We start from the raw sequence: 115,343 nt of genomic DNA on the forward strand, positions 1-115,343 counted from the left end.
TTGTTCGTCTAACTATACTTTAATAAGAACTTGGACTGCAACGGATGCTTGTGGAAATATCGCTACAGATTCGCAAACTATTACTATTCAAGATACTACAGCTCCAACATTGGTTACACCATTGAGTTCAGTTTTAAATGTAATTTGTTCAGATATCCCTATCATTCCACAATTAGAATTTATTGATAATTGTTCTACAACTGTAACTATTAGTTTTGATGAAGAAATTACTACAATTTCTTCTAACGAATATATTATAATTAGAGAATGGTTAGTAAGCGATTTATGTGGAAATAGTGATTTATTTACCCAAACTATAAACGTAACTAATAATCCTATAATTATTAGAATTCCTTTTGATATATGTACTGATGATATAGCTACAGATTTATTTTTATTACTAGATACTACAATTCCTACAAATGGGGAATGGATTGATGTTTCTAATTCTGGTGGATTAAATAATTCTATATTTGATCCAATGAACTTAAGTCTTGGAAATTATATTATTCAATACTTAGTTACTGAGACAAACAGTAATTGCCCTTCAGTTTATGAAATTATAATTAATTTAAATGATGATTGTGTTGTATTACCTGCTTGTGAAATAACCATTTATAATGCTGTCTCTCCAAATAACGATAATTTAAATGATTTCTTTTTTGTTGATGGAATTGAATGTTATACCAATAATTCAATTGAAATTTATAACCGATGGGGAATTTTAGTCTTTGAAACCAATAATTATAACAATGAAAACAATGCTTTTAAAGGCTATTCACATGGAAGAACAACAATAACACAAAATGAAAAGCTACCCAATGGAACTTATTTTTATGTTTTAAAATACATTGATGCTGAAAATAATACGAATGATAAAACAGGTTATTTATATTTGAATCAATAATAATACTATTACTACTAACTCATGAGAAAAAAACTATATATCCTATATTTAACTCTATTTTCTACTTTTTCATATTCACAACAAGATTCTCAATATACACAGTATATGTACAATACTATTAATATTAATCCTGCTTATGCTGGAAGTAGAGATATATTAAGTGCTTTCTTGTTACATAGAAATCAATGGGTAGGTCTTGATGGTGCTCCAGTTACTAATAATTTTTCTATAAATATTCCATTAGGAATAAGTAATTTTGGGCTTGGATTATCGTTTATTAATGATAAAATTGGACCAACTGTAGAAAACTCTATTTCAGCAGATATTTCTTATTTTGTTCCTATTTCAGAAAACTTTAAATTATCTCTTGGAATAAAAGGAACAGCTAATTTATTTAATTTAGATGTTAATAAATTGAATATCTACAATCAAAATGATCCAAAATTTCAAAATATAAATACTGAGTTTTCTCCAAATATGGGTGCTGGTCTTTATCTATTTTCTGATAAAACTTATTTCGGATTATCTATTCCAAATATATTTGAAACAAGTAATTATGATGATAATTTGGTAGCTATTACAAAACAAAAAATGCATTATTATTTTATAGCAGGTCATGTTTTTGATTTTAGTGAAAGTTTAAAATTCAAGCCCGCTTTATTAACCAAAATAGTTGAAGGTGCTCCATTACAAGCTGATATTACTGCTAATTTCTTAATAAATGATAAATTAACATTAGGAGCTGCATATAGATGGAGTGCAGCTATTAGTGGATTAATTGGTTTTCAAATTTCAAGATCATGGTTTATAGGCTATGGTTATGATGCTGAAACTACCCGTTTAAGTAATTATAATTCTGGATCTCATGAACTATTTTTACGATACGAAATAAATACAAGAAACAGAATTACATCTCCAAGATTTTTTTAAAGATTAAACATATGAAAAAAACATTTACCCTCCTATGCATTATTTTTTACCTGCTTGGAAATGCACAAAGTTTAAAACTAGCTATAGCGGATAAAAAATATGAGAAATACTCCTATATAGACGCCATTAAGATTTATGAAAAAGTCGCAAATAAAGGACATAAATCCGCAGAATTATTCAAAAGGTTAGGTAATTCTTACTATTTTAATAGTGAACTAGAAAAATCTGTGAAATGGTATAAGGAACTATTTGATTTAAATACTGAAGTAGAACCAGAATATTATTATCGTTATTCACAATCTTTAAAATCAATTGAAGAATATGACAAAGCAAATGTTTATTTAGAATTATTTAATCAAAAAACAAATGATTCTAGAGGAAATGAGTTTGAAGAAAACAAAAATTATATCAAAGATTTATCAGAAGATTCTGGAAAGTATTTCGTTAAAAAAACTACTATAAATTCAAAATATTATGATTTTGGTCCTTCTTTTTATGGTGATAAAATTATTTTTACTTCTTCTAGACCTGATAAAGTCTTAGTAAAAAAAGTACATAATTGGACTGATCAAAATTTTACTGACTTATACATTTCCTCTCTAAATGAAGATAATACTCTAACAGAACCAGAAAATTTCTCAACCACTGTTAATTCAAAATTTAATGAATCTTCTGCTATTTTTACAAAAGATGGTAAAGAAATGTATTTTACTAGAAATAATTATTTAGAAGGCAAAAAAGGAAGAGACAAAGGAATGGATAAGGAAAGGACAACACTCATAAAAATTTACAAAGCTAGTTTAGTAGATGGAGAATGGTCTAATTTTAAGGAATTGCCTTTTAATAGTGACTTATACAGTACGGCACATCCATCATTAAGCATAGATGAAAAAACACTTTATTTTTCTTCTGATAGACCAGGTACTTTAGGAGGTGCTGATATTTTTAAAGTTTCAATAGATAGTAATGATAAATATGGAGAGCCTGAAAACTTAGGTTCTATAATTAATACTGAAGGTCGAGAATCATTCCCTTTCATTGGTCCGGATGGAACACTATATTTTGCATCTGATGGCCATTTAGGACTAGGTGGTTTAGATATTTTTGAATCTAAATACAAAGACAATTCGTTTCAAAAGCCAAAAAATATTGGGAAACCTATAAATAGTTCAAAAGATGATTTTGGTTTCATAATCAATACCCAAAAAAATGGCTATTTCACATCTAGTAGAAATGGAGGGCTAGGTTTTGATGATATTTATAAATTTACTATTTGTAGTAATTCATTGATTGGAATAGTAACCGATTTAAAAACAAATGAAATTCTACCAAATTCGACAGTTATTTTATTTGATGAAAATATGAAAGAAATTAGTACCATAAAAACAAATGATAAAGCACAATATTCTTTTGAAATTGATTGTAGTAAAAAATACTTCATTAGAGCTATAAAAGAAGAATACGAAACTGTTGAAAAACCTGTTACATCAAATAATAAAAATGGAAAAATTGAACTAAATATAACGTTAGACAAAAATATAATTCCATTTGAAATAGGAACTGATCTAGCCAAAGTTTTTAATATAAGTCTAATTTATTTTGATTTAGATAAATCTAACATTCGTCCAGATGCAGCAAGAGATATTCAAAAAGTGATTGAAGTGATGAAAGAATATCCGAAAATGCACGTTGACATTCGTTCTCATACCGATAGTAGACAAACACATAAATATAATGAAGGCTTATCAGATCGAAGAGCTAAATCTACTTTAGAATTCATGGTTGCTAATGGAATAGAAAGAGAGAGACTTACTGCAAAAGGCTTTGGAGAAACTGAGTTAATTAATGAATGTTCTGATGGAGTTCCATGTAGCGAAGAAGAACATCAAAAAAATAGAAGAAGTGAATTTATTGTAGCAAAAATAGAATAATATTTATTTCAAAAAAGACATAAAAAAAAGGCATTACGTTGGCGGTAGTAATGCCTTTTTAACAAACAAATAAACAAACATGAAGTTTTCTATTTCTTAATATACATATTTGTATAATATTTTTTATTATTGGAATCCGTTTTTACTGAGATTCCAAAATGTGTATAATCTCCTAAAATTACAGCCTTATGTTCTTGGCTGTTAATCCAAGCATTCATTGCTGCTTGTGTTGTTGCATAACCATAGGCTACATTTTCACCAACTTTAACAGCTCCTAAAACAATCTCAAAATTAGACTTTCTTTGTGAAAATCCATCATGATTTACTTGTTGAGTAGCTATCATGTAATCATTATGCTCACCTCCTTTGAATGAAATGTGCTCTATTATTTCTAAAGCATTTAATCCATTCTCAACTCTATAAGCATTAACCATATCTAATAATTCTAATTCACTTGGTGAATGAGAATAATTTTTAGATGTCTCAATCTCATTAGAATCTAAATTTTCAGTATTTGAAGAACATGCGGTTAATAAAGTAATTGTAAGCAATAGGGCAAAAAGGATTACAATTTTTTTATTCATGAGCCAAAATATTAATTTTTAGTTATCATTCATGAAATATGATTTGGTTCATAAATAATTACATGACAAATGTACAACAAAATCGATTATATGCAAATAAAATCGATGAAATACACTAAAATTTAACATTTAAAAGAATGAAAAGTACTTTTAGTAAGTAAAAAACTATATTTTTCTTACAATTTTTATAAATACATATAAAAACTGTAAGTCAAAAAAAAACATTATTCTGGGAGAATAATGTTTTTTACAAACAAATAAACAAACATGAAAAATTTATATATCTATAAATATTTTTATATAAAATTTATACGATTTAGGGCAAAAAGGTATAAATAAACTTTTGTTATCAAACCTATATGTTATTTAGAAAAATATCATAACATATTCACAGTACAAATATACAACATAATCGATAAAAAACAAATAAAATCGATAAAAAACATTAAATTTTAACATATTTAATCGATTTAACAGTTTACGGGGATAATCTATCAATATTCCAATAGTATTTTTCTGACAATTTGTATCTTATTCTATCATGAAGTCGATTAGGTCTTCCTTGCCAAAACTCAACTTCGATAGGTTTTACTAAAAAACCACCCCAAAAGTCTGGCCTAGGAATCTCTTTTGATTGGTATTCTATTTCTAATTCTTTTAATTCATTTTCTAAATAATCTCTATTAGGAATAATTTCACTTTGATTTGATACTAATGCTCCCAATTGGCTTCCAACAGGTCTTGATGCAAAATAATTATCAGAAATAGCTGTACTTGTTTTCTCTGCAATACCTTTAATAATTACTTGACGTTCCATAGAATGCCAAAAAAAAGACAAACAGATTTTTGGGTTTTCTAAAATAGCTTTCCCTTTTTCCGAATTATAATTGGTAAAAAATATAAAACCTTCTTCATTGAATTTTTTTAAAAGCACTACTCTACTTTTTGGAAAACCATCTAATCCATTTGTAGCTACAGTCATTGCATTTACTTCATCGACTCCTCCAAAATCTTCAACCTCATGAAACCATCTATTAAATAAGTTAATAGGATCTTCTGGAATACTGGATTCTAAAAGTTCACTTTTTTCGTATGATTTTCTATAGTTACTTAAATCTGACATGTTTTCTAGTTATACTACAAAGTTACTAACTTGATTTTAAAATATAATAAACAAATACTAAAATGGTTACAATCTAGCCCTGATAGAAGAGAAAATCCTTTTTTTAAATTTTGAAAACTTAAAAAAAGATTGTAACGAATAGCAGGAAATACCTTTACAAATAAATCCAAAAGTGTAGCTCCTTACAGAAGTTAATGATTTACTTTTTCTTCTTTGTAAAAAAACGAAATAAAAACTTAATGATTTTTACAAAATAAGTTTCAGAGTTTGATTTCTTTTCCATCATCTGCTAATATTATATTATCAAAAATAGTTTGTGCCTCTTCTTTAAACAATTCTATATTGCCATATCGAGTAGAATAATGTCCCATGACTAACGTTTTTGCATTTGCTTTTTTTGCTATGGTTGCAGCTTGTTTGGCTGTTGTGTGCATAGTTTTATCAGCTAAATGCGCTTCTGTTTCTAAAAAAGTAGATTCATGATATAATGTATCTACACCTTCGATTATAGGCAATATTGTTTCGTTGTAAACTGTATCACTACAAAATGCATAACTCCTTTCTGGTTCAGGATTGAAACTTAATAAATTATTTGAAACTAGGGTTCCATCTTCTAAAGTAATATCTCCACCAGATTTTATTTTTTGATAATAACAGGTTTCAATATTATACTTTTCTACAGCTTCTATATTTAATTTTCTTTTACTGTTTTTTTCTTTAAAAAGATACCCATTAGTATAAATTCTATGTTTTAATGGAATCGTTTTTACGATAACTTTTTCATCTTCAAAAACAATTTCACTTTCTGTAGATTCTAATTCGTGAAAGTACAAATTATATCCTGTGTATGACCCAGAAGCTTTTAATTGCATCAAGATGAGTTCTTTAATTCCTTTTGGTCCATAGACATGTAAGTCATTTACTCTATTGAGTAGCATAAAAGTGGAAATAAGACCTACTAAACCGTAAAAATGATCTCCATGGAGATGGGAAATAAAAATATGATTAATTCTAGAAAATTTAATTTTATGCTTTCTTAACTGTACTTGTGTGCCTTCTCCACAATCTATAAGAAACATCTGATTTTTGATTTCTAAAACCTGTGAAGTTGGATTTGTAATTGTTCTAGGTGTAGCTGCATAACAGCCTAATATGGTTAATTTCATTTTTTTCGTGTTCAGTCACAGTATTCAGTTATAATAACTGAAAGAAGTAATCTGTATTAAAATCCTAAGTCGCGTTCAATTTCTTCCATTTCAATAATATCATGAGCTTCTAAAAGGGATGGAACTACTGTTAAATATTCAGGCACTTCATCAAATTCAAGTTCATCCACTACAATTACGAATGACTTTTTTGATTTCGTGTGTTGCTTGGCTAAATTTTTAAAATTTATGACATCCTTTACGGTTACTTTTTTATCGTGTGAGAGATCTAAAATTAAATTTTGATCTTTGTAAGATGCATATTGATTCGAAATATTTTCTATAAAAGCAACTAAATCTCCTTTTGTTTCTTTCAGTACGGTTGTATGTCCTTTTTTGTCTACTTTCATAATAGTATTGTATTTTTAAGAAGCTTATTTAATTTAAAAAGTGTTATTGTTTAATTTTGCTTGCTAATAAATAGATAACTGCCATTCTAACAGCTACTCCATTTTCTACTTGATTTAAAATAACCGATTGTTGAGAATCAGCTACATCTGAAGTTATTTCTACGCCTCTATTAATCGGTCCAGGATGCATGATGACAACTTCTTTATCCAGCGAATTTAATAACTCTTTGGTTACACCATATTGTTGGGCATATTCTCTTGTAGAAGGGAAATAATTCACATCTAAACGTTCATTTTGAACGCGAAGCATATTAGCTACATCTGCCCATTCTAAAGCTGTTCTTAAATTAGGCTCTACTTTTACACCTAAAGATTCTATATATTTAGGAATTAATGTTTTTGGTCCACATACTTTTACTTCTGCTCCTTGCATTTGTAGCGCAAATATATTAGATAAGGCTACTCGAGAATGAAGAATATCTCCTACTATTACAATCTTTTTTCCGGAAACATCTCCTAATTTTTCTCTAATAGTATAACTATCTAATAAGGCTTGTGTTGGATGTTCATGAGCACCGTCACCAGCGTTTACTATACTAGCTTTTACGTTTTGCGAAAGAAAGTGTGCAGCTCCTGGACTACTATGACGCATAACCACCATATCAACTTTCATCGATAAGATATTATTTACCGTATCTATTAATGTTTCTCCTTTTTTAACAGATGATTGAGCCGCTGAAAAACTAATCACATCGGCAGATAATCTTTTTTGTGCCAATTCAAAAGACAATTTTGTACGAGTACTATTTTCAAAGAAAATATTGGCTATTGTAATATCTCTTAAAGAGGGAACTTTTTTAATGGGACGATTAATGACTTCTTTAAAATGATCGGCTGTTTCAAAGATTAAATCAATATCATTTTTATTAATATGTTTTATTCCTATTAAATGATTTACTGATAATTCTTTCATTTATATTGTTGTGTTGTCGTTTGTTGTTATTTTTTTTGTTCTAATAAGACTAAATCTTCACCATCATTTTCTATCCATTTCACCACCACTTTTTCATTATTAATGGCATCAACTTGACGTCCTCTATAATCGGGTTGAATTGGTAAATGACGGCTAAATCTTCGATCTATTAATGTTAGTAATTCTATCTCAGATGGTCTTCCGAAAGACTGAATAGCTGTTAATGCTGCTCTTATACTTCTTCCTGTATATAAAACATCATCTATAAAAACCACTTTCTTATCTTCAACTATAAAATTAATTTCAGTTCTATTTGCTTCTAGAGGTTTTTCTCCTCTTCTAAAATCATCTCTAAAGAAAGTAATATCTAAAAAACCTAGCTGGACGTCTTTTATTTTATAATCTTCTTTTAATATAGCTGCTAAACGTTCTGCAAGATGTTTTCCTCTTGGCTGAATACCAATTAAAATAGTATTTGAGAAATCGAGGTGGTTTTCTATAAGTTGGCAAGCCAAACGATGTAGTATGATATTGACTTCTTTTGCAGTTAGCAATATTTTTTGACTCATTGTTATGTTTTGTTTGGTGTGTAAATTTACAATAAAATTCTCAATTTTAATTTGGTAAAAAAAACTTTTAAAATTGTAAAAAAAATCGTAACTTTAAAAAGCAATGTAACTCAGTATATTATGTATCGAATCATTTATCTCAGTTCTGCTACTACCAAATTTAATAATGACGAAATTATCGCATTACTAAAGACTTCAAGGAGTAATAATGAAACCAACGGAATTACTGGTTTACTTCTTTATTCTGATGGAAATTTTTTACAAATTATAGAAGGCAAAAGAAAACCACTGCAAAAACTTTACGGAAAAATTAGTATGGATTCTAGACATAAGAATATCATTAAAGTATTTGAAGGTAACGTTTCCTCAAGAATTTATTCCAATTGTAAAATGGGTTTTAATAGTATTGATAGAGAATTTCATGAGAAAGGCACAATAAAAAATACCATTTATGAAAATTATAACACAGTTGTAAATAATGAAGATTCAATTGCTTCAATATTTATTGAAACATTTCTCAAATCAAGCAAAGAAAAAATCTTTATAAAATAAAAAATCCCAATTAATTGGGATTTATTTTTATGAATACATAGCTTTACGCTGTTCTTTAATTTTTGGATCTTCTAAATACTCATCAAAGGTCATATATCTATCAATAACTCCTTTTGGAGTAATTTCTAAAACTCTGTTAGCAACTGTTTGTGCAAATTCGTGATCATGAGTTGTAAATAATACAGAACCTTTAAAATTTTTCAATGAATTATTAAAAGCTGTAATCGATTCTAAATCCAAGTGGTTTGTTGGTTCATCTAACATTAATACATTAGCTCTCATCATCATCATTCTAGACAACATACAACGTACTTTTTCTCCTCCTGACAAAACGTTACATTTTTTTAGAGCTTCTTCCCCAGAAAAAATCATTTTACCTAAGAAACCTCTAATATAAACTTCATCTCTTTCTTCTTCCGTTTTAGCATATTGACGTAACCAATCCACTAAGTTTAAGTCTTTACTTTCAAAAAAATCATGATTATCACCTGGTAAATAAGATTGTGTTGTGGTAATTCCCCAATCAAATGTTCCAGAATCAGGGTTTTGATTTCCGTTTAATATTTCGTAAAAAGCAGTAGTTGCTCTAGAATCTTTAGAGAAAACTACAACTTTATCTCCTTTAGCCATGTTTAAATCTACATTACTAAATAATATCTCTCCATCAACTGAAGCACTTAAATTTTGAACATTTAAAATTTGGTCACCTGCTTCTCTTTCTGTGTCAAAAATTATGGCAGGATACCTTCTACTAGAAGGTTTGATTTCATCCAAATTTAGCTTGTCAATCATCTTTTTACGAGAAGTAGCTTGTTTCGATTTTGCTACATTGGCACTAAAACGACGAATGAACTCTTCTAACTCTGCTTTTTTCTCTTCAGCTTTCTTATTTTGTTGTGCTTTTTGTTTAGCCGCTAATTGACTAGACTCATACCAAAAAGTATAATTACCTGAATAATGATTAATTTTTCCAAAGTCAATATCTGATACATGTGTACAAACCGAATCCAAAAAGTGACGGTCATGTGATACAACTAATACTGTATTTTCATAATTAGCCAAGAAATTTTCTAACCAACCGATAGTTTCAAAATCTAAGTCGTTGGTTGGCTCATCCATTATTAGAACATCAGGATTACCAAAAAGAGCTTGTGCTAATAAAACACGTACTTTTAGTTTTCCTTCTAATTCACTCATTAATGTATAATGATAATCTGCAGAAATTCCTAAGTTAGATAACATCGAGCCAGCATCAGAATCAGCATTCCATCCATTCATTTCATCAAATTGCAGTTGCAACTCACCTATTCGATCTGCATTTTCATCCGTGTAATCCAAATACAAAGCATCCATTTCTGATTTAATAGCATGTAATACTTTATTTCCCATCAGTACTGTTTCCAAAACCGTATGTTCATCAAACATATTGTGATTTTGGTTTAAAACCGACATACGTTTTCCTGGTTCAAGTATTACTCTTCCTGATGTAGGATCAACTTCCCCTGATAAAATTTTTAAAAAGGTAGATTTTCCAGCACCGTTAGCACCAATGATTCCGTAGCAATTACCTTGAGTGAAGGTCACATTTACTTCGTCAAATAAAATACGTTTACCAAATTGAACTGATAAATTAGAAACTGTTAACATTATTATTGTTTTTTATAAAATTGTTGCAAAAGTAGAAAAAAATATGCAGTTTTGGTATTCTAATGAATGTATAACTTATATTATGTTTATTTTAACGCATCATTAACAAGACCTTTAACATGGAAAATTTATTTTTGTTCTCTAATAATTAGTAAATTAATAAATGATTCAAAGATATATTAAATACTTTTTACCCTTATCTATCCTTGCTTTAACCACATTAACTTCTTGTAAAAAAGTTTTTCAACCAGATAATTATGTGGCCTATTTTGGAGGAGAAATTATTAATCCACAAGATAATTATGTATTGTTTATGAAGGATGAAACTGTTTTAGACACTATTCGACTAGATAAAAATAATCGTTTTTTACATAAATTTGATTCTCTCGCACCTGGCTTATATACCTTTAAACACACTCCTGAATTTCAGTATGTTTATTTTGATAAGAATGATAGTTTAATGATTCGTTTGAATTCTTTGGACTTTGACAACACCCTATCCTTTTGTGGAAGAGGTGATGAAAAAAATAATTTTCTAATTGATTTATATCTAAAAAATGAAAATGATAGATCAAACTTATATGAAATTTTAGATAAAGATTTAGAAACTTACAATGCATCAATTGATTCTAGTTACGAAAATAGAAAAGCTTATTATTTAAAACGTAAATCTGAAATAAACTGGAACCCTAATTTTGATGCTATTGCGGAAGCAGGTCTAAATTTACATTACTTTTACAAAAAAGAATTATATCCTTATGCTCACGAATACAAAACTGGTGAGAACATTTGTCCAAAATTACCAAAAGATTATTATTCATACAGAAAAACATTAAACTTAAACAACCCTCAATTAGGTAGCTTTTCTCCTTTTATAAAATATGTTTCTGCTTTATTAAATAATGTTACTTATGAAAAAGGGAAATGCAAATTAGAAACAAAATCTCTAGAGAAAAATATTAAGAAATTAAATATTGCTGATACTTTATTAAAAGACAAAAATGTAAAAAACATTGTTTTAAACAATATAGCTTACATGTATCTATTAGAAGATCAGAATATGTATAATAACAAAAAATTTATTGATAGATATATAGAACTATCTTCTGATGAAGAAAAACATAGAGAAGTAACTCAAATCTATAATGCAGTACAAAACTTAAAAGTAGGTAATTTACTTCCTAAAGTTTCTTTAATAGATAAACATTCTAAAACTATTGATTTACAAAATTTTATAAATAATAAAGAAACAGTAATATTCTTTTGGACCACTCATGCAGAATCACATATTAAAACTGTTCATGAAAAAGTATTAGCCTTAAAAAACAAGTATCCAAATATCAATTTTATAGCTATAAATATTAATGATAGTAAGGAAAATTGGCTAGAAACATTCAAAAAATATGATTTTAAGGAAGTTATTGAACTTAAGGCCACTAATTTTGATGAAATTAAAGAAAGTTGGGTAATTACTAAAATTCATAGGACACTAATCCTTAATCCAGATGGAACCATTAAAAATGCTTTTGCTAATTTATTTGATGCCCATTTTGAAAAAGATTTATAATATAAATTAAAACTAAAAAGAGCGATTATCAATGATAATCGCTCTTTTTTTAGCTTATAATATTTTTTACTTATTTCCTTTTTCGAAATCAGCAATAAATTGAGCTAAGCCAATATCTGTTAAAGGATGCTTTAGTAATCCTAAGATTGATGATAAAGGTCCTGTCATAACATCTGCTCCAATTTTTGCACAATTTACCACATGCATTGTATGACGAACTGAGGCAGCTAATATTTGTGTTTCAAAACCATAATTATCATAAATTTGACGAATTTCATCTATCAAATTCAAACCATCTGTAGAAACGTCATCTAATCTTCCTAAAAAAGGAGAACAATAAGTAGCTCCAGCTTTAGCTGCTAACAATGCTTGACCTGCAGAGAATATTAAAGTTACATTAGTTTTTACTCCTTTATCTGAAAAATATTTACAGGCTTTAATTCCTTCTTTAGTCATTGGTAACTTAACGACAATTTGTTCGTGTAAGTCAGCCAATTCTTCACCTTCTTTAATCATTCCGTCATAATCTACCGCATTCACTTCTGCACTTACATCTCCTTCAACAATATTACAAATATCCACATAATGTTTTAAGATATTATTTTTACCCGTAATACCTTCTTTAGCCATTAATGATGGATTTGTAGTAACTCCATCCAAAACACCTAGTGCTTGCGCTTCTTTAATTTGATCTAGATTAGCCGTGTCAATAAAAAATTTCATACGTTTTTGTTTTTATTTTATATGTGTGTTGTTAAAAATGCAAAAATACAATTTATTTTTTCTAAATTATAAAATTATAATCTTATAACTTATAATGGTTCATAAGTAATTTTTCATACCATACATCAGGTAAAATACGTTTCAACACGATAGAAAACTTTTGCATAAAGGCACCAACTTTATAATGAATTTTGTTTTTTTTACTAGTAATAATTTTAAAAATAACTTCAGCCATTTCATTTGGATTACTCCCAGAATCAACATGATTATTCATCATATCCAATGTCATTCCATAGGTTTTCTCATAAGGTGAACCTGAAATAACTGGTGCGTGATATCTACCAGCAGCAATATTAGTAGCAAAATCTCCAGGAGCTACATTTACAATGGAAATACCAAAAGATTTTACTTCCATATTCATCGCTTCGGTAACCAATTCCAAAGCTCCTTTTGAAGCCGAATAAACACCTCTAAAGGGCAATCCCATATATCCTGCTATAGAAGTAATATTAAGAATCAAACCGCTTTTCTGAGAACGCATTTGTGGTAAAACAGCTTTCATTACTTCGATAGGCCCAAATAAATTAGTTTCAAAATTGTTTTTAATCTCTTCTGTTGGAATTTCTTCTAAAGGACCTGTAATTCCTACTCCCGCATTATTAATTACAACATCAACTTTACCTTCTTTATCAATAAGTTGTTGAATTGCATTTTTTATGCTTTCAACATTTCTAACATCAAGTGCTAACAAAGGAATTCTTGAATTTTCAATCTTTTCTGGGTTCCTACTAGTTCCATAAACTATAAAGCCTTTATTCAATAAATATTCTCCAATAGCTTTTCCAATTCCAGACGAAGCTCCTGTAATAAAAACAACTTTATTCATTTTTCTAAATTATATTGCGAAATTAAAACTTTTAGTAAGTAAAATAAAACTATTTTAAAGAAATTCCTAAACCTGGCCGATTAGATAGTTCAATTTTTCCATTTGCAATAGAAGTTCCTATTGCAATATCATTAATTATTAAATTAGCACCATCCAAATCCACAAAATCAACTAAAGGTGCTAAAACTGCTCCCGCAGAAATACCTACAGTGGTTTCGGTCATACATCCTATCATAATTTTAAAATGGTTTTCTTTAGCTTTTTTTATAAATTCTAAAGCGGGTGTCAGACCACCAACTTTTACCAACTTAACATTAAGTACTTTATAATGTGGTTTTAGAGTTTCAATATTTCCAATTCCTTGAGAATCTTCATCTGCCATCCAATTTACCAATTTTGAACTATCTAAGTAAGAGTAATTTTCTTGTCCCACTTTTAAAGGTTGTTCCACATAGCTCAATCTTTCTCCTATAATATGTTCTTCTAAAAACTTACAGTCTTCTACTGAAAAACTTCCATTTGCATCTAAAGCAATCTCTTTTTGGGTACTTAATAATTTTTCAATGGATTTTAAATCAAATCGGTTACATTTTACTTTGAATTTTCTCCAATCTGAGGTATTAATTTTTGTTATTTGATTTTCAGTTGGCGCTATACTAATAGTTAATGAAGAATCATTTAAGTTGAAATAATTAATATTATTTAGTGCTAAAAAACTTTTATTTTCAAGTTTACCAAATAGATCCCAATATGCACAATCTAAAGCAGAAAGTAAAAAAGAGGAAATCTCAAAAGTTTTTAAAAAAGAATAAAACTCAAAAGGATGCTGAATAGCTTCTCTTTCAACATGTATTTTAATTTGATTCAATTTGGCTATAAAATCTTTTAAATCAATATGGTAATAATCAATAGCTGTACATTCTCCAAATCCGATTTTACCATTTTTCGATAATGAAATTATTAAGGCTTCCCTAAAAGCATATTTTCCATAACTTATTGAAAATATTTCTTTTAATTCCAATCGAACAATTTGCCAATTTAATTTCATATTTATAGTATTGGCATAAAAATAAAAAATCTCCATGAAGGAGACTAAAATATTACAAAAAAAGTATTTTAAAAATACTAATATAAAAAAATGGCAAGCGACCTACATCGCACCGCTACAACCGCTTACCCTTGCTGTGTTCCCACCCTGGGGGAGTCTGCAGGAGCTGGTCGTGTAGGACTTGCCAGTGCAAATATACAAACATTTTATATTTTTGCAAGGACAATTGTAACTTTAAAAAAACGTTGTATATTGTACTAATAAAATTTTACTGTGATGATGAATCTTAAGCCTTTCGCTTTCATACTATTAAGCCTTTTTATTAATTCGTGTGGGAACAAAAATAATGATGAAAAAAAAATATTTTCTATAGATACTTCTGCTTTAAAACAGGTTTATCAACTAGATGAGAGTGTAAATTTGATTATCAAAAATGAAGAAAATAAAACTATTGACTCAGTAGTTTATTTAATTAATGATGTAAAAATTGGCTCTGCTAAAAATAATAGTAAATTAAAATTTAACTTATCTAATCAAAAATTAGGTTACCAAAAGATTAATGCCACAATTTTTTCAGATGATACAAATGTAGCCGTAACTGCTAACTTTATGGTTGCTTCTAATGTAAACCCAAAAGCACTGAAATATAAAATTATAAACACCTATCCACATGATATCAAAGCTTACACCCAAGGTTTTGAATTTTATAGAGACACTTTATATGAAGGTACAGGAAATGGAGAAGGAAAAGGAACAGGAAAAAGAGGTATTTCAAGTTTAAGAAAAACAAATTATAAAACAGGTGAAGTTTATAAGACTGTATCTTTATCTGAACAATATTTTGGTGAAGGAATTACTATTTTAAACAACAAAGTATATCAATTGACTTGGTTAAATAATGAAGGTTATGTTTATAATGCAGATACGTTTGAAAAAATTAAAACTTTTAAATATTTCAAAGAAATGCAAGGTTGGGGTTTAACCAATGATGGTAAAAATTTATACATGAGTGAAGGAAGTGAAAAAATTTATATTTTAGACCCTGAAACACTTCAAGAAGTCGATTACATAAATGTGTATACTAAGAAAGCCAAAATTGAAGCGCTCAACGAACTAGAATGGATAGAAGGAAAGATATGGGCTAATGTATATGGTAAAGATGCTTTAGCGGTTATAAACCCAAAAAACGGAGCTGTAGAAGGTATTTTAGATTTAAAAGATTTAAAGACAAAAGTAACACAACATCCAGATGTTGATGTTTTAAATGGTATTGCTTATAATCCTAAAACAAAGACTGTTTTTCTTACGGGTAAAAATTGGGATAAAACATTTGAAATTGTTTTAGAATAATTCTTTGTCAAACAAAGTTAACATATCAATTCCAGCTCCTTGTCATGAAAATTGGCATACAATGACTCTTGTCGAAAAAGGAAAGTTCTGTACTAGTTGTCAGAAAAATATAACTGATTTTACTAAATCATCAGATAGTCAAATTATAGAAGCAATTCATAAAGACACAAATTTATGTGGTCGATTTTTAATTAGTCAACTAGACAGAACTATTGAAAAAACTAGTCTTAAAAGAAAAAACTGGTTAGCCTTGGCTACTTTAACTAGTTTATTAAGTTTTGGAATGCAAGAAATTTTTGCACAAGGAAATCCAATAAAAATAGAGAAAACTGACAAAAAATTTGAATTTGATCAAACCAAAAAAAAATTAAGTCAAGAATCCATAATAACTGGAACAATAAATGATGAATTAGGTCCTTTATCATCCGCTCAAATAAACGTAAAAGGAACAAACAACTATGTGATTTCTGATTTTAATGGTACTTTTTCTATTAAAGCATCTTTAGGAGATATTTTAATTGTTACATACGTAGGATATAAAACTCATGAAGAAATAATTTCAACTAAGAAAGAATATATTATTAATCTAAAATCAGACATAATTACTGAAGATCAAACAATTATAGTAGCTGGTGGTATTTGTATTAGAAGAACTTTCTTTGGTAGAATATTCTATAAAATTGGAAATCTATTTCGATAGGAAAGGAGCAAAAATTACCTCTTTTTAGCTCTTTTCTCTTTATAATATTCTTTAGTACTAATGTAAATTGTTTTATTCAATTCAGTAAAAACAACCTCTTTTCCATTGGTTATTTTTAGATTTTTAACCCAATCCACTTCTTTTTCTTGTTTTACTTTTTCAATAATTTCAGTTATTTCTCCTTTGTTAAATTCGAAAGTTACGTGAGCATTGTTATAAGCTGGTCTTTTAAATCTAATTTTAGTTGATTTATCCCAAACTACATACTCCTTTCCCAAAATCTGCATTAGTTGAATCATGTAAATAGGATCAGTTGCTGAAAACAAACTTCCTCCAAACATAGACCCTACATAATTCTTGTTTCTATAAGATAAAGGAATTTTAACTTTTACCACATGTAAATCATCAGAAACAAAAGTAATTCTTCCACAACTTCTTCTGTACATAGGAGAAATATTAAACATGATTTTAAATAAAGTAGCTTTCTTAAAAAAACGATTTAAGAAAGTAAAAATGGAGTCATACATAGCATTAAACCGTCAAATGAGTCACTATATCCTTTACAGGCTGAATGGATTTTGTATGTTCTATACTTGGTCCTGCAACCCAAACTGTTTTGTATGTTACTTGTTTTGCTGCTTTTTCAGTTGCTTTCATACCAATATAAAAACGAACCATCTTTACCCATTTTTTTAAAGATTTATTTTTATTTAATATACGTTCTAACCAACTTTGTTTTGTTCCTACTTTTTGAACATAAGGTGTATTGATTACAGAACAAGGTGTACCAGAAATACGCTCTGTCATTATGATATCATTTTTACCATAATCAACACACGCTTGTTTATATTCATCAGAAACTCCTGCCTCTATTGATGCTATAAAAGGACTTCCTACAGAGACTCCTATTGCACCATAACCTAGCATTGCATCTAATTCTGCCTTACTTCCTACTCCACCAGCAGAAATAACTGGTAATGAAGTTTTCTCATTTAATTCTTTAATTAACATTTCCGGACTAATATTTCCTCTATGGCCACCAGCTTTATTATTAACTGCAACTAATGCATCTGCTCCTAAGCCTTCCACTTTTTTTGCAAATGATAAATCAGTTACATCACAAAACACTTTTATTCCTACTTTATGAGCTTGTATAATAGTTTCTTCTGGACTACCTAAAGAAGTTAAAATAAAATCAACTCCCTCATCACAAAGCACTCTGAGTTGTTCTTTAAATTTTACATTTGATTTATTAACAATTAAATTATAACCAAAACTTCCTCCTTCAACTTTCGCAGCTTTTAGCTCTTTTATAGAAGCTTTTAGCTCATCTAAAGTTCTGTAATTTAATGCTGGAATACATCCTGCAATTCCACTATTCATAGCTTCAATTACCATTTTGGTATTAGAAACTAAAAACATAGGAGCCATAATTATAGGGTATTTAATTCCAAGTATCGTTTTTAAATTTGGTTTTTCCATTTTAGTCTAATTTTATTCAAATATAGTAAAGTTTTAACAAATAGTATGCATGCATACTATTTGTTTTTTAACATATTATCTCTTTTTATGTGAAGATGTTGGCTTAGAATTACTTCCTTTTTTTATTTCATACTTATCTAATGTAGTATTATAGGAATAAGTATTTTGTTGTGTCTTATTTTTTAAAATAAAATCTCCATTAGGCAATAAATTAAATTCGAAACCTTCTTTTCTGTTTCGTTCTTGAGTTTCAGAAGCTGTTTTATTTTTATCTAAATAAATCGTTTCAACTATATGACTCGATTTTTGTGTATTACCAATAAGTAATTCCTTTTTTTTAATATTCCAAATTTGAGATTCAACTATATCTTGATTTTCATTTTTTAACTTCGTATTTATTTTATTTTTCTCTTCCCAATGAATATGATATAACTTAATTTCATTAACTGTAAATGGTGTAATACTGAAATTGATAGGTTCTAAAAAAGGATGAATGCTATTATTTAACTCTATAACTTCTTGAATTCCTTCATTTAAGACATACAATACTATTTTTTTTTGTTTGTTAACAGTAACTATTTCAGCAGTAAGGTTATCTACTTTAGCTAAAACAGTCTTTGATGTAGATTTTTTACTTGTTGCCTTTTTCTTTTGAGAAAAACCAGAAGTAACCACTATAAGTAGTAAAACCAAAAAAAGTCTTTTCATACTATTATTATTTGAATTTATATCACCAATTAGATTTTTTAATATTAGTGACTAAGGTTTTCCTTTTACGTTTATTAAAAGTTACCAAAGTACAAAAAACATTGGTACAATAGATAAAACACAAAAAACTTCTTTTTTGTACAGAAATTATAATAAATGTTAAAAAAATCTAATAATTTATAGATTAAATAATAATTCTAATTTTTTTAAAATAAATTTGAGGAAAACAAAACCAAAATAACCAATAACCCTATTTATGTTAAAAAAAGTCACATTGCTTACAACCTGTTTTCTATTTTTATTTTCGGTTGGAAGCCACGCTCAGAGAAAAAGCAAAAAAAAGAATTCAAAAGGTACTATTACTGCAACTACTAAAAAGCCCGAAGAAAAAAAAGGTCCTAAACCCTATGATAAAGTAATAGATTCAACTGCTATTACTCAAAAAGGGCTAATTGATGTTCACAAAATGGATAAGAAATTTTTATTTGAAATTTCTGATTCCTTAATTGGTAAAGAAATAATGACTATTACTCGTTACTCAAAAACTCCAGCTGGTGGAGGGATTTTTGGAGGAGAAGAAATTAATAGACAAGTTGTGAAATTTGAAAGAGGATTAAATGATAATATTCTTTTACGCTCTATTACCTATGTAATTATGTCTCCAGATGAGGACAAACCAATTGCAAGAGCTGTTAAAAATTCAAACTCTGATCCAATTATAGGTAACTATGATATATTGGCATACAAAAAAGATGCATCTGGAAAAGAAAATACTGGTTATGTAATAGATATGAATTCAACTTTTGATGCAGATGTTCAAACTTTTTCATTAAGTCCAATTAACAAGCAGCTTTTAAGTATTCAATCTTTTCAAAAAGATAAATCATTCATTCAGGATATTAAAAGTTTTCCAATAAATACAGAAATTAGAAGTGTAAAAACTTTCTCTACAGAACAACCAAGAATATCTAGAACTCCTTCTCCAAAAATAGGAGTAGATTTACCATCAGGATTAGATGCAGGTGTAGTAACATTAGAATTAAATACATCTATGCTCCTTTTACCTGAAAAACCAATGCGAAAAAGACTATTTGACAAGAGAGTTGGATATTTTGCTAATGATTATGATGTCTTCAAAGAGGAATCTTTAAAAGCAGATAGAGAAGTATTTGCAGTAAGATGGAAATTAGAGCCAAAAAATGAAGAGGATGCTCAAAAACAAAAAAATGGAGAATTAATAGAACCTAAAAAACCAATTGTATACTACATTGATCCAGCTACTCCTGACAAATGGAAGCCTTTTATTAAACAAGGAATAGACGACTGGAAAGTCGCTTTTGAGTTCGCAGGATGGAAGAATGCTATTAGAGGTGAATATTGGCCAGAAAATGATCCAACAATGAGCTTAGAAGATGCACGTTTCTCTGTTTTAAGATATTTTGCAGCAGATATTCCTAATGCATATGGACCAAATGTTCATGACCCAAGAACTGGTGAAATTTTAGAAAGTCACATTGGTTGGTATCATAATGTAATGAGCTTATTACGTGATTGGTATTTAGTACAAACAGCTGCAGTTGATCCAAGAGCTAGAAACAAAAAGTTTGATGATAAATTAATGGGGGAATTAATTCGTTTTGTATCTTCTCATGAAGTTGGTCATACATTAGGCTTACGTCACAATATGGGAGCTAGTAACGCGACTCCTGTAGAAATGCTTAGAAACAAAGAGTTTATCGATAAAAACGGACATACTTCTTCAATAATGGATTATGCTAGATTTAATTATGTAGCACAACCAGAAGATAACATTACAGATTTATTCCCAAGAATTGGAGATTATGATAAATGGGCTATAAAATGGGGTTATTCTTACTTTAAAGATGCGAAAAGTGAAGAAGAAGAAAAAGCCTTATTAAACACGATGACCAAAGAAGCTTATAAAAATCGTCGTTTATGGTTTGGTACTGAAACTAGTCCTTATGACCCAAGATATCAAACAGAAGATTTAGGTGATAATGCAATGAAAGCTTCTGAATATGGTATAAAAAATCTTAAACGAATTTTACCAAATTTAATTGATTGGAGTAAAGAAGATGGTGAAGATTATTCTGAATTAGAAGATTTATATGGTTCTTTAATAGGACAATTTAGAAGATATATGGGACATGTTACCAAAAATGTAGGAGGGATTTATGAAACACCTAAAACCTATGATATGGAAGGGGCTCAATATGAAGTAACACCAAGTACTATTCAAAATGATGCTGTTTCTTTCTTAAATACTCAATTATTTAAAACTCCTAAATGGCTTTTAGATGAAAATATTCTATCTAAAATAAATCCTGATAATGGTGTTGAAGCTATTAAAAACCTACAGAACAATACATTATCTAGCTTATTATCTGGTGATCGCTTAATTCGATTAATTGAAACTTCATCAGTAAATAAAGAAAATTATTCTGTAGATAAACTTATGACAGATTTGAAAAAAGGAATTTTTTCTGAATTAAGATCAGGAACTTCAATAGATGTTTACAGAAGAAATTTACAAAAATTATATGTTAATGAACTTATAGATGCACTAGATGTAGATGGAAAACAAACAGCTAGAGGTTTAAACAGAAGATCAGTTAAATACAGTGAGACAGATATTCCTTCAATTGCCAGAGGACAATTATCAGAGTTAAAAAGAGAAATTAAAACCGCATTAACTATTACTAGCGATCGTTTGAGTAAATTTCATTTACAAGATGTATTAGCAAAAATTGACGCTGCGTTAGATCCTAAATAAACTTAAAAAAATCTTTAAAAAAGTCGTTTCGAAGTATTTTGAAACGGCTTTTTTTATAATAGAAGTATATTATCAGGAGCACAAAAATAGTGCTTCGGTTGAAAAAAGGTCCTGCTATCCACTATATCTTTTCTTTTTCACCCAATCTCGTTAATCTCATTAAAATGTATCATAAAAAAAGAAAAGGATGCCGTTCCTATCAGGGCTATAATAGCTGTTTTTAATTTCTAAACAACTCATTAGAAAGTATAGAAATAGTATAAAAAAACCGAGTAATAATAAAATTACTCGGTTCTATTTTAGGTATTAATTTAATACAGATTATTTCACTTCTTCAAAATCTACATCTTGGGTTTGATCTCCTGAATCAGAAGCATCAGCTTGTGGTTGTGCTTCTTGAGCTCCACCTTCAGCTTGTGCTTTGTACATTTCTTCAGATGCATTTTTCCAAGCTTCGTTTATTTTATCTAAAGCTGGAGCAATTGTAGCCACATCTTTAGTTTCATAAGCTGCTTTCAATTCATTTAAAGCTCCTTCAATAGCAGTCTTATTACCTTCTGATAATTTTTCTCCAAATTCAGTTAATTGCTTTTCCGTTTGGAAAATCATAGAATCAGCTTCATTTAATTTATCAGCCATTTCTTTTGCTTTTTTATCTGCTTCAGCATTCATCTCAGCATCTTTTTTCATTTTTTCGATTTCTTCTGGAGTTAAACCTGAAGAAGCCTCAATACGAATATCATGTGATTTACCTGTTCCTTTATCAGTTGCAGAAACTTTAATGATACCATTAGCATCAATATCAAAAGTTACTTCAATTTGAGGAATACCTCTAGCTGCTGGTGGAATACCATCTAAATGGAAACGACCAATTGTTTTGTTATCTTGTGCCATTGGTCTTTCACCTTGTAAAACATGGATTTCTACCGATGGTTGATTATCTGCTGCTGTAGAGAAAACTTGCGATTTCTTAGTCGGAATTGTTGTATTAGATTCAATTAATTTAGTTAAAACACCACCCATAGTTTCAATACCTAAAGATAATGGAGTAACATCTAATAATAATACATCTTTCACATCACCAGATAAAACACCACCTTGAATAGCTGCTCCAATTGCTACTACTTCATCAGGATTTACTCCTTTTGATGGTTTTTTACCGAAGAATTTTTCAACATGTTCTTGAATAACTGGAATACGTGTTGATCCACCAACTAGAATTACTTCATCAATATCAGATGTAGACAAACCAGCATCTTTTAAAGCTTTTGCAACAGGGTCCATTGATCGTTTTACTAAAGTTTCAGCTAATTGCTCAAATTTAGATCTTGTTAATGTTTGTACTAAGTGTTTTGGTCCTGTAGCTGTTGCCGTTACATAAGGTAAGTTAATTTCTGTTTGTGCAGAAGATGATAATTCAATCTTAGCTTTTTCAGCAGCTTCTTTTAAACGTTGTAATGCCATTGGATCTTTACGTAAATCAATACCTTCAGCAGTATTAAATTCGTTAGCCAACCAATCAATAATCACTTGATCAAAATCATCACCACCTAAATGAGTATCCCCATTAGTAGATAATACTTCAAAAACACCATCACCTAATTCTAAGATAGAAATGTCAAATGTACCACCACCTAAATCATAAACAGCAATTTTTTGATCTTTACCTTGTTTATCTAAACCATAAGCTAATGCAGCCGCAGTTGGTTCATTAATAATACGCATTACTTCTAATCCAGCAATCTGACCTGCTTCTTTTGTAGCTTGACGTTGAGCATCATTAAAATAAGCTGGTACAGTAATAACTGCTTGTGTAACAGTTGTTCCTAAATAATCTTCAGCAGTTTTCTTCATTTTTTGAAGTGTCATAGCTGACAACTCTTGTGGTGTATATAATCTACCATCGATATCAACTCTAGGAGTATCATTATCTCCTTTTACTACTTTGTAAGCAACAGTAGAAGCTTCTTTAGCACTTTCAGTATATTTATTACCCATAAAACGCTTAACTGAAGCTATTGTTTTTGTAGGATTTGTTACAGCTTGTCTTTTTGCAGGGTCACCTACTTTAATTTCTCCACCTTCTACAAATGCAATTACTGAAGGGGTTGTTCTTTTACCTTCTGCGTTTGCAATTACTACAGGCTCCCCACCTTCCATAACAGCAACACATGAATTTGTTGTTCCTAAATCAATTCCAATAATTTTACTCATAATTTTAATCTTAATTTATTGTGCGTTTTTATTTCATTTTCAAAACTTGTTATTTATTAGACAATCTTTGTGCCAACACATTTATATTGAATAATTGTCATTCATTTGTCATTTATTAAAAAAAACAATGACATAATGACACAAAAAAAGGTTGCCAGTTGGCAACCCTTTAGAAAATTTAGATTGTTTTGTATTATCTCAAGTTGATATAATCTTCATCAGACATTTCTCCACTTGCAATTTTTCTTAATTCTTCCATATGAGCCATCATAAAAGTATGGAATTCTGGAGCAATACCTTCTGGCTGTGCCATTCTATATGTTCCATTTAAAACACCATTATAATAGTAGAAGAAATAATAATCAAAATTTGAAGCAGATAATTTTGAATTTTGTGGATCTGCAAATAAGAAACCTAAACGTACAGCCGATTTTCTTTGTGGAGGTGTACCATGGTGGCCAGGACTTGAAGTAGAATAGTCTCCAATCGCATAAGCAGCATTATAAGCTGTAGCGATAGATGCGAAAGTAGATTTTCCATATCCTCTTCTTAAATAATAACCAGCAAATCCATCTGCCTCTAATTCAGCAGATCTAGCTGTTGATTCATTTCTTGATGGTAAACCATAAGCATATTGCAATTGGTGACCATATTCATGAGCTAAAATCATTACATTAATTAAATTAGATGAATCTCTGTTGTAAGCCCATTTAAAAATTTCTTCTCCAAAATATATTTTTCCATTACTATAAGAAATAGCATTAAAAGTAGATGTTGGGTTAGATAAATCTCTTACAAAACGAAAAGTTGGAGCAGATCTACCCCAGAAAGAAGCAATTGCACTATTCTGAGAAGTAATTAAGCTTGAGTTTCTAGTGCTACCACTATTAGGTAAACTTGTGTAAAGACTAGCAGTAGAACTCCAGTTTCCATCAACATAACCACAATCTCCTTCTTTTGCGCTAGGTTGTTGATCAATAACTGATAATACTTCATCTTGTGAATCAAGTGTTGACTCTTCATCATTACTACAAGATAGCATTGTTGATAATACTAAAGCACCTAAAAATAATGATGCATTTCTGAAATTTGTTTTCATTATAAAAATAGTTAAGGTTATTAATACAGCAATATTATGTATTTTTTTAGTATTAACATTACATTAAATCTATATTAAAAGTTAATTTATTTGATAAAAAACACTACATCTTAAAAAAAATACATTAATCGATGTTTTTGGCTGAAAAAGTTAAAAAATTAACAAAAATAAATTACGTAAATAAAAATATAACATAAGATGAGTTTACAAATATTATTTTATATTTAAATTTCTAACATATATTTGTATCCTAAATAATAACAAATGGAGTGTATTTCAGTTTTTGATATGTTAAAAATTGGTGTTGGACCTTCCAGTTCTCATACCCTTGGTCCGTGGAGAGCAGCAGAAAGATTCATTAAAGAACTAAAAAATGAAGGTTTAATTGATGCTATAAATAGAATTAAGGTTGATTTATATGGCTCATTATCTTTGACTGGCAAAGGTCATGCAACCGATTTGGCTGTCATGCTAGGTTTAAGTGGAGCAGATCCTGAATATATTCCTGTAGAAAGTATAGATGTTATTATTACTGCAATTAAGAATAAAAAAGAAATTTTTTTAGGAAATGAGATAATTATTCCTTTTGATATTACTACAGATATTGTTTTTAATAGAGAGTTTCTACCGTTTCATGCAAATGGAATCAAATTTACGGCATTTTCAACTGACTCATCATACGGAAATACTTATTATTCTATTGGTGGTGGATTTGTTGTTGTTGAAGAAAGAATCAATTCTGCAATTAATGAAGAAATCAAATGTTCTTTTCCTTTTCCAGTTGATAAAGCGGTTGAGTTATTAGAATATTGCAATTCGCAAAATAAAAAAGTATGGGAAATTGTTTATGAAAATGAAAAATCGATGCGAAGTGAAGAAGAAATTCATCATGAATTAATGCGTATTTGGGATACCATGTTAGAATGTATGTATATTGGTTGTCATTCGGAAGGTATTCTTCCTGGCGGATTAAATGTAAGACGAAGAGCTTATGATATGCATAAAAACTTAATTGGTGTTTTACCTTATGACAATCCTCATTCTTGGATGCAAATTATCAGACAAACTGAAGTAAAGTTTAGACAAATACTAAAATGGGTAAGTTGTTTTGCTTTAGCTGTAAATGAAGTAAATGCATCTTTAGGCAGAGTTGTAACAGCACCAACCAATGGAAGTGCTGGTGTAATTCCTGCCGTTTTAATGTATTATTTAGTAATTGAAAATCATGAAGCTAACGAAGAAGATATCAAACAATTTTTAATGACAGCTGGAGAAATAGGTAGTATTTTTAAAAAAGGAGCCACGATTTCAGCTGCAATGGGTGGCTGTCAAGCAGAAATTGGTGTTTCAAGTGCCATGGCTGCTGCTGCACTTTGTGAAGCAATGGGTGGAACACCAGAACAAGTCATGGTTGCTGCAGAAATTGCAATGGAACATCATTTAGGGCTAACTTGTGATCCTATAGGTGGCTTGGTTCAAGTTCCTTGTATAGAAAGAAATACTATGGGAGCTATTAAAGCGATTAACGCGGCAGAACTAGCTTTAGAAACTGATGCTAAAAATGTAAAAGTTCCTTTAGACAAGGTTGTCAATACTATGTGGGAAACTGCCAAAGACATGAACACCAAATACAAAGAAACCTCAGAAGGTGGCCTAGCAATTGGTGTTAACTTAGCCGATTGTTAAACGACTAAATAGCTAAATCTTCTTCGTTATGTTCTTTTTTCTGTTTTTTTCTAGCTAAAATAGCTAATCCAAAAGTTAATACTCCTAACCTACCTATAAACATTATTACAATAATTACAATTTTACCAAATACTGATAAATCTCCTGTTATACCAGTACTTAAGCCAACCGTACCTATTGCAGATAATGTTTCAAATAGGATGCGTTCAAATGCAAATTTTTCTGAAAATGTAAGCAAAAAAGTACTTAAAAATAAAATTCCAGTATAGAAAATAAAAGTCGAAATAGCTATCTCTAATCTGTCTTTTGGTATAATTCTATTCATAAAAGTCACTTTTTCTTTATTCTGAAGTTTGCTTTTAATAATTGAAACTAAAGCTGTCAAAGTAGTTACTTTCATTCCTCCAGCAGTACTAGAGGGAGAAGCTCCAATGTACATTAAAAAAAATGTTACTAATACAATTGGAAGGGACAAACTTGTGTTTGAAATACTATTAAAACCAACAGTAGTAATAGAAGTCATCGCTTGAAAAAAAGACAATTGAAACTTATCAAAAAAAGGATATTGTTGAATGGACTCTTCCTTAAAAAAGATAATTATAGTTGTATAATCGCGAAAACGAAATTTCCTATAATTTAAAACGAAATTTCCCTTTATTCTACAAATATAACAAAAGCTACTAACTCACATTAGTAGCTTTTTAAATATAGTTTAAATGTTATTTAAACAACCTTATAAATCATTATATCAGTATATCCTGAATTATAAGTAACTGTAGTGTTCATGGTTGAAGTAGTTGAACCATTAAAAGGATTACTCATAGGTGTTTTAGTCTCTATCCACTCACAAAGCTCTATAATCGATGATTTGTTAGATGTAAAGTAAAAATAGTTTGTACCATTTAATACTTCTAAAACATCTAAATAATCCTTAAGCTTCCAATAACCTTTATAAGTACTAGAATCAGTTGATAGATATGGAGGATCAACTAAAAATATAGTATTACTATTGTTTTTAAACTGATCAAACAGTTCTTTATAACAAGAACTAACAACCTCTATGCCTTCCAAATATCCAGAAGCATCATAATTTGATTGTCTAACACAATTGTAAAGTGTCTCTTTTTCTAAAGCTTCAAAACTTAACACATATTTCATTGAAAACAGTATAGAGCTAGAGATAGTAATAAAATCAACATAGCCATTTTCATTATCTGTTTTAATACGATTTAAGACACTATCACGATAAGTGCCTTCTATACGTTTGTTTTTTGGATAATCTTTAAGTATTTCCCTTAAATCTGTTATTAATTGGTTAGTCAAATTAATATTATCTAATCTCTCTCTAAAGTTATCAAAGTCATTGTAAATAACTGTTGCATCTGGATAAATAGACTTTACTGTATGACTTAATAAGCCACTACCTCCAAATAGATCCACATAAGTTGCTGTGGGTGAATAAGCATTTAAGGCTTTCTTAAATTCTTTTAAGAATTTTCTTTTTTGCCCCATAAAAGGCAATGGAGATGAATTGAAATTTTTCTTTTTTTGTTCCATTCGTTTTTTGATTTATGGTTGATTTATGATTAATGATTCTTATATTTGCATTCTCAGGATAATTTATATTAAATAGTAAAAGCCACAGCATAGAAGACTTTGTCCTCCAACGCTGTGGCTTTATGCTATAATTAAATTACCCTGAGAAAGTTTTTAATTTGTTGGAGGACTTTTTTAAAACTTTACCTCCTAGAAGTTATACTATTTCATGTATTGATTTTTTACAATGATTTTTATCTATCGAGTCCAGGATAAAACAAATAAACTTTCCAAACCAGCTTAACGTTTTATCACGTTGATTTTTACCTAAGCAGCTGCTAATAGTTTCATTAACATTGCCAAAGGCATAACCTTTTTCAATCCTCATTGTGACATTTAAAAAAGTTCTGAAATTTCGATTTCCAAACTTATCTAAGTCGATTGCAGTTTCAAGAAAATACTCATTACTTAACCCGTTTTTTATAGTAACAATTACCCAGTTTATTGGAGTGATAATTATCCATAAAATAGTAGCTATGATGTATAAAATTATTCCCATATTAATCTTCGTAATTATTCGTTATATAATTATTTATATAATCCATAGCTAAATTATAGTAAGGCTCAACAAATGGAGGATAAGGACTTACTTGTAACAATTCATATCTAGCCGTTTTCCAGTCTCCATTTTGGGATATTCGATCGTACGCCACTTTTAAATTAGCCTCTATTAGAAATGCTTCTAACTCTGTAATCAAACCATCATAGATGTCAGAAACTACTTTAGCTCTAAATTCTTGATATGCTTTCCATCCGTTCTCTCGATGAAACTCATATTTTAATTTAATTCCATTAATAATTTCTTTCTTACTATTGATTACTAGTTCTTCTTCAGTAATTCCTTCTATTACTACATCATTAACTACAATTGGTTTATGGAGATATGGTTCTGTAATTAATTGTGATAAATTTGGTTTATCATTTTCATTAAAGAACCCTGACTGTGGAATAACATCACCTATTTTCCAGTAATAATATAACTTTTTCATAATGTCTTATAAATTTTCACTGATGCTTTCTGATAAACAGAAATATCAGCTGTATTAGTATTTCTATAGGTAAGAATTAGAAAAGGGTTATCCTTTAATGAAATTGCAAAATTCTGGTTTTGCTGATTATTTAAAACTCCAACTTCTGTTTGTGTTGGTATAGTAGTTGCAGATGTTGATAGAGTAGTTTCATTGAAAACAACTTCTCTTGTGATATATGGATTTTTTTGCAAGGAGGATGTTGACAAAAACCAATACCCAATTAATGTAGCACCAGTTATTGAGTGAGAACTATTAATATATACATTTACTATCGTTTGTGATGAATTGTTTAAATTTCTACGACCACTAAAAACAAAATCTAATATTCCTTTTCCATTAATAAAATAATCAGGCAATAATATAGGATCATTCATAATAGTCTCTAAAGTTGTTCCTGTTAAATTAGTATCTGTAATTTCAGAATAAACATAAATATTTGACCAACTTTTAAAAAGTTCTCTTAACTCAATTCCATCATAGAATATTAATATTTTTTCACCTGAAGGAATAACAAGATTAGAACCAAAATTAAATGGAATTTCAGCTGCAGTTCCATTAAGTAATGTTATAGGATTGGCAGTTTGATTCCAAATAATTAAATTTTTCCCTAAGTATAATCCTGACAATGATTCCGCATCAATTAGTAATGATTTATCAAAACCACTAATTGAAGTTAATAATGAATTCGTAACTGTATAATTGGCAATACCATTTGGTCTTAGTGGTAAAACTTGATTAGATCCAGAATTAGCATAAGCGTAAAAGTTAGACCATTCCTTTTTTACAAAATCAGAACCTATCAAAGCATCAACTGGAGTTACTCCAGAATCATTAACATCGTATGTTTTGAATAATAAACAATTTGGAGGTAAAGTTGGACTTTCAACTATATCACCATCAGTTTCAATGCCTTCAAGTTTTAATATTAGATTATTGGTATCGAAGTAACTAATGTCTTTTCGTTTAAATCCTGCTGTAACTGGATTAATAGTTATTACTATTGAACTATCTAAATTATTATAAAGATTGCCATTTATTCTCCACACATAATTATTATAGGTATAATCATTATCAATTACAGAATCATTGCCAATAGTAACTATTGAATCTTTATTTACTAATAGATCTAATTCTTTTGTCTTATCAACAACAGCATTAAATTCTGGTGCAAAGAGAAAATTCTCTGTAGGCTTTCCAGCTACAGAGGCTAACTTTTCAGCACTATCAACTTTTATTTCAATTTCGTTTATATTCATTATACATCAGGTTGTGAGAGTGTATGTAATGCAGTTTTATAAGCTGTTATAAAGGCTGGAATGTTCGCATTTAGCAATGAGTATAATTCACCAGTAGTAGTCATTGCTTTTTCATTAGATAATGAATTTTCTATTGAAAAATAGAACAATCTTGAGCGTTCATCCATTGGAAACGTTTGACTATCATAAGTAAACGTTCCTGAATTAATATCATTAAGTTTATCAGCTTGTTCATTTAGAAATGTATATAAATTATACTCATCCTCAGCAGTACTCAATTCTAAAGCAGTTCTATCAACAAGTTCTCCTGCTACAATTTTCAAAGGACAAATTCCAAACACATTGACTGGAATTGCAGATTCATCAATTACAATTCCTCCAAGAGCTTCAGTAGTGCTTTGCCAATATATATATGGCTTTCCGATTATTTCAATTGCTTTAAAGTTCATCTTTTATTATTTTAAAATCATCCAGTTAATTCGTAAAAATTGAGTTGAATTACTCGACTCACGTAAATAAATTCTAAAACTATCTTGTAGTTTTCCAAAAACAGTATAAAACATCGTCGTTGTATAATTTGCTTCTGTTGCATTATTAGTAATTGATTCAAATGACACAATCACAGTATAATCATTATCCTCTTGGTGCAAAATAGGCACCTGTATATTTTGCACTGATTCGTTTGTATATACATCTCCTATTATTATAACTCCTTTATCTAATAATAATGGCAAATTGGGTATATTTTTAATATACGCATCAGAATTTGGATTTATCACGTTCCAATCTGCTTGCACATTTACTTCAGCTCCCGTTTCAATGCTGTTTAAATGCGCTAATAATGCATTTGTAAAATTATTATCTGTGTGTACATAATTATTATCCTGAACCACGTTTAAACGAGTAAATGCACTTAATTCAATACCTTCAGTTAATGAAGTAGTTGCACTTGTAGTTCTGAAAACAGGAAGATTTAAACCACTTTTAAATGAGAGTGATTCTACAGATTCAATCTTTTGAATTTTTGTAGTCAGATCTCCTGCAGTTTGTGAAAATGCGCATAAATCACCATCAATGTATAAAATACCATCTGTAATATTAGCTCCAGAAATTTCACATCCTGAAATAATATAACTTCCCGAAGATGGAACTTTTAAATAAGTTATGAATGCATGTAAAAGTTGAAAATAAGCTTCCTGCATTCTTGCAAGAGTATTCTGCTTTAGCCTATAACCTCCTGTTTGTGTAAAATCTATATACTTCATAATGTGTATGTTTGTATTTGGTACTTTTTACCAATGTATCGGTAAATATCAATTAATGCTCTAATCTTTGGTTCTGAAAATATGTAAGTATCAGGTATGAAAATGACATAACTAAAGGCTGTTGTATTCTCACCATCAGCATCTAAAAACAAATCATCTTCACTATCAGGTTCATCTTCAATAAAAGTATCTTCTATTTCTTCATCTTGATAGATATATAGTTTGTCAGGTTCTGCTACATCTTCAATATAAATTGTTTTTGTCATTTCATGATTCTGATGACTATATCCAACAACTTCAAAATGATCATTCAATACTTTTTCAAGATAAATGGTTCGCCCATCATGTTGCATTTGATAAAGTAATTCATCATGAACATTCTGCAATGGTGTCACAAACGAACTCAAAAGTGCTATATGCTTACTCTTACGTAAAAAAGTAGGCATAAGTTGTTTTATCAATTCTATGAAGTTAGTTGTTAACCAAAACATACGGTAAATAGTTAATGTTTAAATCTGTCTCTTCTATTTTGAAATAGCCACTTTCTGGCACTTTAAATTCATTAAATGATATGAATGGAAATGATGCATATTTCCATTGTATTGAATCAATTACTGCTAGATTAATTCCTTCAGCTTCTTTTATTTTACTTCTAAAAAAGTCATTCACAAATGCACCATTAAACTCCAAATTTGATAAATAATCATTAATAGCATCTTGTACAGGATAAACAGTATCTGTTGTATTTAATAATTTACCATCATTCAAATCAATAATTAATGGATCTACATAAACGGTTAGATCAATCTTTAATTTATCGGCTACTTCATTAATTAAACGTATTCTCACTCCTGGTACTTTTATTTGTCTTATGTAGTCTAACAATCTTGTTTTTTGAGGTTCTGTAATAGGTTCTAATACTCCTGCATTATCAGTAGCAACCTTTACCACTAATTCACCATCATTACTTTCTAAAACAGCACAACGGTCAATAATTAATCTTTCTTCAGCATCTACAACTCCTGTTAAGTCATAATTGAAAGCACCATCTTTCCAAACTAAGTTTAAACCATCTCTAAAATTCAAGATTGTTTGCCTGAAATTTGGTAAATTTTGCGGGCGTGAGTTGAGAGCGTTTTTATTTACGATTTGATACATTACCCAAATGGCAAATGAAAATATCCACACCCACAAACGCCAAATTGCTACTTTACTAGTAGAATTTGCAGAATTAACAGTTTGCTCATTGGTCGTTAGAACCTCCAATGCGTTTAACTCTGTAGCCGATGCTTTTGCATTTAAAATGCTTTGTTGTATCTCTGTAAATGTCATATTAAAAACTAATTGGGAAACCTAATGGTAACGAATAATTAACGAGTTCTTGTTTGTCCTTTGTTGCTATTATAATGCTCTTTTCTTTAAAGAAAGAAGCAATATCTTCATCATAGAATTCAGCATTTGTTTTGTTACTAATTAAAGTTTTTGGCTGCACTTCAACATCTAAACTTAACCTATTGTTGTAAGCTACTTCTAACAATGAAAAAATACTTCCAGTTTCTTGAATTGCTATATCGCATAAATTTTGATTTTGTTTTACTGAAACTTTATAATCTTCTGGAATGGCAATCTTATGATTAATAAGAGTTACTTCACTTTCATAATTGAAAACTGGAGCTTCAATCAATTGTTGATTAGGAATTAATACTTCATCAACTGCTATTTTATTTACAAAAGCATAATCAATAACAGCTAGATAGCTATTACTTTGGTAATAAGCAATGTCAAGTAATGTTTGATTATGTTTTACAATTATCATGGATGCTCTTGTTTGTATTTTATATACTCTCTTCTTAAATCATTAAACTTTTTTTTCCATAGATCTCTTTCTTTTTTTAAGAAATCAATTTCCTCTTTTAGAATTCGTTCTTTTTGATCAAATAATTCATTTAAATCATTAAACTTTTTTTCATATCTAGGTGGCAAATCATCTAAGGCATCCTTATACATTTTAACAACATTAGAACCATTTTCTATCTCAGTAGTTGTTACAGTTGCTTTTTCTTTGCGCTTATTAAAAATAAAATTGATTAACCCACCAAGAAATAGAGCAATTGCTTCACCTATATAATCCTTTAAAAATTCTAAAATTGCCATTTAATTACCTTTTAAAAACTGATTAAACCTCGTTTTAACAGCTGTAAATTCAGCTAAATTTATTAATGTAGTTGTAGTACCTGATCCTGATGGTGTCGATACTGCAAAACTCATATTTTGAACCGCTGTTATTAAATCTTCAATCAGCTTTTTTAAGGTCTCATTTTCCTTTTTCAAGAGAAAACCATCTTGATCAACTTTAAATTCAACAGTACTTATTACTAACTCTAAACTTTCAATCTCTGAATACTCTTCAACATAAAGGTTTTTTAGATCTTCATTTATGGGAGAAACTAAAACAGAGCTTCCAACCTTTGGAAAAAGAAAAAACTTTTTATTATTTCTATCAATTACAGATGATAGTCTAACGTTTGTAAATGTTAAATTATCATCTGTGACATTACAAGTGCCTTTTATTTTATCAACTGATACAACATCAGCTGGAAAGGTATCAACATCACGTTTTCCTAAGTTCCTAAATGCATCTTGTAATTCTTTATCGTATTCCATTATAATCTAGCTCCTATTGTTACAGTTCTACGTGCTCCTGAAGTTCCAAAACTTGTAACAACCTTCTTTATAAAATAGTTTCCTTCTCTATTTGGGTGTTCTGAATCAATAAACTTAGCTTTCATTCCTCTAGTTGAATAAGGAATGAGAAAGCTTTTAACATTACCATCAAAACCATCATATTTCAATTTCTCAATTTCAGCTTTTGCCATTTCTTCTAGCTTTTTTTCATCTGAAATGACTGTTGTATGATAAGTTCTTTGCTCACCATCAGCATCACCAACCTCTATGCTTTTGCGTTTGTTAGCTTTATCAATGTAGGTGTACTTAATTTTTATTTTTCGCTCTTCCTTGCTTTTAAATTCAAGGTTGTTTTCAACCAAATTATAATTAAGATCATAAACAACTGGTTGAGCTACATTTGTTAATTGTTGTAATCCACAGTAAAGCTTTCCATCATCATCAATAAAAACGCTCATCAATAAATCTTTTTTAAAACTTTCTAGAACTTGCGCTCCATTCGCATTGTTAATTATCCACTTTTCTAGTTTTACCTCTGGAATATTATCAGCTAATTGTATAGGTGTATCTTTTACAACTTCTTTTAATATTTCCTTCATGGTTGTTTGCTCAAAACTTTTAGTTATATTTTTCCTTCTTAAAAGCCATAAATTATCTTCACAATGTATTTCTATTGGAATTTTAGGACTGATTTTTTTAACAAATCCTGTAAATTCTACACCTGAATATTTATCCTGGTATCCTAAAGTAATTTTAACAGCATCGCCAACTTTAATAGCATCTTCAACAAACAACTTTTGACCATTTTGTTTAACCTTAAAGGCTGTAGGAATTTTAATTACTGCTGTATCTCCAAGCTCTTCTACAGACTTAGTGATTTCAACCTCATTAAGAGCATTGAAAATATAATCTCCTATTTCTGCTTTTCCTTCTAGTATGAACATTATGCTAATAAGTTAATTTTAGTCTGGTCTTTTTCGTTTAAATCTGCAAAGAAATCGGTATCTGATAAAGCTCTAATTGTGTATTTTTGCATTCCACTTTCTCCTATCATTTCATCAAATTGAATATCTTCAATTACTAATCTTCTAATTCCAAACAATTCAAAAAAAGCATTGTCAACAACATCAATGGCATCATTAATTTCTGTAAGATCATTAAGTTCTGCTACCTGATCAGCAGGATATAATCCTATATTAACCAGATCCATACACAAACCTTTAATTGTAATCACATAATCATCAGTATTTATGTACTCCTTAACAGTTCCTTTTTTATTTTTTCCTACTGTAACTGTCTTTACAATAGTTTTTGCTAATCCAATAGAAACAAGTGGCTCATTTGGAAGTGTGAAAACACGACCTCTATAACCTAACTTAACAGTCATGAAATACTTATAACCTAGTAATTGCTTCGAGTTAATCCCTCGCAAATCTGGCAAACCATATTTCTTTTGATTCTTTTTGTACCATTCTGGAAATGCTGGTCCTACATAATCAAGAGCAGCACGAATTAATATTTGTTTGATGTTAAATTCTGCCATTAGTTAGTTTGCATTTGATTAACACTATTAACAGCTCTCAATAATATTTCTTGAATTTTTTCGCCCATTTGTTCTACACCTCTTTCAGTTTTGTCAACATATATTTTTGTATCTTCCTGAAGCTTCTCAATATTAATGGTGATATGAGTAATCTTAGAACCGCCTGAAACAATAGTATCTTTTTTATCCTTTCCTTTTCCAGTTCCATCAGCTCCAGCACCTTTACCATTTTTATTATTGGCTAAATAATCATCATAAGCTGTTGTACTTGTATCTCTTCCAGCTCCAGCACCGTTGAACTTTTCTTTAAGTGCAGCAAAATCCTTTTTAATCCCATCAGTATCAACAGTAATACCTACTTGACTAAATTCTTCTTTTGCCTTATTTGCAGAATCAACCATTTGTTTGTAGCCATCTTGTATTGATTTTTTACGAGCTTCAACATCGGCACTAATTTGGGCTATCATCTTTTGATTTTCAGCACTATCACCCATACCTACAGCTTCTTTGAAGCTATACCAACCAAGTTTTATCTTATCAATTCCAATCATCAAGGTATTTACTAATGTGTTGAAATTTGCTCGTACAAAATCAGTATATGCCTGCCAAAGAAACTTAGCACCATTAACAGTATGTTTCCAACTTTCACCCCAACCAGAGGTATATTTTACAACCATACCAATAACCATTATTACTGCCATAATTGCAAGAACTATCCAGCCTAAAGGTGATAATGCAAAAATTAAATTTAAAGCCGCCCATGCAATTGCTACAACCTTGATTATTTCGTGAAATGGTTCAAGCCATCCAATAACAGTTACAAGTCCAACAGATAACCAATCTAGACCGACTAGAACCCATGTCATTATATCTCCAAAAACTTTTAAGGCATTTGAAGCTGTTGAAAATCCAAATACAACATTAATTAAACTTCTCAAAGCTTCTATTACAGGTGAAATAGTTTCCCACATTATTGTAAAGTATAAGGAGATGACTGGTAAATGTTCAGATAAGAATTGCAATCCCATACTTAAAATAGATATTACACCTGTGAAAATACCTCCAGTTTCACCGCCTACTTGCACAAGAAAACTATTCCAGGCATCACCAAGATTTGAAATTTGACCTCCTAAAGTTTTTGACACTACTTCCATTGAACCTGCTACTCCTGGCAATTGTCCATATTGAAGTAATGCTTCACGAATAGCAGTTTCATTATTCTTAACTTCTTTTGTAACACCTTTAAATGATAGTTTTACCATATCACCAGATTTAGAAGCTTTTATACCAAATTCTTTTAATCGTTCAAACTCACCTGTTTGAGCATCAAGCATTGCTTCAGTTAACTGGTCAAAGCTTTTACCTTGTGAGCCTGCTAAATCTCCTAGCTTTGTCATTTCAGCATAAGTAGGATAAAAGCCTCGGTTAACAAGTTTAACGAATGAACCTGTTAACTCATTCAATTGAAAAGGTGTTTTTGTGGCAAAATCTGTAAGCATATTTAATGCTGCAGCACCTACTTTATCTGATTGAAAAGTATTGGCTAAAACAGCATTGAACTTTTCATATTCAGCTCGAGCATCTATAACTTTATTGGTAAATGACCAAATAGCAGCTACTGCAAAAACAGTTGCTAAAACACTCCTTAATTTTCCTAAAGTATTACCTAAACCTTTAGAAGTGTTTTCAACCTTTTTAAATGAATTATCTAGTTCATCTACTTTTTTATCAGTTATACCAACAGAAGATGCCAAGCTTCTCAATTGAGAGCTTGCAACATCTTTCATCTTAACTATAAATTCGTATGCATTCATGATTATTCTATTTGGCTAGATTCTTTTTCAACAGTTCTAATGAAGTGAAGGTTTTGAACATTTTCACACCATTCTTCATCTGTTAGTTTTTCAGGATTTTGTATGTGCATATAATATCTTAAGTATGCATCATATATTCTAATATTAATATTTTCAGCTATATCTAAGCCAGAGCTATCACTTGTATCAATGATAAACTCTGTTAAAGCTTTTTTAGCGTTGCTACTTTTTTGTTTTGAAGCTCTTCCATTGCTTGATAAAGTGGAAAACGGAATTCTGCTAAATCTCTATTATCAAATTCTGCTGATTTTTCAATGCAAACACGCTCAAATAATTTCTCTTGAGTTACAAATGGTTTACCTGAAGGGTTTTTTCTTTCAGCCCATTTTATATCTTCTCTTGTGATATGATTAATAGTACAAATTGCTTCACCTATGGTAATAATAATTTTTTTACCTCTTTTTTCAATTTCAGCATCTTCAAATGTGAAGAATTTGATTAGCTTTTTTCTAGCTGGTAAAAAATAATCATCGTTAGTTTTCACCTCTTCATCGCCTCCAATAAATAGTGAGTTTAACATTTCTTCTCCGAATGCTAAATCACCATCATTTTGCATAGCTGTGAAAGCTCGCTTAAAATCTTTCATTTTTGGCTCACGCAAATAAGCCGTTTTGTCTTCTACAGGAAGCTCATAAACGCCTCCATACTTTTCTTTCCACTCGTTAATTTGTTCTTGTGTCATTTTGTTGTTGTTTAAAAAAAAACCATCCATACTATGGATGGTTTTGTTATTAATCTTTATTTACTAAAATTCTTACTGTAGCAGCTGAAGCTGTAATACATGCTCTTATTGCCATTCCTTTTAAAGTATTAGCTAGATAACTTTCTGATGGTTTTGAATTAATTAAATCAATGATCTTTGCAAACTGCATTTTGACAGTTGTTACTTCATCAATTTGTGCTGATTCGAGTCCTTGAGTTACTACAATACCTACTGCTTTTTGTCCAAATGATAACTCCATTATTGCTGTGGTTTAACGTCTAAAAACATAATTGGTAATTCAATAATCATATTTTTATCGCCTTGTTTCATTCCTTTTTTTGCTTCTGTAAATTGAGCACCTGATAAAACATCAGTTACAGTTTGTCCTCCATCATTGGGAGCATAACTAATAATAATATCAAATTCCAGATCTAAGATGTCTTTATTAGGAGAATCTTGAACCAATGCTTCATATTCACTTTGCCAGATTGAAATTTTACCCTCATAGGACTTATTACCTTTTGTCAAGCTGTGTGGTTTCGCACCACGACCTCGTAAAAATTCCTTATCCTGTTTTACAGTATATTCTACTTCAGTAATTCCTTCTAAAATTCGCCCACCAATGGAAATAGACAAATCTGGCCATGAATATTGTTTACTACTAAATGTTGGCATATTATTCTATTGTAGTGGTAAATCCAATGTTTACCGTTATGAAATCGCTATAACCTACTGGTAATAATTGCAAATCAATATTTACATTATTCGTAGTTAAAACATCTTGTGTTTCATCAATCAAAGCTTTAACAGCTGACAGTTTGCCTGTTTCTACCATTAAATCTGTAATTTCACGCTCAATAGCGTTTTGCCAACCTTTAATAATTGCAGGTTGGATAGTTCCTGAAGAAGTTACTGGAACTTCATCTGATAACTCTTCAACTAAAACATTATAAGCTATTAAAACAGCTTCATCCATTACATGTCCACGAGCTAATGAGTTGAAGTCATCATTACTAGCTGTTAGAGTAGTATCTCCAGTAAAGTAATAACCAGAACGTCTAGCAAAGTTTCTCAAGAAAATATATTTCTTGTCAGAAATTGCATCCCAAGCTGTATTCAATGTTTCTACAGGCTCACCATTAGTGAAGTATGCAAAACTATCTTCTACAGATCCATCTTTAACTCTAGAGATTTTTCTTTGTGATGGTATTGAAGCCATCCTTCCAAGTGCTAAACCTATTGAAGCCTCAGAGCTTGCATCGTTATTAGCAATTAAGATGGCTACCTTGTTATAAGTTTGCAATTCGTAATCTTTTAAATCAGCTACAACACCACTAAATTTATTACCTGACAAAATCGCTCTTACTGGGTAATATCGTAAAGCAAAATCTTCACACAATGCTTGAACTTTTGGAACTGCTAAATGAACATCTTCATCTAAACCATCTGTAATTGTTTCACCAACTCCTGATTGTTTTAAAAATCCTAATATATTAACAGCACCAGCAGATGTTGTTAGCAATTTAGTAGCATATTCATTTGTTAATTCTGCCATGTCCTGAAGTGTTACCATTGCAGGAACAACCATAAACCATAATTCAGCACCTTTTAATGCAACATCATAAAATGCTTTGATGTGTTTATAAGCAAATGCATTTGCGTTTGCCTCTTCAATTCCAAGCGTTACAGCCTCTTCAAGTGAAAAGATTTGATAAACCGAACCTTCAGTAACTTTATTAGTTCCTACAACTGTAACTCCTGTAATAATTAGTCCAGGTGTTTTTTCGATTGCTGCTTGTAATAATCCTAAGCCATTCTTAGAAATATTAAATTTTATGTTTGGTAAACTCATACTATTTTGAAAGTTTTAAGCAAATAACAAAGTCCAAATCCTATAATGAAAGTAAAAATTGTATGTAATACATTAGGAGGTTTTGTTATTTTAGTTTCCGATAATTCTGAATTGCTTTTGTTTGAAAATTCCCTTTCTATTTCACTCCTTATCTTCGCTCTTAATGCTACACTATCACATGTGGCTGTTATCTTCAATTGATCATTATCTATTGAAACATCAATACTAGCTTGAGCGTTTTTTTGAGTAAATTTTTTAGGCTTTGAAATAGTGTTTAAATCCTGTTTAAATCCTAAATTAGAAATTGGAATATTTAAAGTTGTTTCTGCTTTTGGAGCATATAAGGTTGTATCCTTATAGGTGACAGACTGCTCTTTAATAATTTCATTATTTGTTTCTTTGGTTGTAATTTCCTGTCGTTTTGCTCGACAGGAAATAAACAAACAACTAATAAACAACATGAGTAACAACAGTGTTTTATACATTTTCATATTCTTTTTTTGCATCAAATGAAGGACATGCTTTATTGACTTTTGGAAAATCTCTATGCCCTTGAATTTTAGCTGTTTTATATTGTTTTTTAAGCTCTTTTAAGAGTTTTAGAATTGATGCCTTTTGCTCAATGGTTCTGTTATCTATAGGCTCATTTTTATCATTAACACCGCCTATATAAGCAATGTTAATTAAATTTGAATTGTAACCTTTAACACCATTAGACACAAGTTCAACATTCAATAATTGAACTACTTCTCCATTAGGTAGAATAATAAAGTGATAGCCAGGCATTTTCCAACCTAACTGATTTTTCCAATAGCTTTGAATTGCGCTAATGCTCGTACGTTGAGAAGTAGCTGTACAATGAACGGCTATATACTTTATTTTTCTCATAATTTATTTGTCTTTTTGAGTTGCAGCAGGACCAGAAATAGATTTATCTACTTTTGTAGTGTTCACTTTTAGAACTTCAGGTGTTTCTACTTTTGGAGCTTCAGGCGTTTCCACTTTTGGAGCTTCTCTAGTATTTTCAAAGCTTTCAATTTCTTTACTATCTAAAGTGATAGAATGTTGAATTGAAAAATATTTGTTTTCAAACATTTGTCCATCAGCTGTAATATGTAGCTTTTTACAGTTCTTGTTTTTTTCAAAATAAGCGATTGCTTTATTTTGAAACTCTTTTTTTGAAACCACACCAGTTACTGGTGTGGTTGTTTCTGTTTTTTCCATACTAGTCTAAGATTGCTCCTAAATACTTAGGATTAGTTGCACGAATGTTACCCACTAAAGCTCTTTGAGCAAATGAAATTTCATCAGCTTGTGAAGCTGCAGATGATAATGTTTCATACATTTTTACGTCTCCAAAGCATCTAAATGTTTCATCAGAAGACCATGTAAATGAGCAAATTTTATCACCTGCTTCTAAAACAGCTCCAAAAGCTTTTTTAGCATTTAAACTGGTGTAAATAGCATTTTTGTTGTTTCTATGAACTTTGAAACCATACATTTCTTTAGTTGACAAAACCTCTTTATAAAGAACTTTATTCTCTTTTTTGATTTTTGCCATGTGATCAGCAGTCAAACAAATATGTAAATTGTCATACATGTCTAAACCATTGTAAAATGCTTGCATGTCAATAATTGCATCTATGATAGATCCAGCTCCTACTTCAATAATCTTATTTGTTGAATTATCTACAGCAGGTGCCCATGCAAAAGCCGCTCTTACACCTATATTTCTACCTAAAGCAACTTTATGTCTATTGATAACAGACATACGTTTGTTATACTGCAATTCAATTTCTTGTAACTCTCTGTGTCGAGTTCTTTCTGTTGAATAAGTCGCTAAAACAACCTCGTTAGGAATATCAGTAATAGTTGCTAGAGGTAAATCCGTTTCACTTCCTGCAAAGTAATTCTCATAAACTGCAGGTTCTATACCTGCCTCAGCTAAATGCAGTTTGTTGTTTTCGACATACTCTGATTTATCAGTAGATGCCAAAACAAAACTATTGTCTGGAACTGGATTTTCTTGAATACCAGCAATCCATATTTCTTTTTGTAAACCTGCCATGTGTATCTTTTTTTAAATGATTGATTATTATTCTTTGTGTCTTACTCCATTAGCATAATCCTGTGCTAACTTTTCATAAACTTCTGGAGTGTCCTTTCTGATTTTAGCAAGTTTGATAGAATCAAATTTTTGCAAATAGTCAAAAGTCTCTTTAGTATCATTTCCTGATGGTTTACTAGACTTACCTGATAAAATGACATCTTTAATTTTTGACTGATCAGCATCTAAACCTTTTTCTGCTTCTTTGTCAGAAATCAATTTTGAAAGAATCACTTTTTGTCCTTCAAAATCAGCATCAAACGCTTTTATTTGAGTTTCTTTTAAACTCTCTGGAAGTAATGAAAGAGCAATCGCTTTTTCAACCAAACTAGTAGCTTCAGCAGTTTTTCTTTTGCTTAATTCTAATTTCACAGCAGTTAGCTCCTGATCAGTTTTTTCTTTTGCTAGTTTTAATTCAGTTGCTTTAGTTAAAACTGCATCCTCATTACTTTCTGCCACTATACCTAAAGCAAGGGCAATCATTCCTAATTTTGACATATTTTTATTTTTTGTGTTCAAACTTAATTTGGTAAGCATCTGCTTATTTCCTTTTGATAACTTAAGTGCGTCATCATTGCCTCCAATGTCAACTATTGATATTTCAACTAGTTTACATTTTGTTATGGTTTCATACATTTGTCCTGGCAATATCAGTTCAGGTTCTGAGCTAGATTCTTTCGGCTCAGCATATATTGAAGCCATTCTAATGAATCCACGTGATACTTTACCCTCAATACTTTTGGCAAACTCATCATCCGTATCAAATTCAATTGTGGCTTTTAAATCAGTTCCATCTTTATAAATTTTGATGCATCGACCAATAACAGCACTTCCTTTTTGCTTTTCAGTTTTATTATATTCCCGCTCATGCATAAATAGCACAATCGGATTACGCATATACTGTTTATAGTCTATTCCAGATGTCAGAATGCGATATCCGTATTCATTCACATTTTCAGTACTAATTATAAAGTCATGTGTCATGTATTAATTTTAGATTCTTGTTTTTATTGATGACAAAATTGTGCGTTTTTGAAGTAGTAAAAAAATAGTCATCCAACCGTTGTACCCTCATTAAACAAAGGTTGTACATGTTTTTCCCAAGCTTTGAAATAGAAATTTTACAATAACTTTTGTTAGTCGAATTTTGTCTAATGATTGATATATTATTAGACAGTAATGGAGATTTAGATTTTAGTAATGGAGATCTAAACACAGGATTATCAGACAATCAACATCAAGAACATATCTTACTTGCAAACAAAGGAGAATTTAAAGAGTTTCCTGAACTTGGAGTAGGACTAGAAGGCATGTTAAACGATGATGATTATACCAGCTTCTTAATTGATATTAAGAAAAATCTTGAATATGATGGCATGAAAATTAACAACGTGAAATTTGAAGAAAACGGTAATTTAACAATAGATGGCTACTACAAATAAAAATAACATTCCAATAGTTGAAGAAAATGATGAAAAAGGCATCTCTACTGGAAGGTTAAAAAACACAGAGAGAGATAGAAAAATTCAAGATGCCCAATGTTTGTTTATTAGAGGTTATTCTTTACAGTCTATATCTGAAATGGAAACAATTAGAATAGGTGTAAAAACATTAAATTCTTGGCGTAAAAAATTCAATTGGGATGAAGAAAAGCAATTGCAAAATATATCTCCAAATGAAATAAAATCAATGATTCGTTCAAATATAGCAGCTATAAAATCAGGGAAATCAATGCCTTATAAACCTGATGATATTTCCAAATTAGCAGCTGCATGGGAAAGAATGGATGATAATAAGAAAAAAGCAGTCTATTCTATGGAAGCTTTTGATTCTTTTATTGATTGGTTTACTGATTTAGTTGCTAAATCTAAAGGACAGAAAAGAGATACTAATCTTGAATTACTTAAGAAAATTAGGCTTTTGCAGGACAACTATATAGAAACTCTAATTTAATGACAGCTACAGAATTTAAAACGGCATTAGAACGGTTCAAACTAAAATCTAAAATGATTAAAGAATTAACATATAATTCATTAATCAAAGAAAATAGTGATCAGCAAGAAGAAAGAATTAATTATTTACTTAAGCCTGAAAACTATATCAAGTTTTTTGATTATTATTTTGGAGTTGGTGTATCACATTCTCTAGCAGATGCTCCTTGCGCTGATTTTCATCAAAGTTCCTACGAAAAAGTCTTTGCAGATCCTTTTATAGTTCAAATGAGAAAGTGGTACAGGGGTTCTGCAAAATCTATTCATACAAATGTTGGAAATGTTTGTCACCTGAAAGAAAATAATGAGCTTTTCTTTGGTTTATTAGTTGGTAGGAATGGTGATTTTGCAAAAATATTACTGTCAGATTTACAAACTCATTTACAATATAATGAAAGGTATATTAAAGATTTTGGAATGCAAGTCAGTTATGGTAATTGGTCTGATGGTGAATTTGACACAAATGATGGTAGAAAATTTATAGCACTGGGATTAAATCAACCATTTAGAGGATTACGTTCAGGACCATATAGAATTGATTTTACTTCATTAGATGACTGTGAAGATAGAAAACAAGCTAAAAACCAAATTCTAACAAATGAGAATGTTGAAAAAATTACTGGAGATTTAGTAAAAGCTTTTCATTTAAGAAGAGGTCGTTTAATTGTTCCAAATAATTACATTATTAAAAATGGTATTCTGGATGGAATAAAAGAAGCTTTTAAAAAATCAAAACATTTCGATGAGATGGTAGTTAATTTATCAGATGCAAATGGTAATCCAACATGGTACCAGAGGTTATCAAGAAAAGATATAAAAAACATTAATAGTAAAACTGATTATTATACCTCACAACGTGAAGATTATAATAACCCCATTGAGAAAGGTAAATTATTTAAAGCTGACTGGTTAAAATTTGAAGCAGTTCCTAAAGAAATGATTTTTGATGGTGCAATTGCGCATTGGGATTTATCTTATACTAGAAATGGAGATTATAAAGCATGTGCTATTGTAGGTATAAAAAATGGTAAAATGTATTTATTAGATGTTTTTTGCCGACAATGTGATTTACCTGAAGCAATGGAATGGCATTTTTCCATGTTGAGAGAATATAATAAAAAAGGAATTTCAATACTATCTTTTTATGATGCATCTGTAGCTCAAGCTGCTGTATTTTTACCTTCATGGTTAGCTGCTGCAGAACGTGAAAAATATGCATCAGTGCCTTTGCCTAATCATACATCAACTGATAAACATTTAAGAATAGAAGCTACTTTAACTGATGTTTTTTTTAATAAGCTCTTAGTAATTGATAAAAAATTAAAAGATACTCATGATTGGGAAAAAGCATCAGAGCAAATTTTATCATTTGAAAAAGGAACTAAAGCTCATGATGATTTTCCAGATACTTTAGAAAATGCAGTAAGACTAGGTAGAACTTATTTTGGTTATTCAACCAGTCAAGATATATCTAGTAAACCATTTATTGGCAAACGTAAAACAACTAGAAGAGTATGACACCACGCAAAGAAATATACATAAAGTTAAAAGAAGCTTTAGCAACTATTCCAGAGATAGAGTTGATTGATTTAGAACGTGATCAGTTCAAACAACCTAAAGACAATTATCCTACTCAGTTTACTGCTGTATTAATTGATATTAAAGCCATAAGATGGGAAAGCATGGTAGAAAACAAGCAAGAAGGTAATTCTACTATCGATGTTACTCTTTACACTAAAGATGGATGGTTAGATCAACATGATGGAACTGCAGATGATGAACATGGATTAGTTGAAATTGATTTGCAAGATACAATTGTAGAAAAAATACAATTTTTAAAAGGCGATTACTTCAAACCTATAGAGTTGACAAATGAAGAATCTATAATGTTAGGTGAAGTTATGAGTTATAAATTGACTTTTTCAACTCTTGTTTATAGAAGAATTAATCCACTTTATACTAATCGAAAAGTAACCATTCAAACTCCTTAAATATGTTTTTAGAAAAAATCGAATTAACCACAAAAGCCACAGATGAAATAATCAACAAAATTGTAAATAATGATGATGCAATAGTTGAGGATATTATTCTTGAAAGCATAGATGTAGCTTCTACGTATTTATATCAATATTATGATACTGAAGTAATTTTTGCGAAAACAGGTGATGATCGAAATAGAACATTGATAAAACATATAAAAGCTATTGTCATTCATGAGATATATAAAAGGCGTAGCAAGATTATGAATGAAGTGGCAAAGGAAAGTTACGATGAAGCCATGTTATGGTTAGAAAAAGTATCTGAAGGAAAAATTAAACCTCCTTTACCTATTAGAATTATTGATAGTGATGGTGATGGAACTGCTGACACTCCTGCAAGTTTCTTAAAACTTGGATCTAACAAAAAATATACGAATCATTTCTAATGAATGATTTAAAAGCATTACAAGCTCTCTTGGATTTGGCAGCTAAAGAAATGCCTAAAAAAACGCTTACAATAATAGGAGTTGAAGGTAAAAACTTCATACAAAAGAATTTTAGAGATGAAGGATTTACAGACAATAATTTGCAAAAATGGGAGGAAAGAAAAACCGAAGATAAAAGAGGTCGTGATATTACCAGATACAGAACCAGTAGAAGAGGTAAGCAAGGCAATTTAAATAAATATGGTAGTTCCAATAAAGATAGAGCTATACTTACAGGGCATGGAACTGGAGGTAATAAATTAAGAAATTCCTACAGATATAGAATAAGTTTAGGAAGTGGTCAAGTATCTTTTTATACCTATAAAGAATATGCACAACGACACAATGAAGGTTTAGATGGAATGACAAAAAGACAATTTATAGGTAAGTCAGCCTATTTACATTCAAAAATTGCTAATAAAGTAACGAAAGAGTTAAATAAATTATTAAATAAATGAGTAAAAATATAAAGTCTATAAGAAGAGGTAAAAGTACTGTCAATTTCTCTGGCAATGTACTAGCTAAAAAAGCAAGTATTACTGATGTGAATGATATAAATCAAATCACAAACTTCATGGTTGATATTATCAGAAGGCAAAGAAGATTATGGAGAAAAGAAATTACAGACTGGCAGGCTGCACGATATGCTTATTATCAATCTGAAATACCTAAAAATTATCCAATGCAAGAACTGTATCAGGATATTATGCTTGATGGGCATCTAACTGGTATAACTGAAAATAGAACGCTTAGAACAACTAATAAAGATTATATTTTTACCATTGACGGTGTTAAAGATGATAAATTAACTGAGTTAATTAAGGACAAAGAGTGGTTTGAATATACTTTGCAAGAGGCTCATAAATCTACTTATTTGGGTGAAACATTCATCTGGCACAAGAAATTTGAAAAAGGTAATATTATTGAATCTGAAGTTATTGATCGAGGTCTGTATGTTCCTGGACAAAAAATGTTGCTTTTTGACATTAATGGTAATAAAGCTCTTGATGTTTCAGAAGTTAATGATGTTTTATTATATGCTAATTTTTACAGTAATATTGGCATCTTAGAGAAAGCAGCGGTTTATACAATTCTAAAAAGACACTCATGGGGTTCATGGGATGAATTCGAAGAATTGTTTGGAGTACCTATCCGAATTGCAAAAGTAGCTAGCCAAAGTGAAACGGTTAAAAATGAAGTGGCTGGATGGCTTGAGGAAATGGGTTCCGCACCTTATGGTGTTTTCCCAATGGGTACTGAAGTAGATATAAAAGAAACTACAAAAACCGATTCTTTCAATGTATTTTTCAAGAAAATTGAAGCTCTAGATAAAGAACTTTCAAAGTTGATTTTACATCAAACAATGACTACAGAGAATGGAGCATCGAAAGCTCAGGGAAATGTGCATGAAAACACATTAGGTGAAGTAGTTTTTTCAGATGAAAAGAAAATGCTTTCATTTCTTAATAATCAAGTAGTTCCTTCAATGCGTTTGCTAGGTTATAAAATTCCTGATAATGCAAAGATAGCGGTTGAAAAAACTATTGAACCTGAAAAACAAATCAAGATTGATACTGAACTTATTACTGGAGGTTACATTTTAAAGCAAGATTATATTGAGCAAACTTATGGTGTTGAAATTGAAAGTATGCCAGTTGCAGGACAAACACCTACTGAAAAACCTACTAATTCAAAAAAGCCTTAAGCCTACTTAAATTATATTATCGTACTCATTGCTGTAACGAAAAGCCTGAAGCTATAAAATTGAGTAAAGAAGATGATGATTTAAGTAGGCTAATTGAAAGCTATACAAGACAGTTATTTGATGATAGAAATGTATCTGAAGCTAACAGGGAGAAACTTTGGCAATACTACTATAATCATTTATCTAAAGGTTTAAATATTGGTTACAATGCATCCTCAAAATTTTATGATGAAGATTTAGCCAATTCACTAAAATATAACATTGCTCAATTTTCAGCATTTAAAGAAACTAGTTTTCGCAAGCAGTTAGAAGATGCATTGGTACAAGATGGAAAAGTTTTATCCTGGTCTCAATTTAAAGAAGTAGCTACAGCTCTTAATGTAGATTATAATTTAAGATGGCTTAGAACCGAATATGATCACACCATTGCAACGGCTAATATGGTTGAGCAATGGAAACAATTTGAAGCCGATGCAGATCTATATCCTAACCTAAAATATGTAACGGTTGGTGATGCAAGAGTAAGAGATCAACACAAAGCGTGGGATGGATTAGTTTTGCCTATTAATCATCTTTTTTGGAAAACACATTTAACACCTAATGATTGGGGCTGTCGTTGTAATATTGAACAAACTGATGAAGAGGTAAGCGATACTATTCCAGAACTTAAACTAAAAAGTGAGTTTGAAAACAATGCTGCATTAACTGGAAAGATATTTAATAAAAATGCTTATGAAAATGATTTAACTGATTTAGATATTAAAAGTGCGAATTCAACCGCTAATTTATATAACAAAGAAGCAAGAAAATTAAAAGACAATGAAATAAAAGAATGGGTACAAAAAGAGATACCACAAGGAGGAAAAACAATTAGTTTAAGTAATTTTAAAACTGGTGCTGCTACTTTATATAGAAAAAACATTAAATCAATTTCAGATCACTTTACAAATCCTATTTTAAAGGATATGGCTAAAGATATTATTTCTATTTGTGAAAGTGCTAGTTTCAAAAGTACTGCTAATTTAGAAGAGTCTTTAATTGCAAAAACATCACAAAATTTAGCTAAGAAAAAAGCAAGAGGTGTAACCGATTTTAATTATTATGAATTTACCTATAATGGTGAATTATATCGATTAAATGTAGAAGTTATTGATGGAAAAGAATATCCTTTTAGTATTAATAAAATAACAAATGCTGAATAATCTACTAAAGAAGGTACAACCCTTCCCGTTTCATATTCAGCATTTATCATTACAAATGTAGTAAAAAAAATTATAATAGCTTTAATTGACTCGTTTTTTGTTTCTTAACGTTATCTGCATAAATGCCTTCATAAGATATAATTGCATCAACCGTTCTACTAGACAAAAAAAATTTTGAGGCTACCTCTTCAATTACAGCCGATATTTTCCACTTCGGATTCTTCTCCAGAGTAGAATAGAAAAACTTTCTAACAGCTTCATTTCTATTGGTTAGTCGTTCTGATTTTGTCATTAAACAAAAGTAATAACATTTATTTTTTTGTGCAATAGCAGTTAAGCCATAAAAAAAGCTCACTATTTAGTGAGCTTTCCTTTATTCATTTACATAATGTTTTGTAATTATTATGGTTTCATCCTTTAAATTGTAATTGGCTAAACAAGTACTTTGAACTTTTGCTCCAAAAGAATTAGAAGCTCTGTAACCTATTAAAAGTTTTACAACATCTAGAGTGTCTTTTTTATCCCATGTTCGCTCTACCATTTCATAACTTGAATGATCTTTCAAGTCCTTTTTAATCATATCCTTTAATTGTGATAAAGCATAATCTATTTTTTGTTCTCTTACTTTATTAATACTATCCTTTTGTTCTTTAAGAATTTCAGCTTCTGTTTTTGGCTTTTCTTCAAATTTGCAAGCAACTGTAGTTAACAATAGTACTAATCCTAAAATAATTTTTTTCATGTTTAAATGGGTTTTAAATGTTAATTAAAAAAAGTGAGAGTGTACAAAGCTCTCACTTTTTCCTGTCTAATTTCTAACAATAAAATCAATGAATGATTTTTTCTTTGAATTACAAATATATACTAACTTTTTTTATTTTTATCTAACAGATGCATAATATTTGAAGCAGCCATACCTATAAAATAGAATGCGTTAGCACCATCTTTTGAAGAGATAAAAAATATATTTTCATTTTCTTCTATTCCTTTAAAGTCAACCTTACAGTTATATTTTGTAAACTTAGAAAGACTACTTTCTAATATATATATAACCTGATTTGGATCTATCTCTAAAGGAAATGTTACTTCTATTGTATCCATATTAATATTTTAGATCAGTCCAGTGAATTATTTTACCAGAGAAGCATTTATCTTCATTAGCTTGTATTTTTTCATAGAAGTAATTAAAAAAATCTTCATAACTATTAAATTCATCATTTAAAGCTAATTGTTCTTTTTCTTGATAATATAAATATTTTTGTCCTACTGTAATTTCAATTATGTCTGAATGAGCGTAAGTCATAAATATTCTTTGTGTACTTACAACTGGTATTTTAGGAGCAAAACGAAACATGTTTTTTTTACGAACATTAATAAAAAAGTCGATGTTTACACCTGATTTCCAACGGTTATTATTATCTTCTCTGATGGTGTGAAGTTTTGGTTTTAAAAAAGCACAATGATCTATTAATGATGTGTAATTTAAGTATGATCCAATTTTTACAAAAGGCTCTATATATTGTGATACTAGTTGACCATAGTATTCATCCTCATAACCTTTTATTTCAGCTTCTATTATTATTGAGTTTAAAATCTTCTCAACAAAGTAAGTTTCTTTGCCATTTAGTTTAGTTGAAAAAGATAATATCATAAAATCTCGATTTAATTATTAATAGAAAAAGTATATAAGCTACTACAAGTCCTGTAATACATCCTGCAATATATATACTAATTTGATTAGCTCTGTGTTGTTCTTTTTTAATTTGTTTCATTGTTTTCATGCTACTAATTTTTTATATAGTGAATTGTAATTATCTTCTACCAAAGCTTTTGCTTGGTTTACTTCGACTGCATTGCCTATTTGTTTTTTTTGTTCTTTTTGATTACCTATTAAAATATAATTGTCTGGAAAGCCTTGTATTTTTTTTAGTTCTGGAATAACTAACATTCTAAGTTTTATATCAGAAATATTATGTTTTAACATAAATTTCTTTAATTCAATTGTGTTTTCACAATCAACATCATATATAGGTGCTTGTAAGTTTCCTTTTTCTGAAGTAATAAGATATAAAGGTGCTTTATCCTGTCGTGCTACAATTGTGCAACATGGTTTATTGATACTTCCACTATTTCCAAACCAAGAAGGATTCAATATAAATGCATCAATCTTTGCAATCCTATCATTTGTTGTTATTGTTGGTGATGGACTGTCTATTGAATGTAATCCACTCTTTCCATAGTACGTATTTAAGTGAGTTGTAACAACTGCAAATCTATTATTTGTAGTTACAGTTCCTATTGGCTCATTAAACGATTTTACCCTTTGAAAATCATTACCTGAATTATATTGTTTGGTAAAACCATTTTCACCTTTAGCAATAAACTTTTTGCATCCAGCTAGGATTCTTTTAATTGTGTTTGTGGACAAAGGTTTTTTTCTTTGAAAAATACTTTTCCCTTCAATATTAAAATCTAATGCTTTTTTTACAGGATTCCATTTTATTAAACCATCATTACAAGATTCTGAATGTGTTGGTTTTGCCCATGAAATACCTAAATCAGGCTTAGCAAATTGGATAAATAATCTTTTTCTTTTTTGACATGCTCCAAAATCGGCAGCATTTAGTATTTTTTTTTCGGAGATATAACCAAATGATTCTACTTTTTCCATCCACTTAACAAAATCTCTACCTGCTAGTTTTGAAATTGGTTTTTTATTTTCACAAAGAGGACCCCAACTCATAAACTCCCTTACATTTTCAACCCAAAAATAATTAGGATTGATTGCCTCAAGATACATATACATGTGTTCTGCTAGAGATCTACTATCTGCATCTCTTTGTTGACCTCCTTTTGCGTTAGAAAAATTGGTGCATTCCAATGATGCCCATAAATTAATTATACAATTAGGTTGTTTTAAACGTAATTCCTGAACTATTTTTTTTAGTTTAGCAACTACTTTAAAATCTCTTATATCTTCAGTAAAGTGAAGAGCATTTGGATGGTTAGCCTTATGAGATGCAATTGCATTTACATCATGGTTAACACAAGCTAATACTTCAGTATTAGTATTTGAAAAGTGAATACCTGATGATGTGCCACCAGCTCCACAAAATAAATCTATCCAGTATATTTTCATTTTCTTAATTCTTTTGTTTCAGTTATACATTTATTCCAAAAAGTCTCAATTTCTTCCCAACTGTAACCTTTTTCTAAAAGAGTATCATTTACTTTTTTTACTCTTTCTCTGTCTTTATCAGTTACTTTGCGTTTTTCCAATCGTCTTCAAAATATCGTTGATTAATAAATGTTGATAGATGACATTTTGCAATCCCTTTTCGTTGCACATATCTATCATATGGCGATGCAGTTAAAAAGCATTTAATTATGTCAGATTCTTTTAACTTATTATATGCCTTTTCGGCTTGAACCTTTTTTACTTTCACATCATGCAAGTTCCAAAGTGCATTAAATGATATATCTGGTAATTCTATTGTTATTTCGAAGTTATCTTTTAGTTTACTTTGCCATACTTTTATTGTGCTTTCAACTATTGGGAAATGTCCTTCTTGAAATTTATCTTGTTTTTTTCCTCCAAATAGCCAGAGAACTTGTGATGCATTTAATTCTCCTTCTAATATTTCAAAGCTTTTAAACGAACCGTTTAAATGGTATTTAAACCGCCATACATAGCCGTTTAATTTACTTCTGATTATATAGGTTGTTTCTTGGTTCATAACTAATCCCATTCAGTTGATCCTAGAATACAGAAATAATCACCACTTGCTAAATCATAGAGTGAAAATTCTTTAACATCATTAGGTATTTTTTCATTGTAATCAGGATTAACTATTTTTATGTTTTTTGCTTCAGTTTCAGAAACATTACTAATACATTCTATTTTGTTAAATTCATCTTGACCATATTCTGAAGTATATTCTTCAAATAAATTTGCCCATCCTTTTGCTTGAGCATATTCTATTTTGTCGGAAAATTTTATTTTGAAAATCATAATAGTTTTTGATTTAAGATGTTAATAACTGATTGAATTAATGTCTTTTGATATTCATTATTATTTAGATTATTCAATACTTTAAGTGCTTGATATAATCCCCAAGCTTCATAATACTTGAAAGTTATTTTATGCTGTTTTTTATAATCTAAAATTGAAACTTGCTTTACTATTTTTTTACAACGTGTATCAATTTTATCAGCTAGATCCAATGCAATAGATTTGACTAACTTTCCATGCTCGTTGACTGGTATATTATTGTTATATAGTTCTTGCAATAACTTGTTGCAAGCTATGAGAGTATCGTTATTTAGTTTTAGGTCTATTTTCATTTTTTTTCTTTATTTAGGTATAGTTCTGTTTTTTGGTAGACTAAGCAAGACCACCAACCAATAGCTAATGAGCATTTGCAGAAATCTATATTAACAGCCTTACAAATAAGATGACATATTATTACGAAGAAAACTGGTACTGATATTTTAATTAAAAATTTCATAAAGTTGATATTAAATGTTTTATTTGGTCACCTAATTTTTCATCATGTGTTTTCTCTCTTGCAAAAAATTCTACTGTTACTAAATAGTACTCTGGAAGAATTTGTGTGTAACTAGTAAAATTCCCATTAGTTAAAGTATCAACAACTAAATCATTTTCAAGAATGTAGTTATATGTGAAATTTATAATTTCTGATCTATAAAGTATTTTTGTATGTTTTATTTGAAAAACAAATTTTTTTACATTTTTACTCATAAACACTCGATTTTAGGTTTTGTTAAAACTTTATCACAATCATCGCATTTTAGTACTGTAGTTTCACAATTAGCAGCTGCAGCAATAACTACTATTGATGTGTCTGTATGATTACAACCTTTGCACTCATCTGAATTGCAGTAATCTTTCTCATTTCTAATACAATAACCATCTGATGTATGTTTACATGGTTTCATATTAGTTTGCTTTACCTACACACCATATATCGCAATATTGTGGATCTGAACATTTGCAATTAGGAATTTTAGTTTTTTGGTAATCGTTGAGCATTTTAGTCATTTCCTTATCTTTATTTGACTGCATTAGTTTAGCAGTTAAATACTGTTTAAACATCGTGTAAGAAATGTTTAAACCAAATACTGCAAACATTAAAATGATGCTTGAAAGTTTATAGTCTTCTACTATTATAAAGAAGTAGATTGCAATGGCATATACTATATATACCAAAACCGTTAGTGTGTTAATTGTTCTCATTTGTATCTATTTTATAATTTTTTATATATTCTAAAAGATCTCTTTCTGTTTTTTTTATAACCTTATGTAATTGAACTCTTTTAGACATTTGTTGTCTAGTTTTCTTTAACCTCATTTGTATTTACTTTTAACTATACCATTTAAGGCACTTATTATTTTTTCAACTTCTAATGGTTCCATCTTTTGGAGTGGTTTTTTTACTGGAGATGTATTGCTCTTTAAAAACTTATCTAGTTGATCCATATCTGCAACTTCACCATGTTTAGCATTAGGCTTTGTCCATTGAGCCTGTCTCATTAATGAAAGAATGGTTTTGTGCTTTGGGTTTTTTATGTCGAAAACAGCCCAGTATTCTGCTTTGTGTGCCTTTTGACCTAGTTGTTCTAATATTATATTAGCCTGGTCAAATGTGAGGTCGTTTGTTGATGTCTTTTTAACATCTGCTGTAGCCCATTGTACCCACTCTTCCTTTGTGTCTTTATTGGGTGAATGAATGGCTATTGCTCGTTTTTGTTCTTTAGTTGCATTCATGATTTTCAAAATGATTTAATAAATGTTTTTTAGCATAAACACCTCCTGAAAAATTTTCATACTTTTTTGTTACAAATTCTTTTCCACAGATTGAACATTTAACTTTCTTTCTATTTATATCCATTGGAATATCAATTGCTTCTCTTTTCATAATTATGTTTTAAATTTGCTCCCTAGATGGGAATCGAACCCATCTAGTAAACCGTTAGGGAATTAAGTTTTTACCACCAACCACAATCTGGAACTTGAACTACACTATTTGCAGAATATATAGATATGCTATGGTCGCATCCATAAACTACATTATATTGTAGTCCGTTTGAACATTTTACCCTCCATATACCTACTCCTGGATCTTCTCCTGGTGCTTGATAAAAACCAATAGTATTACATTTGGTTCTACAGGTGCTACACTCATTACCTTGAATTTGTTCTAATACAACAGAAGATATACTTTGATAATTTTCATCTTCTATTAATTCTGCATTTACTGGTTCAGAAGTAATTTGATATTCTCCATTTAAAAAAATGATTGAATAATCAGAGCCTTTTGATGCTTGTGAATTTTTTTGTAATTCTAAACTTTCAACTTGCGTACTTTCACTCTCAGTTGAACAAGAGCTAAACACCATCATCCCGATGATGCTCATAAAGAAAATTGATTTAATCAACTTCATTTTGTTTTAATTCTTTGATTTTGTCATTTATTGATTCATCGTTTGCTCCACGCTTGTATAAATATTCTTGAATAGCTTCTAGCTTTATGAGTTCTAGTTCTTTATCTGTCATAGTCTGGAGTAAAATTTATCGTTTGATTGTTGCCGTTTTAATTCATTTCTAAAAGCGACATGTTCACTTTCTGTAAGCTCTTCTCATGCAACAAAGTTTCCATTGGAATCTTTGTAAATATTCTTTCCATTAACTTCATACTCTTGAAGTTTTTGTATGGTTCTAATTTCTATTTTCATACACTTGTTAGGTTTAAATCAATATTATTGTATTTACCAGTTTCATCTTTTAACCAAATACGGAAATAGGTTTTACTTTCTGGTTTGCGTATCGCTTGTTCAATTAAGTCTAATGCCTCTGTAAACATTGGATCATTTACTTGCTTCTTGTATCTTGTAAGTCCAAGTACTTTTTTAGTATCTAAGCTTTTGTTTCTTTGAGTTTCAAAAGCATCCATTACAATTTTTTTTGCAAACTCATTCTTTGATTGTATATTGACATTAAGAAACTGGTCTAATTTTTCTTTTGCTGCTTTAATGGTTAAATCGTCAAATTCAATACGTTCAGAAATTGCAACCTCTATTTTAATGGTACGATTGAAATTGTACCAAGTATAATTTCCTTTTGTTTCTTTTGAAACATTTTTATCATTCATAAAGGCATCATAAGCTTCAATAGATGCTTCTTGTATTAAATCTTTAAAAGCACTTAAATCACGATTTACTTTTTGTGCTTGCTTTAATAATTTAGCAGTTAATCGCTCATGCAATCTTTCTACTGCTGTAGTTCTATTTACTGGAATTTGTGTTCCAGCTTCATCTATCCAAACTGGGTCTTTTGTTGTATGTGTTACTTTCATTACTTGTGTCTTAGATTTCTAATTTTAGTTAATACAAATTCTATTTTGCCATTTAAGGCTTTGGAGACTTCAAGCTGTCTGAACTGTTTTTGAATACCATTCAAAAAGTTTAATTGTTCAAACAGCGAGCCTCTCTCTTGGTTAATCGCAATCCTTTCTCCTGAACTGAAATGTTTTTCTAAACAATTGCTATCATACTCTAGGACGTTTTGCAATTCGTTTAATCTTTGTTCTATTTCATTTTGATCAAGCATTGGCTTTATAATTTGCGAGTTCATGGTTTACTTCTCTTAGATCTGATTCTATCAGTGTTCTATTTACATGATTCTGATTGTGTTGTAACCAAAATTCTAGTTCTTTCTTTTTGTTTATTAATTGGGTTTTAGTTTTAGTTCGCATGGTATAATGGTAAATTTTTAATTATTTGGATCTCATTTTTTAAATTGTCATTTCGTATAGCATCTATTAATGCTTTTGGATATATCTCATAAATTTGAACTGCAAATCCATAAAAATGATGTTCCAAAATATCTTTTTTCTTAGGTAGAAATTGCACTACATTGGTAAACTGAGTTAGTAATTTTTCATATTCGATAACCCACCAATTGCTTATTGTTGCATTTGCAAATAACTGTTGAATGTGAATAGGTGTTTTTCCATATTTCACACACCAGCTCCAATATGTTTGGAATAGTTTTTCATCATACTCTTCTGATGAAATCTGTAAGTAATCCATGATGATGTTTTTGTTTTCCATAATTTCTAATTATTAGTTGTTGCTTGTGTTCCTTGCAGTTTTTCGTATCCTTCCTGCCAAATTATATATGTGCCTCCATTTGGACCAATTGTTCTACCTTTACATGATGCTACGTAACCGCTTGTGAAAATCTTCTTATTTGCATCATACATTATTTTCGTTTCTAACTCTGAATAAGGATTGCTTCCTTTTGCCATGCCTGAGAAGATTAATATCTTCTTTCGTTTATACTTATTTGTAAATTCAAAGTATTGTGCAAGATTCTCAAAAAAATAAGTTGCTGAATTTATAGACACTACTTTTGGAGAATCTCTTCTATCTAAATAGTCACACATTTGTTGATAGTTATAATCTCTTGTTAAAAAATTATCTGCTACATCATGTATATTCATCCGTTTATATCTCTCTATAAAATCATCATCATTTAGATCCTCTTCCAATTCATTATGTATTACTTTCAAGACTTTAGCAAAGGCTTTATCTAACTCAAATAATAAACCTGACTTACCAGAACCAGAACCGCCCCAAATAAACCACACTCCTTTATCTTGTGGATTACCAAAGGCTTGATAAAGCTCTGGTGCAATGGTTTCAAAATCAATCTTATTTACTTTTTGGTTGACAATATTTGCAACGGTTAAAGCTTTTTTAATCTTACTCATACATTCCATCTGGTATATTCAAAACTTTGCGAACTAACTGAACTGTTAAAGGCTCACCACTTATATCTGATTCTCTTAGTGCTGGGACTAAACAATCATGAAGCTCACCATAATTATCACAATTACGTTGTAAAAAATTGACTAGTTTTTTATCTATACCTTGAAGGAACAAACCAAAACTTCTATCAATAGTTGGTATAACTCTAATTCCAAATTTTATCCTTCTATAAAATTGTGGGATTCCCGCTTTGTTTCTTTTTCTCAACTTATCAAGGTTCTCTCTTAACTGATCAGTTCCAACTAAAACAATAGAGCAATAGTTTTGTAAATTGTCATATAGTTCTTTCATTGTGCATAAAGCTGGTTGCTTCATATACTCAGCTTCATCAAAAATGATTTGCGGTTTATAACCTTGTGCTTTCAACTCTTTCATTTTCTTTGAAATATCTCTAAGCTTTGCACTTTTAGTTTTTCCAGTAGTGATTTTTAACTGATCAATAATTTTATCAATCAAATCTCCCAAGTTATCAGAACTACCTACAGTTATAACATAAGTGTCATGTGGATTTTTTGAAGCAAATACACCTATCGAATGTGTTTTTCCAGATCCAGTTTCACCAAAGAAAACACTCGTAACACCATGCTCTTTTGAATCTTTCAAATTTGAAATTACTGATACAAATTGTGGAGTAGGTTGAGTTTGCCAATAGCTTTTTTCAATTGAAAAACCACAAGTTTCAGCTAATGCATGAAAATGTTGAACTGGAATTAATCCTTGTTTATTTCCTGCATCATACATGAAATTTGAATCTTCTTTTAGAATGATGTTAATATATTCTTTACGAACTCCTGATTTTTTAGACACATCACTTTGAGAAAGTTGATGTAATTCCATGTACTGCTTTAAAGCTTTTACGATGTTCTGTTTAGTTGAAAATTCCATTATAAATAGTCGTTTAGGTTAATTTTACTTTTGTTGTACTCGTTTTGTTGGTTTAACCAACTTTCATTTGTTGATTTTGTTTCTACTATTTCCTGAAACTCTAGCACTTTTTTAGATTTTTCAGCAAGTCTATTATCACTTTTTCTATCCTTATGTTGTCCTCTAGAATCTACTAGTATTAATTTAGCAAGTGTGTCTGATAACTCAGGACGTTGAAATAATGTTTCCAAGTGCCTTGCATTTTCTTGACGCTCTTCTGTGATGTAGTTTATTATATTTTTGTTGAAATCGTTTACAGATTTTAATTCTAATGCATCACCTTCTGAACGTTCAGCTAATGCCATAGGTTGGACATATTTTTCTTGTAATATGAACTGATAAGTGCCTATTTCTTCAATTTTTCCTTTCTTATTTTCTGCATTTACAACTAATACCTTTGAAGTATCTTGTGGATCATACTTGACAGCCCATTCAAGGTGTGAAAGTTTTCTAAAGTTGATATCGAAAGAATCGAAACACAATTTTTGACCTTCAATTTTTACATTTAAACCATCAGGTTCCAAACTATTTGTGAATCCAGTAGTTTCTCCTAATGCTTTTAGATACATTTCGTGAAGCATTTCAGAACGGTATTCATTTGGTACATTTTCCCAGTTATTTACGTAAGCTTCTCTTTTCTTGCTTCTATCTGCTTCTAATGCTGTAATTATTTGCATTCTGCATCCTTCTTTATCAGGAAATGAACGTCTTATTTTATTCAAAAATTCATCATTTGGTTGGTTTTTTGAACCTGAATCAACATTATGTCCTGACCAGTTATCAAACATTTGACAGTACTCTCTATTAAATCGATTAAAGAAAGGTTCAATTACTTTTGATTTGGCATTCTTAACCTTCGTTAATGTTAATTTTACAGTACAAGCTTCATACATTGGTGTTAAGTGCTTCTTTTGATATCTATCAGCTTGTAATTGATATGGTTTATAATAATTACCAAATAACTCTTTAGTATGTTGAAATGCATTTCTCAATGCTTCTTTTATTAGCTTAGGACTTTCTCTTTCTCCTATTGCATATCCTATTGGATATTTATTAAATGGATCAAGTATTAAAACAACATTTAACCTGTTATGATAAGTAGTGGTTGAATATCCTTTATTATCTACTGTAGTAGCTTGATATAGTAATTCTGCATCCCATCCATCCATTGTCCAATAAATCATAGGCATTGAAGGTGCTTTTCTTTTGTTTTGCATTAACATTTTATTTGATAATGCATTAACTCCTTTTCTACCTGCTAGAATTACTAGATTTTTCTCTTCTTTTCTATTACCTACTGTTTGAGAGGTTATCGTTTTCCAGTTTAACCTTTCAGCAACTGTATTATAAATATTACAGACTTGAACATTATCTAAATTTGTGTGCTTAGCCAGTAATTCATCTAATAATGCCATTTGCTCGTTTTCTTTCACTTTTTGAGCATTTTTATTTTGTAGCCTTCCAGAAATAATAGAAATATATCCTTCTTTTAAATAATTATTTACTTGAATTCTTAGACCTCTTGATGATGTTGGTAACTTATGCGCTACTTTTCTAAATTGATTTACATCATTACTTAAGCTTTCCCAGATATTTAAACTATTAACTCCTAAAGCTCTAGCGTAGGCTTTTCTATTAGTTTTTAATTTAATTACAGTATTAAGTACAGAAGCATTGTAGGTATATAATTCAATAAGATCTAATGGCAGTTTTCTATTATCATCTCCATAAGTATGAGCAGAAAAGAAATCATAAGCTTTTTTATCAGCTTCAAAATGATCTTCAAACCAACTCTTTTTAACTTCCTGTTTTGGTGATCCAAACTTTACAGTTATACGGTTTCTCCATTCTTGACATAAAGAGTTAAATTCTATCAAAGAATCATGATTTAGCGAAGCTCTTCTTAACTGCTTCTCTGTACATGTGTCAGAATTCATACGTTTAAATAACGCATTGTAGGTAATTACTTTAATGCTTTCTGCATCAACGCTTTTATCGCTAATAAGGAAGCTTATCTTTATACCTAGCTTATTGTTATAATATTCGTATGGGTTATTCATCTTAAACTGATTTTGTTATTTTATTTGCCTCTTCAGTCAACATTTCCTTTGCTCTATCTCTGATTAAATCAGATTTATCACTTTCAAAAACATAATTTAAACTCATAGTTACTGTTTGATAACTAACATTAAATTCTTCTGCAAGTTTTTTCTTGAAGTCTGGGTGCAATCTTATTTTTTTCATTACTTTGCTGTATCAATTTTATACTACAAATATATACGCAAAATGCGTAATAAAAAAATAAAACAAGTAAAAAATAAACAAAATGAGTAAATTAATCAACAAATCGTTGATTTTAAACGAGTTAAAAAGTGTTTACGGATTTAAAAAAGATACAGAATTTGCGGATTTTCTAGGCATTAAGCCTCAAACATTGTCAAGTTGGTACACTAGAAATACATTTGATATTGAATTATTATACGCAAAATGCGAAAATGTTAATGCAGATTTTTTACTAAGTGGAGAAGGTAATATTATTAAAAATTCAATGATGGTTAATGAACCTAGTGCTGTTTATGGTTTAAAAACTGATAAAAACATAACTGATCATCAACAAATACCATTGTATAATATAGAAGCTACCGCAGGAATTGTTACTTTATTTAACGATACATCGCAAACTAAGCCAATAGATTATATACAAATACCAAATCTTCCTAAATGTGATGGTGCAATATATGTAACTGGTGATAGTATGTATCCACTATTAAAAAGTGGAGATATTGTAATGTATAAACAAATTCACAATATTAAAGATGGTATTTTCTGGGGCGAAATGTATCTTGTAAGTATGGAGATTGATGGTGAAGAGCATGTCACAGTCAAGTACATTCAAAAATCAGAAAAAGGTGAAGATCATGTTAAGTTAGTAAGTCAAAATAAACACCATCAGGATAAAGATATTAAGATCCAAAAAATAAGAGCTTTAGCATTAATTAAGGCTAGTGTTAGAATTAATTCAATGAGTTAAAACACTAAATTATTGATTTTAAACACATTAAAACATTATACATATATTAAATTGTTAATTATGGGTATATTTATATAATTAAAATAACCTTTTTTAATTATTTTTTATGCTATTATGGGGTTATGTATATAAATAATTAATGTTGTATTGAGGCTACCCATTAGGATACCCATTAGGCTACCCATTATTTAAAAATGAAGTTTTTAACATTTTTTATTTTTACATAAAATAAAGTTTAAATGTTGTTTAAATAGTTAATTAAATAGTGGTTAAACTCTATAAAAATCCTTTAATAGAGTACTTTTAAGCGTTTTTTATAGTGCTAATGGTAGTTATTCTACTTCAATAGAATTTAAACGTTAATTTAATGGTATATAAATGGTAGTTAATGGCTATTTATGGAAGAATTGTTTTTATACAAAAAAGCACCCGTTTTTATTGCGAGTGCCTTATTTTATTGACCTTTTTAGACCTTTTTTATATTATGTATATTGGAAGTATTGTTTTAGTGCCTATAGTTGCCACAAAAAGCAAACTGAAAAAACCACCCATTATCATTTTAGAAGTAAAGGATATTACATTTGTTTTTTTTCTTACATAATTCCATAAATCTGTAACTACAATAAAACCGAGAGCTCCTGAAACAGATAAAAAAGTAATAATTCCATTAATAAATGTATTAGTAGAAAATCCTTCAAAACTATTGTTATATAAACTAAAACCTGCTGTACAAAAGGAGGATACACTATGAAATATACTGCTCCAAATAGCAAAACCTGTATCTATATTTTCAATTTTAAAAGCAATGAAAAACAAAATAGCTCCTATAGCTTCCATTATTACGGTAAAGACAATAACTGACTTTAGAAAATCTTGAATTAAGAAACCTCGTGGCATTGTGAATTCTGTTTTCATTAATTTTTCATGCCAATGCGTCAAATGTTTTGTCGTTGCCAATAGAAAATAAGTGGTCATAGTCAAATACCCTATTCCTCCTATTTGAATTAATAATAAAATAACAAACTGACCGAAAAAAGTATAGTTATCAAATGTACTAACTGTCGCTAAACCCGTTGTAGATAAGGCTGAAGTAGAAGTAAATAAATTATCTATAAAGCCAATATTTGCTTTTTGTGATATCGGCAAAGATAATAACGCCCAACCTAGTATCATATAAGTAAAGAATCCATAAAAAAGGCTTTGTTGTGGGTTTAATTTAAGGTGAAATTTTAAATATTCACGTCTTATTGTTTTAAATAATGTTTTAGGCATTGTATTTTAAAATTTTAAATTATAATAGTTTTTAATAAAATGAGACGCATATACTAAGCCCAATTTCTCTCCAGCTAAACACAAATCCTTTAATTGATTTTCAAGGGAATCTTTTCTTTGGGGGCATTGATTAATTTTTTCAATTTCTTTCAGCCAACAATCTGTATTTGAAACTGTTTGACATAATTTAATTGCTTTGTTAATAGATAAACAATCTCTTTCACTTGGCACTTTATCAGTGTTGCAAAACAAGTTTTTCATAAAATATGGTTTTTTTAAGTCAACATAAATCGATAACCAATTCCACTTTCAGTAAGAATCATTTCGGGATGATTGGCATCTTTTTCAATTTTTTTTCTTAATTGAGCTACAAATACTCTTAAATACTGTGTTTGATCAGAATAACTTTTTCCCCAAACTTCCTTTAATAAATAATGATGAGTAAGCACTCTACCTTCATTTCTTGCTAAAGTCGCTAGTAAATTAAATTCAGTCTGTGTTAGTTTAATTTCTTCATTATTAATTTTTACAATTCTAGATACAATATCGATGTAAAAATTACTTGAATGTATAATTGGTTCAGATAATTCTTTAATATGGTTTCTCAAATGGGAACGCACTCTTGCGACTAGTTCTAATGTCCTAAAAGGCTTTATCAAATAATCATTAGCACCATTATCTAAAGCTTTTACAATTTCCTCTTCTTCACTTTTTACCGATAATATCATAATTGGATTAAAAAACCATTCTCTTAATTGTTGTAAAACAACTTGTCCATCCACATCGGGTAATCCTAAATCTAACATAATTAAATCGGGTTGAAAAGTGGCCGCAAAGCGAATGCCTTCCAAACCATTTTCTACTAGTTTTACATCAAAATCATTGGTACTAAGTGTTATTTCTAATAGTTTTCTTATTTGAACTTCATCATCAATAACTAATATTTTTGGTTTATTCATTTCCTATACTATTAAAAGTTGTAATTTCAGTCTCAATTTCAATGGTAAATTTGGCACCACCTTCATCCCTATTAGAAACAGTTATTTTTCCATTTTGAGCTTCTAAAAACCCTTTTACAATGGACAAACCTAATCCAGAGCCTCCAGATTTAGAGCTTTTTAATCTATAAAACTTATCAAATATTAAAGTGATTTCATCATTAGGAAAACCTTTCCCTTCATCTATAATTTCAATGAATAAACTGTTTTCCTTATTAAATAAATGTACTAAAATTGTGCTATTTTCTGGAGTATATAAAGTAGCATTATTTAATAAGTTATAAATTATTTGCTCTGTTAAACCAAAATCCAGTTTGAATAAAGGAATATTTTCAGAAGAATCAACCTTTATTACTTGAGAATATCCTTTATTTTTTAAATCTCTTACAGCCTTAAAAACAATTTCTTTTATATCTACCCAATCCATTTTAGGTGTAATAATACCCGATTCTAATCGAGACATATTTAGCAAATTCTCAACTTGATTATTCAATCTAAATACTGCTGTAGCTACTTCTTCAATTAGTTTTTCTTTTTGAGTTTCAGATAATGTCTTGTTTGTTTGAAGCGCATCTGTAGAACCTATAATTGCAGAAATTGGAGTTTTAAATTCGTGTGATAAACTATCTAAAAGTGTATTGTATAATTTTATCGATTTAAGTTTAGTATCTTTTTCATTTGCAATTTTTTCAATTTGTCTAATTTTAAACGTTAAAACGGCATTAATCATTGCAATGACAAAATACATAATAAACATAAAGACATCTTCAGTATTTTCAATATGAAAAGTCAGAAAAGGTTCTATAAAGAAGAAATTCCAAATTATTGCACTTAAAACAGCAGCCAACAAAGTAGGAAGAATTCTTAAAAACATAGCTAATAAAGAAACCGTAACCAATAAGATAAAAGCAACTACTTTATAACCAATAATTTCTTTGAAAATATAAGACAACAATGATACCAGTATAATAATAATGACACTAAAGAGATATTGGTTAAAATGTTTCAACTTAGTATAAAGCATAAAAAAGTCTTTATAATTACTACTACAAAGGTAAAGTAGGAATTATAAAGACTGTATAAAGAAACATCTTTTTATATAAAGATTTTATAAAGATTTTATTTATGTCTAGTATCAATAATATGAACTATTTTCCATGTATCAGCTTCTTTGACTAAAGTGAAAGAATTTACTCCTTTATGACTTAGTTTATCATTTATATAAAATTCGTAAGGTGTCCAAACATGAGCTAATAATCCATCTATTTGTACAGTATAATCTAAAAGTTTTTCTTCAAATTTCATTTCAACAGGAATAGCAATAATCGACTTTAAGAAATTAGTATAATTTTCAGTAAGCACTTTATTATTTCCCTCTTTAGTTTTTGCAATCGTTTGCAATACAATTTCTTTATGGGAAATTGTTCTTAAAACAATAGTATCTTTCTTATGAAAAGCAACAAAAAAATCTTCAATAGTTTTTTTGGGGCTAATTTCTTGTCCGATTAAAAAATTAATAGACAATAAAAACAAATACAACACACCTTTTTTCATCTTTAAAAAATTTAGTTCCATTCTATTGGTAGTTTTTTATTAAAATTAGTTACAATTTCTAAGAATATCTTAATTTTACAACTTAATTTAATTTCAAAATCAATAAATTCCTATTTCTATACCTAATATATTATGTCAGTAGCTAAAAAAGATTATAAAAGAATTACCACAAAAACATTAATAGAGATGAAAGACAATGGAGAAAAAATCTCCATGCTGACAGCCTATGATTATACTATGGCTAAAATTGTGGATTCATCTGGTGTTGATGTTATTTTAGTTGGAGATTCCGCTAGTAATGTTATGGCTGGTCACGAAACCACACTTCCAATTACATTAGACCAAATGATTTATCATGCTTCGTCTGTAATTAGAGCTGTTGAGAGAGCACTAGTTGTAGTTGATTTACCTTTTGGAAGTTACCAATCAGATCCAAAGGAAGCGTTACGTTCTGCTATTAGAATTATGAAAGAAAGTGGTGGACATGCTGTAAAATTAGAAGGTGGCAGTGAGATAAAAGATTCTATAAAACGAATTTTACATGCAGGAATTCCTGTAATGGGACATTTGGGATTAACTCCTCAGTCTATTTATAAATTTGGAACCTATACCGTTAGAGCCAAAGAAGAAGCAGAAGCAGAAAAATTGCTAGAAGATGCCAAAATGCTTGAGCGTATTGGTTGTTTTGCAATAGTTTTAGAGAAAATACCAGCTGCATTAGCGGAAAGAGTTGCAAAAAGTATTTCTATTCCTGTAATTGGAATTGGTGCTGGAAATGGTGTTGATGGTCAAGTTTTAGTTCTACATGACATGATAGGAATGACACATGAATTTAGTCCAAGATTTTTAAGACGTTATATGAATCTTTACGAAGAAATGACTACTGCAATAAGTCAATACGTTACAGATGTAAAAGCAGTTGATTTTCCTAACGAAAACGAACAGTATTAATTATACCAAAAATTAAAATAGAGATAGATAATCAATTTTAATGATAATTGATTATCTATCTCCATATTTAGAATAATATGAAAATAATACATAATCCACATTTTCATCACTTAAAATAGAATATAATTTGAATTTGGTAAATATTTTTTTTCTAATGATAGGCTGATTCACATACCAAGTTAACTTTTTCATATTTTTAAAATTTTTATTGATTATAGTGTAATCAGTATAATCAAAAGAAATATAATCGGTAGGATACTCCTTACTCTTGGTTTTAATTAAAGTAATATAATACGCTAAACTATCCTTTGTTTTTGAATGCAAATAAGGTGGTAAATAATAAGATGTTATATAACCAGCTTCTTTAAAAACTGAAGCGTTTTCAGGGAGTGTTGTTTCAATAATTATTTTGTTTTTTTGAATACCACTATTAAATACTATGTCATTTAACCTTTTCAAAGCCTTCTTTTTATTAAATCGAGTTAAATTTTTAAAATCAAACCAATACATAACTTCTTTATTCTCTTTAGAATTTGACAAATATTCCTCAAGATTTAAATGGATACTTTTAGCAGGTGGATGATTCACATCAAAAACATTCACAATAGAATCGTACATAATATCTAGCTCAACTCCTATAAAGTCGCCCTTTACTTCATTTAATTTTTCAATACTATTAACCCTATGAATCATTATCTTCGAACTAAATAATAATGAAAAGGTCATGTCAGAATAACCTATAATTATCACTAAAAATAGTACTAAAAAAAAGAGTATTGTTTTTTTAAAATTATTTTTAAAAAAGGTCTTCATAGGCTTCATTATTAATTAATAAACGTTTAGGCCTTTCATATTTTTTATTTAAAATACTTTTTGTAGAATCAAATGCTTTGAACTTGATGGAAGCTAAATCTGCCATAGTATAAAGTAAATTTTCAGAAGAATAAGATCTATTATTATTATTATAAATTAAGTCGTTATTCTCTTTCTTTTTAGTTTCTGACAACCAAAGCATAAAAGGGATGTCATACATCGCTTTTGTTCCTTTACTTTCTGTATGCCCCGAAAAATCAATAGTTTCATATACTTCCTCTCCATGATCTGATAAAAACAAAATAGCTGCCTTTTCCTTCTTTTCTTTTAATTGTTTTAAAACAGTAAACCAAATATAGTCTTGATATACAATTGCATTATCATACGCATTTATCGTTTCAAATGCAGTTTCTGATTTGAAACTAGTCTTAGGAGTATCCGTAAATGTATTATATGTATTTGGATATCTATCCTTATATAGCATATGGGTTCCCATCAAATGCAAAACAATTAATTTTTTCTTATTCTTATTTAATAAAACTTTTTTAAAAGCATCTAATACAATTTCATCATAAGGTGATTTTTGATTTGATATATTAAAAAATAGTTTCTTTTCAGCACTATTAGAGATACCTGTAATGAAATTATCCCAAATTCCTGATGGTCTTTGATTCGAAATCCAATAGGTAACAAAACCTGCCTGATTAAATAATTGCAACAAGTTTCCCTCATATTTCAAATCAAGATTTTCTGTATTTCCTAATGTTAATACCTTTTCAAGTGATGTCAAAGTATGTGTATTGGGACAAATAACATCTTTATAAACAATTAATTCATTTGCAACAGAATTCAATAAAGGTGTAGTATTTCTATAGTAACCATAAATTCCCATATGATGATTCGTTGTGGATTCTCCAATTATTAATACATACGTTTCAGGTAAAGTATCTTTACTTACTGTAACTTCTTGAAAATAGTTACTTTTTTTATTAAATTTTATCTTGTTATACATATCCATTTGCTCTTTATAATCTTTCAAAGACTTTACAAATACCACTGGAAAAAAACTGTTATTTAATGGAGGTAATAACAATACTATAAAACCTAGTAATAATCCTACTTTAATAGGTAATGTATTATTGAATTTAGAAAAGAAAAGGCTATCTAAATTAATTTTATTCTTTAGCCATAAATACAAGAATAATCCATAGACAAAAACATAACTACTAGCAATGGAACAAAATGTAACATTTAAGTATTGTTTAGTAAACGATGTAATTTCGGAAGAGTTGGATTCGAAAAAAATAAATATACTCGAACTGGTTAAATAGCTTTTAAAAGTAATTAAATAAAAGACTTCAATTAAAGAAAAAAAATATACTCCAAATACAAGTAAGGATAGATAACCCTTTTTTTTATACATAAATTGACTTGAAAATACCAACAATAAAGTAGAGAGTAAAAAATTTTGAATGATGTCCCTTTCAAAATGGATGCCATACATTATAAAAGGGAATAGAAATGTAGCAAGAGCTGGATAAAAAAATATAAAGCTTACTAGTATAAAATTATTCTTGTGAAGTATTCTCATCAGCACAAATATATTAAATTTAACCTATCTATTTTGCGATTTTTTTTTAACTAAAACAATAGTTTTATAAGCATATTCATTAAAAAAGAAAATGAGTACTACTTATATGTTAAGCTTAAAAAGAATTGGTAAATTTGCATACAGAAAATTTACTATTTTATATCATGTCATCTAAAATTATATCCACTAAAGACAATTTACAAATACTACACGAAGACAATCACATTATTGTCATTAATAAGCGTGTAGGTGATATTGTACAAGGTGATAAAACAGGTGACAAACCACTATCAGAAGTAGTAAAAGACTATATTAAAGAAAAATACAATAAACCAGGTGAAGTTTTTCTTGGAGTCATTCATCGTTTGGACAGACCAACAACTGGAATTGTTGTTTTTGCCAAAACTTCAAAAGCTTTAAGTCGTTTAAATGAAAGTTTTAAAAATAGAGAAACTAAAAAAATATATTGGGCTGTTGTAAAAAACACACCTCCAAAACAAAACGATACTTTAATTCATTATCTAAAACGAAATCCAAAAAATAATACTTCAAAAGCACATATAAAAGAAGTTCCTGATAGTAAAAGAGCAAGTTTAGAATATACTATTTTTAAGAAATTAGATAATTATATCGGTTTAGAAATTCAATTACATACAGGAAGACACCACCAAATTAGAGCCCAATTAGCAGCTATTGGTTGCTCCATAAAAGGCGATTTAAAATATGGTTTCGACAGAAGCAATCCAGATGGAGGCATTCATTTACACGCAAGACAATTGGAATTCATTCATCCTGTTACTAAAGAAGTTATAAAAATAAAAGCTCCTACACCAAAAGAAGTTATTTGGGATGCAATTAGTAAATCTTAATGTACAAATTTTAGGAGCACAAAAACAATCCTTCGGTAGAAAAAACCACCTGCTATTCGTTATATCTTTTCTTTTTTTAAAGAAAAAAGAAAAGGATACCACTACTATCAGGGCTAAAATAGAACTTTATAATTTTATACACTCTATCAAGTTTATAGATTTGACAACTTTTGAAAAGTTGTCAAATCTTATCCAAAGAAGTTGTTAATTCAATAAACTAAACATAAATACTAGTGCACCGAATTAAATAACTTGTAAACAAAACTAAATTAGCAATAAAAAAGAAAAAAAGGAATTAAACAAGTTTCTCTTGTTATAAGTCTAATAAATCCTATAAAATCTAATACTGCAATAAGCTTAGTAATGCTTCCTCAAACCTTACCTTAGGTAAATATTGATCTTCTAAAGCTTTCACAAAAGGAATTGCACTTTCAATACTACCTACTCGCTTTACAGGAGCATCTAAATATTCAAAACAATTTTCCATTAATAGAGCCGAAATATCACTTGAAATGCCTCCAAATAAAGTATCCTCTTGTAAAATAATTACTCTTCCAGTCTTTTTAACCGACTTATAAATAGTTTCCGTATCCAAAGGTTGTAAACTTCTCAAATCAAGTAAATCAGCACTTATTTTTGGATTTTTTGATAAGGTTTCTAAAGCCCAATGTACACCTGCTCCAAAGGAAATAACAGTCACGTCATTACCTTCTCTCAATAAAGCTGCTTTCCCAAAAGGAATTGTGTAATAATCCACAGGAACCTCTTGGTAAACACTTCTATATAATTGTTTATGTTCAAAATACATCACTGGATTAGGATCATTAATAGCTGTATTTAATAAGCCTTTTGCATCATAAGGAAAGGCCGGATACACTACTTTTAAACCAGGCGTTTTGGTAAACCAAGCCTCATTGGTTTGAGAATGAAAAGGACCAGCTTGTGTTCCACCACCACAAGGCATTCGAACCACAACATCTGCTTTTTCATTCCAACGGTAATGTTGCTTGGCCAATAAGTTTACAATTGGGTTAAACCCTGTAGAAACGAAATCGGCAAATTGCATCTCTACTATAGCTTTATATCCATTTATAGATAGTCCATTTGCTGCTGATACTACTGCACTTTCACAAATGGGTGTGTTTCTAACTCTTTCTTTTCCAAATTCCGCTACAAAACCTTCTGTTATCTTAAAAGCACCTCCATATTCTGCGATATCTTGCCCCATAATTACCAAGTTTTCGTGTCTCTCCATCGACTGACGCAAAGCGCTTGAAATGGCATCTATAACTCTTATGTTTTCGGTTGTATCAGAATGAAAAAATTGTTCGTGTTCATAAGGCTTATACATATCTTCCAATTCTTCTTCTAAATTTGCAACCACCTCAGGTTCCAGCTGGGTTTTAGCCCAATGTTGATCAATTTCTGCCTTAATTCTTTCTTTAATTAATACGTCATCTTCTTCATTAATTACAAAAGTTCTCAAAAGATAATCCTTAAAATTAGCAATTGGGTCTTTTTCTGCCCACATATCCATTAACTCCTGAGGCACATATTTAGTACCACTAGCCTCTTCATGACCTCTCATGCGAAAGGTTTTAAATTCTAATAAAACTGGTCTTGGGTTTTCTATCATGGAAGCTTTCAATTTAGCAATTAAATGCACAACCTCTAATATATTATTTCCATCAACAATATGACTTTCCATACCATATCCAACGCCTCTATCTGCCAAATTCTCACAACGATATTGTTCATTTGTTGGAGTAGAAAGCCCATAACCATTATTTTCAATCACAAATAAAACAGGTAAATCCCAAACCGATGCTATATTCAATGCTTCATGAAAATCTCCTTCAGAAGTTGCTCCCTCACCAGTAAACACAGCAGTTACTTTTCCATTTTGCTTTAATTTGTTTGCTAATGCGATTCCATCAGCTACACCCATTTGTGGACCAAGATGAGAAATCATCCCAATAATATTATACTCTTGAGTTCCAAAATGAAAACTTCTATCTCTACCTTTTGTAAAACCAGTTTTTTTCCCTTGCCATTGTGAAAACAAACGATGCAATGGAATTTCTCTTGTTGTAAATACACCTAAATTACGATGCATCGGAAGAATATATTCGTCTTTATCTAATACTGAAGTTATTCCAACAGAAATAGCTTCTTGGCCAATTCCTGAAAACCATTTTGAAACTTTACCCTGACGAAGTAGAATAAGCATCTTCTCCTCTATCATTCTAGGCTTTAAAAGTTTTTTATATAAATCAATAAGTTCTGGGTTGCTCAACTCTTTTCTATCAAAATGCATATAAATGGTTTCTAAAATTTTACTCAAATGTATAAAAAATAACATTTTTAAAGCTATCTGTGATAAAAAATAATTTTAAAAGTTTATTAAGGCCGCAAACCAATGTTAATAACTTAGCCATTTTAATTTAAAAATATTTCAATACATTTGTATTAATAAGGCTTTTATAGCTTATTGATTTATTAACAATAACGTTTTAGTATGCAACAAATTCCTAGTGTTGACTTACGTGATTTCCTGTCGGATGATCCGACACGTAAACAAAAATTTGTAAATGAAATCGGAAAAGCCTACGAAGAAATTGGCTTCGTAGCATTAAAAGGTCATTTTTTAGATGACAAATTAGTAGAAGGATTGTATAGTGAAGTTCGAAATTTCTTCAATCTCCCTTTAGAAACTAAATCCAAGTATGAAATTCCAGGTATTGGAGGTCAGAGAGGTTATGTTTCTTTTGGAAAAGAACATGCCAAAGGACGTTCCGCAGGTGATTTAAAAGAGTTTTGGCATTTTGGCCAATATGTTTCGGAAGATTCCAAGTATGCTAGTGAATATCCTGACAATGTAACCGTAACCGAGTTACCAAAATTTAATCCTGTTGGTAAAGAAGCGTATCAAATGCTTGAAAAAACGGGTATTTATGTTTTAAGAGCTTTAGCTCTTTACATTGGCTTAGATGAATTTTATTTTGACAAGTACATCAAAGACGGAAATTCAATTTTAAGACCTATCCATTATCCACCTATAACAGACGAACCTAAAGATGGTGCTGTAAGAGCTGCTGCACATGGTGACATTAATTTAATTACACTTTTAATGGGTGCCCAAGGTAAAGGATTACAAGTCCAAAATCATAATGGTGATTGGATTGACGCTATGGCTCAACCAGACGAATTAATGATTAATGTGGGGGATATGCTTTCGCGGCATACTAATAATAAATTAAAATCTACTATTCATCAAGTAGTAAATCCTCCTAGAGAATTATGGGGAAGTTCTAGATATTCAATTCCTTTCTTCATGCATCCTGTAGGAGATATGAAATTAAATTGTTTAGAAGAATGTATTGATGAAAGCAATCCAAAATTATATGAAGATATAACCGCTGGTGAATTCTTATATGAACGTTTAGTGGAACTTGGATTAATAAAAAAATAAAGGAAGAGATTCCAAGTTATAAAATTCCAAATTCCAAATACTTTTGGAGTTTGGTTTTTTCTTTTCATTTAAAAACTTTTTGGAACACAGATTAGAAAAATTTGTATAATCTATTTTAAAATTTTATTAAAACTAGTAACCTTGATTATTTAGATTTCTTTAATTTCTTAAATCAGTGTTCTTAAAATCATAATTACTATTAATGAAAATTTTCCCACATCAAGAATTGACAAAATCAATAATAGGAATTTATTATGATGTTTACAATGAACTTGGTTATTGAAAAAGTATATCATAATGCATTATTAATTGAATTAAAATCAAGAGGTTTTGAAATTGAAAGTCAAAAAAAATTAAAAGTATTTTATAAAAGCCATATTGTTGGAGAATATGTTCCAGACATTATTGTAAATGAATCTGTCATAGTTGAATTAAAATGTGTTGAATATTTAATTGAAACGCATGAAAATCAATTGTTGAACTATTTAAAAGCAACAAAATGTGAAGTTGGATTAATTCTAAATTTTGGAAAAGATCCACAATTCGTCAGAAAAATTTTCACAAATGATTTAAAAAAACATAAATAATGAATTTTTAAAATTTCTTGAATTTCTCTAATCTGTGTTCCAAAAATAAATTAAAAAATGAGTTTAGAAGACCAATTAAAAAAACTATTCCCAGAGCATGAAGTTTCAAACGAACCAGAAGCTATTGAGGACAAAGATCATGAATTATTCGTTCAAAAAGAACCAATGATTTGTAAATATGAAAAAAGAAAAGGAAAACCAACAACCATAATCGCTGGTTATGAAGGAGAAGATGAAGATTTTAAACTATTAGCCAAAGAAATTAAGAATAAATTTGCAGTTGGTGGTAGTTTCAAAGACGGAGAAATCATTATCCAAGGCGATTATCGTGATAAAATTATGAAATACCTTCAAGAAAAAGGTTTTAAAACCAAGCGCGTAGGAGGTTAAAGAAAATGTTCAGTTGGCAATATTAAATTGCCTACATTAAAAAACAAACTAAAATAAGAGATTGTTTCACAATCTCGCAATAACATTATGATACAAAATTCAGAACTTATATTAAATCCGGATGGTAGTTTATACCATATCAATTTAAAACCAGAAAATTTAGCTCACGATATCATTTTTGTGGGTGATCAAGAAAGAGTTTCAAAAATCACAAATCGGTTTGATTCAATAGAATTTACTACTCAAAAAAGAGAGTTTAAAACACAAACTGGTTTATACAAAGGGAAAAGGCTTACTGTTATTTCAACAGGAATTGGTCCTGATAATATTGATATAGTTTTAAACGAATTAGATGCCTTGGTAAACATAGATTTAGAAACTCGTCAACCAAAAGAAAAACTAACTAAATTAAATATTGTAAGAATCGGAACTTCAGGTTCATTACAAAAAGATATTCCTGTAGATAGTTTTGTAATGAGTGAATATGCAATAGGTTTAGATAACATGCTTCGCTCCTACTTAATTGACGAAGTGACAGAACATGACATTGAAGCTGCTTTTATCCAACAAACCGATTGGGATTTAAGAAAAGGACGTCCTTATGTTATTAAAAGCGGTGAAGCATTAGCTGTAAAAATTTTTAGTGATAAGATGCACAAAGGCTTTACTGGAACGGCTGGAGGTTTTTATGGTCCACAAGGTAGAGTTTTGCGATTAGACATTCAAGATCCTAACTTAAATACAAAAATGGATAATTTCAACTTCAAGGGAACTCGTATGACAAACCTTGAAATGGAAACTGCTGCTATTTATGGTTTAGGAAAATTATTAGGACATAACTGTTTGTCATTAAATGCAATTATTGCCAATAGAGCTACCGGTGACTTTAGTAAAAACCCTTATGAAGTGGTAGAGGATTTAATTGACTATACTTTAGAAAAATTGATTCAATAAAAAGTTAAGCAACACTGATTAAAGAAATTTGAGAAATTTTTAAAATTATTTAGATTTCTAAAATCGGTGTTCCAAAGAATTAAATATGAAATTCAGATTTGCAAGACATACTAACAATTTAGAAACAATTAAGTCTTTTTATATTGATATTTTAGGTGGTTTTGAAGATCACGATGGTTATGATGGTATTTTTATTGGTAAACCCAATTTAGATTGGCATTTAGAATTCACAAAATCAAAAGAGTTAATAACATTTAATTTTGGAGAAGAGGATTATTTAGTTTTTTATCCCAAAACCATTCAAGAATTTGAAAATATTAAAGCTAAACTTACTAAAAAGAAAATTATTTTAAATACATCTAAAAACCCTTATTGGAATGAAAATGGAATGCTTGTTAACGATCCAGATGGTTATGCCATTATAATCTGTAAAGTAAAAATATAGCAACACAAATTTAATTTTAAATATAGAATACATTCTTCTTAGACTATAACAATTTTATGAAGAAAACGTTGCTTCTTCATAAAAAGTAGATAATGTCTATAAGATTACGTAGATAAAGATTAAATTATGCCAAATAAATATTTTTTTAATTACATACCATATTAGAACTGAATACTTAAGACTTTTAGACACAATTTTAAAGTTTAGTACTCTGAAAAATCATCGTGTAATTCAAATTATTTATAACTAACTTTGCAAAGAAGTATTTTTACATACTAAAATCAGAACAATTACCATTCCCATGAATTTAAAAATTGAAACAAAACGACTTATCTTAAGAGAATTACTTTTTTCAGACGCTAAAGCTTTATTTAAAATGGATAACAATCCAAAAGTACATACATACCTTGGTAATAATCCTGTGAAAAGTATTGAAGAAGTAAATGATTACATTAGTGATATAAGAACACAATATGTAATCAATAAAATAGGTCGATTTGCAATAATACTAAAAGATACAAATGAATTTATTGGTTGGGCTGGTTTAAAATTTGTTACTGAACCAGAAAATGAACTAGTCAATTTTTTTGATTTAGGATACCGTTTACAAGAAGAACACTGGGGAAATGGTTACGCTAAAGAAGCTGCAGAAGCTTGGTTAAATTATGGTTTTAATAAAATGAAAAAATACAGTATTTATGCTTCTGCACACATAGATAACAGAAATTCAAAACGTATTTTAGAAAAAATTGGTATGACTCAAAAATCAGAGTACAAATGGAAAGATATTCCTTGTGCTTGGTTTGAGATTACAAAAGAGAGCTTTTCAAAATCATAATTTAAAAAATATGAAAGCCATTAGAATAGTTGGAGTACCTGAACATTTTAATTTACCTTGGCATTTATGTATTGATGATGGTGAATTTGAAGAAGCTGGAATCGATTTACAATGGACAGATGTGCCAGAAGGAACTGGCAAGATGTGTCAAATGCTTCGTGATGGAGAAACGGATATTGCCGTTATCTTAACAGAAGGAATTGTAAAAGACATAATAGCAGGAAATCATTCAAAAATTATACAGGTTTATGTGAAAAGTCCGCTTATATGGGGAATTCATGTAGATGCAAAATCAAACTATAAAACCATAGACGATTTAAAAAACACAAAAGCAGCCATCTCAAGATATGGTTCAGGTTCTCATTTAATGAGTTTTGTAAATGCACAGAATAACAATTGGAACACTAAAAATTTACAATTTGAAATTGTTAACACAATAAATGGAGCTGTTGATGCTTTAACGGCTGGTAAAGCTGATTATTTTATGTGGGAACGTTTTATGACCAAACCTTTGGTCGATAATGGAACTTTTAGAAAAGTTGATGACTGTCCTACTCCATGGCCTTGTTTCGTGATAGCAGTTCGCAATGAAATACTAGAAAATGAAACTGCCGTTATCAAACAAATTTTAGATATTATTAATACAACAACTGAAGAATTTAAACAAATACCAAGTATTGATCGCACTTTGGCTTCTAAATACAATCAAAAACTAGAAGATATTCAAGAATGGTTATCATTAACACATTGGTCACAAGATCAATTAGATGAAAAGACACTTGATAAAATACAAAAACAGCTTCATACGTTAAATATTATTGAAAAAACAGCTCCATATGAAACGATAGTTAAATAATTACTTAATTTTATCGTTTTAAATTTAAATGATAACCCTAAAACCCATTTCTTTAACAAAACTCAAAGAAAAGCTTTCCTTACCAAAGCCATGGGATACTGTTATCATATTTATTCTAAATATCTTAATTGCAATTCCTGTCTTTTTAATTGCGCATCAAAACTTAATTGAATTAAACTGGTTCTATAATTTAGATAGAATACTACTTTTTATCTTAATTTTAGTTGTAATTCAATTGGTTTTAAGAACTTTAAAAACAATCATAATAATCTGCATTTTCTTTTATTTACTAACATTAATATATGGAACATTTTTTGGAAATTATGGTTTTGATAGAGTGTTTGAAGATTATCGCTATATGATTTATGCCATGAGTGAAAATCCTAAACCCCAAGATTTAATCATTTCAAAGTTACTTCCTTTTCCAAATAAATCAAAAATTATAGATGCTGTAGATTTTACAAATCCCAAGGTCCGTAATTTTGCACTTTATGCTACAACCCAGCATTTTAAAAATGTAAAAGGATATGCTAAAGACAGAAAATTAATTCAATGCTTTGCTGTTTTTAAAGAAATAAAAGACAATTGGAATTATGTAAATGATCCAAAAGGAAGAGAATATATTGCTTATGCATCGGAAAGTTTACAACATTTTTCAGGTGATTGTGATGATCATGCTATTTTGATGTCGGCTTGTATTAAATCTATTGGAGGAACTCCTAGAATTATTCATACTGGTGGTCATTTATATCCTGAAATGCTCATAGGAGATAAAAATGATTTAGAAACAGCTGTTTTCCTAATAAAAAAAGTATTATTTGAAAAAGAGGTTAAAAATCAACAAATTCATTATCATATCGATGAACGAGGTCAAATTTGGTTAAACCTAGATTATACAGCCAATTATCCTGGAGGACCTTTCATGAAAGAAGAAATTTTAGGAGAATTGACCTTTAATTAATCACCAGTTTATTTCTTGTTTCCCAATACTTTTCAAATATGCATTAGTTTTACTAAAATGTTTATTACCAAACCATTTCCCTTGGTTAGCGCTCATAGGTGATGGATGTCCAGATGTTAAAATTAAATGTTTAGTTTCGTCAATAAATTTTGCTTTCTTTTGTGCAAAAGCGCCCCAAAGTAAAAAAACCAAATGCTCCTTTTCATTAGATACTATTTCTATTACTTTATCTGTAAATTGTTGCCAATGCAAATGCTTATGACTATTTGGAGTATCTTTTCTAACCGTTAATGTAGCATTTAGTAACAAAACCCCTTGCTGAGCCCAGCGTTCTAAATTTCCTGAATTAGGCTCAAAAATAGTATCAAAATCGGTATTAATTTCTCTATAAATATTTCTTAAAGAAGGTGGTATTTTAACAGTATCATTTACTGAAAAAGCCAATCCATTTGCTTCTCCTGTTCCATGATAAGGGTCTTGCCCCAAGATAACAATCTTTATATCATCAAACGAACATTCCTTAAAAGCATTAAAAATTAATTCTTTTGGAGGAAAACATTCATAAGTAGTATATTCAGTTTCTATATTTTGCAATAAAGCTTTAAAATAGTCTTTTTCCAACTCATTTTGCAAATGTGTTTGCCAAGAGGCTTCGATTTTTAGGAACATAACATAAAATTTTACCAAAAATAGAAATTTATACTGCAATAGAATGTAAATTTGCAAGTAAAAAGGAAGAGAAAAGAATGATTTCAGTTACGAATAAGACCTTACAAGATTTAGAATTTCATACCATTTTAGAAACGATAGCCAATAAGTGTAATACCGAAATTGGCCAACAAAAAGCACAACAAATTGTTCCTTTTTCAAATAAAGAACAATTATTATTTGAATTGTACCAAACTTCAGAATACGTAGCATCCTATTCTAATAATAATGCCATTCCTAATCATGGTTTTGAGACCATTACTAAAGATTTACATTTTTTAGGTATTGAAGATAGTTTTCTAGACACTACTAGTTTTAAAAAAATTGCTCATGTTGCAGAAACAGCCAATACGCTTTTACTCTTTCTAAAAAAGTTCCATGACTATTATCCAAAATTAAATCAAAAAGCATTAACAATTGAGAGTACCAAAGAAATTAACAAAGCTATTGATACCATTTTTGATAAATATGGAGAAATTAAAGATAGTGCTTCACCAGATTTAGTCAATATTCGTAGAAATATGCAAGTGGTTCGTGGTAAAATAAACCAAAGTTTTGGAACCGCACTTTCACAATACAATTCATCGGGTTATTTAGATGACATTCGCGAATCGGTGGTTGAGAATCGTAGGGTTTTAGCTGTTTTAGCTATGCATCGTAAAAAGGTGAAAGGATCTGTTTTAGGAAGTTCAAAAACGGGAAGTATTGTTTATATTGAACCCGAAGCTACTTTGCGTTATTCTAGAGAATTAAACGAATTAGAACAAGATGAAAAAGAAGAAATCATTCGTATTTTAAAACAGTTAACCAACGTTATTCGTCCCTATAAAAGTTTATTAGAGGACTACCAAAACTTCTTAGCTGATATAGATGTAATTTCGGCTAAAGCCAAATATGCCAATACTATAAAAGGTATTTTACCCAAAATAACAGAAGAAAAACACCTGTATTTTAGAGATGCTTTTCATCCTATTTTATATCTAAATAATAAAGCAAAAAATGAAATTGTACATCCACAAACGATTGAATTAGATAACGAAAGTAGAATCATTGTTATTTCTGGGCCAAATGCTGGTGGAAAAACCATTTCACTAAAAACAATAGGTTTATTACAATTAATGTTACAATCAGGAATCTTAATTCCTGTTCATGAGCGTAGTGAAACCTTTTTATTTGATCGAATTTTAACAGATATTGGTGATAATCAGTCTATTGAAAATCATTTAAGTACTTATAGTTACCGATTAAAAAACATGAATTACTTTTTAAAGAAATGTAATTCAAAAACCTTATTTTTAATTGACGAATTTGGTACAGGTTCTGATCCTGAATTAGGTGGAGCATTAGCTGAAACTTTCTTAGAAGAATTTTATACTAGAGAAGCCTTTGGAATTATTACAACGCATTATACCAATTTAAAAATTTTGGCAAACGAATTACCTTGTGCTATAAATGCTAATATGTTATTTGATGAAAAAACGCTAGAACCTTTGTATAAATTACATTTAGGACAAGCTGGAAGTTCATTTACGTTTGAAGTGGCTCAAAAAAATGGTATTCCTTTTGGTTTAATAAATCGGGCCAAAAAGAAAATTGAACGCAGTAAAGTACGTTTTGACAAAACTATTGCTACGCTTCAAAAAGAGCGTTCTAAATTGGAAAAAACATCTCAAACATTAAAAGAAGAAGAATCTAAAGCTAGAGAAGAAAGTAAAAAAATGGAAGGTATCAATGCTAAAATTCAAGATAAATTAGAACGTTATCAAGAATTGTATGATGCTAACCAACGCTTGATCTATATGGGGCAAAAAGTTGATGACATTTCTGAAAAATACTTTAATAATAAAGATAAAAAAACATTAATTGGAGATTTCTTAAAAATGGTTGAAATTGAAAATTCAAAGAGAAAGAAAATTTCAGCAAAAGAAAAGAAAGTAAAAGAAATTGTTGAGAAAAAAATTATAGAAGAAGTAAAAGAAAAAGTAGAAGAAATTAGAGTCGAAAAAAAAGAGAAGAAAATAAAGGCGCAAAAAATAGAAGCTGAAAAACCAAAAGTTACTTTAAAAGTTGGTGATCGTGTACGAATGAATGACGGAAAAGCAATTGGAACCATTGATAAAATTGAAAAGAATAAAGCAATAGTAAACTATGGTATTTTTACTTCTAAAGTTAGTGTTGACCAATTAGAATATATTCAACCCATATAAAGTTAAACTTAGAAAAATCGAAAATGGAAATCGAAAATTTGCCTAAAGAAAAAAAAATAATACTTTTTGATGGTGTTTGCAATTTATGCGAATCATCCGTTCAATTTATTATAAAACGTGATAAAAAAGATATTTTTCGATTTATAGCCATTCAATCTGAATTGGGTCAAAAAATTATTAAATACATAGGTATAGATAGTTCAAAAACCGATTCTATTATTTTATATATTCCAGGAAAGGCCTATTATTATAAAGCAGAAGCGGCTTTATTTATTGCAAAAGAGTTATCAGGTTTCTATTCTTTACTTGGCTATCTTAGTTTTATACCAAACCCTGTTAAAAATATAGTTTATGATTACATTGCCAAAAACCGTTATAAGTGGTATGGTAAAAAAAACGCTTGCATGATTCCAACTTCTGAATTGAAAGCTAAATTTTTATAAAATAATAAACGCTCAATTATAAATTGAGCGTTTATCATATTAAGAATTATTCGTTACATTAATTCTTAATAATTTTCTTATCTAAAACTCCTTCCGATGTTTTAATTTTTAGAAAATAAATACCTGAATTTAAATCAGAAACATTAAAACTATAATTCATAACTGAATTTGTATCCATTTCTTTAATAATTCTACCATTAATATCAGTTAGAGAAACACTATCAAAAATCAAATTATCACTATTAATAGAGATAATATTATTAACTGGATTAGGATAAATATTGAATTTTAAAGCTAAAAATGAATCTGATTTTAAGTTTGCTCCTGTATATTTATAAATACCATCAGCTATCACAGATGTCGTAAAACCACCAGCCCAACCAGTAGTTCCGTTTAAAAACTTTATTCCAGTTCTTTGAACACCACTATCAATATTCACCCAACTAGCACCCAAATCGGTACTATAGGCAGAGCTATAAGTAGCAGTATCATTATCACTAGCAGTTCCAACCAAAATAGTAGTTCCAGGAATAAAACTTAAACTTCTGTATGGATGTGTATATGGAGTTCCAGCACTCCATGTAGAGCCTCCATTTGATGTTGTGTATAGAGTATAAGTTGCAGTTGCAACAGGTCCACTTCTTGCTAATAAAACTCCTGTATTATCATCGCTAAAATATATAGACCCACCCACATTTGTGCCAGAAAAATCAGAAATAGGTGTGTTCAATTTAGTCCATGTAACTCCCATATCTGTAGTTCTATATAACTTCCCCATGTTAGTTACAAACCAAAATGAATTGCCTGCAGCTACATTACCTCCATTATACCCATATTCACCAGAAATTATATTAGGTAAGCTTGCTGCTGGAACTGCAGTCCAAGTTGTACCTCCATTTGTTGTTCTATAAACTTCAAAATCTGTAGCTGTTATTGGATCTCCTTGAGTAATTCCTATATTAGCATCAAAAAAATGAACCACATTAAAAAATGAACTAGGATTTGTATAAGCTGTTGCATTTTGCTGTACCCACGTAGTACCCCCATTTGAAGTTTTCCAAACACCTCCCATACCATTTGTTGGACTAACAGCACCAACCCATGCAGTAGTAGCGCTAACAGGAGAAATATTTGTTAATTCTAAATTAATATTCCCCACATTAATGCTTCCTGATGTCCAAGAAGCACCACCATCAGAAGTTCTTGTGAAAAGTTGATAATTTGCAGGTGTTGATGAGCTACCATCATAGCCTAAAGCCCATACTGTATTAGCATCAACAATGTTTATATCTTCAACACCTGTACTTGTTGAAGAAAAACCTGTCGATTGAGAAGTCCATTGAGAATAACAAATAATACTAAAGAATGAAAAGAGATAAAGTAATTTTTTTTTCATGATTGTTTAATTTTTTATAATAATACATAAAATATATAGCAAAATACAAAAAAACATCAGATCTTAAATACAAACCATTAAATTTTAACTAATTTTTAAAATAAAACTCTTAAAGTCTAAGTTATAATCAATAAAAAAACACCAAGAGGCATTGGTGTTTTTAATTGTTCTAAGAAATTATATATTACCTTATTGTTGCTTTATAATTTTCTTATCCAAAATTCCTTCAGAAGTTTTAATCTTCAAGAAATAAATACCAGAATTTAAATCGGAAACATTAATATTTGTTTCGGTTACAGCATTATAAGTAAACGATTTCACTATTCTGCCATTAATATCAGTTATTGAAATAGTGTCAAAAGTAACTTTACTACCACTAGAAATTGATACCATATTATTTACAGGATTCGGATAGACTTTAAAAAATTTAGCATCAAAAGTAGAAGTACTTAAAACTGCAGCTGTTATTTCTACGTCATCTATCGCTAATCTATATTGATCTGCTAAAGAAAAACAATTAAACCCTAAATAATAATCTCCAGAAGTTGAAGGAGTAAAACTTAAATCTGCTTGCGTCCATGCTTGAAGTGGTACACTATTGTATGTTTGCAACGTATTAGTTTGAGCAACAACAGTTTTATCTGTCCCCATAGTTACTTTAAAATTTTCCGGATAAACCGTACCGTCAGCTATTCTATATTTAAATTTTATAGAATAATTTGTACCCGCAGTTAAATTTAATCGTCTTGAAAACAACCATGCATTTGCTGCATTGCTAGAATTGTAGTTATATCCTGCATAAGATGTACCTTCAGCAGCTGTAGGAATTGGAGCTCCCTGGACATAAATTGTCCAATTGTTTCCAGTACCTGCATTTAATAAACTCCAATCATCACTTGTTTCAAACCCATAACTATATGGAGGAATAGCTGCAGAAAAAGCTGAAGTTGTGAAACTATAAGGACCACTCCAAATACTCTCGTTAGGAGAAGCACATATTTTTTTAATGTAGTAACTATAACTTGTTGCAGTATTTAACATGGAAATATTATAAGGACTAGAAATCGAATTAACTATCGTGCCAGTACCTAAGGTAAAACCTTGAACTCCATATTGAATCGAAAAATTAGATCCAGATCCTATCCATGAAATAGACGCACTATTGTCGGTAATTAAAGACGCAGTAACTGCACTTGGTGAAGCACAGATAACATCTTTTCCTAAGAATGTTTGTGGTCTCCAATTTGAATTTGTCATTGTAGTTGGAATTGCAGTTGTGCTTTGAGCACTTTTCAACCCATTTGTTAAAGTAGTATTACACAAAGCTAAATTAGAAGTTGTTGCTAAAGTTCCTGTTGCATTTTGATAATCAAAAGCCACATAAAGAGCTCCTCCCGTGTATGTAAATGATGACCCTCCAGAATATTGATGATATACTTCACCTGTAGTAGTAGGTATAGTAAAAGTTGCATTACTAACTGTTGTCATTCCTGTAATTGCCGTTGCCCATGTTGCCGATTTCAAATTTGTAGCATCAGTAGTATTTTGCATATAAACAATAAAATTTCCTGTAGTTGCAATATTTTGTGCGCTAGAGTAATTAAAACCTATTGAATTTACAATATCACCATTTACTAAACCTGACGCCATAACTTCCGCAGCTGTTATGAGATAAACCGTTCTTGCATATCTTTGGGAACCTTGAGGAGCCCTAGAATTTGCAGAAGTAGAACCATTGTTAACAAGAGCTGGAAAATACTGTGTCTCTTGAGATTGGCTAAAAAAACTAACCAACATAAGCAATAAAAGTAATGTTTTTTTCATGATTTATAAATTATTAATTTTCAAGTAAATGTATATGAAAAAACATTACAAAATCATCATAACAAACTAGTTATAAGCGATTTATTTAAAAATCAAAAAACAAGTAAAAAAAAATATTTTATTGCGTTATATATTCAAAAAATAGTAAAAACATAATAATTATTCAAAAAAAACAAGTGTTTTTATTAAACTAATTTTATCTATTTTTTTGGAACAAATAATAATCAGCCATAACTAATGCTGCCATAGCTTCTACAATGGGAACTGCTCTAGGTACTACACATGGATCGTGTCTACCCTTTCCTTGCAAATTTATAATTTCACCGTCTTTAGTTAAAACATCTTGTTTTTGAATTAGTGTAGCTACTGGTTTAAAAGCCACTTTAAAATAAATATCCATACCATTACTTATTCCTCCTTGAATTCCTCCAGAAAGATTTGTTTTAGTAGTACCATCTTCATTAAATAAATCGTTATGTTCACTCCCCTTCATTTTTGCTCCTTCAAAACCACTTCCTAATTCAAAACCTTTAACAGCATTTATTGAAAGCATTGCTTTTCCTAGTTCTGCATGTAATTTATCAAAAACAGGTTCTCCTAAACCTATAGGAACATTTTGAATGACGCATGTAATCACTCCTCCAACAGTATCTCCTTGTTTCTTTATTTCTTTAATATGATTTTCCATCATAGTTGCAATCTCAATTTCTGGACAGCGAACAGCATTACTTTCTATTTTAGAAAAGTCTAAATCCTGATAAGTTTTATTTAATGCAATTTCTCCAACTGCTGAAACATATGCTGTTATTTTAATATCTGCAATAACTTGTTTTGCAATTGCTCCTGCTACTACTCTACTAGCTGTTTCTCTTGCAGAACTTCTTCCACCACCTCTATAATCTCTAGTACCGTATTTCTTATCATATACATAATCAGCATGACTTGGTCTGTAAGTTTCTTTAATATCTGAATAATCTTGAGATTTTTGATTTGTATTAGGTATAATAAAACCTATGGGAGTTCCTGTTGTTTTACCTTCAAAAATACCTGATAGAAATTGCACATCGTCTTCTTCCTTTCTTTGGGTTACAATATTTGATTGTCCTGGCTTCCTTCTTTGCATTTCATTTCTAATTGCATCAAAATCTAATAATATTCCTGCAGGACAGCCATCAATAATTCCTCCCAAAGCCTCTCCATGTGATTCACCAAAAGTCATTAGTGAAAAAATCTTACCAAATATATTTCCTGCCATAATTTAATTTTCGAATAATTATAAATATCTTCAAAACAAATTTATAGAATATTTACTGGTTTTTATAAACTATTACTTAACTTTTAATTTAAATTAAAAATATGTAACCCTCAAGTATCTGGATTTAATATAGTTTACAAAATATTAATTGTTAAAAAATACTATATTTGTTAAAATTGATTAAATAAAATTTATGAAAAAAATAATCTTACTACTATTATTGTCTCTATTGATTTACTCTTGCTCTAGTGATTCTTCAGGTGATGAGTTACAAAATGAAACTTTTTCAATTCCCTTAAATACAAATAATTATTGGACCTATGATGTAAGTGATAATTTAATGAACACTTTCAGAGATTCCCTTTACGTAGGAAATGATATTATAATGAATTCCAAAACTTATAAAGAGATGAAAGTTAAAAATGATGTATCATTTGGTTTTTATTCAAGTTCTTTAAAAGATAATGGAGTTCGCGTTGATGGAAACAGATTATTACTTTCTGGAGACATATCACTAAATGTAGGGCAAAATTCACCCATAAACTTAGATTTAACGTTAGATGACTTTGTTGTTTTTGATGCAGATGCACCACTAAACGAGAATCCTTCAACTAAAACAGGCATTATTCAACAAGTTATTAGTGGTTTTCCATTAACAATAAATTATACTCTAAAATCAGTTGGTGGCCAATCATTTTCAAATTACACCTCATTAAACGGTGATGTTTATTCTAATGTTAAATCAGGGAAAATTGTTTTAACAGCATCAATTACAACTGTACAAGAGATTTTAGGAAATCCAATAACTGTAAATGTGTTACCACAACAAGATGTTTTAATTTCGGAACAATTTATAGCTGAAAACATAGGAGTGGTTCATACAAACACTTTAACAACTTATACTTTAAGTACTTTACCTCCTCAGATACTTGATAATTTAAATTTTCCTAGTTTTTATTCTGCCACTCAAAATGAGTTTCTTGATACTTACTTGATAAATTAATATCATAGTTGGAATTTTATAATCTATTTTTATAATTTTATAAAAAAAATTTCGTTTTAAGTTCTAATTTTGTATTCACAATTTAAAATAAATTAATAACAAATGAAAAAATTATTTTTAACAGCTTTCATGCTAGTAGGATTAGTGTTCAGTACACAAGCACAGGACATATCAGAAAATGCATTAGGACTTAGACTAGGTGACAATGATGGTTTTGGTGGAGAGATTTCTTACCAAAGAGGATTATCTGATAATAATCGTCTAGAACTTGATTTAGGGTGGAGAAACAGTAAAGATGTAGATGCTATTAAATTAGCTGGTTTATACCAATGGGTATGGAACATAGATGGTGGTTTCAATTGGTATGCAGGTGTTGGTGGAGGATTAGGTACTTGGAACTATAATAAAAATGGTTATAAAGATGATGGATCATTTTTCTTTGCAGCAGGTGATATAGGAATTGAATATTTATTTGATATACCATTACAATTATCATTAGATTTTAGACCAGAAATATATTTTGGTGGAGATTATGCTGATTATAATGACAATTTTGGTCCAGATATCGCACTTGGAATTAGATATAGATTCTAAATAAAATAAAAAAGGAACTCAAATGAGTTCCTTTTTTATTTTATACTATATTTTTTTGCTTTAGGAATAATTACAATACAATAAGGATTTGTTAATGCCATTGTTACATTTTCACCCTTTGATGGAGCTATAGTTCTTGAATAAATAATAATTTCGTCATTCACTTTTTCAAGTTTATCAATAGCAACAGCATAACCACCAGTGTTTTTTTGGCCTAAATATAAAAATAAAATGACTTTTTCATCAAAATTAAAATTATAAATTTCAGACAATTCATTTGAAATGTTTAATCTTTCAACTTCTTTATTTAGGTCTATACTATTTTCTATAACCAAATAACTAAATTCATCATTCCCGCCATATTCTGAAGAATATACAATTTCAAATTCAGTCTCTTTTTTCAATTGGTTTTCTGTTTTTGTATTTTCTTTAATTGATGAAGATTCATTTTTCTTAGTTGAACAACATGAAATCATCAAAAAAAACAGAATAATGTTAATGTAAATTATTTTCATTTTGCATAGGATTTTATAACATCCTCATATACCTTTTCATAAAGAGGTAGTATGTTTTTTATATCAAATTCAGAAGCCAATTTTAAAGCATTTAATTTAAATTGATTTAAAACTTTGTCATCTTCTAAAATCGAAATGGCATTTTTACTCATTTCTTTAATATCACCTACACTACTTAAATACCCTGTAACTCCATCAATATTTACTTCGGGTAAACCTCCTGAATTACTTGATATTACAGGAACACCGCAAGCCATAGCTTCTAAAGCAGCCAATCCAAAACTTTCGGTTTCAGAAGGAAGTAAGAACAAATCTGTAAAGCATAAAATTTTATCAATTTCATTACTGTTACCAAAGAAAATAACCTTGCTTTGAATACCTAATTCTAGACATAACGTTTCTGCTTTCTCTTTTTCTGGTCCATCTCCTACCATCATCAATTTTGCAGGAATTTCTTTTTGTATTTCATAAAATATTTTAACAACATCGTCTATTCGTTTTACTTTTCTGAAGTTTGAAATATGAGTAACGACTTTTTCATCTGAAGTTGCCATAAGTGAACGATGACATGGGTCATTTACATCTAGTTTTTCTTTCTCAATCTCTATGAAATTTGGAATAACTTTGATATCCTTTTTAATATCAAACAATCTATAAGTATCTTCTTTTAAACTTTGTGAAACACTCGTTACAACATCAGATTTATTAATACTAAAACTAACCGCTGGTTTATAAAATGGATGATTTCCAACAAGAGTAATATCGGTACCGTGTAAAGTAGTGACCATTGGAATTCTTATTCCTTCTTCTTCTAGCATCTTTTTAGCCATATAACCCGCATAAGCATGAGGAATTGCATAATGAACGTGAAGTACTTCTATTCCATGTAATTTAACCATATCTACTAGTTTACTTGATAAAGCTAATTCATAGGGTTGATAATGAAATAAAGGATATTCTGGTACGTGTACTTCGTGATAAAAAATATTTTGATTTAAAAGTGCTAAACGAACTGGTTGACTATACGTAATAAAATGTACTTCGTGACCTTTTCTTGCTAATTCAAGACCTAATTCTGTTGCAACAACACCGCTTCCCCCAAAAGTAGGATAGCAAACTATAGCTATTTTCATTAATTCAATTTAAAAATCTAAAAGTACCATATTTTTATTACTCCAATTTTTAAATATTCGTTAAATTATTTTTTAAATGCATTTTCATAAGTTGAAATCCATTGATTGACATTAATTTTTGAAACCAATTCACCAATTAAATCATAAGGAATATCTTGTTCCTTTTTAAAACGCATACAACTTTTACCAATATCTAGTTTTTTTGTAGAGAACTTACCATATTCTGAAATGAACCAATTATAAAGTTCACTATTAGCATAAATTCCCATGTGATAAAAATTGATACTGTTTTTTTGAGAAGCAAAACTCATAAAAGGCAAGGGCAATTTGGGATTACAGTGATAACCTGAAGGATAAACTTCGTGAGGAATCACATAACCAATCATTCCATAACTCATCTCTTCTTTAAATCCTTCTGGAAGATTATTTAGAATAACATTTCTAAGATTGTTTATAGCCTCTTTCCTTTCTTCTGGAACTTCTTTAATATATTCTTCTGGAGTAGTTGCTCTTGATGTCATATCCTTTCATTTTAATCCATTATAGCTTCATAAATTACTTTTTGTATGTTTTCTCTTATATTTTCTTTAGATAGAATATTTGTTTTTGCTTCAGGATAAGTCCTATTAGATAAAAAGATATATACAATTTCACTTTCAGGATCTGCCCAAGCCATAGTTCCTGTAAAGCCAGTATGCCCAAAACTAGTCATAGATACACAGCCACATGTAGGACCTGCTTCGCCTAATTGAGGTTTATCAAAACCCACACCTCTTCTGTTTTTATCTTTACAATAATAACAAGTATTAAAAACATTAAACGTTTTTTCTGAAAAGAATTGATGATTATCATAGTTTCCTTTTTGAAGATACATTTGCATCATTTTTGCAACATCTAATGCATTGGAAAACAATCCAGCATGACCACCTACACCTCCTTGCATAGCAGCTCCCATGTCATGAACATAACCTTGAATAGTTTGATATCTATAATAATTATCTATTTCTGTAGGAACAATTTGGTTTTTATCAAAACGAATCAAAGGATTGTATGTCATAGTTGTTAATCCCATTTTTGAATAAAAATTTTCAAAAGCTAGCTGATCTAATTTTTTTCCAGTTGCTCTTTCTAAATATTCTTTCATTAAAATAAAAGAAAAATCGCTGTATTTATATTTAGTTTTGCGAAGTAAATCACTGTCTGCAATTCTCTTTATAATAGTATCATTATAATCTTTTCTCAAAAATAAATCTTCAAAAACTTTAATAGGAAAATCTTCTGAGTATTTTTTTCTATAATATTTTTTATCTGGTTTACCCAATGAGTCTAATGTCGCTTTATAAAAAGGAATCCAAGCCTGAAAACGTGCTTGGTGTGTTAACATATCTAATAAAGTAGCATTCTCTTTGTTTGTTCCTTTAAAAACAGGCAACATAGTACTTAATTTCGTTTTTAAAGTAATCTTCCCTTTATCATATTCTGTCATTAAATTGGGTAGCGTTGATAAGATTTTCGTCAAAGAAGCTACATCATATAAATCAGAATTTTTTACAGGCATATCATTTTCATAAGTATGATATCCAAAGGATTTGTCATATACAACTTTACCTCTTCTTGCTACTATAATTTGAGCACCTGGAGTCATTTTATTGGTTATTGCAACATTTGCAATGGAATCGATTTTAGTTAATATTTTTGAATCTAAGCCAACATTTTCTGGTGATCCAAAACCAAGAATATTTACTGGTTTAGTATTTAGACCATCATTAATATAAAAATCTTTATTTATTGAAACTGGTAGTTTCCCTTTTGTACCAATAGCTCCAAAAATAGCTTCTGCTGCTACTGTATTTGAAAAATTATTATTTTGGTAAGCTAAAATAAAACCCTCAAAATCATCAAAATTATTTATTTTCAACAAGGAATAAGGTTTGGTAAAAAACGTTACTATAACTTTATTATCCTTAGCAATTTCGCTTAAAATATTTAGTTCGCTTTTATCTAAATCATGGTTTTTCCAAGCGCCATCTTGTTTATGATAACCAATTATTACTTTAGTAAATTTTTTTAATTCTTCTAAAGCATTATCTAGCTTATTTATATTAATTTCTTCAATTGTTGTATATTTTCTTAATTCACTTAAAAAAAAATCTGAACTATCATCTCCTAGCTTAACATATGCAATTTTTTCACTTGCCAAATTTTGAATGGGAAAAACACTCTCTTTATTTTTAAGTGTTGTAATAGCATTTTCATATAACGAATAATTCATAGCATCATATTTTGATTTATTCAAATCTTCATATAAATTACTAATCTCTATAGGTTTATATTGATTTAAGCCTGCTAAATATTTGTATTTTAATATTTTTTTCACCGAATAAGCCAAACGTACTTCTGAAATTTTACCTGATTTAAATGCTTCATCAAATTTTTGGATAGCAATAGGTACATTTTCAGCAAAAAGTAAAATATCATTTCCAGCTAAAAAAGCTTCTAAATCGATATCTCCTGGTTTTTTAAAATTACTAGCTCCTTTCATATTCAAAGCATCTGTAAAAATAAGACCATCAAATTTTAATTCATTTTTTAAAATATTAGAAACTACATTATAGGAAATGGAAGTTGGATAACCATTTCTAGGCTCAATACTTGGTACATCTAAATGAGCTACCATAACACTTGCTAATCCATTTTTTATTAATTCTCTGTAAGGATACAATTCAATAGAATCTAGTCTTTTCTTTGAAAATTTGACAATAGGTAAAGTATGATGTGAATCTGATTCTGTATCTCCATGACCAGGAAAATGTTTAGCTGTAGCAAAAACACCTTCGCTTTGTAAACCATTAGTCAAAGCAATAGCAGCATTAGTAACATTAATTTTATCTTCGCCAAAGGAACGGTTACCAATGATAGGGTTATTAGGATTTGTGTTGATATCTACAACTGGAGCAAAATTAAAGTGAATTCCCATTCGTTTGGATTGTTCTCCCATTTGCTTACCCATCTTCTCAATTAAACTATAATCTTGAATAGCTCCTAATGTCATATTCCAAGGGTATCTATATGTTGAATCGAGTCTCATACTTAATCCCCATTCTGCATCTATTCCTATAAACAAAGGAACCTTTGACTTAGATTGATAACGATTAGTTAATTGTGCTTGTCTTATTGGACCTCCTTGAAAGAAAATTAAACCTCCAACTTTATATTTCTCTATTAACTCATCAACATCAGAATAATGTGATTCATTTTTATTAGAATAAGCTGCTACCATAAATAGTTGGCCTACTTTTTCTTCAAAACTCAATTGATTATACACGCTATCAACCCATTTTTTTTGAGATAAATTAGATTGTTTTTGAGCATAAATAATTGGTGCTAAGAATAAGAGAAAAAATAAATAACGCATTTGAATAATATTAAAAAAAAACATCATTAAATTGGGTCTAATGATGTTTTCAAATATAGTAAAATAATAACAAAATAATTGTAAATCTTTTATAATGAAATTAATTATTAATGCAAGTCTATATGTTTATCGTGATACCCTAATAAGTAAAGTACTCCATCTAAACCTATACTAGAAATTGCACTTTGTGCATTATCTTTTACCATAGGTTTTGCGTGAAAAGCTATACCCAGTCCAGCTAAATTAAGCATTGGTAGATCATTAGCTCCATCACCTACAGCAATAGTTTGACTAATATCTATCCCTTCTTTCATAGCTAATTCTTTTAAGTATTCGGCTTTTTTGTTTCCATCTACGATTTCTCCAACATAATTTCCTGTTAATACTCCATCTTTAATTTCTAATTCATTGGCAAAAACATAATCTATACCTAACTCTTTTTGAAGATATTTACCAAAATAGGTAAATCCTCCCGAAAGTATAGCTGTTTTAAAACCATATTTCTTTAAAGTATCAATAAGTCTTCTAGCTCCTTTAGTAATTGGTAAATTAATAGCCACTTCTTCTAGAACACTTTCGTTCAAACCTTTTAAAAGCTTCATACGTTGTATAAAACTTTCCTTAAAATCTATTTCCCCTTGCATTGCTGACTCAGTAATTTTTTTTACTTGCTCACCTACACCAGCTAATTCTGCTAATTCATCGATAACTTCGGTTTGAATTAGAGTAGAGTCCATATCAAAACAAACTAATCGTCTGTTTCTTCTGAAAATAGTATCTTCTTGAAAAGCAATATCTACATCTAACTCTCTAGAAATCTGCATGAATTTTTCAGTAAACTCTGCTTTATTATGAATTGCACCTCTAATTGACAGTTGGATTGAGGCTTTTGGATAAGCATCTTGCTTTACTAATGATACCCTTCCAGTTAATCTCTTAATTGCATCTATATTTAAACCTTTTTCAGAAATAACTTTGGTAACCTCAGAAATTTGCTTAGCCGATAATTTCTCTCCTAGTAATGTAACAATGTAACGGTCTTTTCCTTGAAGATCAACCCAATTCTCATAATCATTAAGAGGTATAGGCTTAAACTTTGCTTTTATACCAAGTTCATATGATTTAAATAATAAATCTTTTAAAACAGCAGCAGATTTTTTACCTGATTCTATTTGAAAAAGTATTCCTAAAGATAGAGTATCATGAATATTTGCTTGACCTATATCTAATATTTTAGCATCATATTCAGATAAAACAGCAGTTAAAGAAGATGTTAAACCAGGTTTATCTTGCCCTGATATAGACAATAAAAAAATTTCACTTGCCATTATAAAAATAATATTTTAAAAAAATCGATTGTGCCAACTATCACTAGCAGGAACTTCCCAAAAATCTTTCCATTCTTCAATAGTATTTACAAGATTATTAAAAACAACAGTATTTGCTGAAACAGCTTTTTCTTTAGCCATTTTTTTGAATTCAATTAAAGTTTTATGAGCAATATGCTCTCCTAATTTAAAAGTAACATTCATTTTATCTAATAAATCAACTCCATATTTTTGTTCTAAGTTTTGAATAAACTGAACAGAAGCATCAATTGAACATCCAGTTGCTGTTTGCATATCTTGATTTACTGCAATAATAATAAAACGATTATACTCAATTTTAAAAGAAGCTTCTAAACTTTGACCGTGTGCTGACCAATTTTCAACAAAATCTTTAGTTGATACTTCAATTTCTGCAACTTCAATATCAGTCAATTTTCTGTTTGATTGATATATCCAAATTCTAGAATGAGTTGGTAACGTGTCAAATGGTACGTACATTATTTTTGTATGATATTAGTTAGAATTTTTGTAACTACAAAACTATTCGTTTTACTATCAAATAGTTTAGCTTCATAGTACGTAACTTTTACAGTTTGATTATTTTTTATTAATTTATCTTGAATCAAATAAGCGTTATCAAAATAATCTAACAAAATTAATTTTGTTGTTTTACCAGATTCTTCTTTTATAATTACATTAAAAAAAGTTTCGGCTTTAGTTCCATTGAAAACACCTTCAATAGTTAAATCATCAGAAACTGTATCTTCATTTTTATACCCATCTCCTAATTTTAAAATCATATCAGGACAAATTGTAAGCATTTTTAAGGCAATTTCTTCACCAAATTTCTCCATTTGAGCATTATTCTCAAAATCTAATTTTTCATTATCGGTAAATTCGTTTATATGTTTATTATATGATTCAAGCATACATAAACCAAAATTCAATTCCAAATCAGAACCGTTCATTGAAGCTGTATCTAACTTTGAAGTACATTCACAAGTTTCTTTTGCTATTTTTTCTTTTACATCTTGAGAGAAACAAGTTGTTGAGATAAAAAATAAAAATAAAATAAAATTCTTCATATTATAAGTCATGAGCGTTAGCAATTAGTTCTGCAATATCCATTACTTTAACAGAACCTTCTTTCTCTTTATTTTTGACTCCATCTGTCATCATTGTATTACAGAATGGACAACCTGCAGCAATAATTTCTGGCTCTATACTTAAAGCTTCTTCTGTTCTTTCAATGTTAATCTCTTTATTTCCTTTTTCAGCTTCTTTAAACATTTGTGCCCCTCCTGCTCCACAACATAAACCATTTGCTCTTGAACGTTTCATTTCAACTAATTCAGCGTCTAATTTTTGTATTAAATCTCTAGGAGCTTCATACACTTGATTAGCTCTACCTAAATAACAAGGATCATGAAAAGTAATCTTTTTACCTTTAAATTGTCCGCCTTCTATAGTTAAACGTCCATCATCTAATAACGATTTTAAAAATTGAGTATGGTGAACGACTTCATATTTTCCACCTAATTCTGGATATTCATTTTTTAAAGTATTGAAACAATGAGGACAAGCAGTTACAATTTTTTTTATTTCATAAGCATTCATTACTTCAATATTGGTCATGGCTTGCATTTGAAATAAAAATTCATTTCCAGAACGTTTTGCTGGATCACCTGTACAGCTTTCTTCTGTTCCTAAAACAGCAAAAGAAATATTAGCTCTGTTTAAAATTTTCACAAAAGCTTTTGTAATTTTTTTTGCTCTATCATCAAAACTTCCTGCACAACCCACCCAAAATAAAACCTCAGGTTGTTTTCCTTCAGCCATCATTTCGGCCATTGTTGGTACTTTTATACTATTCTCTGACATATTCTTATAATTTATATAGATTTTATTTGATGCTAATCAAACAAAACATTCTTTTTAAATTGACTTATTCGAGATATTTGTTCTCAAAAAACAAATCGTTATTTATTTTTCTAATAAATCTGAAATTTTACTCTGTAGCTTTTAAATTAAACTAGATAAATATTATAGCTAAACTCTGAAACTTGTTTTTATTTCTCCTTTGTTACTATTTAGATCTTTACTAGTTTTCGTTTTTCCAATTTAGTCTATCCATTTGGTTGTACTGCCATGGTGCACCATTATTTTCAATGTTAGTCATCATATTATTCAATTCCATAGGAGCAGCGCTTTGTTCCATTACTAGATAACGTCTCATATCCATAATAATAGAAAGTGGACTAATATTTACAGGACATTCTTCTACGCAAGCATTACATGAAGTACAAGCCCAAAGTTCTTCTGTTGTTATATAATCGTTTAATAAAGATTTTCCATCATCAACAAAAGTTCCTTTATTAGTATCTATATTTTTACCAACCTCTTCTAATCTATCTCTTGTATCCATCATTATCTTTCTTGGAGATAACTTTTTCCCTGTTTGATTTGCAGGACAAGAAGAAGTACATCTTCCACATTCAGTACAAGTGTAAGCATTTAATAATTGTACCCAATTTAAATCTTGCACATCAGATGCTCCAAATTTAGCAGGAACAGCATCAGGATTTGCTGGAGCTGCAAAAGGATCTGCTGATGGATCCATCATTAGTTTCACCTCATTCGTAACACTTTCTAAATTATCAAATTGTCCTTGTGGATTTAAATTTGCAAAATAAGTATTTGGGAAAGCTAATAAAATATGTAAATGTTTTGAAAAGTATAAATAATTCAAGAATACTAAAATTCCACAAATATGCAACCACCAAGAAGTTCTTTCAATCATAAAAACCACACTATTATCCATTCCATCAAAAATAGGTGCAATGAATTGAGAAATAGGAAAACTTCCTGCTTGATGATAATGAGAAAAACCTCCAGATACATATTGTAAATGAAAATCAGCGGCATTCATTGTTAAGAATAAAGTCATTAAAACAACTTCAAAATAAAGAATGTAATTACCATCATTTTTTGGAAAACCTTGCATTTCTGGTTTCCAAAAACGTTGTAATTTAACTACATTTCTTCTTATCCAAAAAACAATAACAGCCACTAAAACTAATAAAGCAAGCACTTCAAAAGAACCAATTAAGAAATCATAAAAGCCACCTAAAAAAGCAAATATTCTATGAGTTCCAAATAATCCATCAATGATTATTTCTAGAACTTCAATATTAATAATTACAAAACCAACATAAACTATAATATGAAGGAAACCTGCAATAGGTCTCTTTACCATTTTAGATTGTCCTAAAGCAATCATAGCCATATTTTTCAATCTAGCTGATGGGTTATCTTTACGATTTACATCTTGACCCAATTTTATATTGCGAATTAGCTTTTTGACATTTTTAGCAAAATAACCAATTCCAATAATCAATATTATAGCAAATAATATATTAGGTAAAATACTCATAAGGCTTAGTCTTTATTAGTTTGTTCTTTTATTTGATTCTTTTCTGGAGCTACATAAGGTTTTTCTTTCTTACCAAAAAGAGAAACATTAACGTAACGCGTTGGATGTAATCTTAAATCTTGTAATAACAATTCGAGTTCTTTTGAAGCTTTGGTAAAATTAGTATACATAGCTTCATCATTCATTAATTTGCCCATTGTACCCTTACCACTTTCAATACCTGACATAATTTTATCTACACTAGCTAAGGTTTTTTCTAAATTTTTAACTGTTTTACCTAAATTAGCTTTAGCTAAAGAATCAGACATAATTGCAAAATTAGATGTGGTTTTGTCTAAATTAGCAAAAGAATTATCTAGCTTTACTTTATTCTCACTCAATAAAGAATTTAAATTTTTTGAAACACCACTAAATTCAGTCATTGTTCTATTAAGTTCTGAAATGCTACTTTTAAGATTTGATTTTGTTTTTTGATCCAAAATTTCATTAAAATTGGCAAACAAAATATTAGCGTTATCTAATAACTTGTCTATTTTATCTTTCAAAGGAATCATTTGTTCTGCCAAAGCATCAGTAAGACCTAATTTTGAATTTGATTTAAGAAACTCACCAGATTCAATAATAGTATTATCTTCATCATTAGGAATAATAATAATTTCTTTTCCTCCAAGTGGTGAAGAACCCGAAAGCTCAGCTATACTAGATTTAGAAATTGGATAATCCGAAGTAATTGCCAACTCAACTTGAACTTTCTTATTATCCAAAAAATGATATGAATTAACTCTTCCTACATTAACTCCTTTAAGTTTTACTAGAGATGAAGGTTCTAAACCTTCAACTGAATCGTAAATAACATATAGCTTTTTACTAGAATCGAATAGATTTCTACCCTTTAAAAAACTATAACCCCAGATAAAGAGTAAAATTGAGGAAATAACTAAAATAGCGGTTTTAATTTCTTTGGTCAGTTTCAAAATAAATTATTTTTAACAAAAATAAAACTTTATTTTATTTAATTGCATCTGATAGGTTAATTTTTACTCCATCTTTATAAGCAACAATAAAAGCCGATTCAAAACCTTTACTTTTGGCTTCAGTTAATTTATTTTGTGCATTTTCATAAGTATCCTCAGAACCAAAAAGATACTTATAAATTTTTCCAGATTGTTTAATATGTACTCCATTCAAACCTTTAAAATTAGAAGGAGTAGTTGCAATTTTTGAACCACTTGCAGATAATTGAACCATGAATTGAATTCCTTTCCTTGAATTATCTATTACTGATTCTATAATACTTTCTGGTGTAGTTACTTCTTCTTTTATAACAAGATCAACTTTTGAAACAGAACTACCCGATTTAAAATATTGTTTTTTATAAGATAAAATTGCATCTGCTATTGCTTTAGCCATCTCGTTCTGTCCTTTTTCAGTATTTAAATATTCTCCTTCTACTTTATTAGATAGAAAACCTATTTCAATAAGAACACCTGGCATATAAGAAGCATCCAAAACCCATAATGGTGCTTGTTTTACACCTCTACTCTTTTTACTTAACCCATTTTTAAAGTTTTCTTCAACAAATGCTGCTAATTCTATACTTTGATTTAAATATTCTTCTTGTAAAATTTTTAAACCTATTAAAGATTCTGGTCTATTGGGATCAAACCCTTTATAATTTTCTTTATAATCATCTTCCAATAAGATAACAGAATTTTCATTTTTTGCCACATCTAAATTCGTTGCACTTCTGCTTAATCCCATAACAAAAGTTTCTGTTCCAAAAGCAGAATAATTTTTAGCAGCGTTACAATGTATTGAAACAAATAAATTTGCATCTTCTTTATTAGCTCTAATGGCTCTATCTTTTAATTCTACAAAAACATCTGTTCTACGAGAATAAAAAAAATCAAAATCACTGTCTTTACTTAAATACTCTCCAACTTTTAAAGTAACAGCTAATGCAATTTTTTTTTCTACAAAACCATGATGTACATTTCCATAGTCTTTTCCACCGTGACCAGCATCTAAAACAACTTTAAATTTTGATCTAGTCTGAGAAAATGCAAACAAAGCATTAAAAAACAAAACTATGATTATTAGCACTTTAAGATTATTTTTTAATCGAGGTATATAGCAGGTTTTTATTAGCATAGTTATAATTTTATTAAAAGCTTATTTTTACAAAAAAATATATGTAAGTTTGACACTTCAAAAAGTAAGCCAAATTTTTACAAAAATACTATTATTAGCGTTGTATACAAAGTTATTTCATATCGTTTTTTTAGCAATTTTTCTAACAATTGGAAATAATGCATTATATGCTCAAGAAATAAAACCTAAAAAATCTTTTAAAAAAGATAAAGAGGTCTTATCTAGTAATCCTAAAGAAGCTTCAATAAAAACTGATTCTACTAAATCAAGTGAAATTAACACCACTGAAACCATAGAAGTCAATATAAAAAAGGATGACACTATAAAGAAAAAACCTTTACTTGAAGGTGTTGTTACTAGAAAAGCTAAAGATTATGAGAAAGCCAATCAAAAAACAAAAGAACTTACTCTTTATAATGAAGCTGAACTATATTATACCGATATTGAACTAAAAGCAGGAATTATTGTTTTAAATTATGAAAAAAACGAAGTTTATGCTGGACGTATAAAAGATAGCTTAGGAAATTATACGCAATTTCCTGTTTTTAAACAAGGTGATAATATAATTGAGCCCGATTCTATCCGCTTTAATTTTAAAACTAAAAAAGCATTAGTATGGAATTCTAGAACTAAGCAAGGTGAAATGAACATAAAAGCTGAAGTTTCTAAAAGAGAAAATGACTCTGTATATTTCCTTAAAAATGCTAGAATTACGACTTCAAAGAATATTGATGATCCAGAATATTATTTTTTAGTACGAAAAGTAAAATTTGTACCTGGCAAAAAAGTTGTAGCTGGGTTAACCAATTTAGTTATCGTCGATGTTCCAACACCTGTAGGATTACCTTTTGCTTACTTCCCAATGACAGATGAAAGTACTTCTGGGTTTATTGTTCCCACACCAGGACAATCTAATCAGCAAGGATATTTTTTACAAAATGGAGGTTATTATTTTGCTTTGACAGATTATTATGATCTTGCTATCTTAGGAGATTATTACACCAATGGTAGTTACGGATTACGCTTTGAAAGTAGTTATGCCAAACGTTATAAATTTAATGGTAGAGTAAATTTCAGGTTTGAAAACAATATTCAAAGTGAAAAAGGTTTACCAGATTATGTTAAATCAAAGCAATACAATATTCAATGGTCTCACAGTCAAGACGCAAAAGCAGCAGCTAATTCACGTTTTTCAGCCTCAGTGAACCTAGGTAGTAGTCAATATTTTAGGCAATCTGTTAATTTAGCAAATATAAGTTCTGGATTAAATAACAACTTAAGTTCTTCTGTTTCTTATTCAAAAACTTTCCAGACAATTCCACAAGTTAATTTATCCTTGTCAGCAACTCACAATCAAAATACAAATACAGAAGTTATCAATATGACTTTACCTACACTACAAGCTAGTGTGGATCGTGTTTTTCCGTTTGCTCCTGCAGATGGAGCTAAAAAAGGGTTTATAAAAAACATTAATTTCCAATACAATTTAAGAGGAGAAAATAGAATTGCAACTGCTGATTCTCTTTTTTTCAAACCTCAAATGTTTAGAGATGCTAAAACTGGTTTTCAGCATACAATTCCTATTAGTACAAATTTTAAAGTTTTTAAATACTTTAGCGTAACTACTGGAGCTAGTTATAATGAAGTTTGGGCTCTAAATACTATTGAAAAAAAATTCAGTACTACTGAAAATAAAGTTTTAACAGAAGATGTTAAAGGATTTGATGCTTTTAGAACGTACAATTTTAATGCAAGCATTGGAACAACAATTTATGGTACATTTAGTTTTGGTGAAGACAAAAAATTTCAAGCATTAAGACATGTTATGCGTCCAAGTGTTTCTTATGGCTACACACCAAGTTTTGATCAATATTATGACACTTACGCTATTGATGCAACTGGTAATACTTATAAAGATTACACTCGTTTTGAAGGAGGACTTTTTGGTGCTCCTGGAAAAAGCTATTCTAATAGTTTAGGCTTTTCTTTAAGCAATACTTTTGAAGCAAAAGTAAGAGATGATGAAAATACTAAAGGTGATCCTAAAAAAGTAATGCTCTTAAACAATTTGAACTTTTCTGCTAGTTATAATTTAGCAGCTGATTCACTAGCTTGGTCTCCAATGCGTGTGAGTGGTGGAACTCAATTATTTAAACAGAAAATGAATGTTAACTTTGGAGCTACTTTAGATCCTTATGCAATTGATAACTCTGGTAGAAGAATTGAAAAATATAATATTGATAATGGTGGAAGTTTATTTAGAATGACTAGTGCCAATATGACTTTAAATTATGGTTTTTCAAGTTCTGATGGAGATAAAAAAGGAAAATCGTCTAGTCAAACCGAACAAAATGGTGGACGTCAAGATGATTTATTTGGTACGGGGAACAATTTAAATGATAATAGACAAAGTCTCTTTGATGACGATGACGATGAAGACGAAGAAAAGAAAAGTGATGAATGGTATAATACCAAATTACCTTGGGATTTACGATTAGCCTATTCTGTAACTTATAACAATAGTAATCGTCAAAGCGAAATAGCCTCTCACTCCTTAATGGTTTCTGGTAACATTGAATTGGCACCTCGATGGAAAGTTGGTGTTTCTTCTGGTTATGATTTCAAACAAAAAGGAGTAACATTTACTCAATTACGTTTTGAAAGAGATTTAGAAAGCTGGAGAATGAGTTTTAATTGGGTTCCTTTTGGAAACAATACTTATTGGGGCTTCTTTATTGGAATAAGCTCTTCTATTTTGAGTGATATTAAATGGGAAAAAAATCAAATACCTGATAGAGTATTTAGATAACCCTCAAACGAGTAAAATTTACAAAACATGAAAAAAATAATCTTTACAGACAAGGCACCAGCACCAATAGGACCTTACAATCAAGCTGTATTAGTTGGTAACACTCTATACACATCTGGTCAAATTGCTATTGATCCAGCAAACGGTGAGCTAGTTTTAACAGACATTGAGACAGAAACAAAGCAAGTAATGGAAAACATGAAAGCGGTTCTTGAAGCTGCAGGAATGATTTTTGAAGATGTTATAAAATCTAGTATTTTCATCAGCGATATGAATGATTTTGCTAAAATAAATAAGGTTTATGGTAGTTATTTTGACGAAAAAAACGCACCTGCTAGAGAAACTGTTCAAGTAGCTTGTTTACCTAAAAATGTAAACGTAGAAATTTCTATGATAGCTATTAAATAAAAGAATTATATATTTAACAAACTCAATCTCATGCTTCAAAAAGTATGAGATTTTTTATATTTTAATCCCTTCAAAATGAAAATAGTAAAAACCATTTTATTTTACCTAATATATACCCTTTTGAGTATTTCTCTTTCAATGCTTCAAATACATTTAGAAATTGGTAGTAGACCAAACTCTAAATTTGCTGGATCCTTACATGATTTTATTATTATTAGTATTGGAACAGTTTTAGGATTAATTACTGCAATATTATTTTTTATAATTAATCATTTTGGATTAAAAAGTAAGATAAAAGAACTTTGGAAAATGATTGCGATACAAATAATTACATTGGTAATTATTTCATTAATAATACATAAAATTCATTATTTCTTAGAATTTGGTTTAGATGTTATTTAAAAATAAAAATCCCAAGCTTTCACTTGGGACTCTTAAAAATATATAACTGTTTTTTTTTACTAAGACAAAGCTGCTTTTACTTGATCGGCTGCTTCTTGGAATTGAACAGCAGATAAAATTGGCATACCAGAATTATCAATTAATTCTTTTGCAATTTCAGCATTTGTTCCTTGTAAACGAACAATAATTGGCACTTTAATTGCATCACCCATATTTTTATAAGCATCTACTACACCTTGTGCTACTCTATCACAACGTACAATTCCACCAAAGATATTAATTAAAATTGCTTTTACATTTGGATCTTTTAAAATAATACGGAAAGCAGTTTCAACACGTTTTGCATCAGCTGTTCCACCTACATCTAAAAAGTTTGCTGGTTCAAAACCTGCGTACTTAATTAAATCCATAGTTGCCATTGCAAGTCCTGCACCGTTAACCATACATCCTACAGTTCCATCTAAATCAACATAATTTAATCCTACTTCTTTAGCTTCTACTTCGATTGGATTTTCTTCACGAATATCACGTAAGTCAGCTAAATCTTTATGACGGAATAAAGCATTGTCATCTAAATCAACTTTTGCATCAACAGCAATAATTTTATCATCAGATGTCTTTAAAACTGGGTTGATTTCAAACATAGATGCGTCTGAACCAATATATGCTTTGTATAATGAATCAACGAATTTTACCATTTCTTTGAATGCATTTCCTGATAAACCTAAATTAAAAGCAATTCTTCTTGCTTGAAATCCTTGTAGGCCAACCGCTGGATCAATTTCTTCAGTAAAGATTAAATGAGGAGTATGTTCAGCCACTTCTTCAATATCCATTCCACCTTCAGTTGAATACATAATCATATTTCTACCTCTACCTCTATTTAATAATACAGACATGTAAAATTCTGAAGTTTCACTTTCACCAGGATAATAAACATCCTCAGCTACTAAAACTTTATGTACTCTTTTTCCTGTAGGAGGTGTTTGTGGTGTAATTAAATCCATACCTATAATTTGACCAGCAATTTCAGCCACTTGATCTAAATTTTTAGCTAATTTAACTCCTCCACCTTTTCCACGACCACCAGCGTGAATTTGAGCTTTAATAACATGCCATCCCGTTCCTGTTTCAGCTGTTAATTGTTTTGCTTTAGCTACTGCTTCTTCAGCATTATTGGCCACATGACCACGTTGAATACGCACTCCGTAGCTAGCTAATATTTCTTTACCTTGATATTCGTGTAAATTCATAATATAATAGGTTATTTCTTTTAAAAAGTGCCACAAAAATAGGAAACTAATTTTTAATTGGCTAACATTTTTATGGATAATTTGGAAAAGTTAAAGCCAGTAAATAAAATTCACAAACCTATATGTTGTTATATTTATAACTTAATGTTATTTTTTGTTTAATATTATCAAAATTAAGAATTAGTACCTATAAATAGCATTAATTTGCATAAAAATACAGAAGATGAAAAATCAAGATTTATTGCAACTTGTGGAAGAATTTGGCTCTCCTCTATATGTTTATGATGCAGAAAGAATTGAAACCCAATATAACAGATTAACAAAAGCTTTTTCAAAAGTGGAGCAATTTAAAATCCATTATGCTGTTAAAGCTTTATCGAATATTTCTATTTTAAAAGTGCTTAAGCGATTAGGGTCTGGATTAGATACTGTTTCAATTGAAGAAGTTTTATTAGGCTTACATGCTGGCTTTGAACCTAAAGAAATTATGTACACACCAAATGGTGTTTCCCTTGAAGAAATTGAAAAAGTGGCGCAAATGGGTGTACAAATTAATATTGATAACTTATCTTTTTTAGAACAATTTGGAACAAAACATCCAACTGTACCTGTATGTGTAAGAATCAACCCGCACGTCATGGCAGGTGGAAATGCTAATATTTCTGTAGGCCATATTGATAGTAAATTTGGAATCTCAATTCATCAATTACCTCATTTATTACGTATTATTGAAAATACAAATATGAATATAAATGGTATTCATATGCATACAGGTTCTGATATTTTGGATGTTGATGTGTTTCTTTATGCTGCAGAAATTTTATTTGAAACGGCTAAAAACTTTAAAAATTTAGAATTTATAGATTTTGGGAGTGGTTTTAAAGTTCCTTACAAAAAAGATGATATAGAAACAAATGTAGAAGAATTTGGTAAAAAATTAACCAAGCGTTTTTTAACTTTCGAAAAAGAATACGGAAAACCATTAACCCTAGCTTTTGAACCAGGAAAATTTTTAGTTAGTGAAGCTGGTTTTTTCTTAGCAAAAGTAAATGTGGTAAAACAAACCACTTCTACTGTTTTTGCAGGAATTGATAGCGGTTTCAATCATTTGATTCGACCAATGTTATATGGTTCCCAACATCATATTGAAAATATATCTAATCCTAAAGGAAAAGAACGTTATTATTCAGTTGTAGGTTATATTTGTGAGACTGATACCTTTGCGAATAATAGAAGAATTGCTGAAATTCATGAAGGAGATATTCTTTGTTTCCGAAATGCAGGAGCGTATTGCTTTTCAATGGCTTCTAACTATAATTCGAGGGTAAAACCAGCTGAAGTTATTTGGTTAAATGGAAAGGGATACTTAATAAGACAAAGAGAAAGTTTTGAAGATATTATTCGCAACCAAGTTGAAATTGATGTTTTAAATGATACTGTTTTAATTTAACATAGATAGCTTCTTTAACGAGAAGCTTTTTTTATATCAAATAATTATTTATGTTTGGAATTCATTAGTAATACAAATGGAAAAACTATCCGAAAATAATAGAGGACTCCAATTAACAGTTCCAGTCATTTTATTTATAACAAGTCTACTTTTATGTGTGTTTTTTTTAAAGAACTATGCTATTTATATGACAATATTACTTGTTATATTAATTACTTTTTTTTCTCTGTATATACTTAAAATTTATAAACAGACAGAAAATATTTTTTATGATACTAATTACCTTTATTTAATTGGAAATCAAGGAGAAAGAAAAATAAAGCTAAATCGAATAAAACGAGTAAAATTAACTTTATCCGAGCAAAAAATCTTTGGATTCCAATATTATTTATATCGAATCGATTTTAAAATAGGAGAATATAGTTTAGATTCTGTTGAATTTTGGATTAGCAATAGCAATAAAAAATTAGGAGAATTTGAAAAAATGATAAGCTATTATTATCCTAATATTAATATAGAACATCATGCAAGTACTTTTAATAATTAAGAAAAATATGATGAAATATATAACAGCTATAATAGTAAGTCTTCTTTTTAATAGTTCATTTTCACAATTAAAAGTCTTAAAAGATTTTGACTTCCAAAACAAAAACTATAAATTTTTCTTTTATGAATCCTATAATGGTCAAAAAAGCAAAGATTCTATTATAAAACCATTTGCAATTAGTGATAGCAAGAAACTTGAGGAATTAAAAAATTCTTGGATAGGAAATAATGAAGCTACCGAAATACCTGATTGTGGTTATGATTATACCATTTATGTTATTGAGGAAGACTCACTAGTAAGTACTTTAAGTGTAAATACAGTGTGTGGACATATTCATGCTTTTGGTAAAGAAACTTCCTTCGATTTTACTCCTAACAATCCTTTTAAAAGTCTGATAAAAGATTCTGATGTTTATGCAGGAGTTTTTACATCTAGTGTACTATTAAAATCAAGAAGATTGTATGCGCTACTTAAAAATCAAAAAAATATATATTACAAGTCAGTAGAATATGATAATTGGGTTAATTATGATGGGCAATTTTCTTATAATATCTATTCAAAAAATGAAAATATTGAATTAAAAAATAGAAATGAAATAATTGAAGATCTTTATAATAAGTTTAATAATGATGATGTTTTTATAAAGTATTCAAGTATTTCAACTAATTCTCTAGGTGGATATATTTATTGTAGTAGTGCTTTTTATGAGGAGTTAAAAAATAATATTCCAATTTGGAATGATTTTGAACTTACATTATCTAAAATAGGAATATGGGAACCTTGGAGTAATGTTTACAGTAGAAAATATTATTCAGCATATCTTTTTACAAATGATGAAAAAAAACTAGATGAATTGATAGAAAAAGTAAAAAATATTGAAGGTTTAAATGATAATAGTATTACAATAAAAAAATATTAATTATTTCAATTCGAAACTTATTTTACAATTAAATAACTGTTCTGTATCATATAATTTCGACATAATCATAAAAAAAGCACCAAAACAAATTTATTTTGGTGCTTTTTAATTAAAATTAATCAAGGTTAAATACGGTAACTTTCCAATTTCTACTTACTGGGTCAATTGCTCCAAGAATAGATGCATTTAAGAGTCGAATCCTTATTGTATTGTTATCAGTTACGTAACAACTCCAAGTTAATCCGCTTTCTATTGAACCTAGGGGAGAACAACTACATGTACTATTTTGAGATAATCCATTAACAGCTATTTCTAGTTCTTGAGAAAGCAAATTGCCAATTGACGGAAAATCTAAATTTTGATTTATAACAATTCCTTTCATCAGAATTTCTCTCACATCATCTTGATTTGTAAAATATAAGTTATTCCCATCATATTCCATTGCTCCTTCCTCAGGTGTAACAAGATTTGTTCCCACTGTAAATTTTAATGGAGCTGAATTTAATGAACCATCAGAAGCTGGTAAATTTAATTTTGCTGAAGGATCAAGCATTCCTACACCTACATTTCCATTTGCTCTTATTGTAAAAGAACTACTATCTGATACATTATCAACCTTTGTAGTATTTATAACTAATTTTGTTGGTAAACTTGAACTTGTAGGTGCTCCATCAATAAAGTAATGAATTCCTCCTACTTCCTGCATTCCATTCCCGTTATTTGTTTTATATACTAATGCTCCTATTTCTTGATCAGGATTTAGTAATGTTGGATTATCTAATGTACCTCCAGTATTGTATAATATTACATTGGGAGGATTTGTATTAGCACTGGTGATTTGAAAATCATTATCTCCTGGTCCTCTAAACTCAAATCTTTCAACAGGATCATCTGTTCCTATTCCAAACTTTCCTGTGTCTGTTACCACAATTTTTGTACCGCTAGCATCAGCTTGTTTTGAATAAATTAGTGGTTCTCCATTTTGATTTGTCCCTGATTTCCATTCATCTGAACTGACAGGAATCCAGTCTGTGTTTGAATTATCCCAATAAAAAAAACCTTTTGGGTAAACTCTTGAATTTTTAATTAAATTATTAGACAGATATATTAACATACCATCCTGATCCATAGAAGGATTAATTTGCGATAAATTATTTACTCTTGGAATTAATAAGCCATCTTTTGGGCTAGGATTAGAATAATCAGTAGATTTAATATCTAACATTGCAGAAGGAGAAGTGGTATTTATACCAACTTGTCCTAACATTAATGAGCAAAATAATAAGCTCACCATACTTAGGTACTTTTTTTTCATTTGTTTATTTGTTTGTTTGTTTCCAACAAATTTAATGTATTACTTTCTTAATTAAAAAATAAAACCCAAACAAAACATCGACAAAAAACCCATAAAACAGACAAAATACATTTTCATTACTATTATCTTTAAGTTTAATAACATGATTAATCTTGTTAAAATAAATTATTTTAACTTAAAATTAACAAAAATAATTAATTTATAACACAAATTTATTTTATTGTGATTAAATCAATTAGAGCGAAACTTAGATTATTTTATTATAGAATCAATTTTGAATTTTAAATAATCTATGTCTTTTATATAATAAATTTTATTTTCACTCCTTTCAAGTGTATTAAGTAATTTTGAATAATAAAAAACGGCACTATCTTTTTCTTTTTTAGAATTAAAACAACTACCTATTTTATATAAATTGTCAGATAAAGAAGAAACTTTGTAATAGTAAATAGCAGAATCAAACATTTTTAAATTTTCAAAACACAATGCTATGTTTCGATTATTATTCATTTTTGTACCCAAATACTGAGAATAAGGAGTATCTATTATTTTATACAATTGTAATGCTTTATGAAATTTTTGTTGATTATATAGTGCAATTGCTTTGTATTCAAGAAAAATAGTCTCTTTTTTGTACTTCTTATGAAGTTTATCTGCAAACAATTCAGTTTGTAAAGGATTAATTTCAAGTAAACTATCTAATTTAAAAGTATAAATATCGATCTTTTGTTTGTAAATATGTGAAGTATCTTTTTTAAACTCGTAATCCATATCTCTCTCATAAGATTTCGATTTAAAGCTCTTTGCAAAAATACTCAATTCAAGAAAAAATACTCCGACTATATTAAATGCGATATATACTAAAATAACAAAAGCTACTATTTTAAAAATTTTAATCTTCATTAAAAAAAAATAAAAAATAGATTAGATAATATATAAAAAAGAATGTTCCTACGTATAAAATATTTTTTCCATGTTTTCTATCTGATGCAGTATATTCAAAAACTCTTTCTCCATTAGGTAACGTTTTCTTTTGTGTCAATAAAACATAACCAATAATAAAGCCCAATAAACCACCTAACATTGCGAAAACATATCCAATTACTATCCAAAAGGAATCGCTTTTTTCGGGCTTCCTTAATTGTGAAACTCTTTTGTTTTTAGCTTTTTCAATAGCTTCTTCGGTAATTTCAATTCCTCTATTTTCTAATAAACTAATAGCTAAAAGATAATCTAATTCATTCCACTCGTCTTTTTTATGTATAATTTCTATTAATTCTTTATCAGAAAAAGAGAATAAATAATAATCTTCTGGCAACGTTTTTATAAATTCTCTTGAATCACTTAATACAATTTCGTCAGCTTTCTTAAAATCTTCTTGTTTTATTTTAACTTCAAATTCATTTAATAAAACACTACTAAAACTAGAATCTAAAGAGTTTTTGTTTTAAATATATTCGTTTACTAAAGCATGTTTTGTCAATAAATTAGAAATATATTTAGCTAATTCTTCAGTTGGATATTTTTTATAGGTCACAAATGCCATATACCCTAGTTCATTATTTCTTCCAAGATTTTAGCTTCAGTACCATTTGGTAGAGTAATTTTTAATTTCAAAGCAACTGTTGGTGCTATTTGAGTAATTTCTTTTTTATTATATGAAGCTCCATGTTTTATTTTCCAACCATAAAAAAGTAAAGGTACGTGAGTATCATATGCATATGGTGAACCATGTGTTGTTCCTGTTGCTCCGTATTCTAAATAACCTGGTTTTTCTAAAATAACTAATTCACCATTTTGAATAGGGTCATAACCGTTAGCAATAAATTTTAAGTACATATCACTTCCAAAAGCTGCTAAAATTTCTGAATCTGTATAAACTCTTCTAACAAAGTTTTGCTTGTAAATAAATGTCTTGAATGTATTTTTAATTTCTGTTAAATCTAAATTACTTGCCTCAATAACTTCTTTATCGAAAAACACATTTGAGTTTGAATAATCTAAAATAACATTTTGCCCATATTTTTCTTCTGAAAAAACTTCTAACTCCTTGGTAAACTTTTTAGTATTTATTTGGTCTACGTTATATTTATTATCTTTTAGATAAGTTACATTTTCAGCACCAGCATGATCTGCAGTTAAGAATACCAAATAGTTATTTTTACCAACATTCTTATCTAAATAAGTTAGAAATTCAGCAATAGTTTCATCTAATCTTAAGTATGTGTCTTGCAATTCAATTGATCGAGGTCCTAATAAATGTCCTATATAGTCTGTAGAGGAGAAACTAACAGTTAAAAAATCAGTTGTATTATCTTTTCCTAAACTTTCTTTTTCAATAGCTTTCATTGCAAAATCAGCTATTAAATTATTTCCAAAAGGAGTTGAACGCAATACACTAGCATCATTATTTTCATACATTTCTTTCATGTTATAAGGAAAGAATGGTATCTTTTTATATAGTTTACCTTCGTATGGATTATTATCATTCAAGCTTTCATTATACACTTCCTTTGGCTTAAATAATTCCCATTTTTTATTTAAATATTTCTCATAATTTTTTTCCTCGTTAAATTGAGTAACCCAATCTGGTAATTTTTCACCATAATATGTACTTGAAACAAAAGATCCAGTTTTACTATACCAAAATGCCCAATCTGCAAAATGACCTGCTGGTAAGATAGCTCCTCTATCTTTTAAACTAATACCAATTACTTTTCCTTGAAAATTTGTTGCCAATTTCAATTCATCTGTAATAGTAGTACTCAATAAATTTTTAGGAGACATTTTCCCTTCATAATCGGTTCCATTTCCTAAAGTAGATACAGAATTATCATCGGTACAATACATATCTTTACCTATAGCTTTATTAAACCAATTATTTCCCACAATACCATGAACACTTGGAGTTGTTCCTGTAAATATGGAGGCATGACCTGGACCTGTATAAGTTGGCATATAGGTATAATGCATATTATGAAATGTATATCCTTCTTTCATTAAACGTTTAAATCCATTTTCAGAAAAATCATTAGAAAATCGATATAAATACTCCATTTTCATTTGATCTACCACAATACCAATTACTAGTTTTGGGTTATCTTGGGCTTTTAAAAAGGCACTAATAAGTAAAGCGAAAAGTATAGAAAACTTTTTCATGGTTCTTGTAAAATTTAAATATTTTGTATTCTTAAACAATAGTTTCAGCTACTTCTAAAAGATTATTTTGTTATTTCGAAAATATCGTAACAAAAAATATAATCTTCATTATAAACGTATAATTGAGTTTTATTTTTAAGATCCTTTCGTACTATAAAAGAAATCTTTAGAGGAAAACCATCAATATTATTGCATAGATAAGAGTTAATTTCATCTACTTTTGTAACTTCTTTTGGAAGGTACTCAGCTATTGAATAATATTGGATAACATTAGAATAGATAACAATTTTATTTTTATCATAATCTAATTTTACAATGGTTTTTGCTGGTTCTGGTGTACTCCATTTCCCCCATTCTCCTTTTTTGTTTTTTTGTAAAACAGTTAGTGATGTCGTTTGAAAATTAAATTGTTGTGCATTTACTATACCTACTGTAAGAAAAGTAAATAAAGTAATATATTTAAATAGTTTCATAAAAAATTAAAAAACAAAATTATGTATTTCTTCTTTTGCATTATTAAACTCGTTGATAATAGTATCAACAATAGTTTGAACAGGTAAAATGTCATGAATTAGACCAGCAATTTGACCAATTTCTAATTCTCCATCTTCTAAATCTCCCTCAAACATTCCTCTTTTTGCTCTTGCCCTTCCTAGATATGACTTCAAATCGTCTGGTGTAGGACATTTGGCATATAACTCTTGCAATTCGGTATAAAATTTATTTTTTATTAAACGAACTGGTGCCAATTCTTTTAATGTTAGAACGGTATCGCCTTCACTGGTTTCTAAAATTGTTTTCTTAAAATTATCATGAGAGCTTGATTCCGTTGATGCTGCAAATCGGCTTCCCATTTGAACTCCATCTGCACCTAATGTCATCGCTGCTAGCATTCCTCTTCCAGTTGCAATACCACCAGCTGCAATTAATGGAATGCTTATATTCTCTCTTACCATAGGAATTAAAGTAAGAGTTGTAGTCTCTTCTCTTCCATTATGACCTCCAGCTTCAAAACCTTCTGCTACAACTGCATCAACACCTGCTTCTTGCGCTTTTAGAGCAAATTTTGAACTACTTACTACATGAACTACTGTGATTCCTTTTTGTTTCAGAAATGATGTCCATGTTTTAGGGTTTCCAGCTGAAGTAAAAACTATTTTTACTCCTTCTTCAACTATAATTTGCATGATTTCCTCTATATTAGGATATAACATAGGTACATTAATTCCAAAAGGTTTGTCTGTAGCTCTTTTGCATTTTTGAATGTGCTCTCTTAATACCTCTGGATACATAGAACCAGCACCAATTAATCCAAGACCACCTGCATTACTAACAGCACTAGCTAATTTATAACCACTGTTCCAAATCATTCCACCTTGAATAATTGGATATTTTATATTAAAGAGTTGGGTAATTCTATTCATTATTGTTTGATTAATTTCCCTTGCAAGTTAGTATTATTAGTAGAAAAATCATAGATATAAATACCCGAAGATAAGTGTTCTAAAGAGATGTTTTGTTGATTTTGGAAAACAGAGACTTGTAACACTTTCTGTCCCAAATTATTATACAAATTAAACTCTCCATTAGAACTATTATTCAATTTAATAAACAATTCTTTCTTAACAGGATTAGGATATAATACTATTTCTATATTTGGAAAAGATTCAATGTTTAAAGCGTTGTTTAAAGCCAATTGAAAATCGGGAACACCGTATCCTTTAAAAATATCTGGATTATTATATTGATCGGCAGATTGTTTTACATATTGTATTACTTCACTAGCTGTCAAATTTGGCAAAGCAGACCAAAAAGAAGCCACCATTCCAGCTAATATTGGACTTGAGAAAGATGTTCCGCTAGCAGTGGTAATTGTTCCTACTGTATTACTGATTGTGGCACTTTGTCCTTTCGCACAAACATCTGGTTTTACTCTACCATCAAATGAGGGTCCAATAGAACTAAAACTAGCATAAGCTTCAGTATTTGTTACAGCACCAATTGTTAAAATATTA

Annotated in this window: 132 protein-coding genes and 1 other RNA gene (1 of these 133 running past the window's edge); 38 read left to right on the forward strand and 95 right to left on the reverse strand. The window is 29.4% G+C overall.

Features of this window, described 5'->3' with window-relative positions; translation table 11 throughout:
- From FIA58_RS13615 to FIA58_RS13625, 3 genes are all read left to right on the forward strand, one after another.
- Positions 1 to 907 (forward strand): gliding motility-associated C-terminal domain-containing protein (locus tag FIA58_RS13615; RefSeq protein ID WP_140963039.1); only part of this gene is annotated, 907 nt, incomplete at its 5' end.
- Between the two features lie 21 nt (positions 908 to 928).
- Positions 929 to 1,837, forward strand: coding sequence for a PorP/SprF family type IX secretion system membrane protein (locus tag FIA58_RS13620; protein WP_140963040.1), 909 nt, complete (start codon positions 929 to 931; stop codon positions 1,835 to 1,837).
- An 11-nt stretch (positions 1,838 to 1,848) separates the two neighbouring features.
- Positions 1,849 to 3,768, forward strand: a complete 1,920-nt coding sequence (locus FIA58_RS13625) for an OmpA family protein (protein WP_140963041.1) — start codon at positions 1,849 to 1,851, stop codon at positions 3,766 to 3,768.
- A gap of 89 nt (positions 3,769 to 3,857) precedes the next feature.
- On the opposite strand, the gene FIA58_RS13630 is transcribed toward FIA58_RS13625, so the two are convergent.
- The 6 genes from FIA58_RS13630 to pyrR all read right to left on the reverse strand — a co-directional run bounded on the left by FIA58_RS13630 (position 3,858) and on the right by pyrR (position 8,572).
- Complete coding sequence (locus FIA58_RS13630) at positions 3,858 to 4,352, reverse strand: CAP domain-containing protein (RefSeq protein ID WP_140963042.1); 495 nt, start codon at positions 4,350 to 4,352, stop codon at positions 3,858 to 3,860.
- 478 nt (positions 4,353 to 4,830) lie between these two features.
- On the reverse strand, positions 4,831 to 5,475 hold the full coding sequence (pdxH, locus tag FIA58_RS13635; RefSeq protein WP_140963043.1) for a pyridoxamine 5'-phosphate oxidase: 645 nt from the start codon (positions 5,473 to 5,475) through the stop codon (positions 4,831 to 4,833).
- A 260-nt stretch (positions 5,476 to 5,735) separates the two neighbouring features.
- Positions 5,736 to 6,641 (reverse strand): ribonuclease Z, encoded by a 906-nt coding sequence (locus FIA58_RS13640; RefSeq protein WP_140963044.1) that lies wholly within the window; start codon positions 6,639 to 6,641, stop codon positions 5,736 to 5,738.
- A 56-nt stretch (positions 6,642 to 6,697) separates the two neighbouring features.
- Positions 6,698 to 7,030 carry a ribonuclease Z gene (locus tag FIA58_RS13645; RefSeq protein ID WP_140963045.1) on the reverse strand — a complete coding sequence of 111 codons (333 nt, stop codon included), beginning with the start codon at positions 7,028 to 7,030 and terminating at the stop codon, positions 6,698 to 6,700.
- Between the two features lie 43 nt (positions 7,031 to 7,073).
- Positions 7,074 to 8,003 (reverse strand): aspartate carbamoyltransferase catalytic subunit, encoded by a 930-nt coding sequence (locus tag FIA58_RS13650; RefSeq protein ID WP_140963046.1) that lies wholly within the window; start codon positions 8,001 to 8,003, stop codon positions 7,074 to 7,076.
- 26 nt (positions 8,004 to 8,029) lie between these two features.
- A complete protein-coding gene (pyrR, locus tag FIA58_RS13655) occupies positions 8,030 to 8,572 on the reverse strand; it encodes a bifunctional pyr operon transcriptional regulator/uracil phosphoribosyltransferase PyrR (RefSeq protein WP_140963047.1) in 543 nt (180 codons plus the stop codon).
- A 120-nt stretch (positions 8,573 to 8,692) separates the two neighbouring features.
- Here pyrR and FIA58_RS13660 point away from each other — a divergent pair, with 120 nt between their 5' ends.
- A complete protein-coding gene (locus FIA58_RS13660) occupies positions 8,693 to 9,124 on the forward strand; it encodes a BLUF domain-containing protein (RefSeq protein WP_140963048.1) in 432 nt (143 codons plus the stop codon).
- A gap of 27 nt (positions 9,125 to 9,151) precedes the next feature.
- Here FIA58_RS13660 and FIA58_RS13665 read toward each other — a convergent pair whose 3' ends face one another.
- Positions 9,152 to 10,771, reverse strand: coding sequence for an ABC-F family ATP-binding cassette domain-containing protein (locus FIA58_RS13665; RefSeq protein WP_140963049.1), 1,620 nt, complete (start codon positions 10,769 to 10,771; stop codon positions 9,152 to 9,154).
- Positions 10,772 to 10,934: 163 nt separating this feature from the next.
- Between FIA58_RS13665 and FIA58_RS13670 the strand changes: the two genes are divergently transcribed.
- The gene (locus FIA58_RS13670; RefSeq protein ID WP_140963050.1) at positions 10,935 to 12,338 is read left to right on the forward strand and encodes a thioredoxin-like domain-containing protein; all 1,404 of its coding nucleotides are present in this window, start codon (positions 10,935 to 10,937) and stop codon (positions 12,336 to 12,338) included.
- A 66-nt stretch (positions 12,339 to 12,404) separates the two neighbouring features.
- On the opposite strand, the gene fsa is transcribed toward FIA58_RS13670, so the two are convergent.
- The 4 genes from fsa to ffs form a co-directional block, all read right to left on the reverse strand.
- Positions 12,405 to 13,061: a fructose-6-phosphate aldolase gene (gene fsa / locus FIA58_RS13675; protein WP_140963051.1), complete on the reverse strand. Its 657-nt coding sequence runs from the start codon at positions 13,059 to 13,061 to the stop codon at positions 12,405 to 12,407.
- Positions 13,062 to 13,143: 82 nt separating this feature from the next.
- Positions 13,144 to 13,947 carry an SDR family oxidoreductase gene (locus FIA58_RS13680; protein ID WP_140963052.1) on the reverse strand — a complete coding sequence of 268 codons (804 nt, stop codon included), beginning with the start codon at positions 13,945 to 13,947 and terminating at the stop codon, positions 13,144 to 13,146.
- Positions 13,948 to 13,996: 49 nt separating this feature from the next.
- Complete coding sequence (locus FIA58_RS13685) at positions 13,997 to 14,995, reverse strand: enolase C-terminal domain-like protein (RefSeq protein WP_140963053.1); 999 nt, start codon at positions 14,993 to 14,995, stop codon at positions 13,997 to 13,999.
- An 88-nt stretch (positions 14,996 to 15,083) separates the two neighbouring features.
- Positions 15,084 to 15,182: signal recognition particle sRNA small type (gene ffs, locus FIA58_RS13690), an RNA gene on the reverse strand.
- Between the two features lie 89 nt (positions 15,183 to 15,271).
- Here ffs and FIA58_RS13695 point away from each other — a divergent pair.
- Together FIA58_RS13695 and FIA58_RS13700 are read left to right on the forward strand one after the other, a co-directional pair.
- Entirely contained in the window at positions 15,272 to 16,345 is a 1,074-nt protein-coding gene (locus FIA58_RS13695) for a glutaminyl-peptide cyclotransferase (protein WP_140963054.1), read from the forward strand.
- Positions 16,346 to 16,349: 4 nt separating this feature from the next.
- A complete protein-coding gene (locus tag FIA58_RS13700; protein WP_140963055.1) occupies positions 16,350 to 17,045 on the forward strand; it encodes a carboxypeptidase-like regulatory domain-containing protein in 696 nt (231 codons plus the stop codon).
- A gap of 14 nt (positions 17,046 to 17,059) precedes the next feature.
- On the opposite strand, the gene FIA58_RS13705 is transcribed toward FIA58_RS13700, so the two are convergent.
- From FIA58_RS13705 to FIA58_RS13715, 3 genes are all read right to left on the reverse strand, one after another.
- Entirely contained in the window at positions 17,060 to 17,509 is a 450-nt protein-coding gene (locus FIA58_RS13705) for a DUF4442 domain-containing protein (RefSeq protein WP_243754678.1), read from the reverse strand.
- Positions 17,510 to 17,576: 67 nt separating this feature from the next.
- Positions 17,577 to 18,527: an NAD(P)H-dependent flavin oxidoreductase gene (locus FIA58_RS13710; RefSeq protein ID WP_140963057.1), complete on the reverse strand. Its 951-nt coding sequence runs from the start codon at positions 18,525 to 18,527 to the stop codon at positions 17,577 to 17,579.
- Between the two features lie 75 nt (positions 18,528 to 18,602).
- Positions 18,603 to 19,235, reverse strand: coding sequence for a hypothetical protein (locus tag FIA58_RS13715; RefSeq protein WP_140963058.1), 633 nt, complete (start codon positions 19,233 to 19,235; stop codon positions 18,603 to 18,605).
- 256 nt (positions 19,236 to 19,491) lie between these two features.
- On the opposite strand from FIA58_RS13715, the gene FIA58_RS13720 reads away from it, so the two are divergent.
- Positions 19,492 to 22,029, forward strand: a complete 2,538-nt coding sequence (locus tag FIA58_RS13720; RefSeq protein ID WP_140963059.1) for a zinc-dependent metalloprotease — start codon at positions 19,492 to 19,494, stop codon at positions 22,027 to 22,029.
- 321 nt (positions 22,030 to 22,350) lie between these two features.
- Here the strand turns inward: FIA58_RS13720 and dnaK are convergent, their stop codons facing one another.
- The gene (gene dnaK, locus FIA58_RS13725; RefSeq protein WP_140963060.1) at positions 22,351 to 24,243 is read right to left on the reverse strand and encodes a molecular chaperone DnaK; all 1,893 of its coding nucleotides are present in this window, start codon (positions 24,241 to 24,243) and stop codon (positions 22,351 to 22,353) included.
- A gap of 193 nt (positions 24,244 to 24,436) precedes the next feature.
- Positions 24,437 to 25,342, reverse strand: a complete 906-nt coding sequence (locus FIA58_RS13730) for a neutral zinc metallopeptidase (RefSeq protein ID WP_140963061.1) — start codon at positions 25,340 to 25,342, stop codon at positions 24,437 to 24,439.
- Positions 25,343 to 25,606: 264 nt separating this feature from the next.
- Between FIA58_RS13730 and FIA58_RS13735 the strand changes: the two genes are divergently transcribed.
- Positions 25,607 to 27,028, forward strand: coding sequence for an L-serine ammonia-lyase (locus FIA58_RS13735; protein WP_140963062.1), 1,422 nt, complete (start codon positions 25,607 to 25,609; stop codon positions 27,026 to 27,028).
- Between the two features lie 4 nt (positions 27,029 to 27,032).
- Here FIA58_RS13735 and FIA58_RS13740 read toward each other — a convergent pair whose 3' ends face one another.
- The 24 genes from FIA58_RS13740 to FIA58_RS13855 form a co-directional block, all read right to left on the reverse strand.
- Positions 27,033 to 27,695 (reverse strand): potassium transporter TrkG, encoded by a 663-nt coding sequence (locus FIA58_RS13740; RefSeq protein WP_140963063.1) that lies wholly within the window; start codon positions 27,693 to 27,695, stop codon positions 27,033 to 27,035.
- Positions 27,696 to 27,751: 56 nt separating this feature from the next.
- Positions 27,752 to 28,585: a DNA adenine methylase gene (locus FIA58_RS13745; RefSeq protein ID WP_140963064.1), complete on the reverse strand. Its 834-nt coding sequence runs from the start codon at positions 28,583 to 28,585 to the stop codon at positions 27,752 to 27,754.
- Positions 28,586 to 28,781: 196 nt separating this feature from the next.
- Positions 28,782 to 29,123: a hypothetical protein gene (locus tag FIA58_RS13750; protein ID WP_140963065.1), complete on the reverse strand. Its 342-nt coding sequence runs from the start codon at positions 29,121 to 29,123 to the stop codon at positions 28,782 to 28,784.
- A 1-nt stretch (position 29,124) separates the two neighbouring features.
- Positions 29,125 to 29,613, reverse strand: coding sequence for a hypothetical protein (locus tag FIA58_RS13755; RefSeq protein ID WP_140963066.1), 489 nt, complete (start codon positions 29,611 to 29,613; stop codon positions 29,125 to 29,127).
- Positions 29,610 to 30,911 (reverse strand): hypothetical protein, encoded by a 1,302-nt coding sequence (locus tag FIA58_RS13760; RefSeq protein WP_140963067.1) that lies wholly within the window; start codon positions 30,909 to 30,911, stop codon positions 29,610 to 29,612. The genes FIA58_RS13755 and FIA58_RS13760 overlap by 4 nt, the downstream gene beginning before the upstream one ends.
- Positions 30,911 to 31,360 carry a hypothetical protein gene (locus tag FIA58_RS13765; RefSeq protein ID WP_140963068.1) on the reverse strand — a complete coding sequence of 150 codons (450 nt, stop codon included), beginning with the start codon at positions 31,358 to 31,360 and terminating at the stop codon, positions 30,911 to 30,913. The genes FIA58_RS13760 and FIA58_RS13765 overlap by 1 nt, the downstream gene beginning before the upstream one ends.
- A gap of 6 nt (positions 31,361 to 31,366) precedes the next feature.
- Positions 31,367 to 32,176, reverse strand: a complete 810-nt coding sequence (locus tag FIA58_RS13770) for a hypothetical protein (protein ID WP_140963069.1) — start codon at positions 32,174 to 32,176, stop codon at positions 31,367 to 31,369.
- A complete protein-coding gene (locus FIA58_RS13775) occupies positions 32,173 to 32,622 on the reverse strand; it encodes a hypothetical protein (RefSeq protein WP_140963070.1) in 450 nt (149 codons plus the stop codon). Before FIA58_RS13775 ends, FIA58_RS13770 begins: the two co-directional genes overlap by 4 nt.
- Before the next feature lie 25 nt (positions 32,623 to 32,647).
- Positions 32,648 to 33,508: a hypothetical protein gene (locus tag FIA58_RS13780; RefSeq protein ID WP_140963071.1), complete on the reverse strand. Its 861-nt coding sequence runs from the start codon at positions 33,506 to 33,508 to the stop codon at positions 32,648 to 32,650.
- A gap of 1 nt (position 33,509) precedes the next feature.
- Positions 33,510 to 33,992 carry a hypothetical protein gene (locus FIA58_RS13785; protein ID WP_140963072.1) on the reverse strand — a complete coding sequence of 161 codons (483 nt, stop codon included), beginning with the start codon at positions 33,990 to 33,992 and terminating at the stop codon, positions 33,510 to 33,512.
- On the reverse strand, positions 33,989 to 34,330 hold the full coding sequence (locus tag FIA58_RS13790) for a hypothetical protein (protein ID WP_140963073.1): 342 nt from the start codon (positions 34,328 to 34,330) through the stop codon (positions 33,989 to 33,991). Before FIA58_RS13790 ends, FIA58_RS13785 begins: the two co-directional genes overlap by 4 nt.
- On the reverse strand, positions 34,331 to 34,840 hold the full coding sequence (locus FIA58_RS13795) for a hypothetical protein (RefSeq protein WP_140963074.1): 510 nt from the start codon (positions 34,838 to 34,840) through the stop codon (positions 34,331 to 34,333).
- Positions 34,840 to 35,805 carry a late control protein gene (locus tag FIA58_RS13800; protein ID WP_140963075.1) on the reverse strand — a complete coding sequence of 322 codons (966 nt, stop codon included), beginning with the start codon at positions 35,803 to 35,805 and terminating at the stop codon, positions 34,840 to 34,842. The genes FIA58_RS13795 and FIA58_RS13800 overlap by 1 nt, the downstream gene beginning before the upstream one ends.
- Positions 35,805 to 36,404 carry a DUF6046 domain-containing protein gene (locus tag FIA58_RS13805; protein ID WP_140963076.1) on the reverse strand — a complete coding sequence of 200 codons (600 nt, stop codon included), beginning with the start codon at positions 36,402 to 36,404 and terminating at the stop codon, positions 35,805 to 35,807. Before FIA58_RS13805 ends, FIA58_RS13800 begins: the two co-directional genes overlap by 1 nt.
- Positions 36,404 to 38,218, reverse strand: coding sequence for a hypothetical protein (locus FIA58_RS13810; RefSeq protein ID WP_140963077.1), 1,815 nt, complete (start codon positions 38,216 to 38,218; stop codon positions 36,404 to 36,406). The genes FIA58_RS13805 and FIA58_RS13810 overlap by 1 nt, the downstream gene beginning before the upstream one ends.
- A 202-nt stretch (positions 38,219 to 38,420) precedes the next feature.
- Positions 38,421 to 38,960: a hypothetical protein gene (locus FIA58_RS13815; protein ID WP_140963078.1), complete on the reverse strand. Its 540-nt coding sequence runs from the start codon at positions 38,958 to 38,960 to the stop codon at positions 38,421 to 38,423.
- Between the two features lie 49 nt (positions 38,961 to 39,009).
- Positions 39,010 to 39,240 carry a hypothetical protein gene (locus tag FIA58_RS13820; protein WP_140963079.1) on the reverse strand — a complete coding sequence of 77 codons (231 nt, stop codon included), beginning with the start codon at positions 39,238 to 39,240 and terminating at the stop codon, positions 39,010 to 39,012.
- Entirely contained in the window at positions 39,240 to 39,656 is a 417-nt protein-coding gene (locus FIA58_RS13825) for a hypothetical protein (RefSeq protein WP_140963080.1), read from the reverse strand. The genes FIA58_RS13820 and FIA58_RS13825 overlap by 1 nt, the downstream gene beginning before the upstream one ends.
- 1 nt (position 39,657) lies before the next feature.
- Positions 39,658 to 40,833 carry a DUF2586 family protein gene (locus FIA58_RS13830; protein WP_140963081.1) on the reverse strand — a complete coding sequence of 392 codons (1,176 nt, stop codon included), beginning with the start codon at positions 40,831 to 40,833 and terminating at the stop codon, positions 39,658 to 39,660.
- A complete protein-coding gene (locus FIA58_RS13835; RefSeq protein WP_140963082.1) occupies positions 40,830 to 41,318 on the reverse strand; it encodes a hypothetical protein in 489 nt (162 codons plus the stop codon). The genes FIA58_RS13830 and FIA58_RS13835 overlap by 4 nt, the downstream gene beginning before the upstream one ends.
- On the reverse strand, positions 41,311 to 41,721 hold the full coding sequence (locus FIA58_RS13840; protein ID WP_140963083.1) for an N-acetylmuramoyl-L-alanine amidase: 411 nt from the start codon (positions 41,719 to 41,721) through the stop codon (positions 41,311 to 41,313). The genes FIA58_RS13835 and FIA58_RS13840 overlap by 8 nt, the downstream gene beginning before the upstream one ends.
- Before the next feature lie 3 nt (positions 41,722 to 41,724).
- A complete protein-coding gene (locus FIA58_RS13845; protein ID WP_140963084.1) occupies positions 41,725 to 42,057 on the reverse strand; it encodes a hypothetical protein in 333 nt (110 codons plus the stop codon).
- A 1-nt stretch (position 42,058) separates the two neighbouring features.
- Positions 42,059 to 42,901 (reverse strand): hypothetical protein, encoded by an 843-nt coding sequence (locus tag FIA58_RS13850; RefSeq protein WP_140963085.1) that lies wholly within the window; start codon positions 42,899 to 42,901, stop codon positions 42,059 to 42,061.
- Between the two features lie 27 nt (positions 42,902 to 42,928).
- Positions 42,929 to 43,924, reverse strand: a complete 996-nt coding sequence (locus FIA58_RS13855; protein ID WP_140963086.1) for an HK97 family phage prohead protease — start codon at positions 43,922 to 43,924, stop codon at positions 42,929 to 42,931.
- A gap of 170 nt (positions 43,925 to 44,094) precedes the next feature.
- Here FIA58_RS13855 and FIA58_RS13860 point away from each other — a divergent pair, with 170 nt between their 5' ends.
- From FIA58_RS13860 to FIA58_RS13895, 8 genes are read left to right on the forward strand one after another with little or no spacing between them, the layout of a single operon-like run.
- Positions 44,095 to 44,382, forward strand: a complete 288-nt coding sequence (locus tag FIA58_RS13860; RefSeq protein ID WP_140963087.1) for an oxidase — start codon at positions 44,095 to 44,097, stop codon at positions 44,380 to 44,382.
- Positions 44,366 to 44,893 carry a terminase gpP N-terminus-related DNA-binding protein gene (locus FIA58_RS13865; protein WP_140963088.1) on the forward strand — a complete coding sequence of 176 codons (528 nt, stop codon included), beginning with the start codon at positions 44,366 to 44,368 and terminating at the stop codon, positions 44,891 to 44,893. Before FIA58_RS13860 ends, FIA58_RS13865 begins: the two co-directional genes overlap by 17 nt.
- On the forward strand, positions 44,893 to 46,449 hold the full coding sequence (locus FIA58_RS13870) for a hypothetical protein (protein ID WP_140963089.1): 1,557 nt from the start codon (positions 44,893 to 44,895) through the stop codon (positions 46,447 to 46,449). Before FIA58_RS13865 ends, FIA58_RS13870 begins: the two co-directional genes overlap by 1 nt.
- Entirely contained in the window at positions 46,446 to 46,922 is a 477-nt protein-coding gene (locus FIA58_RS13875) for a hypothetical protein (protein WP_140963090.1), read from the forward strand. Before FIA58_RS13870 ends, FIA58_RS13875 begins: the two co-directional genes overlap by 4 nt.
- Positions 46,923 to 46,924: 2 nt before the next feature.
- Entirely contained in the window at positions 46,925 to 47,356 is a 432-nt protein-coding gene (locus FIA58_RS13880) for a phage protein Gp36 family protein (RefSeq protein ID WP_140963091.1), read from the forward strand.
- Positions 47,356 to 47,853, forward strand: coding sequence for a phage morphogenesis protein (locus tag FIA58_RS13885; RefSeq protein WP_140963092.1), 498 nt, complete (start codon positions 47,356 to 47,358; stop codon positions 47,851 to 47,853). The genes FIA58_RS13880 and FIA58_RS13885 overlap by 1 nt, the downstream gene beginning before the upstream one ends.
- Positions 47,850 to 49,100 carry a phage portal protein family protein gene (locus tag FIA58_RS13890; protein WP_140963093.1) on the forward strand — a complete coding sequence of 417 codons (1,251 nt, stop codon included), beginning with the start codon at positions 47,850 to 47,852 and terminating at the stop codon, positions 49,098 to 49,100. Before FIA58_RS13885 ends, FIA58_RS13890 begins: the two co-directional genes overlap by 4 nt.
- 59 nt (positions 49,101 to 49,159) lie before the next feature.
- Positions 49,160 to 50,302, forward strand: coding sequence for a phage head morphogenesis protein (locus tag FIA58_RS13895; RefSeq protein ID WP_165928925.1), 1,143 nt, complete (start codon positions 49,160 to 49,162; stop codon positions 50,300 to 50,302).
- Positions 50,303 to 50,372: 70 nt separating this feature from the next.
- On the opposite strand, the gene FIA58_RS13900 is transcribed toward FIA58_RS13895, so the two are convergent.
- The 24 genes from FIA58_RS13900 to FIA58_RS14010 form a co-directional block, all read right to left on the reverse strand.
- Positions 50,373 to 50,594, reverse strand: a complete 222-nt coding sequence (locus tag FIA58_RS13900) for a hypothetical protein (protein ID WP_140963095.1) — start codon at positions 50,592 to 50,594, stop codon at positions 50,373 to 50,375.
- An 81-nt stretch (positions 50,595 to 50,675) separates the two neighbouring features.
- Positions 50,676 to 51,044, reverse strand: coding sequence for a hypothetical protein (locus tag FIA58_RS13905; protein ID WP_140963096.1), 369 nt, complete (start codon positions 51,042 to 51,044; stop codon positions 50,676 to 50,678).
- A gap of 122 nt (positions 51,045 to 51,166) precedes the next feature.
- A complete protein-coding gene (locus tag FIA58_RS13910) occupies positions 51,167 to 51,403 on the reverse strand; it encodes a hypothetical protein (protein ID WP_140963097.1) in 237 nt (78 codons plus the stop codon).
- Between the two features lies 1 nt (position 51,404).
- Positions 51,405 to 51,953, reverse strand: a complete 549-nt coding sequence (locus FIA58_RS13915; RefSeq protein WP_140963098.1) for a hypothetical protein — start codon at positions 51,951 to 51,953, stop codon at positions 51,405 to 51,407.
- Positions 51,931 to 52,083 (reverse strand): hypothetical protein, encoded by a 153-nt coding sequence (locus tag FIA58_RS13920; protein ID WP_165928926.1) that lies wholly within the window; start codon positions 52,081 to 52,083, stop codon positions 51,931 to 51,933. The genes FIA58_RS13915 and FIA58_RS13920 overlap by 23 nt, the downstream gene beginning before the upstream one ends.
- Positions 52,080 to 53,441 carry a DNA cytosine methyltransferase gene (locus tag FIA58_RS13925; RefSeq protein WP_208022810.1) on the reverse strand — a complete coding sequence of 454 codons (1,362 nt, stop codon included), beginning with the start codon at positions 53,439 to 53,441 and terminating at the stop codon, positions 52,080 to 52,082. Before FIA58_RS13925 ends, FIA58_RS13920 begins: the two co-directional genes overlap by 4 nt.
- Positions 53,438 to 53,581 (reverse strand): hypothetical protein, encoded by a 144-nt coding sequence (locus FIA58_RS13930; protein ID WP_165928927.1) that lies wholly within the window; start codon positions 53,579 to 53,581, stop codon positions 53,438 to 53,440. Before FIA58_RS13930 ends, FIA58_RS13925 begins: the two co-directional genes overlap by 4 nt.
- Positions 53,563 to 54,039, reverse strand: coding sequence for a hypothetical protein (locus tag FIA58_RS13935; RefSeq protein WP_140963100.1), 477 nt, complete (start codon positions 54,037 to 54,039; stop codon positions 53,563 to 53,565). The genes FIA58_RS13930 and FIA58_RS13935 overlap by 19 nt, the downstream gene beginning before the upstream one ends.
- 2 nt (positions 54,040 to 54,041) lie before the next feature.
- Positions 54,042 to 54,314 (reverse strand): hypothetical protein, encoded by a 273-nt coding sequence (locus FIA58_RS13940; RefSeq protein WP_140963101.1) that lies wholly within the window; start codon positions 54,312 to 54,314, stop codon positions 54,042 to 54,044.
- The gene (locus tag FIA58_RS13945; protein WP_140963102.1) at positions 54,311 to 54,646 is read right to left on the reverse strand and encodes a hypothetical protein; all 336 of its coding nucleotides are present in this window, start codon (positions 54,644 to 54,646) and stop codon (positions 54,311 to 54,313) included. The genes FIA58_RS13940 and FIA58_RS13945 overlap by 4 nt, the downstream gene beginning before the upstream one ends.
- Positions 54,647 to 54,806: 160 nt before the next feature.
- On the reverse strand, positions 54,807 to 55,064 hold the full coding sequence (locus FIA58_RS13950) for a hypothetical protein (protein WP_140963103.1): 258 nt from the start codon (positions 55,062 to 55,064) through the stop codon (positions 54,807 to 54,809).
- Positions 55,061 to 55,261, reverse strand: a complete 201-nt coding sequence (locus FIA58_RS13955) for a hypothetical protein (RefSeq protein WP_140963104.1) — start codon at positions 55,259 to 55,261, stop codon at positions 55,061 to 55,063. The genes FIA58_RS13950 and FIA58_RS13955 overlap by 4 nt, the downstream gene beginning before the upstream one ends.
- A gap of 1 nt (position 55,262) precedes the next feature.
- Positions 55,263 to 55,559: a hypothetical protein gene (locus tag FIA58_RS13960; RefSeq protein WP_140963105.1), complete on the reverse strand. Its 297-nt coding sequence runs from the start codon at positions 55,557 to 55,559 to the stop codon at positions 55,263 to 55,265.
- 111 nt (positions 55,560 to 55,670) lie between these two features.
- A complete protein-coding gene (locus FIA58_RS13965) occupies positions 55,671 to 56,090 on the reverse strand; it encodes a hypothetical protein (RefSeq protein WP_140963106.1) in 420 nt (139 codons plus the stop codon).
- Positions 56,077 to 56,241 (reverse strand): hypothetical protein, encoded by a 165-nt coding sequence (locus tag FIA58_RS13970; RefSeq protein ID WP_165928928.1) that lies wholly within the window; start codon positions 56,239 to 56,241, stop codon positions 56,077 to 56,079. Before FIA58_RS13970 ends, FIA58_RS13965 begins: the two co-directional genes overlap by 14 nt.
- A gap of 70 nt (positions 56,242 to 56,311) precedes the next feature.
- Complete coding sequence (locus FIA58_RS13975; protein ID WP_165928929.1) at positions 56,312 to 56,767, reverse strand: hypothetical protein; 456 nt, start codon at positions 56,765 to 56,767, stop codon at positions 56,312 to 56,314.
- Positions 56,754 to 56,879 (reverse strand): hypothetical protein, encoded by a 126-nt coding sequence (locus FIA58_RS21660; protein ID WP_262887684.1) that lies wholly within the window; start codon positions 56,877 to 56,879, stop codon positions 56,754 to 56,756. The genes FIA58_RS13975 and FIA58_RS21660 overlap by 14 nt, the downstream gene beginning before the upstream one ends.
- 175 nt (positions 56,880 to 57,054) lie before the next feature.
- A complete protein-coding gene (locus tag FIA58_RS13980; RefSeq protein ID WP_140963108.1) occupies positions 57,055 to 57,678 on the reverse strand; it encodes a DUF3164 family protein in 624 nt (207 codons plus the stop codon).
- On the reverse strand, positions 57,678 to 57,956 hold the full coding sequence (locus FIA58_RS13985; RefSeq protein ID WP_140963109.1) for a hypothetical protein: 279 nt from the start codon (positions 57,954 to 57,956) through the stop codon (positions 57,678 to 57,680). The genes FIA58_RS13980 and FIA58_RS13985 overlap by 1 nt, the downstream gene beginning before the upstream one ends.
- A 110-nt stretch (positions 57,957 to 58,066) precedes the next feature.
- Positions 58,067 to 58,435, reverse strand: a complete 369-nt coding sequence (locus FIA58_RS13990; protein WP_140963110.1) for a hypothetical protein — start codon at positions 58,433 to 58,435, stop codon at positions 58,067 to 58,069.
- A gap of 5 nt (positions 58,436 to 58,440) precedes the next feature.
- Positions 58,441 to 59,097, reverse strand: a complete 657-nt coding sequence (locus FIA58_RS13995) for a P-loop NTPase family protein (RefSeq protein WP_140963111.1) — start codon at positions 59,095 to 59,097, stop codon at positions 58,441 to 58,443.
- Positions 59,090 to 60,040: an ATP-binding protein gene (locus FIA58_RS14000; RefSeq protein WP_140963112.1), complete on the reverse strand. Its 951-nt coding sequence runs from the start codon at positions 60,038 to 60,040 to the stop codon at positions 59,090 to 59,092. The genes FIA58_RS13995 and FIA58_RS14000 overlap by 8 nt, the downstream gene beginning before the upstream one ends.
- Positions 60,040 to 62,139, reverse strand: coding sequence for a hypothetical protein (locus tag FIA58_RS14005; RefSeq protein ID WP_140963113.1), 2,100 nt, complete (start codon positions 62,137 to 62,139; stop codon positions 60,040 to 60,042). The genes FIA58_RS14000 and FIA58_RS14005 overlap by 1 nt, the downstream gene beginning before the upstream one ends.
- A 1-nt stretch (position 62,140) precedes the next feature.
- Positions 62,141 to 62,323 carry a hypothetical protein gene (locus FIA58_RS14010; protein WP_140963114.1) on the reverse strand — a complete coding sequence of 61 codons (183 nt, stop codon included), beginning with the start codon at positions 62,321 to 62,323 and terminating at the stop codon, positions 62,141 to 62,143.
- Between the two features lie 82 nt (positions 62,324 to 62,405).
- On the opposite strand from FIA58_RS14010, the gene FIA58_RS14015 reads away from it, so the two are divergent.
- Positions 62,406 to 63,110 carry a LexA family transcriptional regulator gene (locus FIA58_RS14015; RefSeq protein ID WP_140963115.1) on the forward strand — a complete coding sequence of 235 codons (705 nt, stop codon included), beginning with the start codon at positions 62,406 to 62,408 and terminating at the stop codon, positions 63,108 to 63,110.
- Between the two features lie 477 nt (positions 63,111 to 63,587).
- On the opposite strand, the gene FIA58_RS14020 is transcribed toward FIA58_RS14015, so the two are convergent.
- The 5 genes from FIA58_RS14020 to FIA58_RS14040 form a co-directional block, all read right to left on the reverse strand.
- Positions 63,588 to 64,382: a potassium transporter TrkG gene (locus FIA58_RS14020; protein ID WP_140963116.1), complete on the reverse strand. Its 795-nt coding sequence runs from the start codon at positions 64,380 to 64,382 to the stop codon at positions 63,588 to 63,590.
- Between the two features lie 6 nt (positions 64,383 to 64,388).
- The gene (locus FIA58_RS14025) at positions 64,389 to 64,643 is read right to left on the reverse strand and encodes a hypothetical protein (RefSeq protein ID WP_140963117.1); all 255 of its coding nucleotides are present in this window, start codon (positions 64,641 to 64,643) and stop codon (positions 64,389 to 64,391) included.
- A gap of 14 nt (positions 64,644 to 64,657) precedes the next feature.
- On the reverse strand, positions 64,658 to 65,341 hold the full coding sequence (locus FIA58_RS14030) for a winged helix-turn-helix domain-containing protein (RefSeq protein WP_140963118.1): 684 nt from the start codon (positions 65,339 to 65,341) through the stop codon (positions 64,658 to 64,660).
- Positions 65,334 to 66,404, reverse strand: a complete 1,071-nt coding sequence (locus tag FIA58_RS14035; protein WP_140963119.1) for a sensor histidine kinase — start codon at positions 66,402 to 66,404, stop codon at positions 65,334 to 65,336. The genes FIA58_RS14030 and FIA58_RS14035 overlap by 8 nt, the downstream gene beginning before the upstream one ends.
- 95 nt (positions 66,405 to 66,499) lie before the next feature.
- On the reverse strand, positions 66,500 to 66,955 hold the full coding sequence (locus FIA58_RS14040) for a nuclear transport factor 2 family protein (protein WP_243754679.1): 456 nt from the start codon (positions 66,953 to 66,955) through the stop codon (positions 66,500 to 66,502).
- 111 nt (positions 66,956 to 67,066) lie between these two features.
- On the opposite strand from FIA58_RS14040, the gene panB reads away from it, so the two are divergent.
- Complete coding sequence (gene panB / locus FIA58_RS14045; protein ID WP_140963120.1) at positions 67,067 to 67,885, forward strand: 3-methyl-2-oxobutanoate hydroxymethyltransferase; 819 nt, start codon at positions 67,067 to 67,069, stop codon at positions 67,883 to 67,885.
- Positions 67,886 to 67,936: 51 nt separating this feature from the next.
- Here panB and FIA58_RS14050 read toward each other — a convergent pair whose 3' ends face one another.
- Positions 67,937 to 68,698: a hypothetical protein gene (locus FIA58_RS14050; protein WP_140963121.1), complete on the reverse strand. Its 762-nt coding sequence runs from the start codon at positions 68,696 to 68,698 to the stop codon at positions 67,937 to 67,939.
- Positions 68,682 to 70,121: a sulfatase-like hydrolase/transferase gene (locus tag FIA58_RS14055; RefSeq protein WP_165928930.1), complete on the reverse strand. Its 1,440-nt coding sequence runs from the start codon at positions 70,119 to 70,121 to the stop codon at positions 68,682 to 68,684. The genes FIA58_RS14050 and FIA58_RS14055 overlap by 17 nt, the downstream gene beginning before the upstream one ends.
- Before the next feature lie 332 nt (positions 70,122 to 70,453).
- Here FIA58_RS14055 and FIA58_RS14060 point away from each other — a divergent pair, with 332 nt between their 5' ends.
- Positions 70,454 to 71,158: an RluA family pseudouridine synthase gene (locus FIA58_RS14060; RefSeq protein WP_140963123.1), complete on the forward strand. Its 705-nt coding sequence runs from the start codon at positions 70,454 to 70,456 to the stop codon at positions 71,156 to 71,158.
- Between the two features lie 340 nt (positions 71,159 to 71,498).
- Here the strand turns inward: FIA58_RS14060 and FIA58_RS14065 are convergent, their stop codons facing one another.
- A complete protein-coding gene (locus tag FIA58_RS14065) occupies positions 71,499 to 73,475 on the reverse strand; it encodes an alpha-ketoacid dehydrogenase subunit alpha/beta (protein WP_140963250.1) in 1,977 nt (658 codons plus the stop codon).
- Positions 73,476 to 73,676: 201 nt separating this feature from the next.
- Here FIA58_RS14065 and FIA58_RS14070 point away from each other — a divergent pair, with 201 nt between their 5' ends.
- From FIA58_RS14070 to FIA58_RS14105, 8 genes are all read left to right on the forward strand, one after another.
- Complete coding sequence (locus FIA58_RS14070; protein WP_140963124.1) at positions 73,677 to 74,630, forward strand: isopenicillin N synthase family dioxygenase; 954 nt, start codon at positions 73,677 to 73,679, stop codon at positions 74,628 to 74,630.
- 266 nt (positions 74,631 to 74,896) lie between these two features.
- A complete protein-coding gene (locus FIA58_RS14075) occupies positions 74,897 to 75,217 on the forward strand; it encodes a GxxExxY protein (protein ID WP_243754680.1) in 321 nt (106 codons plus the stop codon).
- Between the two features lie 57 nt (positions 75,218 to 75,274).
- Positions 75,275 to 75,607: a translation initiation factor gene (locus FIA58_RS14080; protein WP_140963125.1), complete on the forward strand. Its 333-nt coding sequence runs from the start codon at positions 75,275 to 75,277 to the stop codon at positions 75,605 to 75,607.
- 87 nt (positions 75,608 to 75,694) lie between these two features.
- Positions 75,695 to 76,561 carry a nucleoside phosphorylase gene (locus tag FIA58_RS14085; protein ID WP_140963126.1) on the forward strand — a complete coding sequence of 289 codons (867 nt, stop codon included), beginning with the start codon at positions 75,695 to 75,697 and terminating at the stop codon, positions 76,559 to 76,561.
- Positions 76,562 to 76,646: 85 nt separating this feature from the next.
- Positions 76,647 to 77,006, forward strand: coding sequence for a VOC family protein (locus FIA58_RS14090; protein ID WP_140963127.1), 360 nt, complete (start codon positions 76,647 to 76,649; stop codon positions 77,004 to 77,006).
- 301 nt (positions 77,007 to 77,307) lie between these two features.
- Complete coding sequence (locus FIA58_RS14095) at positions 77,308 to 77,844, forward strand: GNAT family N-acetyltransferase (protein ID WP_140963128.1); 537 nt, start codon at positions 77,308 to 77,310, stop codon at positions 77,842 to 77,844.
- Between the two features lie 10 nt (positions 77,845 to 77,854).
- Entirely contained in the window at positions 77,855 to 78,700 is an 846-nt protein-coding gene (locus tag FIA58_RS14100; protein WP_140963129.1) for a substrate-binding domain-containing protein, read from the forward strand.
- Between the two features lie 28 nt (positions 78,701 to 78,728).
- Positions 78,729 to 79,661, forward strand: a complete 933-nt coding sequence (locus FIA58_RS14105) for a transglutaminase (protein WP_140963130.1) — start codon at positions 78,729 to 78,731, stop codon at positions 79,659 to 79,661.
- Here the strand turns inward: FIA58_RS14105 and FIA58_RS14110 are convergent, their stop codons facing one another.
- Positions 79,662 to 80,330: a uracil-DNA glycosylase gene (locus tag FIA58_RS14110; protein ID WP_140963131.1), complete on the reverse strand. Its 669-nt coding sequence runs from the start codon at positions 80,328 to 80,330 to the stop codon at positions 79,662 to 79,664.
- Positions 80,331 to 80,407: 77 nt separating this feature from the next.
- Here FIA58_RS14110 and FIA58_RS14115 point away from each other — a divergent pair, with 77 nt between their 5' ends.
- Together FIA58_RS14115 and FIA58_RS14120 are read left to right on the forward strand one after the other, a co-directional pair.
- The gene (locus FIA58_RS14115; protein WP_140963132.1) at positions 80,408 to 82,576 is read left to right on the forward strand and encodes an endonuclease MutS2; all 2,169 of its coding nucleotides are present in this window, start codon (positions 80,408 to 80,410) and stop codon (positions 82,574 to 82,576) included.
- A 23-nt stretch (positions 82,577 to 82,599) separates the two neighbouring features.
- Positions 82,600 to 83,019: a thiol-disulfide oxidoreductase DCC family protein gene (locus FIA58_RS14120; protein WP_208022811.1), complete on the forward strand. Its 420-nt coding sequence runs from the start codon at positions 82,600 to 82,602 to the stop codon at positions 83,017 to 83,019.
- A gap of 58 nt (positions 83,020 to 83,077) precedes the next feature.
- Here the strand turns inward: FIA58_RS14120 and FIA58_RS14125 are convergent, their stop codons facing one another.
- The 3 genes from FIA58_RS14125 to aroC form a co-directional block, all read right to left on the reverse strand.
- Positions 83,078 to 84,415: a T9SS type A sorting domain-containing protein gene (locus FIA58_RS14125; RefSeq protein ID WP_140963133.1), complete on the reverse strand. Its 1,338-nt coding sequence runs from the start codon at positions 84,413 to 84,415 to the stop codon at positions 83,078 to 83,080.
- Positions 84,416 to 84,604: 189 nt separating this feature from the next.
- A complete protein-coding gene (locus FIA58_RS14130) occupies positions 84,605 to 86,239 on the reverse strand; it encodes a T9SS-dependent choice-of-anchor J family protein (protein WP_140963134.1) in 1,635 nt (544 codons plus the stop codon).
- Between the two features lie 196 nt (positions 86,240 to 86,435).
- Positions 86,436 to 87,494, reverse strand: coding sequence for a chorismate synthase (gene aroC, locus FIA58_RS14135; RefSeq protein WP_140963135.1), 1,059 nt, complete (start codon positions 87,492 to 87,494; stop codon positions 86,436 to 86,438).
- Between the two features lie 193 nt (positions 87,495 to 87,687).
- Between aroC and FIA58_RS14140 the strand changes: the two genes are divergently transcribed.
- A complete protein-coding gene (locus FIA58_RS14140; protein ID WP_140963136.1) occupies positions 87,688 to 88,497 on the forward strand; it encodes a hypothetical protein in 810 nt (269 codons plus the stop codon).
- A 102-nt stretch (positions 88,498 to 88,599) separates the two neighbouring features.
- Positions 88,600 to 89,091, forward strand: a complete 492-nt coding sequence (locus FIA58_RS14145) for a hypothetical protein (protein WP_140963137.1) — start codon at positions 88,600 to 88,602, stop codon at positions 89,089 to 89,091.
- Positions 89,092 to 89,126: 35 nt separating this feature from the next.
- Here FIA58_RS14145 and FIA58_RS14150 read toward each other — a convergent pair whose 3' ends face one another.
- From FIA58_RS14150 to FIA58_RS14200, 11 genes are all read right to left on the reverse strand, one after another.
- On the reverse strand, positions 89,127 to 89,606 hold the full coding sequence (locus FIA58_RS14150) for a protease complex subunit PrcB family protein (protein WP_140963138.1): 480 nt from the start codon (positions 89,604 to 89,606) through the stop codon (positions 89,127 to 89,129).
- Positions 89,603 to 90,739 carry an N-acetyl-alpha-D-glucosaminyl L-malate synthase BshA gene (bshA, locus tag FIA58_RS14155; RefSeq protein WP_140963139.1) on the reverse strand — a complete coding sequence of 379 codons (1,137 nt, stop codon included), beginning with the start codon at positions 90,737 to 90,739 and terminating at the stop codon, positions 89,603 to 89,605. Before bshA ends, FIA58_RS14150 begins: the two co-directional genes overlap by 4 nt.
- A 65-nt stretch (positions 90,740 to 90,804) precedes the next feature.
- Positions 90,805 to 91,260 (reverse strand): DUF1801 domain-containing protein, encoded by a 456-nt coding sequence (locus FIA58_RS14160; protein WP_140963140.1) that lies wholly within the window; start codon positions 91,258 to 91,260, stop codon positions 90,805 to 90,807.
- Positions 91,261 to 91,271: 11 nt separating this feature from the next.
- Positions 91,272 to 94,154: a glycoside hydrolase family 3 N-terminal domain-containing protein gene (locus FIA58_RS14165; protein ID WP_140963141.1), complete on the reverse strand. Its 2,883-nt coding sequence runs from the start codon at positions 94,152 to 94,154 to the stop codon at positions 91,272 to 91,274.
- Positions 94,155 to 94,261: 107 nt separating this feature from the next.
- Positions 94,262 to 95,482: a phosphoserine phosphatase SerB gene (gene serB / locus FIA58_RS14170; RefSeq protein WP_140963142.1), complete on the reverse strand. Its 1,221-nt coding sequence runs from the start codon at positions 95,480 to 95,482 to the stop codon at positions 94,262 to 94,264.
- A gap of 15 nt (positions 95,483 to 95,497) precedes the next feature.
- A complete protein-coding gene (locus FIA58_RS14175; protein ID WP_140963143.1) occupies positions 95,498 to 95,980 on the reverse strand; it encodes an ABC transporter ATPase in 483 nt (160 codons plus the stop codon).
- Positions 95,980 to 96,567 carry a hypothetical protein gene (locus FIA58_RS14180; RefSeq protein ID WP_140963144.1) on the reverse strand — a complete coding sequence of 196 codons (588 nt, stop codon included), beginning with the start codon at positions 96,565 to 96,567 and terminating at the stop codon, positions 95,980 to 95,982. Before FIA58_RS14180 ends, FIA58_RS14175 begins: the two co-directional genes overlap by 1 nt.
- Before the next feature lies 1 nt (position 96,568).
- Positions 96,569 to 97,363 (reverse strand): (Fe-S)-binding protein, encoded by a 795-nt coding sequence (locus FIA58_RS14185; protein ID WP_140963145.1) that lies wholly within the window; start codon positions 97,361 to 97,363, stop codon positions 96,569 to 96,571.
- Between the two features lie 220 nt (positions 97,364 to 97,583).
- Positions 97,584 to 98,915 (reverse strand): (Fe-S)-binding protein, encoded by a 1,332-nt coding sequence (locus FIA58_RS14190; protein ID WP_140963146.1) that lies wholly within the window; start codon positions 98,913 to 98,915, stop codon positions 97,584 to 97,586.
- Between the two features lie 5 nt (positions 98,916 to 98,920).
- Positions 98,921 to 99,889, reverse strand: coding sequence for an MlaD family protein (locus FIA58_RS14195; RefSeq protein ID WP_140963147.1), 969 nt, complete (start codon positions 99,887 to 99,889; stop codon positions 98,921 to 98,923).
- 34 nt (positions 99,890 to 99,923) lie between these two features.
- Positions 99,924 to 101,018, reverse strand: a complete 1,095-nt coding sequence (locus FIA58_RS14200; protein WP_317167910.1) for an N-acetylmuramoyl-L-alanine amidase family protein — start codon at positions 101,016 to 101,018, stop codon at positions 99,924 to 99,926.
- Positions 101,019 to 101,115: 97 nt separating this feature from the next.
- On the opposite strand from FIA58_RS14200, the gene FIA58_RS14205 reads away from it, so the two are divergent.
- From FIA58_RS14205 to FIA58_RS14215, 3 genes are all read left to right on the forward strand, one after another.
- Positions 101,116 to 103,875 carry a putative LPS assembly protein LptD gene (locus FIA58_RS14205; RefSeq protein WP_140963149.1) on the forward strand — a complete coding sequence of 920 codons (2,760 nt, stop codon included), beginning with the start codon at positions 101,116 to 101,118 and terminating at the stop codon, positions 103,873 to 103,875.
- Positions 103,876 to 103,902: 27 nt separating this feature from the next.
- Positions 103,903 to 104,283, forward strand: coding sequence for a RidA family protein (locus FIA58_RS14210; RefSeq protein WP_140963150.1), 381 nt, complete (start codon positions 103,903 to 103,905; stop codon positions 104,281 to 104,283).
- Positions 104,284 to 104,358: 75 nt separating this feature from the next.
- Positions 104,359 to 104,685, forward strand: coding sequence for a hypothetical protein (locus FIA58_RS14215; protein WP_140963151.1), 327 nt, complete (start codon positions 104,359 to 104,361; stop codon positions 104,683 to 104,685).
- 59 nt (positions 104,686 to 104,744) lie between these two features.
- Here the strand turns inward: FIA58_RS14215 and sucC are convergent, their stop codons facing one another.
- Entirely contained in the window at positions 104,745 to 105,938 is a 1,194-nt protein-coding gene (sucC, locus tag FIA58_RS14220; RefSeq protein ID WP_140963152.1) for an ADP-forming succinate--CoA ligase subunit beta, read from the reverse strand.
- 223 nt (positions 105,939 to 106,161) lie between these two features.
- Here sucC and lysA point away from each other — a divergent pair, with 223 nt between their 5' ends.
- The 3 genes from lysA to FIA58_RS14235 all read left to right on the forward strand — a co-directional run bounded on the left by lysA (position 106,162) and on the right by FIA58_RS14235 (position 108,854).
- Positions 106,162 to 107,388, forward strand: coding sequence for a diaminopimelate decarboxylase (gene lysA / locus FIA58_RS14225; RefSeq protein WP_140963153.1), 1,227 nt, complete (start codon positions 106,162 to 106,164; stop codon positions 107,386 to 107,388).
- Between the two features lie 76 nt (positions 107,389 to 107,464).
- Entirely contained in the window at positions 107,465 to 107,935 is a 471-nt protein-coding gene (locus tag FIA58_RS14230) for a hypothetical protein (RefSeq protein ID WP_140963154.1), read from the forward strand.
- A 7-nt stretch (positions 107,936 to 107,942) separates the two neighbouring features.
- Complete coding sequence (locus tag FIA58_RS14235; protein WP_140963155.1) at positions 107,943 to 108,854, forward strand: hypothetical protein; 912 nt, start codon at positions 107,943 to 107,945, stop codon at positions 108,852 to 108,854.
- Between the two features lie 115 nt (positions 108,855 to 108,969).
- Here the strand turns inward: FIA58_RS14235 and FIA58_RS14240 are convergent, their stop codons facing one another.
- The 7 genes from FIA58_RS14240 to FIA58_RS14270 all read right to left on the reverse strand — a co-directional run.
- Positions 108,970 to 110,169, reverse strand: coding sequence for a hypothetical protein (locus tag FIA58_RS14240; RefSeq protein ID WP_140963156.1), 1,200 nt, complete (start codon positions 110,167 to 110,169; stop codon positions 108,970 to 108,972).
- Positions 110,170 to 110,421: 252 nt separating this feature from the next.
- Positions 110,422 to 111,072: a tetratricopeptide repeat protein gene (locus tag FIA58_RS14245; protein WP_140963157.1), complete on the reverse strand. Its 651-nt coding sequence runs from the start codon at positions 111,070 to 111,072 to the stop codon at positions 110,422 to 110,424.
- Positions 111,062 to 111,487: a hypothetical protein gene (locus tag FIA58_RS14250; RefSeq protein ID WP_140963158.1), complete on the reverse strand. Its 426-nt coding sequence runs from the start codon at positions 111,485 to 111,487 to the stop codon at positions 111,062 to 111,064. Before FIA58_RS14250 ends, FIA58_RS14245 begins: the two co-directional genes overlap by 11 nt.
- A 233-nt stretch (positions 111,488 to 111,720) precedes the next feature.
- Entirely contained in the window at positions 111,721 to 113,328 is a 1,608-nt protein-coding gene (pafA, locus tag FIA58_RS14255; RefSeq protein ID WP_140963159.1) for an alkaline phosphatase PafA, read from the reverse strand.
- Positions 113,329 to 113,390: 62 nt separating this feature from the next.
- Positions 113,391 to 113,801: a hypothetical protein gene (locus FIA58_RS14260; protein ID WP_140963160.1), complete on the reverse strand. Its 411-nt coding sequence runs from the start codon at positions 113,799 to 113,801 to the stop codon at positions 113,391 to 113,393.
- A 6-nt stretch (positions 113,802 to 113,807) separates the two neighbouring features.
- Complete coding sequence (locus FIA58_RS14265) at positions 113,808 to 114,752, reverse strand: NAD(P)H-dependent flavin oxidoreductase (RefSeq protein WP_140963161.1); 945 nt, start codon at positions 114,750 to 114,752, stop codon at positions 113,808 to 113,810.
- Positions 114,752 to 115,343, reverse strand: partial view of a S8 family serine peptidase gene (locus FIA58_RS14270; protein WP_140963162.1) — the 3' portion only. Its footprint extends 1,019 nt past the window's final position; only the last 592 of its 1,611 coding nucleotides appear in the window; the start codon falls outside the window, past its right edge — the gene reads right to left on this strand; it ends in the stop codon at positions 114,752 to 114,754. The genes FIA58_RS14265 and FIA58_RS14270 overlap by 1 nt, the downstream gene beginning before the upstream one ends.

This window comes from Flavobacterium jejuense (assembly GCF_006491595.2).
In the GTDB taxonomy this organism is placed as follows: Bacteria; Bacteroidota; Bacteroidia; order Flavobacteriales; family Flavobacteriaceae; genus Flavobacterium; species Flavobacterium jejuense.

Coding starts and splice junctions, on each gene's coding strand:
- FIA58_RS14190 (WP_140963146.1), bottom strand. CDS start 98,915: ATGAGTATTTTACCTAATATATTATTTGCTATAATATTGATTATTGGA.
- FIA58_RS13765 (WP_140963068.1), bottom strand. CDS start 31,360: ATGAACTTTAAAGCAATTGAAATAATCGGAAAGCCATATATATATTGG.
- FIA58_RS14185 (WP_140963145.1), bottom strand. CDS start 97,363: ATGTCAGAGAATAGTATAAAAGTACCAACAATGGCCGAAATGATGGCT.
- FIA58_RS13805 (WP_140963076.1), bottom strand. CDS start 36,404: ATGGCAGAATTTAACATCAAACAAATATTAATTCGTGCTGCTCTTGAT.
- FIA58_RS13755 (WP_140963066.1), bottom strand. CDS start 29,613: ATGAAAAAGTTATATTATTACTGGAAAATAGGTGATGTTATTCCACAG.
- FIA58_RS13835 (WP_140963082.1), bottom strand. CDS start 41,318: ATGTATAAAACACTGTTGTTACTCATGTTGTTTATTAGTTGTTTGTTT.
- FIA58_RS13695 (WP_140963054.1), top strand. CDS start 15,272: ATGATGAATCTTAAGCCTTTCGCTTTCATACTATTAAGCCTTTTTATT.
- FIA58_RS14115 (WP_140963132.1), top strand. CDS start 80,408: ATGATTTCAGTTACGAATAAGACCTTACAAGATTTAGAATTTCATACC.
- FIA58_RS13720 (WP_140963059.1), top strand. CDS start 19,492: ATGTTAAAAAAAGTCACATTGCTTACAACCTGTTTTCTATTTTTATTT.
- FIA58_RS14000 (WP_140963112.1), bottom strand. CDS start 60,040: ATGGAATTTTCAACTAAACAGAACATCGTAAAAGCTTTAAAGCAGTAC.
- FIA58_RS13785 (WP_140963072.1), bottom strand. CDS start 33,992: ATGATAATTGTAAAACATAATCAAACATTACTTGACATTGCTTATTAC.
- FIA58_RS14070 (WP_140963124.1), top strand. CDS start 73,677: ATGCAACAAATTCCTAGTGTTGACTTACGTGATTTCCTGTCGGATGAT.
- FIA58_RS13995 (WP_140963111.1), bottom strand. CDS start 59,097: ATGAGTAAGATTAAAAAAGCTTTAACCGTTGCAAATATTGTCAACCAA.
- FIA58_RS14160 (WP_140963140.1), bottom strand. CDS start 91,260: ATGACATCAAGAGCAACTACTCCAGAAGAATATATTAAAGAAGTTCCA.
- FIA58_RS14175 (WP_140963143.1), bottom strand. CDS start 95,980: ATGTACGTACCATTTGACACGTTACCAACTCATTCTAGAATTTGGATA.
- FIA58_RS13850 (WP_140963085.1), bottom strand. CDS start 42,901: ATGGCAGGTTTACAAAAAGAAATATGGATTGCTGGTATTCAAGAAAAT.
- FIA58_RS14020 (WP_140963116.1), bottom strand. CDS start 64,382: ATGCCTAAAACATTATTTAAAACAATAAGACGTGAATATTTAAAATTT.
- FIA58_RS14095 (WP_140963128.1), top strand. CDS start 77,308: ATGAATTTAAAAATTGAAACAAAACGACTTATCTTAAGAGAATTACTT.
- FIA58_RS14245 (WP_140963157.1), bottom strand. CDS start 111,072: ATGAAGATTAAAATTTTTAAAATAGTAGCTTTTGTTATTTTAGTATAT.
- FIA58_RS14085 (WP_140963126.1), top strand. CDS start 75,695: ATGATACAAAATTCAGAACTTATATTAAATCCGGATGGTAGTTTATAC.
- FIA58_RS21660 (WP_262887684.1), bottom strand. CDS start 56,879: ATGACAGATAAAGAACTAGAACTCATAAAGCTAGAAGCTATTCAAGAA.
- FIA58_RS14120 (WP_208022811.1), top strand. CDS start 82,600: ATGGAAATCGAAAATTTGCCTAAAGAAAAAAAAATAATACTTTTTGAT.
- FIA58_RS13710 (WP_140963057.1), bottom strand. CDS start 18,527: ATGGAAAAACCAAATTTAAAAACGATACTTGGAATTAAATACCCTATA.
- FIA58_RS13870 (WP_140963089.1), top strand. CDS start 44,893: ATGACAGCTACAGAATTTAAAACGGCATTAGAACGGTTCAAACTAAAA.
- FIA58_RS13980 (WP_140963108.1), bottom strand. CDS start 57,678: ATGAAAGTAACACATACAACAAAAGACCCAGTTTGGATAGATGAAGCT.
- FIA58_RS14110 (WP_140963131.1), bottom strand. CDS start 80,330: ATGTTCCTAAAAATCGAAGCCTCTTGGCAAACACATTTGCAAAATGAG.
- FIA58_RS13825 (WP_140963080.1), bottom strand. CDS start 39,656: ATGCCAACATTTAGTAGTAAACAATATTCATGGCCAGATTTGTCTATT.
- FIA58_RS13915 (WP_140963098.1), bottom strand. CDS start 51,953: ATGATATTATCTTTTTCAACTAAACTAAATGGCAAAGAAACTTACTTT.
- FIA58_RS14015 (WP_140963115.1), top strand. CDS start 62,406: ATGAGTAAATTAATCAACAAATCGTTGATTTTAAACGAGTTAAAAAGT.
- FIA58_RS13680 (WP_140963052.1), bottom strand. CDS start 13,947: ATGAATAAAGTTGTTTTTATTACAGGAGCTTCGTCTGGAATTGGAAAA.
- FIA58_RS14065 (WP_140963250.1), bottom strand. CDS start 73,475: ATGCATTTTGATAGAAAAGAGTTGAGCAACCCAGAACTTATTGATTTA.
- FIA58_RS14210 (WP_140963150.1), top strand. CDS start 103,903: ATGAAAAAAATAATCTTTACAGACAAGGCACCAGCACCAATAGGACCT.
- FIA58_RS13620 (WP_140963040.1), top strand. CDS start 929: ATGAGAAAAAAACTATATATCCTATATTTAACTCTATTTTCTACTTTT.
- FIA58_RS14055 (WP_165928930.1), bottom strand. CDS start 70,121: ATGTATAAAAAAAAGGGTTATCTATCCTTACTTGTATTTGGAGTATAT.
- FIA58_RS13770 (WP_140963069.1), bottom strand. CDS start 32,176: ATGAAGTATATAGATTTTACACAAACAGGAGGTTATAGGCTAAAGCAG.
- lysA (WP_140963153.1), top strand. CDS start 106,162: ATGAAAAATCAAGATTTATTGCAACTTGTGGAAGAATTTGGCTCTCCT.
- FIA58_RS14235 (WP_140963155.1), top strand. CDS start 107,943: ATGATGAAATATATAACAGCTATAATAGTAAGTCTTCTTTTTAATAGT.
- FIA58_RS14100 (WP_140963129.1), top strand. CDS start 77,855: ATGAAAGCCATTAGAATAGTTGGAGTACCTGAACATTTTAATTTACCT.
- FIA58_RS14260 (WP_140963160.1), bottom strand. CDS start 113,801: ATGAAACTATTTAAATATATTACTTTATTTACTTTTCTTACAGTAGGT.
- FIA58_RS13780 (WP_140963071.1), bottom strand. CDS start 33,508: ATGACATTTACAGAGATACAACAAAGCATTTTAAATGCAAAAGCATCG.
- pdxH (WP_140963043.1), bottom strand. CDS start 5,475: ATGTCAGATTTAAGTAACTATAGAAAATCATACGAAAAAAGTGAACTT.
- FIA58_RS14265 (WP_140963161.1), bottom strand. CDS start 114,752: ATGAATAGAATTACCCAACTCTTTAATATAAAATATCCAATTATTCAA.
- FIA58_RS13965 (WP_140963106.1), bottom strand. CDS start 56,090: ATGAATGCAACTAAAGAACAAAAACGAGCAATAGCCATTCATTCACCC.
- FIA58_RS13790 (WP_140963073.1), bottom strand. CDS start 34,330: ATGGCAATTTTAGAATTTTTAAAGGATTATATAGGTGAAGCAATTGCT.
- FIA58_RS13810 (WP_140963077.1), bottom strand. CDS start 38,218: ATGAATGCATACGAATTTATAGTTAAGATGAAAGATGTTGCAAGCTCT.
- FIA58_RS14050 (WP_140963121.1), bottom strand. CDS start 68,698: ATGAAGACCTTTTTTAAAAATAATTTTAAAAAAACAATACTCTTTTTT.
- FIA58_RS14035 (WP_140963119.1), bottom strand. CDS start 66,404: ATGCTTTATACTAAGTTGAAACATTTTAACCAATATCTCTTTAGTGTC.
- FIA58_RS13775 (WP_140963070.1), bottom strand. CDS start 32,622: ATGCCTACTTTTTTACGTAAGAGTAAGCATATAGCACTTTTGAGTTCG.
- FIA58_RS13940 (WP_140963101.1), bottom strand. CDS start 54,314: ATGATTTTCAAAATAAAATTTTCCGACAAAATAGAATATGCTCAAGCA.
- FIA58_RS13830 (WP_140963081.1), bottom strand. CDS start 40,833: ATGAGTTTACCAAACATAAAATTTAATATTTCTAAGAATGGCTTAGGA.
- FIA58_RS13905 (WP_140963096.1), bottom strand. CDS start 51,044: ATGAAAAAAATTATTTTAGGATTAGTACTATTGTTAACTACAGTTGCT.
- panB (WP_140963120.1), top strand. CDS start 67,067: ATGTCAGTAGCTAAAAAAGATTATAAAAGAATTACCACAAAAACATTA.
- FIA58_RS14090 (WP_140963127.1), top strand. CDS start 76,647: ATGAAATTCAGATTTGCAAGACATACTAACAATTTAGAAACAATTAAG.
- FIA58_RS13800 (WP_140963075.1), bottom strand. CDS start 35,805: ATGTTCATACTAGAAGGAAAAGCAGAAATAGGAGATTATATTTTCAAT.
- FIA58_RS13730 (WP_140963061.1), bottom strand. CDS start 25,342: ATGAAAACAAATTTCAGAAATGCATCATTATTTTTAGGTGCTTTAGTA.
- FIA58_RS13910 (WP_140963097.1), bottom strand. CDS start 51,403: ATGGATACAATAGAAGTAACATTTCCTTTAGAGATAGATCCAAATCAG.
- FIA58_RS13935 (WP_140963100.1), bottom strand. CDS start 54,039: ATGAACCAAGAAACAACCTATATAATCAGAAGTAAATTAAACGGCTAT.
- FIA58_RS13630 (WP_140963042.1), bottom strand. CDS start 4,352: ATGAATAAAAAAATTGTAATCCTTTTTGCCCTATTGCTTACAATTACT.
- FIA58_RS14130 (WP_140963134.1), bottom strand. CDS start 86,239: ATGAAAAAAACATTACTTTTATTGCTTATGTTGGTTAGTTTTTTTAGC.
- FIA58_RS13665 (WP_140963049.1), bottom strand. CDS start 10,771: ATGTTAACAGTTTCTAATTTATCAGTTCAATTTGGTAAACGTATTTTA.
- FIA58_RS13945 (WP_140963102.1), bottom strand. CDS start 54,646: ATGAAAATAGACCTAAAACTAAATAACGATACTCTCATAGCTTGCAAC.
- FIA58_RS14125 (WP_140963133.1), bottom strand. CDS start 84,415: ATGAAAAAAAAATTACTTTATCTCTTTTCATTCTTTAGTATTATTTGT.
- FIA58_RS13920 (WP_165928926.1), bottom strand. CDS start 52,083: ATGAAAACAATGAAACAAATTAAAAAAGAACAACACAGAGCTAATCAA.
- fsa (WP_140963051.1), bottom strand. CDS start 13,061: ATGAAATTTTTTATTGACACGGCTAATCTAGATCAAATTAAAGAAGCG.
- FIA58_RS13955 (WP_140963104.1), bottom strand. CDS start 55,261: ATGAAACCATGTAAACATACATCAGATGGTTATTGTATTAGAAATGAG.
- FIA58_RS13975 (WP_165928929.1), bottom strand. CDS start 56,767: ATGAAGTTGATTAAATCAATTTTCTTTATGAGCATCATCGGGATGATG.
- FIA58_RS13985 (WP_140963109.1), bottom strand. CDS start 57,956: ATGAACTCGCAAATTATAAAGCCAATGCTTGATCAAAATGAAATAGAA.
- FIA58_RS13970 (WP_165928928.1), bottom strand. CDS start 56,241: ATGAAAAGAGAAGCAATTGATATTCCAATGGATATAAATAGAAAGAAA.
- serB (WP_140963142.1), bottom strand. CDS start 95,482: ATGGCAAGTGAAATTTTTTTATTGTCTATATCAGGGCAAGATAAACCT.
- pafA (WP_140963159.1), bottom strand. CDS start 113,328: ATGAAAAAGTTTTCTATACTTTTCGCTTTACTTATTAGTGCCTTTTTA.
- FIA58_RS13685 (WP_140963053.1), bottom strand. CDS start 14,995: ATGAAATTAAATTGGCAAATTGTTCGATTGGAATTAAAAGAAATATTT.
- FIA58_RS14005 (WP_140963113.1), bottom strand. CDS start 62,139: ATGAATAACCCATACGAATATTATAACAATAAGCTAGGTATAAAGATA.
- FIA58_RS14150 (WP_140963138.1), bottom strand. CDS start 89,606: ATGAAAATAATTTACATTAACATTATTCTGTTTTTTTTGATGATTTCA.
- FIA58_RS13660 (WP_140963048.1), top strand. CDS start 8,693: ATGTATCGAATCATTTATCTCAGTTCTGCTACTACCAAATTTAATAAT.
- FIA58_RS14060 (WP_140963123.1), top strand. CDS start 70,454: ATGTCATCTAAAATTATATCCACTAAAGACAATTTACAAATACTACAC.
- FIA58_RS14180 (WP_140963144.1), bottom strand. CDS start 96,567: ATGAAGAATTTTATTTTATTTTTATTTTTTATCTCAACAACTTGTTTC.
- FIA58_RS13865 (WP_140963088.1), top strand. CDS start 44,366: ATGGCTACTACAAATAAAAATAACATTCCAATAGTTGAAGAAAATGAT.
- FIA58_RS14080 (WP_140963125.1), top strand. CDS start 75,275: ATGAGTTTAGAAGACCAATTAAAAAAACTATTCCCAGAGCATGAAGTT.
- sucC (WP_140963152.1), bottom strand. CDS start 105,938: ATGAATTTACACGAATATCAAGGTAAAGAAATATTAGCTAGCTACGGA.
- FIA58_RS13845 (WP_140963084.1), bottom strand. CDS start 42,057: ATGGAAAAAACAGAAACAACCACACCAGTAACTGGTGTGGTTTCAAAA.
- FIA58_RS13745 (WP_140963064.1), bottom strand. CDS start 28,585: ATGGAACAAAAAAAGAAAAATTTCAATTCATCTCCATTGCCTTTTATG.
- FIA58_RS13815 (WP_140963078.1), bottom strand. CDS start 38,960: ATGACACAAGAACAAATTAACGAGTGGAAAGAAAAGTATGGAGGCGTT.
- FIA58_RS14140 (WP_140963136.1), top strand. CDS start 87,688: ATGAAAAAAATAATCTTACTACTATTATTGTCTCTATTGATTTACTCT.
- FIA58_RS13875 (WP_140963090.1), top strand. CDS start 46,446: ATGACACCACGCAAAGAAATATACATAAAGTTAAAAGAAGCTTTAGCA.
- bshA (WP_140963139.1), bottom strand. CDS start 90,739: ATGAAAATAGCTATAGTTTGCTATCCTACTTTTGGGGGAAGCGGTGTT.
- FIA58_RS14230 (WP_140963154.1), top strand. CDS start 107,465: ATGGAAAAACTATCCGAAAATAATAGAGGACTCCAATTAACAGTTCCA.
- FIA58_RS14010 (WP_140963114.1), bottom strand. CDS start 62,323: ATGAAAAAAATAAGATTGCACCCAGACTTCAAGAAAAAACTTGCAGAA.
- FIA58_RS13645 (WP_140963045.1), bottom strand. CDS start 7,030: ATGAAAGTAGACAAAAAAGGACATACAACCGTACTGAAAGAAACAAAA.
- FIA58_RS14025 (WP_140963117.1), bottom strand. CDS start 64,643: ATGAAAAACTTGTTTTGCAACACTGATAAAGTGCCAAGTGAAAGAGAT.
- FIA58_RS14240 (WP_140963156.1), bottom strand. CDS start 110,169: ATGAAAAAAAAGTACCTAAGTATGGTGAGCTTATTATTTTGCTCATTA.
- FIA58_RS13625 (WP_140963041.1), top strand. CDS start 1,849: ATGAAAAAAACATTTACCCTCCTATGCATTATTTTTTACCTGCTTGGA.
- FIA58_RS13670 (WP_140963050.1), top strand. CDS start 10,935: ATGATTCAAAGATATATTAAATACTTTTTACCCTTATCTATCCTTGCT.
- FIA58_RS13650 (WP_140963046.1), bottom strand. CDS start 8,003: ATGAAAGAATTATCAGTAAATCATTTAATAGGAATAAAACATATTAAT.
- FIA58_RS14145 (WP_140963137.1), top strand. CDS start 88,600: ATGAAAAAATTATTTTTAACAGCTTTCATGCTAGTAGGATTAGTGTTC.
- FIA58_RS14105 (WP_140963130.1), top strand. CDS start 78,729: ATGATAACCCTAAAACCCATTTCTTTAACAAAACTCAAAGAAAAGCTT.
- FIA58_RS14165 (WP_140963141.1), bottom strand. CDS start 94,154: ATGCGTTATTTATTTTTTCTCTTATTCTTAGCACCAATTATTTATGCT.
- FIA58_RS13860 (WP_140963087.1), top strand. CDS start 44,095: ATGATTGATATATTATTAGACAGTAATGGAGATTTAGATTTTAGTAAT.
- FIA58_RS13900 (WP_140963095.1), bottom strand. CDS start 50,594: ATGACAAAATCAGAACGACTAACCAATAGAAATGAAGCTGTTAGAAAG.
- FIA58_RS13840 (WP_140963083.1), bottom strand. CDS start 41,721: ATGAGAAAAATAAAGTATATAGCCGTTCATTGTACAGCTACTTCTCAA.
- FIA58_RS13885 (WP_140963092.1), top strand. CDS start 47,356: ATGAATGATTTAAAAGCATTACAAGCTCTCTTGGATTTGGCAGCTAAA.
- FIA58_RS13750 (WP_140963065.1), bottom strand. CDS start 29,123: ATGGGAATAATTTTATACATCATAGCTACTATTTTATGGATAATTATC.
- FIA58_RS14075 (WP_243754680.1), top strand. CDS start 74,897: ATGAACTTGGTTATTGAAAAAGTATATCATAATGCATTATTAATTGAA.
- FIA58_RS13925 (WP_208022810.1), bottom strand. CDS start 53,441: ATGAAAATATACTGGATAGATTTATTTTGTGGAGCTGGTGGCACATCA.
- FIA58_RS13890 (WP_140963093.1), top strand. CDS start 47,850: ATGAGTAAAAATATAAAGTCTATAAGAAGAGGTAAAAGTACTGTCAAT.
- FIA58_RS13760 (WP_140963067.1), bottom strand. CDS start 30,911: ATGAATATAAACGAAATTGAAATAAAAGTTGATAGTGCTGAAAAGTTA.
- FIA58_RS13880 (WP_140963091.1), top strand. CDS start 46,925: ATGTTTTTAGAAAAAATCGAATTAACCACAAAAGCCACAGATGAAATA.
- FIA58_RS13855 (WP_140963086.1), bottom strand. CDS start 43,924: ATGACACATGACTTTATAATTAGTACTGAAAATGTGAATGAATACGGA.
- pyrR (WP_140963047.1), bottom strand. CDS start 8,572: ATGAGTCAAAAAATATTGCTAACTGCAAAAGAAGTCAATATCATACTA.
- FIA58_RS13640 (WP_140963044.1), bottom strand. CDS start 6,641: ATGAAATTAACCATATTAGGCTGTTATGCAGCTACACCTAGAACAATT.
- FIA58_RS13705 (WP_243754678.1), bottom strand. CDS start 17,509: ATGTTTAATATTTCTCCTATGTACAGAAGAAGTTGTGGAAGAATTACT.
- FIA58_RS13990 (WP_140963110.1), bottom strand. CDS start 58,435: ATGGAAAACAAAAACATCATCATGGATTACTTACAGATTTCATCAGAA.
- FIA58_RS14040 (WP_243754679.1), bottom strand. CDS start 66,955: ATGGAACTAAATTTTTTAAAGATGAAAAAAGGTGTGTTGTATTTGTTT.
- FIA58_RS13950 (WP_140963103.1), bottom strand. CDS start 55,064: ATGAGTAAAAATGTAAAAAAATTTGTTTTTCAAATAAAACATACAAAA.
- FIA58_RS14215 (WP_140963151.1), top strand. CDS start 104,359: ATGAAAATAGTAAAAACCATTTTATTTTACCTAATATATACCCTTTTG.
- aroC (WP_140963135.1), bottom strand. CDS start 87,494: ATGGCAGGAAATATATTTGGTAAGATTTTTTCACTAATGACTTTTGGT.
- FIA58_RS13820 (WP_140963079.1), bottom strand. CDS start 39,240: ATGGAGTTATCATTTGGACAAAAAGCAGTAGGTATTGTAGTAACTCAA.
- dnaK (WP_140963060.1), bottom strand. CDS start 24,243: ATGAGTAAAATTATTGGAATTGATTTAGGAACAACAAATTCATGTGTT.
- FIA58_RS14030 (WP_140963118.1), bottom strand. CDS start 65,341: ATGAATAAACCAAAAATATTAGTTATTGATGATGAAGTTCAAATAAGA.
- FIA58_RS13795 (WP_140963074.1), bottom strand. CDS start 34,840: ATGGAATACGATAAAGAATTACAAGATGCATTTAGGAACTTAGGAAAA.
- FIA58_RS13735 (WP_140963062.1), top strand. CDS start 25,607: ATGGAGTGTATTTCAGTTTTTGATATGTTAAAAATTGGTGTTGGACCT.
- FIA58_RS13715 (WP_140963058.1), bottom strand. CDS start 19,235: ATGAAAAGACTTTTTTTGGTTTTACTACTTATAGTGGTTACTTCTGGT.
- FIA58_RS13960 (WP_140963105.1), bottom strand. CDS start 55,559: ATGAGAACAATTAACACACTAACGGTTTTGGTATATATAGTATATGCC.